Here is a 110,910-nt window from a genome sequence, read left to right on the forward strand (position 1 = left end):
CATCACGCAGGGAATGGAAGTTTTCCGCCGCATGATCACGGACAAAGCGTATCGCGACACTCGGGCACAAGCTATCCGCGATCGTTTCGTTCCCAGAACGTGGAAGGACGTGGGTGCGGACTTCCTTGAAAAGGTCAAGGCATATCAAGATACCGATATCGCGCCTTTCGAAGGCAACCTTAAGGAAGGACGGGCACTTTCGTTCAAGATAACCCCTGGACATCGAATCAACACCAAGGTTTATTTCAAGAATCCCAAGCGTATCTTGATTGATTCAGTGTTTTTATATGGGGCAGAAAATCATGGTGTGTGGATGAAAGGCCCGCGGCCTACATTCTCGATACCGACCGAAATGGCACCGGGCACGTCCGTTCTCGCCTATATTCAGTTTTCGGTGGCACCAGGTGCCTCAGACTGCATGATGACCCTGTTCGATCAGGTTGCGAACGAGGAAACAGATGCCATAAGATTGTTTGACATCAGTCATGGCCAGCCGGTTCGCTTCATGGCGAAGGTAGGCGAAGACAGCGCAATACGTATAAGGATCGATGTTACAGGCTCCTATCCGCGGTCTGCTAACGATGCACGTAATTTTGTTATCGGACTACGCACATTTGGATATGCTGATCCAGAAAACATGCGGGGACGGCAAGAATTACTTGAGGCCATGAGTCTAGTGGATCGAGCAAGCTGATATTTCCTTGACAAATGCAATGGTGCCAGAATCAGCCCAGCTTAATATGCCGATCTGCATCGACGGGCGAATGCTCAACGATGGAGGTGCTGGCACGGGAGTGGGGCAATATGCCCGCACTTTGATCGCTGCATTGCAAACGGCAGGCATTTGCCCTTCCGTTTTGAAGGATGGCGGTCCGGCAAGGCATCGCCCACGCATCCGCAAGCTTTTGGCGGCGGCGCGGCCATGGTCTCGCGTGGCATTTTTCAGTGATCAGGGCTTCTACGTGCGCGACGTTTTTCGCGAAGCGCAAGTGTTTTTCAATATGCACAAACGCCCTATGCCTATTGCCCTGCCGGGGCGGCCTGGCATCATGCATTGGTCCTATCCGCTGCCCCTACAGATCAGAGGATGGCGCAATCTATATACGGTGCACGATGTGATGCCACTTGACCCCGGGATCCCAAGCCCCGTCGACGGGGCCAGACTTCGCACCATGCTGAATGCGCTGCGTGATACGGGGGGAGAATTTGTGACTGTGTCAGATACTGCGCGCAGCCAGATCATTTCGCAAATGGGCTGGCCTATGCATATGGTAGCGACCTGTCACCAGGCAGCGGATATCTCGGGAGCGCGACAGGGAGCGCTGCCAGAAAGCCTCTGCGAGGGTGACTATCTTTTGTATGTGGGTGCCGTTGAAGCGCGTAAGAACCTACTGAGGCTGCTCGAAGCCTATCATGCCAGTGGCAGTCCGACGCCACTGGTCATCTCGGGCCCAGACGGTCTCGATGCTGCAGCCGTTGACGCGCGTATCAGGATGACCCCAGGGGCGATCAGACTGGGGCTCCAACCCCGCGACAGGGTGCTTCAACTGATTGCCGGCGCGCGCGCGCTGATCCTTGTATCGCTAGCTGAAGGATTCGGGCTGCCTGTCGCGGAGGCGATGGCGCTGGGGACGCCCGTTATTTCCGCCGACGTGCCGGCATTGGCCGAGGTGGGAGGCGGCGCCACACTGCTTGTCGATCCGCTCAACATAGCAGCATTGCGTGACGGCCTGATCGCTATCGACAGCGATCCTTTGTTGCGCGATCGCCTTTCCAGGCTTGGAGCCAAAAGAGCGCAACATTTTGCCCTCGAGCCCTATGCACAGCGGCTCCTCAAACTGTATGGGATAGCATGACCGACAACGCTTTATCGGCAATCCGCATTGGGCTGGATGGCTATAATCTGGCCATGCCGCAAGGGACCGGCGTTGCAACCTACGGGCGCAATCTGGCTGCGGCCGTGGCGGAACTAGGCCACTCGGTTGACCTCGTCTTCGGCGTCAACATACCGCGGAAGGCCAACAATGAACTTCTGGAATCTCTCTTTTTCGGACAGTTAGGCGCGGATTCTCCCGGTCACTTGACTATGCGCCGACGGATGCGTCGCTGGCGTGTACATCCCTTTGAGCATGAACTGATCCAGATTCCCGTAACTGGTCGCACGGTATCATTGGAAGGCACCGCCCAACTGCCTGCCTTTGAGCGGCTCTTCAATCGCGCCGAACTTTACGACCTCTGCGCCCGGCACTTCCGCCGATATGGTAAGTTTATGACACTAAATATGCTCGATCCGCCCGCGATCATGCACTGGACTTATCCCCTGCCAGTACGTCTGGCGGGCGCGCACAATATATACACTCTGCACGACTTAGTGCCATTACGGCTGCCGCGCGCCAGTCTTGAAGATAAGCGCTATTATGACGCGCTAGTGCGAACCTGCGTCCATGAGGCCGATCAAATTGTTACGGTCTCGGAAAAGTCGCGTACCGATATTATAGATCTGTTAAATGCAAATCCCGAAAAGGTCACGAACTGCTACCAGACCAGCGACATGCCAGCACTGCGAGATCCCGCAGCGCTGCCCAACCGCCTGCATCAACTTTTCGATCTGGAGATGAATGGCTATTTTCTGTTTTTTGGCGCAATCGAACCAAAGAAGAATCTGGGCCGCATAATCCAGGCTTATCTGGAGGCGGACATTGCAACTCCTCTCGTCATCGTGGGCTCAGAGGCTTGGCATGCTGACCGCGAACTAAAATTGCTCGGCACCGCCCACGGCCGAAAGTTACCTGGCGTTGATAGGATTCGCCGGATCGACTATGTGCCGCGGACATTACTGACCGACTTGGTCCATGGCGCGAAAGCCAGTCTCTTCCCTGCCCTGTATGAAGGCTTTGGCTTGCCCGCGCTGGAAGCGCTTGCCGCGGGGGTTCCCCTATTGTCGAGTACCACTGGCGCACTGCCTGAAGTGACAGGCGACGCGGCCTTGTCGGTGGATCCCTATGATATCGACGCTCTGGTTAATGCCATCCGAAGGCTGGACCGCGACGCTGCGCTCCGGGCTCGTCTCGCCGAGCGAGGGCCTTTCCAGGCTGCCAAATTCTCCCGCACGGCGTTCGCCGATCGCATTGGCCAGCTTTACCAGAAGATTATCAGGCGCTAGGCGCTTGCGAAAGAAGGCGAGCTGCCACCAACAGCGGTCAGCTAGTTATTATGCGGACGCTGCCCAGGCAGCATTGGAGTGATATCATGTACGTCAAGCGCTGGGTGCGAACTGTACGACCCGAACTCATCCTGTTAGCCGCAACGGCATTGGGCGGCTGCACGACATTGCCTCGAAATGGCCCGACCGGAAGCCAAATCTCGAGGAGCGCGACGAAACAGAACACGATCGGCTTCAAGATCATAGATATCGCGCCAGAGAATATCGCCGCATTGTCGACGACAAACAGTCCAACGGGTGCGCTTGCCACTCTCGCTACCGATGGTCTAGTCGATAGGATAGGTCCGGGCGATGTCCTGTCTGTTGAGATCTTCGAAGTAGGTGTCACCTTGTTTGGTGGCCGTGCAAATATCGGAAGCGCTAATGCTTCTACGGGGACCGAAGCTGATCTCTCCGCAAGCAACGAAACGATCGGTAATGGCGGAGTTGTCGTGGACGGCGATGGCAACATTAGTCTGCCATATATCGGAACCATAAAGGTCGCGGGCCTCACGGCAGCTCAGGTCCAGGATGAGATCGTGGTGAGATTACAGGGCCAGTCCCAAAGTCCGCAGGTGATTGTATCCCTTCGCCGAAATATCGCTAATGCCGTCGTCGTAATGGGGGATGTAGCAAATCCAGGGCGCTTGCCTCTTTCATTGGCGCGCGAGCGACTGCTTGATGCAATCGCAGAAAAAGGCGGCATTAGCCGGACGGCGCAAACTGGTTCGTCCACTGCTACCGGTACCGGCGCGCAGGACGTCATGGTTCGGTTCACGCGCCGCGGCCACATGGCGGAGCAATCGCTCGATAGTATCAGCGCAGGATCTCCAGATGATCTAGTGCTGTTGGGCGGCGATCGTATCGAATTGATCCGCCAGCCTCGTACTTTTACCGTTTTCGGAGCGCTGGACCGGATATCGCAAATCCCGTTCGAAAGCCGCACATTGACCCTAGCCGAGGCCTTGGCGCGTGCTGGCGGCCCGAACGACGGTCGTGCCGATCCGCGATCGGTGTTCGTGTTCCGTCTGACAGCTGATGCAGGCTCAGCCGAGCAACTGGGCAAATCGCCGGCATCCACTGAGAGTGTGATGATGCCGGTTGCTTACCGCATCAACATGATGCAGGCGCAAAACTACTTCCTAGCGCAACGTTTCGTTATGCGAGACAAGGACCTTATTTATATCGGCAACGCTTCAGCCAACCAGCCTCTTAAGCTGGTGCAGGCTTTGGGGCAGCTGTTCTCGCCGGTCATCGCTGTCCAGAATGCCACGCGGTAAAGCTCATGGCGTGCCCGGCGCCAGGTGCGCCGGGCACGCCATGCCGGTTTAGGCGGCATGTTCCTTAACGCCGGCGGTAATTAGCCAACCTATACCATAAACAAGCATCAAAGTTAAAAAGGCTGTCAGCACGGTTTTAGTGCGCTCTGGGTACAGGGCTTTTACGGGCATATTCGGATCGACAACCGGCACGACGAACAACTGCTGGCGACGGGCGTCATCCTGCGCCCGCTGAAGCCCCGCCGATGCGATCTCCAACTGCTTTCCAGCCATTTCCTGCCGAACCTTAATGCCTTCGTAGGCACCCATACCCGCTGCGACATTGCCAGGCCCTCGAGACAATTTTGCGCCCTCCGCCACGACCTGACGGGACAAGGCTGCAACACGCCGCCGCAGCGCCACTAGCTGTGGACTATTGGCGGAAACAACGCCAGCCATGGAGGCTTCCTGAGCCTTCGCGATAGCAAGCTGGCCCTGGAGGTCGGATACCATACTTGTTCTGGACGCTCCGGTAACCTGCGGATTGAAGTCCTGCTCACTCAGACGAAATTGCGTGATCTGCCGCTGAATTTGCGACAGATTGGCCTCGGCTTCGTGCACGCGACGCTGTGACATGGTGATCGCGTTGGCATAGTTGCGCTGGTTGAGCATGTTGACCCGGCCTTCGCCCAGCTTGAGTAGTTCCCGGATGATACGGTAGGAATCCTCGGGCCGAAAACTGCGGACCTTCAATGTGGTGATGCCGGTTTCGGTACTAACATCCACATCGACCTTACCCTTGAAATATTTTTCAAGCTGTTCAGGCGTCGGGCTAGTGAACCAAAGGCGTGACACAGCATCAGCCTCCGGCCTCTGAAATCTCTGGCTCAGGCCAATCCTCGATTGCAGGGCGGCAACTGCATCATGCGATTCCAGATAATCCGCGACGACCATGGCGTCGCGTTCGGAAGAAGTCCCGCCAACCATCGTCAACGCTTGACTGAGGCCACTGGGTGCAGCCGGAGTATCCGACGTCCTTACGACGAAATGCGCTTCTGACTGGTACTGATCGGCCGCTATCAGGTAATAATATATCGCGACCAGGGCAGTGGGGAGCAGCACGATCAAACACCAGTTACGGTGCTTGTGGAACCAGCCTAGCAGCCAAGTTCGAGCTGTTGAAGATGAATGATCCAAGATATATACACCTTAGTGAAGATGAATGCGACGTCTTGTTATTCTGATAGAGACGAGCCCGGCATATGTCAGAAACAGACACCAGCTGACAACATAGGGTATATCGACATAGGTGTCCTTGGCGGCATGGAACTGGCCATATCGCAAAAGCTCAAAGATTGTAGGCAATGGGAACCAAGTCAGCCAGTTTTTATATGGCTGCGGGACCCAAGAAAGTTGGTAAAATGCCCCCGATAGCGGCATCAAAATATATGTGATCGGGTGTACGAACCGCGCAACAAGCTTATTATCGTGCGTCCAGGCGCATATCAAAAGCGAAACAGAGAAAGAAAACCAGAACATCAGACCAATGCCGGTCAATAATTCCAGCATGCGGGCGGGCGGTTCAGACATTCCCAATGCAGTGACAAGGCCCATCAGCACGATGTAGGACATCGTCGTCCCGACGCCCTCCAGCAAGCCGCGTGCCAGCATCATGTCGAAGATCGTAACACGGCGATGATAGAGTAGTGGCATGTTGGATTCCAACGCGCCATCGGCACGAGTCACCATGCCCCGAAACATGATGAACAAAGTATACCCAAGGATGGCGAACGGAACTGGATGAATGCCCCCGTGAGGCAAACCATGCCCGGCATGAAGCAGGGCGACTGCGCTAGCCAGGCTGAGCGGTTCCAGGAAAACCCAGAGATAGCCTATATTTTCGCGACCATAACGGGTATGCAGTTCGCGCATCAGAAGGGCGCCGATCACGTCTCCCTGGACCTTCAGACCGTGCCAAAAGCCGCGATCCCCGGTGGAACCGGAAGTGTTTGAAATCATAGTCATGCGGGAGCTTCTATCTCGATACGAGCATCATACGATATAAATTCGCCACTGGCACAGGCGGGCCAGTTAGACGCGATCCGAAAGTCGCCGGTTCCCTATTTTTATGCATCATGGTGGCTGCCATATCCTGCTGCGCGATGCTACTCAATGCGTCCATCGCTGTTTACGGTAATTGTCGCCTTACCATTCGGTTTGGCATATGGGCGGATATATGAAGCATATTTTTCCCCGTACGGATATCCTGTCTCGCTTTCGCCCCGGTTCCAGCAAAGACGACGGCATGCGGCTATTTCATCTCGATCATCTCCGAACCTATCCGCGACAACGCAACGAAGCGGTGATCCGCCAACTTTGCGCGAACGCTTATCTGGGTGAAGGGCGCTCATTGTGCCGAGTGCTGGGCCGATATAAGATGATTGTAGATACTTCTGACGTTGGGCTCTCAAGTCATCTGCTGCTCGACGGCTATTGGGAAATGTGGCTTACCGAATTATTGGCAGATTTGGTCAAACCCGGCATGAAGGTGGTGGATGTCGGTGCCAACCTTGGCTATTTCTCCTTGCTGATGGCGGATCTCGTCGGTCCAGCGGGACAGGTTCACGCCTTTGAACCCAACACCGATTTGGCGCGGCGGATGATTCAAAGCCTTGCGATTAATGGTTTTGACGGCATTGCTACCGTGCATGAGCAGGCATTGGCAGACGTCGAGGCAGACGTTTTGCTGGTTGTGCCCTCCGCCGAACCGAAAAATGCCCATCTTTTGCCCGCAGGCCATCCCGTTTCCGCAGATGACACAACCGTAAGCCGCCTGCTCCGCACGCGTAGGCTCGACAGCTACAATGAATTGCTCGACGCGGATATCATCAAGATCGATGCTGACACATCCGAACAGGCGATCTGGCACGGTATGGCGGGCATCCTTCAAAGCGGTCGTCCTCTGACAATCGTACTTGAATTCGCGCGCGTGCGTTATGCCGATCCGGGCGCGTTCATCGACAGGATAGCGTCTGACGGCTTTCGTCTTGCCGAAATCACATTCGAGAGTGGCGTACAGCCAACACATAAGGAGGCGATCCTTGCAGCCTCCCCGACCAATGACGTCATGTTGCTGCTCACCCGCTGAAAATCGGTACTGATCTCTATATTTCGTACGAAATAATGATTTTCTCCACGATTATCTCCCCTGCCGACGGTGTTATAGCTAGTCGCAGCGGACCCGGGATATGGGGGAGTGGATAGGACAAGATCGTGGGTCCGTGTACATTGTACTGAACCTTGTGGGTGAGACCGTCTAAACCAATCGCGATCGTGACGGGATCGCCTGTCGCCATCACATGAATATGTAAATGCGCATTGGGCGATCCCGACCAACAAAACCACAGCGCGGCATCCTCGCCTCTGATGCCGCAACCTTCCATGGTTGGCGCCAGCCAACCATAGCCATGGCGAAGGGGATCACCCGACATTATGTCATCGCTCCCTTGCCGTGAAAGGGACAGCGACCAGACCCCTGTGCCAGTGATTCGAGGTAATGTGTCGCGCGTGCGCGATGGAATCGCTTTCGCCTTCACCATCAGCTCGGCTGCAATTTGCTGCCAGCTTCGAGGCGCGTAGCTCTTCCGAATTGCTCCCTCAGCACCAAGTCGCGTTTTCTCGTCCAGCAGTGTGCGCACGGTGGCCGCGATTTGGGCGGCATCATGAGGATCGAAATAGCGAGCGAAAGACCCCCCAGCCTCCGGTAGAGAGGAAACACCTGAAATCGCCGGAATTTTGCCGTAGGATAAGGCCTCGGAGACCGGCAGCCCCCACCCTTCGTAGAAGCTTGGATAAAGTGCGAAAAGACAATTTTCATACAGCGCGGCCAATCCGTCATCGGGAACGCCGTGGAGGATACGCACCAAGCGCTGTAACCCCGGATTGTCACGCAACATCCGGTGTAAATCATCGTTTAGCCAACCACGCCCGCCCACACATACCAAATGCGGCATAGCAGATTCACCCAAACTGTCAGCCAGCGACATCCAGGCCCTAAACGCTCCCATGTGATTTTTTCGGGGTTCAAGCGTCGAGACCAACAGGACATAGCCGAGCGGCTCCAAGCCAAAGGTCTGCAGGACGTCGACACTGGCCGAGAGCTGCCGGAAATCGCCATCAAGGCGAACGACGGGAACGGCACTTGCTGCCATGGGGGCACCGCATTGTGCCGATTTTTCGACAAGATCGCGCCGCGTGGCCTCGGAAATGGCGATACAACCATCAGCCGAGTGGAGAAGGGACCTGAACCAAGCGCGATAGTCGCGCACAAGCGACTGGATGAACCAAGTCGGCTCAATCATCGGGATCAGGTCGAAGACGAGAGGAACATAAATGACGGCATCGCGGGTCCGGACCGTCCGGATATCAAGCAAGTAATTGCGATCTGCCCAAGACGTGCCCAGATTGATTAAGATGGCCCCGCGCGGGAAATGAACCGTCCGTGATACAGCGATCAGTCGGTACATGTCGTTCAGGTGCGCTTTCCACGCCGGATCTTCTGCATCGTCGCTCTGTTTAGCCAAACGGCAAAGCGCCTCGAAACGGTCATTGTCGAGTTTGATCCATCCTCGTTGTACGCTGGAATAGATACAGTATATCGGCCGAACAATTCCTTCCATGGCAGCCAGCGATATCTCGATCTGGACGCGTTGAATGCCCGTGGGCAAGCGGCGCTTACCGAAGAATGCGATCAGGTCAGTCACGTCCAGCAGGACCGCACCGATGGGCAGAGGTTGATGACCTTCAGTTTTTTGAATTGCTGGATCGATGCCTAGCAAGGTCAGCGCATCGATCCATGTTTCCGCTTCTGCATCGGGGTCGGGCATCGCTCGCGCTAGTTCCGACAGTGCTTCCAGATTTGCCCGGTCTCGGTTCAACGCCCGGATGAAATATCGGGCTGCGTCCACCGGCTGATACCATGCCTTCGCCATATGCCCCAAATGGAGCAGGGGTTCAGCATCATTAGGATGTAATTGCGCAGCCATTTCATAAGCCGCTCTGGCAGCATCGATGGCGCCTCCTTCCTTTTCCATGTGCCCAAGCTGAATCCACAGATGGTGCAAATGCGGTTCATGGGTCACTGCCTGACGATAACCGGATGCAGCAGTGGCCCAGTCTTGGCGTGCACGGGCCATGTTAGCGAATCTGATATGCACGGCCGTGCCCCGCCGGACAGTCAGGCCGTTCGACTTGGGACCAAGTCCCCATCTCCTGGACATACGGTCCAGCCAGCTTGTGATCCACCGCATATTTACGCCCTAGAAGGCCAATTTACAGGAGGCAATGGAGGCGCATCGCACATGCCTATCTGGGGGAGGTGGGCATGTCGGCTTTTTCGGAAGGAGCAAAGCTATTTACTATCGCCCAAGCCGCACCGGCGAGCGTTCAGATAGACATCCAAAGGATGATGAGTCACCCGATCACAAGATCGCGCACCACCTCCAACGCCTTCGCATTGTTGGCGACCGACCGCTCCGATGTGTCGCTTTCCGTATAACAGCGCAGTTCGGGCGCGTTGCCACTTGGGCGCAGGTGAATGATGTCGCCGCCTGCAAAATGGATACGCAGCCCGTCAGTAAGATCGATACCGTCCACTTCACCAGCGATACCACCGAATGTGGCGGTCAGTCGCGCCAATATTTCCGCCTCGCTTCCTGCCTCCAAATGCGCGATCAGCGCCCTGCTTTGGGCAGTGGGATAATTTTGCAACCGTTCGCTGAATGTATAGCGCGCAGGCAATTGACGCGGAAGCATCGACAAGGAGACGTCTTGCCGCCGCGCATCGACCAGCGCAGCAAGAATCGGCAGGACCGCGTCGCGCGTAGGCAATGCGGACAGGCGCGTATTTTCTAAACGAACCTCTGCCCCGAGAAGGAACCCGCCATTCGCTTCATAGCCGCATACGGTGACCTGCCCCGCATTTATCAGGTTGTTCATTGCCTCAATCACGAAGGGAGATCCGATGCGGGTACGGCTTACCGCGTCGAACAAACCAGACAATTCGACCGCGCTGTTGCAACTTACCGGCGTCGCTACGGCTTTGATGCCCAGAGCTCGCGCGCATAGGATGCCCAGTATATCGCCCCGAATCCACGTTCCGGACTCGTCTGCCAGCAGCGGTCGATCCGAATCTCCGTCGGTGGAGAGAATCGCGTCGAGGTTCAGTTCGGACGTCCATTGACGGGCGAGAGCCTGGTCTTCGGGCCGAACAGCCTCAGTATCAACTGGGATGAAGGTTTCCGACCGGCCGAGGCGGTAGGCTTCTCCCCCCAATTGTTCGACCAGCCTTACCAGAATGTCGCGGCCAACCGCCGAATGTTCATATATGCCAAGCCTCAGCCCCTGTAGCGCCTCGGTGCCAAAGGCATCGACATAGCGGGCGACATAAGCTGTTGCGACATCAATGAGTGGGCCCAGTGGGGTCGGCTCCCCCAGCATATCCTCATCATCGAACAGGTCGGGCAGCGTGATATTTTGGGCGCGAATTCCCAACTCATCGGATTTGAGCACTTCGCCATCGTTGCGATTGAACTTGATGCCGTTGCGGTCGTCAGGGATGTGACTTCCAGTTACCATCAGAGACGCGATTCCCCGGGCAAAGCCATAGGCAGCTACAGCGGGGGATGGCACAAAGCCGCAGAAGTCGACATGACCGCCCTTGTGGTGGATAGCTGCAGCGCAGGCAGCCATGATGCGCGAGGAAGAAGGGCGCAGATCGCCGGCAATCGCCACATGGCTTCCCGGTGCGAACTGCCCGATATTCTCCAAATGTTGCAAGAACCCGCAGGTGTAGGCGAAACATATGCGGTCGGTCATCGCACTGACGAGCCCGCGCGCACCACTGGTGCCGAAAGTGACGCCGGATAGCGACATCAGATCGGCAATCGAAACAGTTTGCGTCATATATCTCCGGGAATCAGCAGAAAGAGGGATCGTCCAGCGTTCAAGCTATTCGGCAGCCATCGCCGCGGCTTTGATGGCTTCCGTCACCTTCCTCACTTTCTGAGATTCCCCCCGGCGCAGGATCATGACCTCGCCCTGCGATATCACCACGATCAAGTTATCGACATCGACCAGGGTGACCCGAGGGCCATCACTATTGATGAGGCAATTCCGTGCGCCTAAAAGTATCGCTTCACCCCGGACGGCATTATTGTCCATGTCCCTGATGCTGACGCTGTGCAGCGAATCCCAGCTCCCGACGTCCGACCAACCCATATTTACCGGCACGCATGCCACACGGGCCTCACGTTCCATTACGGCATAATCGACGGAATCCGATGGACAGACAGCGAAGGCTTGCGGGTCAGGGACAATTTGCAGGCCATTCCGTTCCGCCGCTGCCAACGAAGCTTTGACCGCAGCAAGTATAGCGGGCTGGTGCCGCCCCAATGCTGCCAGATAGGCGTCAGCACGGAACATGAAAATGCCAGCGTTCCATGCATGATTGCCCTCGGCAAGCATCTCAGCAGCACGGTCCGCATTGGGTTTTTCGACAAAACGGACGACCTCATGGATCATGTCTCCGCAGATCTCGCCCATTTTGATATAGCCATAGCCCGTTTCGGGAGCATCCGGTGTGATGCCGAACGTGACGAGCCAGCCTTCAGCCACCAGAGGTAGAGCGCGGGCAATCGCTTCGTGGAAGGCAGGCAAGTCAGCGATCGTGTGATCGCTTGGCATGACGAGCATTGCATCGCTCGCCTGCGCTTCGAACGCAGCCAACGCGATAGCAGGAGCCGTATTGCGGCCGAAGGGTTCGAGCAGAACGAGATAATCCTCCAAACCACTGACGGTGATCTGCTCGTGGATGATGCTGGCATGCGCAGCACTAGCTACCACGATCGGGCGGCCGATCGACGCTGCCCTGAAGCCTTTAATCCGCTTCATTGTGAGCTGCAGCATAGTTTCATCCGCTGTCAGCGGTAGAAGTTGCTTTGGACGTTCAGGTCTTGAGACGGGCCAAAGCCGTGTGCCGGAACCACCCGACAGGATTACTGGCACAATTTTGGGAAGGTCGTTGATCATAACCCACATTATCTGAGCAAAGACAAATAGTTTGAGTCTGAGCCGGCTGCAATATGAACCGACCCCCACTTGCTGGCTTCATGCGCGGAAAGAATCTGATTGCCAAGTGATTTTCAGACGCACGATACCCAGCCATCGTGTCATTTTGTCATTCGTTTCACATCTGTTTTAAATATAATCGGGCGAGCGTCAAAGGCGGAGCATTGAAATCAGCTTGTGATATTTTTGGCATGCGACTTTCAACCCCGCGCCAGATTGGTGATGGCCATGTATTCTTCAACCGCTTTGGCGAGCCTTACAAGGACACGCAGCTTGGCCGCATCCCGGGAAGCAATTCGCTGAAGACGCAGCACGAGACAGCCTGCAAGCAGGCCGGATCGACCTCTTCACCAACATGCACATGGGCGGCTGAATATCGCTCAGAATGGTCCAGCGCTATGCCAGCGTGGGCACCGACCACATGCGCGAGTCGATCAGCAAGTTGAACTGAACGCACATTTTTTCCATTACCGCCCTTTGCCATATGGCACCGCTCCTCTATCGACCTAGGCGGGTGATTTTTGGGGACCTGGAAAATGGGGGAGACATCCACCTCGGCCGGCCATATCGGGCCATCCACTGACGCCGCTGCCATGGTCTCGGGGAATCAGCGCTCCATTTTCATCGCACAACGCTGGATCTGGACATCTCTTGCCGCTCTTCTGGGCAGCAGCCAGCTACTGCTTTGGCGGTTTCTCGATACCGCGCCCGGCTGGGCCTACGTGCTTGGCGCATTGATCGTCGGCGGACTTTGCTTCTTCACCGTTAAAATCACCAAGGATAGCCGCGATATTGCCCTCACCACCTTGCTGACCTGTTTCCTGGTCGCACTGGGCCTGTTGGTACTGAGCGGCGAAGGACGGTTCTTCTACGCCAATGTGGATTGGCAGGTGCGCTTTGCCGTGTTGCGGGACATGGGCATCAATCCCTGGCCTTTCATCTATACGGCACGCCCTGAGCCCGACCTGCTGCGCGCGCCGATCGGCATGTTCCTGGTACCCGCGCTGGTCTTCAAGGCTCTTGGCCCAAGAGCGGCGGATATCGCCCTGCTGTTGCAAAATACCACGCTGGTTGCGTTACTGCTCGCCTTGGGTAGCCAGCTGTTCATAAATCAGCGCTCGCGCCTGATCGGCCTGGCGATATTCATCCTGTTTTCCGGCATGGATGCGATTGGCGACCTGCTCATGCAGGGAATGCTCACCGGTCACATGGAAGACTGGGCCGAGATCCAATATTCCTCGACCATCACCCTGCTTTTCTGGGTGCCGCAGCACGCAATTGCCGGTTGGGTGGGCGCGGTCAGCTATATGTTGTGGCGGGAGGGCCGCGTGCCCCTCGCGCCGTGGCTTGCGCTACTGCCGATGACGGCGCTCTGGTCGCCGCTGGGGCTGATGGGAGCCATGCCCTTTGTCGCGCTGGCAGGGTTGCGAACACTGATCGCGCGTTCGCTGCGCTCGTGCGATGTCCTGGCTCCGGCGGGATCGCTTCTCCTTTGCCTGCCCTCGCTCATCTATCTGGGCACGGCATCGGATGACGTCGGCTTCCATTTTCAGCCGATCCCCTTCGTCCAATGGCTGCTTTTCCAATCCTTCGAAACGCTTCCTTATCTCATCCCTCTGGCGATCGCCGGGCAATCGACGCGATTCGGATCGGACAGCTTGTGGCTGGCCTTTGCCTGGCTGATGCTCATCCCCTTTGTGCAGATAGGCTGGTCGACCGATTTCATGATGCGCGGCTCAATCACTGCCCTGGCTCTGGTCACGGTCATGGTCAGCGATCATATCGTGCAACGGGGCGAGAGGTGGCGCTGGTTTATGGTGGTGCTTGCCATCGGTAGCCTGACCGGCCTCGCCGAGATACGGCGCGCTATGCTCTATCCTGCCGCACCCGAAGTGCGCTGCACCTTCTTCAAGGCATGGGACCAGACCTTCGCTGCCTTCCCCAAGGGCTCCTATCTGGCGCCTGTCGATAAGGTTCCCTCGCTCATCCGCCCTACCCATCCGGCCCGCGCCTCGGCGAGCGAACCGGCCCGCTGCTGGGACGGCACCTGGAGGCTGCCCTATGATCCGCGCAACGCTCCGTCAGACCGAGAGAATGGCGTAAAGTGACAAGCCCAAGGGGAAGGAAAGGCGGCCAAGCAGATGTCGCTCTGCCGCGAACATCCGCTGAAGCGCGGCATTGACGAGCGGCGACGGACGCGCGTCCAGGGGCGTGTCACGGCGCAACAACTGATGAGCGAAGCGCTGCGCTACCGCGAGCGGGAAAAGCAGGCTATTGAAATGGCCGGAGGCTTCGACCTTCAACCCTGCTGCGCGGATCACTTCCAGCAGGCCATCATGGGTGTAACGACGCTTGTGGTGGTGCAGCACGTCATGGTCCGACCAGAGCCAGGGCGCAGCCGGGACGGTAAGCAACAACCGCCCGTTAGGCGCGAGCCGTCTACCCAGAGCGTATAGCGATGCTTCATCCTCATCGATATGCTCCAGGACATCGAGCAGCGCGATCAGACCGTAGCGCGTTTCGCCGAAACCGATCGCATTGGGCAAGGCGCCTGCGTCCACCCGGCACAGACCTCGCGCAGCGGCCAGGGCGCGGGCGTCCGCATCATATTCCATGGCATCGAGCACACCATATTGTGCCAGCAGCGCAAGGTTGCCGCCGGTGCCGCATCCCGCTTCGAGGATGCGGGCGTCGGCAGGCAACGGAACATGGGTGCGGACCAGGCTGTCGATGATCGCGCGACGCGCGACAAACCACCAATGATCCTGCTCCTGCGCGCTCATGCTCGCATAGGCTGATCGGTCCATTCGTCCTCTTCCTTGGCTTGGGGCTGGATAGCACGCGGCGCTATAGGCTCGCTTTCCTCCGCCACGACATAAAGCGGCCGATTGCGCACTTCCTGCGCGACGCGGCCCAGATATTCCCCGATGATGCCAAGGCTCATCAGGTTGAGGCCCCCCAGCATCAGCACGGCGACCATGATCGAGGCGTAGCCCGGCGTATCCACTCCGGTCAGCAGCGTGTGCAGCACCAGGAAGGCGGCATAGGCAAAGGCCATCAGGGCGATGCTGCCGCCGATATAGGACCAAATCCGCAAAGGCATGGTGGTCGAGGCGGTGATGCCATCCACGGCGAGGGACCAGAGCTTGCTGACGCGCCATTTGCTGCTTCCAGCCTCGCGTGGAGCACGTTCATAATCGACCGTGGCGACGCGAAAGCCCACCCACGAGAAAAGCCCCTTGGTAAAGCGTGCCTGTTCTCCCAGCTGCTTGATGACGTCCACCGCCCGCCGGTCGAGCAGCCGGAAATCGCCGACATTCTCCGGGATTGGGTGATCCGAAAGGCGGTTGATGAGGCGATAGAAGCCTTGCGCGCTCCAACGCTTGAACCAGTCGTCGCTGGACCGATCGGCGCGGCGCGCATTGACCACCTTCGCCCCCGCCAGCCATTGGCGGACCATGGCGATAATGACTTCCGGCGGATCCTGCAGATCGACATCGATCGGGATAACCGCGTCTCCCCTCGCCCGGTCGATCCCGGCAGCCAATGCCGCTTCCTTGCCGAAATTGCGCGATAGGGTGATGTGGCGGACATCGGGGTCCAGACGGGCGAGGATCGTCAATATGTCGCAGGTGCGGTCAGTGCTGCCATCATTGATGAACAGAAATTCGGCTCGAGCGTCCGGTCCGATGAGCTGAAGCGCTCGGGCGACCGCGGGACGCGCTGCATCCAGGAACAGCGAAATGCTCTCCTGTTCATTGAAGACCGGAATGACGATCGACAGCGAGATGCGCATGGGTCTTGGCCTGGTCCACCCGAAATGAGACCCTACGCTATCGACCACAATGGTTAACGGAAGGTGAGGGTCAGGAAGGATAAAGGCAAAATTTACCATAGGCTGGCATGACGGGGCATGCCCAGCTTCCAAGCCCTGACCACAAAACCTGCCATCATCCTGACCATGGTCGGAATTGGAGCATTGTTGCCCAGCTTGGTGCTGGGTCCCGGGGCGACCCATTCACACCTCTATAACAACATGTGGACGGCCCATTTCGGGGAGCAGATGGCAGCGGGCCACCTTTATGAGCGTTGGCTGCCGAAAAGTTTTGAGGGACTAGGCGCCCCAACCTTCTATTTCTACCCACCCCTTGCCTATTGGGTGTCGGGCGGACTCCACGCACTGGGCCTTACGGTTTCCCAGGCCATAAATGGTGCTGGACTGCTGCTGTTGATCGCCTCGGGCCTTACCATGCATGCCTGGCTTTCGGTGCGGGGCACCTACCCGCTCCTAGGCGCCATTGTCTACATGCTCGCACCCTATCATCTCTATAACTTCCATGTGCGAGGAGCGCTGGCGGAATTTGCCGCCCTCGTCTGGCTACCGCTGATCGCGCTCGGGATAGAACGGCTACCGCATCGACGCGGACTTCTCCTGCTAGCGCTGTCCTATGGCGGCCTTATCATCACCCATTTGCCGCTGGCGGTGCTGACCGGGGTGTTCCTGATCGGGCCGCTGATGCTCCGACGCATCTGGCAGGAACCGAAGGCATTTCTACCCGGCGCTCTGGCAGGCGTGATCGCGTTGGGGCTGTCCGCCTTCTTTCTGCTCCCGGCGGCGACGCTTCAGGACCATATCTCCACCGTCTTACTTTGGGCCCCGGGTTATCAGGCGACGGATTGGTCGATCAACAACACGAACTTCACCATGTTTACAGGGCCAGCATTGGCGCTCGTTATCCTCGCATGGCCGGCACGGTCCTTCTGGACAGTGCTGACGATTATCGGTGCGCTAGCAGCTGTGCGTCTCATGCCTTTTGTGTGGGACATTCCCCTGCTCAACAAAACGCAATTTCCCTGGCGCATGATGGGTATCGTCGAATTTACCGCCATTGCGGCACTGTTGTCCTGTCAGTTGCACCGCATCCGCATGGTACTTGCAGCAGGCGCGGCTCTTCTCGTTTTTGCCTATGCTCTCATGTTCTCGAGAACGCTGGACGCACTCAACCATCCGGTGGATTATGCTCTCATCGACCGGATCAAGCCGGACGCACCGGAATATCTTCCGAAAGGTTTCGATATTTCGCTGGTAGAGAAAGAATATCGCTGGACGGATGTGCGGAAATTTCGGGCGTTACCGCGTGGGAACGAAATTCGGGTCAAGGCAGCCGGGCACATCACAATTCATAAGGCCGATTTTCCGATCTGGCGCGTGACGCGAGACGGGTCGCCCGTCCCACACAAAGGCCCCCTGATCAGCTTTGACGCCCAGCCTGGCATCTACCGCATCGAGCGGTTGACGATCTGGCAGGAGAAGGCCGGACTGGCGATCAGCATAATGACGGCGCTTCTGCTTTTGTTTACGCAAGCGTCCAAACGCGGAGCAATGCCATTTGCTGAACTCCGAAATGCGTTACCTCGTGAGAGGACGAATCTACGGCGAATTGCAGACAGCTAGGGTTTTTTCACCGGAGCGATTTAGCTCTGAAACTTACGAAATTCTCGGATGGGCTGGAGAAAGGGCAGTAGCAGAGGGCACTTCAATAAATTTTTGAAACTTCCCTATCCGGAAGTACATGGAATTTTATGGGCGCGCTCGCAGGTCAGGTTGGACAATGATCCTCGCTGGACGAATCTTTAGCGGGAGCTAACTGGCTAAACTGCTGGGTGTCGGCGATTCTCGCCGCTGTTCTTTCAACAGGGCGCTGAAGGACGGTTTGCTGGTCCGCCTACGCTCTCGTCGAGGTCCCTGCCGGCATGCTTTTGATAGCCCTTCGTCGGCACTGCCTGGCGGCCTGAGGCGTAGACCCTCGCCGCTTATGATGCGACCAAGATGACCGCCAGCATCCTGGAATAGTATGAGAAAGAAAATGGCTTAAGCCGCGCAAGCATTTTCCAGCTATGGACCAGGGTAGAAACAGATACGAACATCGACTATCTGAGGAGTCTAAGGCAGTCATCCAAGATGATGCAAATCTGAAGGAAATTCAACTGTGGGCGAGTTGTGCAAATTCTGGGCAGACACGCCAGACTCAATTCCTACTGATTTGATTTCAAACGAAAAACTAGATGTGAACCTTTGCCTTGACATCGCAGGCATCATAAGTTCAATCCTTGCCACGCCCATCACCGCTCAGCCGGCGCGGTAGAAAGCGAATAGGGCCAGGTTCCCGCTCCTCTTCCCCATTCCCGGTTCGGCTTTGCCTGCATGGTGAAGCGCAACGTCCCGCCCTCGCGGATCTCCCCGTCCGCGATCCAGCTTCGCCGCAGCGGCCGTCCGTTTAGTTCGACCGCACCCACATAAACATTGGCGGCGGACAGATTTTCCGCCTCCACCGTGAAGCGCCTGCCGTTGGGAAGCGTCAGTACCGCGCGGCGGACGAAGGGGCGACCGACGACATATTGGTTCGATCCCGGCGTCACGGGATAGAAGCCCAGCGCCGTGAACAGCAGCCAGGCCGACATCTGCCCCAGATCGTCATTGCCCGACAGTCCGTCGGGTGTCGGCTTGTATTGGCTCTCGACGATCTGCTTCAGCCGCGCCTGAGTCCGCCAGGGCGCGCCCGCATAAGCATAGAGATAGGCGACATGATGGCTGGGTTCGTTGCCATGGATATATTGCCCGATCAGCCCGGCAATATCCTCCGCATGGCTGTAGTCGAGCTTCGACACATCATAGTCGAACATGGCGTCGAGCTTCGCGATCGCCCGGGCGTCGCCGCCCAGCAAGCGGAACAGCCCCGCCTGATCTTGCGGCACGAACCAGCTATATTGCCAGGCATTGCCCTCCGTATAATCCGAACCATAGTTGATCGCGGCCGGATCGAACGGCGTGCGGAAGCTGCCATCGGCCTTGCGCGCCCGCAGCCAGCCGCTCCTGACGTCGAAGCCGTTGCGCCAACTGGACGACCGGGCGAGGAAGCGCTTCGCCACATCGCCGCGCCCCATGGCCTGCGCCATGCGGCCGATCGCCCAGTCGTCATAGGCATATTCGACCGTCTTCGACGCCGCCTCCGGTTCCCGGTCGATGGGCACATAGCCCAGCTTCATATAGTCGCCCAGCCCGCCATAGGGCGCGTAGTCCGCGCTGGCGACCATGGCGGCCAGCGCCTTGTCCGGGTCAAATCCCCTGAAGCCCTTCAGATAGGCGTCCGCGATCACCGGCACCGCATGATAGCCGATCATCGTCCATGTCTCCCGCCCGGCGAACTGCCAGACCGGCAATATGCCGTGCGGGCTGTGTTCCCGGCTGGCGATCAGCGAGTTGACGACGTCGGAGGTCGTCCTTTCCGGCTGGACCAGCGTCAGCAGGGGATGTTCAGCGCGGAAGGTATCCCAGAGCGAGAAGGTCGAGCGAAAGGTGAAATCCTTCGCCGCATGAACCTGATCGTCCGGCCCCCGATAGCGGCCGTCGACGTCGCTCCAGATGCTGGGCGCCAGCAGCGTATGGTAGAGCGCGGTGTAGAGATTCGTGAGCATCGGCTCCGGCGCATCCATCTCCAGCCGCCCGAGCGCCTGCCGCCATGCGTCCTCGGTCCTCCTCCGGACGGTGTCGAAACCGGCGCCTTCCGCATCGAGATTGGCGATGGCCCCGCCCTCATCCACCCCTGAAAGCGCGACCTGGACCTCCAACGGGCCATCGAGCCTGCCGAAGTCGAGCCTTGCCTCCAGCGCCTTGCCCAGCTTCTCGGCCAGCGCGTCGCTGCCCCGCCCCGGCGCCTGGAAGCCTTTATAGGGAACCGCCTGGTCCCGGTCGATGAAGGCATGGTCCTTCAGGGGTGCGGAAAAACGCATGGCAAAGAACAGCTTGCGGCCCGCCGCCCATCCCCGCGTCTCGCGAAAGCCCGTCAGCGTGCCGTCCGGGTGGAGGTGCAGACCGGACCAGAGGATCTTGCCCGGATAATCGTAAAGAGAGGAGCGCAGGTCGATCAGCAGATGCGCCTCCCGCCCCGCCGGAAAGGCATAGCGGTGGATGCCCACCCGCTCGCCCGCTGTCAGCTCCGCCCGGATGCCGCTATCGGCCAGCGTCACCGCATAATAGCCGGGCCTGGCCGTCTCGCTGTCGTGTGAGAAGCGCTGGCGATAGCCGGAGCCCGCCTGTTTCGGATCGCCCGGATCGAGCCGGACGGCGCCCGTCTGCGGCATCACCAATATGTCGCCCAGATCGGAATGGCCCGCGCCGGAGAAATGGGTGTGGCTGAATCCCTGGATCGTCGGATCATGATAGCTGTAGCCCGCCGCATGGGCATAGCAGTCGCGCACCTGGCAGGTCGTATCGGTATCGGGCGAAAGCTGGACCATGCCGAAAGGCGCGGAGGCTCCAGGGAAAGTGTGGCCTTCCGGGCCGGTGCCGATCAGCGGATCGACGAAGCCCAGCGGATCGGCAGGCGTCTGCGCAGCGATGGGCCAGGCCGAAGCCGTCAGCAGCAGCGCGCAGATGAGCAGCGGCGCCCTCATCGGGCGGCAACCGGCACGGGGTTGAAGCACGGGTTTTGCCGGATCATGATCCATTGCCTCCAAATCATCGGGTTGCGTTCGTCGCGCCCTGCCCTGTTCTTCCCGCCCTAATAGCGGTCGGCAATGGAAAAGCCGCCATCCCATTGTACAAATGTTGAATTGGGCCACGCATGACGGTGCGCTCCGAACTTGCAGGGCCTGGGGCAATATGATTGGACGGCGATGATGGATGCTGAACCGATGCTGGCCGGAATCGAACTGGGCGGGACCAAGGTCCTGGTGCTCCGCGCGCGCGGCGGGACGATTGTCGACCGGGAGACGATAGCGACCACGACGCCGCGGGAGACGCTCTCCAGCGCCGTCGCGGTGCTGAAACGCTGGCATGCGGAGGCGCCCATCGCCGCCATCGGAATCGGCAGCTTCGGCCCGCTTCGGCTCGACCGCCGCGCCCCGGACTTCGGCGTCATGCTGCCCACGCCCAAGCCCGGCTGGGCGGGTGCGGACATATTCGGCACCCTGACCGCGCCCTTCGATTGCCCCGCGATGATCGACACCGACGTCAACGGAGCCGCTCTGGCGGAGCTGCGCTGGGGCGCGGGCGCGCTGGGGGACGCGCCCTCCGACAGCCTGTGCTACATCACGATCGGGACCGGCGTGGGCGCAGGGTTCGCGTTCAACGGCCGCACCGTCCATGGCGCCATGCATCCGGAAATCGGCCATATCCGTGTTCCGCGCGCTCCCGGCGACGGCTTTGCGGGCCGTTGCCCCTTTCACGGCGATTGCATCGAGGGTCTGGTGTCCGGGCCCGCGCTCGCCCACCGCTTCGGCATGCCGGGCCATGAGATCGATCCCGCCGACCCCCGATGGGACGATGTCGCCAGCGACATCGCCCATCTCGTCTCCACCATCCTGCTGGGCACCGCGGCGCGACAGGTGCTGATCGGCGGGGGCGTGGGCATGGGGCGGACCGGTCTGCTGGCGAAGGTCCGTCGAAACGTCGTCGTCCAGCTTGGGGGCTATTTGCCGCATGTCGACGATTCCAGCATCGGCCGGATCGTCATGACGCCGCTGCTTGGCGATCAGGCCGGTCCTTTGGGTGCCGTGGCCTTGGCCATGGATGCGCTGAGCGCGGAGGGCGTCAGTTGACGCCCTTCTGCCGGAGGAGCAGCGGCAGGACCATCATCGGCGCGACCATGGCGATCACGCTGGCGACCAGCAGATCGTCGACCCACCGATAGACCGTCGTGAAGAACATCAGGAAGGCCATCGTCGCCAGAACGGGAAGGATCAGGGGAACCACCCCGCCCCCCATCCGCCGGCCAAGGACGCCGATCGCATCATCCATATGGCCCCTGCGGCGCTGGCCTTCAGGGCGTGCGCCGCCGGCGCCGCTTCTCATCGGCCGGTTCATGTCCTGATCCTCACTGATCTGATCGGTTTCATATAGAAACCAATAAACGAACTTCCAGACGGGAAGATCGATACGGACCGTTTCCGATCTCGACAGCAAGGCGGACGCGGGTGGGATGTCCCGCACTTCCGTTGACCGCTAGAGCCAATCGACATTCAGAAGATGACGAGCCGAAAATGATGGTTTTCCGTGACCCGGAGCGCAGCCTACTCAAAATAGGTGAGCACCGGAAGCACGGAAAAGCGTCATTTGCAGGCCGTCAGGGCTGAATGTCGATTGGCTCTAGCCCGATAGTGCGTCCTTTCCGGATGGAGGCCCTTGCCTGACGGGAGCGACCGTTCATAAGGAACCGCATGACCACGATCCGCCTGCTCGCCCATAGCGTCGAAAAGCCCTGGGGCCGCATCGATATTCCTGCCGCCATCGCGCCTTCGGATGGCCGTCGCGTCGGCGAAGTCTGGTTCTCGCCGCCGGAGCAGGAAGAAGGGCGGCCTTTGCCGCTGCTGGTCAAATATATCTTCACCAGCGAAAAGCTGTCGGTTCAGGTCCACCCCAATGATGCGCAGGCGCGGGAACGCGGGCTGGCGGGCGGCAAGTCGGAATGCTGGTACATATTGGATGCGGAACCCGATGCGCGGCTGGGAATCGGCCTGACCCGCGACCTGACGGCAGAGGCGTTGCGCACAGCAGCCCTCGACGGCAGCATCGAGGCGCTGATGGACTGGAAGCCGGTGCGGGCGGGCAGCTTCTACTATATTCCCGCCGGCACGGTGCACGCCATAGGCGGCGGCGTGACGCTGGTGGAAGTGCAGCAGAATAACGACGTGACCTACCGCCTTTACGATTATGGCCGGCCACGCGAACTGCATTTGGAAGAGGCGATGGCCGTCAGCGTGGCGACGCCCTATGCCCTGCCCGACCGGGTCGTCCCGATGACAGCGCAAGAAAGACTGGTGGCGGGCTGCGATGCGCCCTTCATCCTGGACATGGTGCAGGGTGAAGCCGGCACCGGGCAGCGGATCGAAGGAGAAATGGCCTGGTTCATTCCGCTGGCCGGCGCCGGCACGATCGACGGCGAGCCGTGGCGGCAGGGCGAATGCTGGCTGATCGAAGGGACCGCCGGCCTGACCATCCATGACGGGATGAGCGCGCTGCTCGCCCGCCTGCCTTGAAACATCGGCGAATCGGGGGGACTGCATGCCACGGGGAGAAATGATCGCGGACAAGCGCGTCCTGTTCGTGATGGCGGTGGAGGATGAATATGGTCCTCACCTCAGGGCCCGGTTCGACCCGCTGATGACCGGCGTGGGCCCGGTGGAAGCCGCTCTCAACACCGGCCTTGCGCTCCAGCGGCTGGATCTGGAAGGCGCGCTGCCCGACCTCGTCATCTCGCTGGGATCGGCGGGATCGCGCATCTGCACCCTGGGCGAGGTCTATCAGGTCGCCAGCGTTTCCTGGCGGGACATGGACGCCTCCCGCCTCGGTTTTCCGAAGGGCGTGACCCCCTTTTCCGACCACCCGGCCGAAATAGCGCTGCACATGCCGCTGGAACTTCGCACCGCCCGGCTGTCCACGGGGGCGAACATCGTCGGCGGGGACGAATATGCCACGATCGACGCGGACATGGTCGACATGGAGAGCTTCGCGGTCGTCCGCGCCTGCCAGCGCTTTGGCGTGCCGGTAATGGGCCTGCGGGGCATTTCCGACGGCCCGGGCGAATTAGCGGACATGCTGGGATGGACCCAGTTGCTGGCGCTGCTGGACGAGCGTCTGGCACAGGCGGTCGATATGCTGGAGGGAGCGCTTGGGCGCTGAGGAGATGCGGTCTTCTTAAGGCGCAATGGGCCGACTGCTGCCATTTCCCCTCCCGCTGGCGGAAGGGGGAATGTCCTGGATTGGCCCCTGGGGCCTTTCTCCCCCTTTATCTGAGGCGCCTGACCAGAACCGCCTCAATGCCCCTCAAAGGCGATGATCGCCGCCGACGCGACGCCGTCCGCTTCCAGCGCAGCCATGCCGCCCAGATCGGGAAGATCGATCGCGAACAGCGCCATCAGCACGGTTGCGCCCTGCTCCCGGACAAGTTGCGCCGCCGCAAGCGCGGTTCCGCCGGTCGCGATCAGATCATCGACCAGCACCACCCGCGCCCCGTCCGGGATTTGCCCTTCATGCAATTCCAGCCGGTCGGTGCCATATTCCAGCACATAATCGATGCCGACGGTCTTGCCGGGCAGCTTGCCCTTCTTGCGCACGGGCACGAAACCCACCCCCAGCGCATGGGCCAGCGCCGCCCCAAGGATGAAACCGCGCGCCTCGATGCCGACGATGAAGGCCGGGTCGAGCGGCCGCGCCACCGCCGCCATCCGCTCGACCAGTTCAGTGAGACCGGCTGCGTCCGCCAGCAATGTGGTGATGTCCCGGAACTGGATGCCGGGCTTGGGGAAATCGGGAATCGTGCGGACCAGGGCCGCCAGGCTGTCTGCGCTCATCTTCGCCCTCATAAGAAAAGGGGGCCCGGTTTCCCGCGCCCCCTCCGATGTTCTGTTCCAGACCCCGTTCAGGCGGCCTTTTTCTTGTCCGCCCAGATATTCTGGTAGGCCATATAAGCCAGGCCCGTCGCGATCAGCAGGAAGAAGATCGTCGCCAGACCCGCGCGACGGCGGTTTTCCAGCTTGGGTTCGGCCGTCCAGGTCAGGAAGGCCGCGACGTCCTGCGCCATCTGGTCGACGGTTGCCTTGGTGCCGTCTCCATAGGTGACCTGTCCGTCCGCCGTCAGCGGCGGCGCCATGGCGAGGTTCAGGTTCGCGAAATAGGGGTTGTAGTGCAGCCCCTCCGGCGTCTTCGCGTCCGGAAATTCCTTCAGCAGTTCGGCCGGCTGCGCCTGGAAGCCCGTCAGCAGCGAATAGACATAGGCGCTGCCGTGATGGCGGGCCTTGGTCATCAGCGAGAGATCGGGCGGGATCGCATTGTTGTTCGCCGCCGCCGCCGCAACGTTGTTCGCGAAGGGCTTGGGGAAATAATCCGCCGGGATGGGATCGCGGGTCGACATCTCGCCCGTCTTGGGATCGACGTCGGGGGTCTTGATCGCCCACTGCTTGGCGATCGCCTTGATCTCCGCCTCGTTATAGCCAATGCCCTTGAGGTCGCGGAAGGCGACGAACTTCAGGCTGTGGCAGGCCGAGCAGACTTCCTTGAACACCTGGAAACCGCGCTGGAGCTGCGCCTGGTCGTACTTGCCGAAGGGGCCGTCGAACGAGAAGGCGACATGCTTGGGATCGCGGTGGAATTCATGCTCCACCGTGACCGCCGGCGGCTCGGTGACATAGGCCACCGCGCCCACCAGGAAGGAAACCAGCAGCCAGCCCGCGAAAAAGAGGCCGACGAGAAATGCGCCGATGCGTATCATTAGTCTTGTCCCCCTTAACCGGCGTGCGACGGCTGCGGATCGCTGCCCATGCCGGGAAGCGCCTCGCGCTCACCCTCGAGCGCATGGCGGCCAAGCACCGCCTCGGTGATCGAGTTCGGCAACGGCAGCGGCTTTTCGAAGCGCGAGATCAGCGGCAGGATGATCAGGAAGTGGGCGAAATAATAAGCCGCCGCGACCTGGGAGATCATCACATAGGGTTCCGCCGCCGGCGCGCCGCCGCAATAGCCCAGGATCAGCACGTCGACGATCAGGATCCAGAAGAACTTCCTGAAGGTCGGGCGATAATTGCCCGACCGCACCGGGGAGGTGTCCAGCCAGGGCAGGAAGAAGAGCAGCAGGATCGACGCGAACATCGCCAGCACGCCCAGCAGCTTCGCCGGGACGAAGAAGAAGTCCACGGTGAAGGCGCGCAGGATCGCGTAGAAAGGCCAGAAATACCATTCAGGCACGATATGCGCCGGCGTCGAAAGCGGGTTCGCCTCGATATAATTGTCCGGATGGCCCAGATAGTTGGGCGCATAGAACAGCAGGACCGCGAACAGGATCAGGAACACGCCCGCCCCGAAACCGTCCTTCGCGGTGTAATAGGGGTGGAAGGGCACGGTGTCCTGCGGCCCCTTCACTTCCACGCCGGTCGGGTTGGAGGAACCCGGAATATGCAGCGCCCAGATGTGCAGGATCACCACGGCGGCGATCACGAAGGGCAGCAGGAAGTGCAGCGAGAAGAAGCGGTTGAGCGACGCGTTGCCGGGGGCGAAACCGCCCAGCAGCCAGGTCTGGATCGGCTCGCCCACCACGGGGATCGCGCCGAACAGACCGGTGATCACCTTCGCGCCCCAGTAGGACATCTGCCCCCAGGGAAGCACATAGCCCATGAAGGCGGTCGCCATCATGAGGAGGAAGATGACGAGGCCCAGCAGCCACACCATTTCGCGCGGCGCCTTGTAGGAACCGAAGAAAAGACCGCGGAAGATGTGCAGATAGACCACGATGAAAAAGAAGCTGGCGCCGTTGGCATGGGCATAGCGCATCAGCCAGCCGGCGTTCACGTCGCGCATCGTCTGTTCGACGGTGCCGAAGGCGACCAGCGTGTTGGCGCCGTAATGCATCGCCATGATCACGCCGGTGACGATCTGGATCACCAGCGCGAGACCGGCCAATACGCCGAAGTTCCAGAAATAGTTGAGGTTGCGCGGCACCGGATAACCGGCGCCCACGGCATTGTAGACGAGGCGCGGCAAGGGCAGCTTCTCGTCGATCCACTGCATCGCGGGATGCTTGGGAGTATAATGTTCAGCCCATGGAAAGCTCATGACAGTCCCCCTCAACCCACGAGAATGGCGGTGTCGGAAGTGAAGCTGAACTTCGGCACTTCCAGGTTCTTGGGCGCGGGGCCCTTACGAATGCGGGCGGCGGTGTCGTAGGACGAACCGTGGCAGGGGCAGAAATAGCCGCCATATTCGCCCCTGTTCTCACCCTCGCCCGCGCCCAGCGGCACGCAGCCCAGATGGGTGCAGACGCCCATGGTGACCAGCCACTGCTTCTTGCCGTCGACGGTGCGTTCCTCCAGCGTCTGCGGATCGCGCAGGCTGGACGGATCGACCTTGTCGGCTTCCGCGATTTCCTTGTCGGTCAGGTGCCGGACGAACAGCGGCTGCGACCGGAACGTCGTCTTGATCGCCTGGCCCGGCTGGATGGAGGACAGGTCGACCTCCGTCGAGGCGAGCGCCAGCACGTCGGCGCTGGGGTTCATCTGATCGACCAGCGGTATGACCACCGCGACCGCACCGACCCCGGCGAAGCTCACCGCGGCGATGTTGATGAAATCGCGACGGCGAACACCGTCGCTGCCGCCTCCATCGGAGACGGACGCCCCCTCACTCTCCAAATGTTCAACGATCGCCATGCACCTCAACCCTTGCAAGAACGTCCCTGACCCCGCCGCATTGCCCATTATGGCTATGTTATCGGGAGAGCCGCGGCGCCCAAGCAGAAGGGCGCGCCTTTCCCCCTGGCGCGGTTTGCAGGCCTGATAACCGTAGGATGCGCCATTTGCCAAGCCTTTTAGACAGGCTAGGAGAATTAACCGCGCTGTTCTATGGCGCGGCGCATGCGTATCGCCCTCTATCAACCCGAAATCGCCGGCAATGTCGGCGCGATCCTGCGCCTTGCCGCCTGCTTTTCCGTGCCCGTGGACATCATCATGCCGATGGGTTTCGCCTTTTCCGACGCGAAGCTGAAACGCGCCGCGATGGACTATGGGGCGGCCGCCGACATCACCCAGCATGCAAATTTCGAGGCGTTCGACGCCCGGCGCCGGGCCGAAGGGAGGCGGCTGATGCTGATGAGCAGCCATGCTTCGCAACGCCTGCCGGAGGTGGAATTCCGCGCCGACGACGTTCTGCTGATGGGATCGGAAAGCGCCGGCGTCCCCGACAGCGTGCGCGATCTGGCCGATGTGCGCGTGCGCATTCCGATGGCGCCGGGCTTTCGGTCCTTGAACATCGCCGTTTCCACGGGCATCGCGATAGCAGAGGCCCTTCGCCAGACCGGAAGTTTCCCGCAATGACAGAGTTACCGAAAATGACGTTGGCGCTCGACCCGCAACAGCAAGCCGCCCGCGACTGGTTCGAATCGCTGAGGGACCGCATCTGCGCCGAATTCGAAGCGATCGAGCGGGAGGCCGGGTCCGACGCCCGCTTCGACTATATCGCCTGGAATCGGGAGGCGCCTGGTATAGCGCCCGGCGAAGGCGGCGGCGGCGTGCGCGGCGTCATGAAGGGCAAGGTGTTCGAGAAGGTCGGCGTCAACGTCTCGACCGTGGGCGGCGCCTTCTCTCCGGAGTTCGCCAGGACCATCCACGGCGCGAGCGAAGACCCGAGCTTCTTCGCCACCGGCATCAGCCTGGTCGCGCACATGGCCAATCCCCATGTGCCCGCCGTGCATATGAACACGCGCTATCTGAGGACGTCCAAAAGCTGGTTCGGCGGCGGCGCGGATCTCAACCCTCCCCTGCCGCGCGAGGAGGACACGGCGCATTTCCATGATGTGCTGAAGGCCGCCTGCGACGCCCATGACCCGGACTATTATCCCCGTTTCAAGTCATGGGCAGACGATTATTTCTTCATTCCGCATCGCGGCGTCCATCGCGGCGTCGGCGGAATATTCTACGACCATCTGGAGGGCGATTTCGACGCGAATTTCGCCTTCACGCGGGACGTGGGCGAGGCGTTCCTCAAGGCCTTCCCGCCCATTGTCCGGCGGCGCATGGGGGAAAGCTGGTCGCGGGAGGATCATGCCCGCATGCTCGAATGGCGCGGCCGCTACGCCGAATTCAACCTGGTGCATGACCGCGGCACGCTGTTCGGGCTGAAGACCGGGGGCAATGTCGACGCGATCCTGATGAGCCTGCCGCCGATGGCGAGCTGGAGCTGAGCATGGGCCTGACGCCCGTTCCCGACGACCGGATCGCGACGATCGTCACCCATCTGGAAATGCGGGAGCGGCCGAAACCCGCCCCCATCCCGCCCGCCCCGTTGCGGCTGGTGCCATGGAAGGCGCCGACGCCAGAGGCCTATCGCGCGCTGTTCCGGCGCGTGGGTGAGCCGTGGCTCTGGTTCTCCCGCCTGGTGATGGACGACGCCACGCTGAGCGCGATCATTCACGATCCCGCGGTCGAGGTCTATGCCGTCACCGATCCCCGGGGCGTGGAGGTGGGGCTGCTGGAACTCGACTTCCGTTCATTGCCCGACTGCGAGCTGGCCTTTTTCGGACTGATCCCGGAATTGACCGGCAAGGGTCTGGGCCGATGGCTGATGGCGCAGGCCAAGGCGCTGGCCTGGCGCAAGGAGGTCACGCGCTTCTGGGTGCACAGCTGCACGCTCGACAGCCCCGCGGCGCTGGGATTTTACCGCAAGGCGGGCTTCGTGCCCTACAGGCGTGAAGTGGAAATCTTCGCCGATCCGCGACTTGCGGGGCTTTTGTCGCCCGACGCCGCGCCGCATGTGCCGGTGCTGGGTCAGCTGCCCTCCGCCTGACGATAGAGCCGCGCCAGCATCACCAGCATATAGACCTGCACCACCGTCGACACGACAGCGGCAGCCACGCCGCCGATCAGCCGGCCGCCCGTCGGACCGCCGATCAACGTCCCGATCAGGCCGAACACCGCCTGCGCCGCGCCGCCGACAATGGCGGACAACAGGGTCAGCGCCACGATGAAGCCGAACAACCGCCAGAAATGCCCCCTGGTCAGCGCCCAGCCATGGCGCAGCGACGCCATGACGCCGGCCGTCCCGTCGATCACCACGGGATTGAGCAACAGCAGCCGCACGCTCGCGAAGATGGTGACGGCCACCACTCCCACGCCGAGCAGCAGCGCCAGCGTCGCGCCCAGAGGCTTGGCGATGAGCGACAGGACCGTCACCGCCAGGGTGGCGGCGATCACCGCGCCGGCCAGGAAACCGGCGACCACCAGCGCCACGCCCAGCAGCACCGGAAGCCGCGCAAAGCTCAGCCGCAGCGCCTCTCCCACGCTGATGCCCGGGCGCAGGGCGAGCGCCAACAGGGTCAGCGATCCGAACCCGATGATGATCATCGCCAGCATCATCGCCAGCCAGAAGCTGCCCGGCACCTGCGGCATGGTGGTTTCCGACAGGTTCCATTTGGCGAGTTCCGGCGGCGTCATCTCCTGAAGGATGAGGCCCGGCAGGGCGACGAACAGCAGGGCGACGGGAAACAGCAGGCTGCTTTCGCGCGCGACGAAGGCGACCGCCTCCTCCCACGCCTTGCCGATGGACATTGTCGCCATATCTCTACGCCCTGTTCTCTACCCGATGCTCTGAAAATCGCGGAGGAGACTTGATCGCTCGCTCTGCCCAAGTCAAGGAAGCGCCATGTCCTCGCCATCCCCAGCCCAAGCCCCTGACGCCCCCAGCGTGGAATGGCGCGTGGAAAGCGCGCCCGTCGACTACCCCCGGGCGCTGGCCGAGATGGAGGGCCGGGCCGCCGCGATCTTCGAGGGGCAGGCCGCAGAGCGGGTCTGGCTGCTCGAACATCCGCCGCTTTACACGGCCGGAACCAGCGCCGATCCGGCCGAACTGCTCGACCCGCGCTTTCCGGTGCACGATGCGGGGCGGGGCGGACGCTATACCTATCATGGGCCGGGCCAGCGCATCGGCTATCTCAACATCGACCTGCGGAATCGGGGCAAGGACGTGCGCAATTTCGTCCATCACCTGGAGGGATGGATGATCGATGCGCTGGCCGATTTCGGCATAGCGGCCCGGCGCGCGAAGGGACGGATCGGCATCTGGACCGACGATGCCCAGGGGCGGGAGGCGAAGATCGGCGCCCTCGGCATCCGGGTGCGGCGCTGGATCACGCTTCATGGCTTTTCGATCAATGTCGATCCCGACCTGTCCCATTTCGGAGGCATCGTGCCGTGCGGCCTGGCCGAATATCCTGTGACGAGCATGGCCGCGCTGGGCGTGAAGGCATCGATGACCGAGCTGGACTCGGCGCTTGCCCGGCATTTCCCGGCCTTTCTCGGCCGCCTGCGCCGGTGTCCGGCGGCAGATGGAGCGGGGGTTGAGCAATGCGGGACGGGCCGCTAGGGTCGCGGCTTTCGCCAGGTGGGGGGCTGCCGGGCATGCTGCAACGCTTTAGGAGACCCGGATGCGTCCTGACGTCAAGACGACAATGGCAATATTGGTTTCGGCCGGCTGCATGGCGCTGGCCGGATGCGGCAGCAAGAAGGAAAGCGGCACCGCCGTCCCGATGAACAATCTGGAAGTGGTCGACGGCACCGCCACCGACGCCATGACCGATCTGGACGGGGTGCAGAGCGAGGGCGTGGCCGTCGCGCTTCCCGCCAACCGCAGCGACAATGCGGCCGCTCCGGCGGCGGCGGCGAAGAATGAGAGCGAGGGCAAGCCCGCGGCCGATACCGAAGTGCTGTCGGATCAATAGGCTGGCGTCCGCGTTCAGGCATGATACAGACGGGCGGGAGATAGTTCGCAGCGCTCGTTACAAAGAGGGATTTCAATGACATTGCGTTATGTGGGCCGTTCCATTGGACACCGATCCCTTGGACGCCGGGTCGTGCTGGGGCTGGCCATGACGGCGGCGACGCTGATGGCGCAGCCGGCCGCCGCGCAATTCTTCTGGTCGCCGCCCGATTTCTCGACCCCGCCCCTGACCGACGCCGAAGCCACGACCGCGCTGGGCCTGCCGGGCGCGACCGCGGCGGAGGTCAAGGCCGGGCTGGTGTGGAACCTGCGCGCGGCGTTGAACGTCGCGGCCCTGCAATGCCAGTTTGAGCCGACCCTGCTGTCGATCAGCAATTACAACGCCATGATCGCCCATCACGACGCCGAACTGGACGCCGCGCAGACGACGCTGCTCGGCTATTTCCAGCGGACGGTCGGCAAGGGCAAGCCCGGCCAGATGGCATCGGACCAATATGGCACGCGCATCTATTCCGGCTATTCGACGGTGCAGGCGCAACGCGGCTTCTGCCAGGCGGCGGCGCTGGTCGGACGGCAGGCGATCTTTGCCCAGCGGGGCACGCTGAACGAGGTGGCGCGCAACGGACTGGGGTCGATCAAGAAGTCGCTGGTCCTGGCGGGCGAGCAATTTTACGGCGATCCGGGACGCAGCTATTCGCTGACCCTGCCGTCCTTCGACCCCAAATGCTGGAAGAAGGGCAAGATGCTGCCTGCGTGCCAGCTCGCATGGAACCAGAAGATCGGCGTCCAGCCTTAAGGCAACGGCGCCAATCACGACATTCCTCCTCCCGCAAACGGGAGGGGGCAAGGGGGGCGGGCTGGCGCGACGTCAGCGACAGGTTTCAGCGGCCAGAGTGGTTTTCATCGCTCCAGGATGGAAGCTTCCCCTGAGGCAGGCCACGGCCCTCAGCGCAATCCCAGATATTTGTGCGACTGAAGGCTGAGCCGCCAGCGGGGCCGCCCCATCACCAGATCCACCGCCGCCCGCGCGTTTTCCGCTGCCTTCGGATCGTCCAGCGGCTGCACCAGCCAATGATCGAAGGCCCAGCGCTCCATATCCTCGACATCCGCCAGGCTGTGCCCCCGCCCCGGCTGCGGCCAGACCAGCTTCAGCTCATTGCCGCTGCGCTGGACCACCTCGCTGCCCGCCTTGGGGCTGATGCAGACCCAGTCCAGCCCCGGATGCGCGGGCAAGGTGCCGTTGCTCTCGATCGCAATGGCAAAGCCGCGCGCATGGAGCGCATCGACCAGAGCATCGTCCACCTGGAGCATCGGTTCCCCGCCGGTCAGCACGATATAGCGCCCCTCCCGCCCCTCGCCCCAAAAGGCGAGCGCGGCCTCGGCCAGACCGTCCGCATCCGCGAACCTGCCCCCGCCATCGCCGTCGGTGCCGACGAAATCGGTGTCGCAAAAGCGGCAGACGGCGCTTGCCCTGTCCTGCTCCCGCCCGGTCCAGAGGTTGCAACCGGCAAAGCGCAGGAAGACCGCCCGGCGGCCGGCATGGACGCCCTCTCCCTGAAGGGTCAGGAACATTTCCTTGACGGCGTAGCTCATGGCGTCAGGGCTTCACCGCATAGTCGGTGGGATCGGGCAGGCCGGCCTCCACGAAACCCTTGGACCGCAGGCGGCAACTGTCGCAGAGGCCGCAATGCCTGCCGTCCGGCGTCGGATCGTAGCAGGACCAGCTCAGCCCCGTATCCAGCCCCAGCCGATAGGCTTCGCGCACGATGTCCGCCTTGCTCATATGCTGGAGCGGGGCATTGATCCGGACCGGATTCCCCTCCACCCCTGCCTTGGTGGCGAGCGCGGCCATCTTCTGAAAGGCGTCGATGAACTCCGGCCGGCAATCGGGATAGCCCGAATAATCGAGCGCATTGACGCCGATGAACACGTCGTTCGCGCCCGCCACCTCGGCCAGGCCCAGGGTCAGCGACAGGAATATGGTGTTGCGCGCGGGTACATAGGTGACGGGAATGCCGGTCCCGACGCCGCCCTTGGGCACGGCAATGTCCGCGGTGAGCGCAGACCCGCCAAAGGCCGTCAGGTCCAGCGGCAGCACGATATGCGAGATGGCGTTCAGCGCCGACGCGACTCGACCCGCCGCCTGCAATTCCAGCCGGTGGCGCTGATTATAGTCGATCGACAGGGCGAACAGGCGATAACCGGCCTCGCGCGCCAGCCCGCCCGCCACCATGGAGTCGAGCCCGCCCGACAGCAGGACGACGGCGAATTTTCCGTTATGGGCAACCATGAGCGCCGCGCTACGCCTCCCGACGCGTCAGCGCAAGCCGGTCGCGCCTAATGGCAGGCGCCGAGCCAGCGGCCCTCCAGCGCGAAGGCGAAGGGCGCGCCGTCGGCAATGCCCTGCGACTGGATCTGCACCAGCCGGGACGTTTCGACGCGCAGGTCCGTCCGCCCATTGCCCGCCGCGCCGCATTCATAGGTGACGACCAGCCGGTTGGCGACATCGCTGACGGTGAAGCTCTTGCAGGCATGGCCCGCATGGCGGCTTTGCAGAAGCTGGCTGAGGCTGGAGACGCAGAGCTTGCGCGCGGCGCCATCCTCGCCCCGCCCGCGCAATTCCCATTCACCCGTCTCCAGTCCCTTGGGCAGGCGTGACGCGGGCGCCGCCGCCTGCACGGCAGAAACCGCCATCATCATCGCCGCCGCACCAAGGGCGCGCCGCTTTGCCACCATTCCGATCCCCCTGTCGATCGTTGCTGATCCAGATCAGCCTTGCGCGTCAATTGCGGCAATTTGATAGCAATAAGGAGGGCGCCCGCTCATTCCTCCGCAAAGCTGGCGAGCGCGACCGGGAAAAGACGCGAGCAGAAGGCGCAATCCACGCCGATAATGCCCTGATCATCCGCCATGTCCGCCCGCTCCGCCGCCGGAAAGCGGCCGATGACGCTGCGGATATGATCGAGGTCGCAACGGCACCCCTTGCTGAGCGCCGTGGGATCGGTGACGCGCACCTCCTCCTCTTCGTGGAACAGCCGCCAGACGATGTCGGACAGCGGCAGCGCGTTGTCGGTCAGTTCCGCGTCCTTGAGCGTGTGGGCCAGCGCCTGGACATGCTCCCATTCCGGATGGTCGTGGCGGACATGCAGCCGTTCCCGCCCGACTTCCCCCTCGGGCAGGTGCTGGAGCAGCAGGCCAGCGGCAAGGCACCCCTCCCCCGCGTCGTGGCGCGTGGCGATCTGGATGATGCTGGGGATCTGCTCGGACTGGAAGAAATAATGTTCCGCCGCATCGGCAAGCGATTCGCCGTCCAATGGGACGATGCCCTGATAACGCTCGCCAGTCACCGCCTGGTCGAAGGTGATGGCGAGATAGCCCTTGCCGAACAGGCCGAACAGCGTCGGATCGGGGCCCAGTTCGGCCAGCCGGTCGGCATCGAACTTGGCATAGCCGCGCACCTCGCCGCCCTTATAGTCCGCCACCAGCAGGCTGACGACGCCATTTTCGGTCTGCGCCTGAAGCGTGAGCTGCCCACCCGCATCCTTGAGCGTCGAGCCGAGCAGCGCCGCCAGCACCAATGCGGAGGCGAGCAGCCGCTCGATCTGCGGCGGATAGGCATGGGCGGCAAGGACATCGTCGAGCACCGGCCCCAGCCGCACGATCCGCCCGCGCGCGTGGCGGGAGGGGATGGTGAAGCCAAGGGCCTGGTCAAGGGTAGCGGAAGAGGTCAAGTCAGGCTCCGTGCGGCGCGCCGGGGCGCGCCGATCATGCAAAGGCGCTTAGATAGGTTGCGATGCCCGGGCATGCAAATGCACTTGGGTTTGGACTTGATCGGTGGGATGCGGACGGTCTGATCGCGGCCCGCTCCTTGGGACAGGTCGTGCTCCCGCGCCGGCGGGAACCCGGTTCAGGCGATGCGATAATCTGCGAAGGGCGGGACCGGGCTCCTGGCCGCGCAGGAGCCCCAAACTCAACCAAGCCGGCCCAACGCCCAGAGCAGCACCGACTTCTGCGCATGGATGCGGTTTTCCGCTTCGTCCCAGATCACCGATTGCGGCCCGTCTATCACCGCTTCCACCACTTCCTCGCCGCGATGGGCGGGCAGGCAATGGAGGAACTTCGCCGCGGGCTTCGCCAGCGCCATCAGTTCCGGCGTCACCTGATAGGGCATCATCGCCTTGAGCTTCTCCTCGGCATGGGCCTGGCCCATGGAGATCCAGGTGTCGGTGACGACGATGTCCGCGCCGGCCACCGCCGCCAGCGGGTCGCGGGTGCGAGTGATGGTCGCGCCACGCGCCTGCGCTTCGGCCTCGAAGGACGGGTCGGGGTCATAACCCTCCGGCACGGCGATGCGCACGCCGAACTTCATCAGGCCCGCCGCCTCGACGATGGAATGGAGGACATTGTTGCCGTCGCCCAGCCATGCCCATTGGCTGCCGGGCAATGCCACGCCATGCTCCACCACGGTCAGCAGGTCGGCGACGATCTGGCAGGGGTGCGACAGGTCGGTCAGGCCATTGATCACCGGAACACTGGCGTAATGCGCCATTTCCTGGATCTTCGCATGATCGTCGGTGCGAATCATGATGGCGTCGGCCATGCGGCTCAGCACGCGGGCGGTGTCCGCAATCGTCTCGCCCCGGCCAAGCTGGCTGGTCGCGCCGTCCAGGATCAGCGATGTGCCGCCCAACTGGCGGATCGCCATGTCGAACGACACGCGGGTGCGGGTCGAATTCTTCTCGAAGATCATCGCCAGCGTGTGACCGGCGAGCGGCGCATCCGCATCCGCTTTGCCCTTGGGCCAAGCTTTGCGCGCGGCCTTCCGGTCGATGGCGTCGGCAATCATGGCGGCGATCGCATCGCCGCCGGCGTCACTCAGATTCAGGAAATGATTGGTCATGAGGAACCCCCTCAACCCGTTCGGGCGAACGGAGATTAATTCAGGCCGCAGCCTCCGCAAAGCTCCGCGCCCCGGCGGAAAGCCGTTCGACGCATTCCGCGACATGGCTTTCCTCGATCACGAGCGCCGGCAGGATGCGCACGACATTCTGCCCCGCCGACACGGTCAGCAGGCCGTGATTGTCGCGCAGATGCGCCACGAACTCGCGGGCGTCATAGTCGCTCTTCAGCTTCACGCCGAGCATCAGGCCCAGCCCACGCACATCCTCGAACATGTCGTGATTGGGGATAAGCTGCTCCAACGCCGAACGCAGGCGCGCGCCGATGGCCTTCACATGGTCGAGGAAACCCTCGCCCAGCACTTCGTCCAGCACCGTCATGCCGACGGCCATGGCCAGCGGATTGCCGCCATAGGTCGACCCATGGGTGCCGAACACCATGCCCTTGGCCGCTTCCTCGGTCGCGAGGCAGGCGCCCAGCGGGAAGCCAGCGCCAATGCCCTTGGCCACCGCCATGATGTCGGGGGTCAGGCCATATTGCTCATGCGCGAAGAAGGTGCCGGTGCGGGCATAGCCGCACTGCACCTCGTCCAGGATCAGCAGCAGGCCCTGATCGTCGCACAGCTTGCGCAGGCCGCTCAGAAACTCCTGCGTCGCCGGCGTCACGCCGCCTTCGCCCTGCACCGTTTCCACCAGGAAACCGGCGGTGTTCTCATCGACGGCGGCCGTCGCGGCCTCCAGATCGTTGAACGGCACCACGGTGAAGCCGGGCAGCAGCGGTTCGAAACCGTCGCGCATCTTGGGCTGGCTGGTGGCGGAGATCGTCCCCAGCGTCCGCCCATGGAAGGCGTTGTCGAAGCTGATGATCTTGTGCCGGTGCGCCTCGCCATTGGCATAGTGGTAACGGCGCGCGGTCTTGATCGCGCATTCCACCGCTTCCGCGCCCGAATTGGTGAAGAACACCGTATCGGCAAAGGTCGTGTCGACCAGACGCTGCGCGAATTTCTCGCCCAGCGGCATGCCGTAGAGGTTCGACGTGTGCATCAGCGTCGCGGCCTGATCCGCGATCGCCTTGACCAGCTTCGGATGGCCATGGCCCAGCAGGTTGACCGCGATGCCGCTGGCGAAATCCAGATAGCGTTCGCCGCGTTCCCCGATCAGATAGCAGCCCTCGCCTCGGACCGGGCGTACATCGCACCGGGGGTAAACGGGCATGAGCGGCGTAATCGACATGGTCCTTCCCTTTCTGGGCTGATGCAAACAAAGTCCGAAACGCAAAAAGGCGGCCCCCGCCGGGCCGCCCTTTGCGAGCGCTGCCTATACAAGCGCGCCTTTGAAGGCGCAACCCCGTGCAACATGCCGTCATCCGGCGAAAGCCGGGATGACGGACGCCTTCAGCCGATCTGGTTCCACGCCTCCGCGATCTCGCCGATCATCAGGCGGGCCTGCTCCACCGGCGCGGCATCATGCTCCTTGGCGCTGACGAGCAGCAGGCGCCGCGCTTCGCGGTAGATCTGGGCGAGGCCAGTGGCGATGTCTCCGCCCTTGTCGAAATCGAGGCTCGATTCCAGCGCGAAGAGGATCGACATGGCGCGGGCCTGCTTGTCGGAAACCTTGAGCCGGTCGCCATTGCGTTCCGCCAGCGCGGCGGCATCCAGCGCCAGCAGCAGCTCGTCGAACAGCACCTTGACCAGCGCGTGGGGCGTCGCACCCTCGATCCGGCTGCCCGAATGGACCGCCGCATAGCGCCGCGCCGCTGCCGTGCCGCCGAACCCGCCATGATTGTAGAACATGATATTCCGACCCTTTCGGTATTAATTGTCGTTTTTGGTCCAGAGGGCGACCTGCTGCTGGAGATAGCTTTGCGTCGCCTTCAACGCCGACAGGCGCGTTTCCATGGCCGAATAGACCTTGGTGAGCTGCTCCTGATAGTTGGTCATCTGGGTATCGAGCTTGTCGAGCTGATCCGTCAGATCCTTCGCCAGCTTCTCATATTTGTCCTGCGTGGTGGCGAGCGGTCCGCCATCCTTCTTGATATTGTCGCGCACGCTGTCCATCAGGCCGGCAAGGCCGATATTCGTGGCGGTCTTGACCGACGGGTTCAGCAATTGCGTGATCGCCTTTGGATCGGCCGCAATCGCCTTGTCCAGCGCCTTGGTATCGAGCGACAGCGTACCGTCGCGATTGGTGCTGACGCCCAGGTCGTTCAGCGTCTTGTAGGCGCCGGTGCTGCTGAGCTGGGCCGACACCATCTGCGAAAGCTGCCGCTTCATGTCGCGGATCGAGGATTCTCCGTTCAGCACGCCCGCATTGGACGAGTCCGTGCCGGTGGAGGTGGCGGTGTTCAGCGCCTTCATCAGCGTGTTGTAGGCGTCGACGAATTCGACCATCAGGTCGCGCATCGACGTGGTCGGCTCGGTCGTGGCGAGCGTGACGCTGGTCCCAGGCGCCGCCTTGTTGAGGTCGATGCGCAGATAGGGGATCGCGCCGTCGATGGTGTTGCCGGCATAATGCTGCTCCACGCCGTCGAGCAGGATCACCGCGTCCGCCGGGTCGGCGGCGCTGGCCATGGTGCTGCCGGCCGGGACGCTGGCCTTGGTCCAGGCGAACTGGTCCAGGGACGCGCCGCTGGCATCGGGGGTGGAGGAAGAAACCGTCAGCGAGATGTCGTTGGCCGCACCGGTCGGCCCCTTCATCATCAGGCGGGTGCCCTGCGAATCGGTGATGACGGAGGCGGTGACGCCGGTACCGGACGCGTTGATGGCGGCGGCAAGGCCGGCATAGCTGTTGTTGGCCGAGGTGATGGTGACGGGAACCGCGGCGCCGGAACCGACCTTCAGCATCAGCGTGCCCGTGCCCACGGTCGCCGCCGCGCCGCTTGCCGCATCGGTGTTCGCGTTGACCGCCGACACCAGCGTCCGGCTGGTCGCCAGGTTGCGCACTTCGATCTGCGCCGGAAGGCCGGTGGGCGTGCCGCCGGGCAGCGCGCTGACCGAAGCGATGCTGGGGTCGTTGGAAGCCGGCGCGCCCGAATAGCCGGTGCCCGCGAGCAGGCTGTTCAGCGCATCGGCAAAGGTGTCGAGCGAACTGGAGGCCGACGCCAGGGCGGAAATCCGCGCGGTGTTCAGCGTCTGGCGACTGGTGATGGCCGTCTGGCGCGGTTCCTTGGTGGCGCTGACCAGGCTGGAGACGAGCGACGCGGTGTCGATGCCCGATCCCGCGCCTAGCGCCGTCAAGATGCTGCTGCTCACCGAAGTCATTGGCCGTCCTTTCAAGAGAGAGAACGGCCCTAGCGCGAAGACCTTTAGGAATGATTTTCAGGGGGGAAGGCAGGAGCCCACCTCACCGACGCAACATCCAGGCCGCGTGGACGAATTTCGAAATGTCCGGGATTGGCCAATCCAAGACATTCCCCTCCCGCAAGCGGGAGGGGAATGTCGGCAATCCACCCCAACCGCTCAGACCACAGTCCTGAATTTCTCAACGCCGCCTGCAACGGCGCGCTCGCGAGCAGGCGCAGGAGCGCCGCGACGAACCCGGCTCAAACGCCCGGAGACAGAATCTGGTCGACCGCGCCGCGACGGATGTTGGCCTGCGCCGCATGGGCATAGGCGGCCTGCTCCGCGATGCGCTTGGCGACGCGGATCGTGCTTTCCACCGCCTCCTTGGAGGCCGGGGGCAAGGGGACCAGTATCTGCGGCTCGGGCAGCATCGACTGGATTTCGTCGGCTGCCCCGTCGACCGTCACCGTGCCGCCCTGACTGCGCAATTCAGCCAGAATGTCGGCAATGCGGGCATGCACCTTGGCATATTCGGCGCTGGTCGCGATGCTTTCCTCCACGCCCGACTGATCCTCCGGCGTCGGCGCCTGCCGGGACGATCCACCGCCCTGATGCACGGTGGCGGCCGATGAAATGGGCGCAATCGCGGACACGGCGGACGGCGCGCGGGTCGCGCCGCGCTCCACCGACAGTTCAGTCCGCGAAATATAGTCGTTCATGACGCACATCCTAATGCGTCCCCGTGAAGATTATACGGATATTAAGCCCTAAACTTAAGTTAAGGACGATCGATTTTCAGGAAACCGCTGATTATCAAGATGATTTTTTGCCGTCCGCGTCGAAGCGCAGATCGTCCGGCACGGTGATGAATGGCCGGTCCATCTCGCTCGCCATCCGATTCTCCACCCGGAAGACGAAGGCAAGGACGGTCGCGACCGCCATGTACAGCCCTTCATTGACGATCTGCCCGGCGCGCGAGGTGAAGTATATGGCGCGGGCCAGTTCGGGATATTGCAGCACCGTGACCCCGTTCTGGTCGGCAAGGTCGCGGATCGCCGCCGCCACCGCGTCGCAGCCGCGCGCCACCACCACCGGCGCGGCGTCCTGCCCCGGCTTGTAGCGCAAGGCGACGGCGAAATGGGTGGGGTTGGTGATGATGACGCTGGCCTCCGCCACCGCCTTGCGGGTCGAACCGCTCAGCACCTCATATTGCTTGCGGCGGATATGGCCTTTCAGCTCGGGGGAACCTTCGCTCTCCTTATGCTCGTCCTTGATCTCCTGCTTGGTCATCGACAGCCGCCTGGACCGCTGCATGAGCTGGGCGGGAACGTCGATGCCCGCGATCAGGAACAGGCCCCCCGCCATGATCAGGCAGGTCATGATGAACATATTGCCAAGGTCCGCCATGGCGGGCGCCAGCCCCGCCTTGCCCAGCCCGACGATCTCCGTCAGCCGGTCCCAGATCATCCAGACGCCGATCGCGCCCAGCAGCGCGACCTTGGCGACGGACTTGACCAGTTCGATCAGCCCCTGGAGCCCGAACATGCGCTTGAGGCCGGCGGCGGGATTGAGCTTCGACGCCTTGGGCGCGAAGGCGCCGGGACGGAAGCCGAGCGAGCCGAGCAGCGCCGGCCCCGCAATGGCAGCCAGCAAGGTCGCCAGCAATATCCCCGCGACCGGCAGGGCGATGCCGGACAGCAGCGCGATGCCCCGGTCGGCCGGCGCGAAATTCACGATGTCCTCCCGCCGGAAACGCAACGCCTCTATCAGCATGTCGGACAGGGATTCGACCATGGAGGGCCCCGTGACCGCGATCCAGCCAATGCCGGCCATCACCACCAATGCAGTGGCGAGATCGCGGGACTGGAGAATGTCGCCATTCTTAGCCGCATCCTTCAGCTTCTTGGCTGTCGGCTTCTCGGTCTTTTCGCCGCCGCCATTGCTCCCGGCCATGGTCAGTGCCCCTCCGCAATGGTCTGGGCCTGGTCCAGCCCGGCCTTCAGGGCGGCGGCGATCCCCTCCCCCATGATCGGCGCGGTGACGGCCAGCAGGATGAGCCCCGCCATCAGCGCCACCGGCATGCCGACCGCGAACAGGTTGAGCGCGGGCGCTGTGCGCGCCAGCATGCCCATGACGATCTGCACCAGCACCAGCGCGAAACCGACCGGCAGCGCGATGGTGACGCCCGCGCCGAGCAGCGCGCCGCCGAATTCGATCAGGTGCCAGACCGCATCGTTGCTCAGCATCGCGCCACCCGGCGGCAGCGCCCGATAGCTTTGCACGACAAAGCTCACCAGCATCAGATGCCCGTCCATCGCCAGCAGCAGGAAGGTCGACAGGATGGAGAGGAACTGGCCCACCGCCTGCGTCGCCTGGCCCGACGAAGGATCGACCATCGCCGCGAAATTGAGGCCCATGGTGTTGCCGATAGCCTCCCCGGCCACCAGCGCGGCGGCATAGCCGATCTGCACGGCAAAACCGATGGCGAGGCCGGCAAGCACCTCACCCGCGACCAGCATCACGCCCTGGAAACTGGCGACGCCGTCGGCGGGAAGCTGGATAGGCACGCTGTTGAGCGCTGCCATGCCCAGCGCCAGCGACAGGATCAGCCGCAATTGCAACGGCACGGCGGGCGCGCCGAAGACGGGCGCGGCGATGAAGGCGGCGCCGGGGCGGATCATGGCGATCAGCCAGATCCAGAGCTGGACTTCCACATTGACAAAGCCTGGGGCGAAGCCCGGCGCGATCATTGCAGCAGGTCCGGAATGCGCTCGAAAATCTCGCGCGTGAAATCGGCGATCAGCACCATGATGGAACCGCCGAACAGCACCAGCATCGCGCCGACGACGATGATCTTGGGGATGAAGGCCAGCGTCTGTTCATTGATGGAGGTCGCGGCCTGCACCATGCCGATGACGACGCCTGCGATCAGCGCGGGAATCAGGATCGGCGCTGCCGCCAGCGCCGTGATCCACAGCGCCTGCTGCGCCAGCCCCATGAAGAAATCGGCGTTTTCCATGGATCAGGCCGCCCCGGAGCCGTTTGGAGGAGAGAAGCGCCCGCCCTTCATGTCGCGAACGATCCGGCCAGCGAACCCATGGTCAACGCCCAGCCGTCCACCAGCACGAACAGCAGCAGCTTGAACGGCATGGAGATGATCGTGGGCGACAGCATCATCATGCCGAGCGCCATCAGCGTCGATGCCACCACAAGGTCGATGATCAGGAACGGCAGGAAGATCATGAAGCCGATCTGGAAAGCGGTCTTCAGTTCCGACGTCACAAAGGCCGGCAGCAGGATGGAGAAGGGAATGTCGGCGGGCGAGCGGAAGGCCGGCGCCTCCGCCAGATTGGAGAAGAGCTTGAGGTCCGTCTCGCGGGTCTGCTTGGTCATGAAGCCGTGCAGCACCTTGCCCGAACGGCCCACCGCCTCCTCGATGGAAATCTGCCCCTTGCCATAGGGATCGAAGGCCTGGGCGTTGATCTGGTCGATGGCCGGCCGCATCACGAACAGGGAGAGGAACAGCGACAGGCCGACCAGCACCTGATTGGGCGGCGTCTGTTGCAGGCCAAGCGCCTGACGCAGCAGCGACAGGACGATGATGATGCGGGTGAAGCTGGTCATCATGAGGATCAGCGACGGCAACACCGTCAGCAGGCTCATGAGGATCAGGATCTGCAGCGATAGGGACAGCGAACGGCCGTCGCCGCTGATCTGCCCCATGGCGCGGCTCAGCGCGCCGCCATTGTCGACGGGCGCCGGGGCGGCGGGCGCGGCCTGCGCAAAGGCGGGCATGGCAAGGACCAGGGTCAGCAGCAGCAGCGCCACCACGCCCCATTTCATCATCCCCGCGCAGGCGGGGACCCATCTCCCGGCAGCAGCCTGCGGACCCGAAGTCCGGAGATGGGTTCCCGCCTGCGCCGGAATGACGGTGGCAAGCAGGTCAGCGCCCGGCACGATAAGGGTCGCCTTCCGCGATCTTCTCGATCCGCCCCCGCGTCACGGAAAGCAGGATCTTCTTCCCCTCGAACTCCACGACGGCGAGCTTGCCGAACGTCCCCATCGGCAGCGCTTCCAGCACCTTGAGCGACCGGTCGTTCTGCCCCGCCATCATCCCCGGCTGATATTTGCGCCACAGCCATAGCGCGCCGAAGGCCATGCCGCCGACCAGAGGCAATAAAATCAGCAGCTTGACGAAATACCAGATCATGAGGGCTTTCCGCGAAGATGGTTAATTCGTCATCCGTTCCGAAAGATTGGCGCGCAAGGCAAGCGGTAAATCTGCCGCCTGCGCTTCAGCCGCGCCGCTCGACGCCCGCCAGCCGGCTTTCGGCAGCCGCGATTTCGACGATGCGGATGCCGTAGCGGCCGTTCACCGTCACCACCTCTCCCTTGGCGATCAGCGCGCCGTTGACCATGATGTCGAGCAGGTCGTCGGCCTGGCGGTCCAGTTCCACGACGCTTCCTTCGCTCAGATCCATGACCTCCGCCAGCCGGAGCGAGGTCGACCCGACCTCCACCGACATGCGGACGGGAATGTCGGCCAGCAACCGGAACTGGCGGTTGTTCACCATGCGGGAAATGCTGTCCTCGCCCACGCTGTCAAGGCGGGGGGCTTCGCTCATGTCGCTCATTGTCCGGTTTCCTGTGCAAGCTTTTCGATCTGGAATGCGGCGCGGCCATCCTGTTCGCCGATGGAGCCGTGCGCGACGATACGGTCGCCCACGATCAGCGGCAGGCTGCGGTTGATGGTGACGGGAATGATGTCGCCGGCCTTGAGCTGCATCAGTTCGGCCAGGGACAGGTCGGGGCGCGCCAGCACCGTGCGGGCGGGCAGGCGGATGTCGCGCATGCGGTGGGCGATACGCGCCTGCCACACCGGGTCGGCGCGTTCGTCGTCGATCGGGATGCGGCTGCCCGTCAACGACTCGACGGCGCGCAGCGCGGACAGCGGGAACAGCAGGTCGACGGGCCATTCGGCATCGCGGCTGATGCTGATCAGGAAGCGTTGCAGCACCATCTGCTCGCCCGGCTGGGCCGCGGCGGCGAAGCCGATGCCGGTTTCCCGGACGATCAGACCGGCTTCTATGGCCAACATGTCGCTCCAGCATTCCACCAGCCGGGCCATGAAGGCATCGGAAATCCGCGCGATCAGGCGATCTTCGGTCGGCGTGAACTCGCCGCGCGGCGGCAGGGCACGGTTGCCGATGCCGCCATAGAAACAGTCGACCAGCGTCGAGATCATCGCCGCATCGAGCCGCAGCAGCACCTGCCCCTTGAGCGGCGCCAGGCGATAGACGCCGATGCTGGAGGAGCCGGGCACCTCATGCGCCCAGGCGCCGAATTCCAGCGCGCGCGCGTCCTGCGCGGCGACATGCGGGCGAACCCCGGCGATCGGCTCGATCAGGGCGCGCAAACGCCGGCCGAGCTTTTCGCCCAGCCGGTCCAGCCCCGACAGCATCAGCGGCGCCTGCGATTCCCCCCGCCCGAAGGCGTAGGCTTGAACGTCGGTCATTTCAGTCCCCAGCCGTCCCGGGCGGGGGACTTCCCGCCGATCAGGCAGCCCTATTGAATAACGAAATTGGTAAAATAAACGTTATCGACGCCGCCATAGCCCGTCTTCTGCTTCAGAATGTCGTTAATAATGCCCTTGATCTTCCCCTGAAGCGCCCTTTTCCCCTCCGGCGTCGACAGCGCCTCCACCGGTTGTTCGGCCAGCATCATCAGGACCTGGCTGCGAATCGCCATCTCATGGACCTTGATCGCCTCGACAACGCGAATGTCGTAATAGGTCGAAACGGCGATGGAAATCTGCGCAAAGGCGTCCGTATCCGACATGTTGGAGGTGAACGGCGTCTGAAGCTGGAAATAGGTCGCCTGATAGGCCGCAGGATTGGCCGGGCTGGGCAGGTCGATGCCCTTGGCCGGGACATGGACGCCCGAAGGGGCATGACCCCCGCCGCCGCCCTCATGCCCGCCGCCTTCGCCGCCGCCGCCGCCGGCATAGCCATGGGCCTTCGCCACTTCCTCGGCATTTTCCCCCGCCAGCACGAGCACGGGCTTGTTCGGATCTTCCTTCGGCCCTTCTTCCTTCGGGCTGAAGAAACCCGCGGCGTAAAGACCGCCGGCCGCGCCCGCCCCGCCAACGACCATGGCGATGACGATGAGCAGGATCATCTTCATCCCACCGCCCTTTTTCTTCTTCGGCTTGGCGTCGTCACTCATCGGTCAAAGTCCCCCGCAATCCATGTCGTCAGGCATAGCGCGCGCGCGCGGCGGGATTGCCGGCATGGCGCAGCTCGTCATGGTTAAGAACGGCCGGATCGCCGGAATTTTTAGGGGCGAATGCGCTATTTTCCTGGGGACGCCAACGACCCTGTCCCTGCGATTGCGCCATGTTCTGGCCGTTGTTCGCCCATGCGTTCGCGCCCTGGGAACCCTGTTGCTGCGCGCCCTGCTGCTGGGAGGATTGCTGTTGATTGGCGCTGTCCGCCCGGGCCGCTTCCGCGACAGGAGGCGCGCGTTCGATCTTCACCTCGGCAATGCGCACCGCCGAAAGTCCGGCATCAAGGCGCAGACGGTCGCTGTCCTGGCGCAGCGCCATTTCGGCGGCTTCGCTGGCGACGGTCAGGCTGACCGCCGCGCCGTCGCTGCCCTGGCGGATGTCCACCTGCACGGCCCCAAGCTGGTCGGCGTTGATCTGGAACCGCCCCTGCGCACCGTTCGCGGACAGCCCGGCAATCTCGCGGGCGAGGCCGTCGATCCACTGGCCGGAAACGCCCATGTCGACGATCTGCGCGCCAAGGCTGGCGGACAGGTCGGCCGGCGGCGGCGCGACGGCCGACGGCACCGGCTGCGCGGAAACGGGCTGGGCGAGCGGCATCGGGGGCACGGCATCGACCGGGTCATGCTGGACGGCATGGGCCGGCACGGCATCGACCGGCGTGGCGGCCCTGCCCGTTTCGACGCGGGCCGCGAGCGGTTCCCCGGCGCGGACCGGCGTGCCCGGCTGGCGGGCAGCGACCTGATCGCGCACGAGCTGGAGCAGGGCGAGCGCCTCGGACTTCACCGGGGCGCTGCCGGGATGCGCAGCGGGAACCGGGCCTTCCGGCTGGTCGGCCGATGCCGCAGGCGCTTCAATGGCTGGCTGCACAGGGGCGTCCGCCACGGGAGTCGGTTCAACCGTCGACTGGGCGGGAACCGGCTGTCCGGCAGACTGAGGCGGCAAGGGCGCCGCTACCGGCAGATTCTTGCCGCGATCCGGCTTGGCGGGCGCCGTTTGCGCGACCGGGGCCGTCGATGGCGGCAGCGCCTGCGCCGGAACGCTTGGCGAGGCCGGCATCTGGACAGCAGCGACGACCGTTGCCGGAGCCTGTGCCGCCTCGGCCTGCTCCTTCGGCCTGTCGCTGTCGCCCGGCTCCGCTTCCACCGGCTCGTCGGCATGCTCCACCGCCGCGGCTTCGGGCAAGGCCTCCACCTTCTCCGGCTTGGTCTCCTTGCCGGGGCGCGGGGCCTTGGTCTGGGGATCGGGCGTCGCGACCGGCAGTTCCGGCCCGCCGACCTCGCCCTCTTCCATCGCGACCGGCGCCGCAGCAGGCATTTCCGCCGCGACCTCCTCAACGGAACCGCTATCCACCGCAGGGCCGGCATCCACCATAGGGCCAGCATCCACCGCAGGCGCCGTCTCCCGAACGGCGGCCTCGGCTGGCGCGTCGATCTTCCTCGCAAGTCCGGGCGGCAGCGGCAGCGAATCCTTGCGGTGGCTCTGCACCGCCCTCAATGCGTTGGCCAGACCGAAGGGCAAGGGGGAAGCCGTCTCGACCTCCGGATCGCCGCCATCGGCTTTGCCCGCCTTGGGCGGTGCGGGCTCCATGCCCTCGGCTTCATCCGCGGCCGCCGGGGCGATCCCTTGCGGCGGGCCAGCGATCCCCGCGCTTTCCTGCGCTTCGGGCAAAGCGGCCATCGTGCCGTTCAGCAGCTTGGCGAAATCCGCCGCCCCCTCCGCAGGCACGGCCGACGCAGCCGCGCCATCGGCGGGCATCGACGTCGCCGCCGAGGAAAAGAGCAGCGCCTTGAGGCTGGTCAGCATGTTCACGTCAGACATCTCCTGTCCTCTGCATCCGGCGATAGCGCGGCAGCGCCGCAAGCTTGTTCTCCCGCCATTCCTCCAGGTCCGCGCGGGCGCGATCCTTGAGCTTCACGGCGATTTCGCGATCCCGATTGGCCGCGAGGGAAAGGCCTTCCTTGACCTCCACCTTGCGGCGCGCATCGTAGAGCGCACCATCCAACTGGCGCCCCGCCTGTTCCAGACGGCCCGCCAGTTCCTGCATCGCTGCAAAATTCGCGCCAGTTGCGACGCCCTGCCCGGTAAAAAGATCGTTCCGCACATTGCGCAGCCGCTCGACATTGCGGGCAAGGCCCTCCGCCTCGTCGCGGGCGCGGGCGGTTTCGGCCGCGGCCATGGCATGCTGGACATGGCGGACGCGCAGCACGCGCTGGCGGCGGGCGACTTCGCCCTTCACGCGCCGAACTCGGCGATCAGGGCATGGGCGCTGGTGTCGAGGTCGATGAAGCTCTTCTGATCCTGACGAATGAAGTCGAGGACTTCCTGTCGCCGCTGCACGGCTTCATCGATCACCGGATCGTTGCCGGGGCGGTAGGCGCCCATCAGGATGAGGTCGCGATTTTCCTCATAGGCGGCCCAGAGGCGGCGATAGGCGGCGGCGGCAAGGCGATGCTCGTCCGGCACGACATCCGCCATGACGCGGGACAGCGACTTGCCGACATCGATCGCCGGGAAGATCGCCTGTTCCGACAGATGGCGCGACAGCACGAAATGCCCGTCGACAATGGCGCGGGCGGCATCGACGATCGGATCGTCCGTATCGTCGCCATCGGCCAGCACAGTGTAGAGCGCGGTGATCGACCCGCCAGTCCGGGCGTCGACGCCGGCGCGCTCCACCAGACGCGGGATCAGCGCCAGCGCGGAGGGCGGATAGCCCTTCATCGCGGGCGGTTCGCCCAATGCCAGCCCGATCTCGCGCTGGGCATGGGCGCAGCGGGTCAGGCTGTCGATCAGCAGCAGCACCTTCTTGCCCCGCGCCCGGAAATATTCGGCAATGGCGGTGGCGCGGGCCGCGGCGCGCAGGCGCAGCACCGGCGGATGGTCTGCGGGGACGGCGACGACGATGCTCTTGTGCATCGCGCCCTTCAATTTGGTCTCCAGGAAATCGCTGACCTCGCGTCCGCGCTCCCCGATCAGGCCCGCGACGACGATGTCGGCTTCGGCGCCCTGGATCATCTGGCCCATCAGCACCGACTTGCCGACGCCGGACCCCGCGATGATCGCGATGCGCTGGCCGCGTCCGGCGGTCAGCAGCGCATTCACCGCACGCACGCCCAGGTCGAACGGCTCGGTGACGCGGCCCCGGTCGAGCACATTGCCCTTGACGCCGTTCAATGGCCACGACCCGCCCGCGATGATCGGCCCCTTGCGGTCCAGCGGCTGGCCCATGGCGTCGATGACGCGGCCGATAAGGCCTTCGCCCACCTGCACCATGGTCGCCTGGGAATCCGGTTCGACCCGCGCCCCATTTTCCAGCGGCGCGTCGCTGTCGAGCGGCACCAGCAGCGTCCTGTCGCCGCGAAAGCCCACAACCTCGGCGCGGCAGACCGTCCCGTCCGAAGCGATCACCCGCGCGCCCGCGCCGATGGGACGGCGAAAGCCGGTGACTTCCAGCATGCCCGCATCATGGCTGACCAGCCGGCCGACATGGCGCGGCTGCCGGTTCTGCACCTGCATATGGTCGAACAGCGTTTCCGCCTGGGCCAGCGAGGCGCGGATCATCAGGCCTTGCCCTCCATATCGTCCAGCAGGGCGCGCAGGCGCGACAGGCGCACATCCGGGCCGTCCTCGACCCAGCCGTCGGCGGTTTCAAGGCGCACGCAGCCGCGCTGCATCGCGCCGTCGGGCACCAGCTTCACGCCGATGCTCTCGCCTTCCAACAGTTCGATGTCGTCGGGATGCAGGTGCAGCGCGCCCTTTTCGTCATTATCCTCGATGAAGGCGGCCACGCTGTCGCAGCGCTGGAGCAGCCGCTCGATGTCGATCTCGACCTCGCCCACGATCTGCTCCACCAGCCGGACCACGGTCGCGGAAAGCATGGTGGACAGCATGCCGCTGGGCGCCGGCGCCAGCAGTTCCAGCGCTTGGGCAAGCTGCTGGCGGGCCTGCGTCTCGGCCGCATGGGCTTCCGCCGTCACGCGGCTGCCTTCGTCGAAGCCCATGGCGAAGGCTTCGATCCGCGCCTGTTCCAGCACATCCTCTTCGCTTTCCGGAATGCTGTCATGCACCGGCTGGCCGGGCGCGGCATGCGCAGGCGCGAACAGGCTGCGGAAGCCGCCGCTCGTCACCTGTCCCATGCCGCCCAGCGGTATGCTGGCGACCTCCGCATTGCTCCAGAGCTTAGACAAAATCATTCCCCTTGCCGCCCAGCATGATGGTGCCCGCATCGGCCATGCGGCGCGCGGTGGCGATGATCAGCTTCTGCGCGTCGATGACCTCGGCCAGGCGGATCGGCCCGCGTTCCTCGATCTCGTCGGCAATGGCCTGCGCGGCGCGGGCGGACATGGAACCGAATATCTTCGCCTTCAGCATGTCGTTCGCGCCCTTCAGCGCGACCACCAGGATCGAACTGTCGACGGTGCGCATCAGCGTGCCCATATTCTTGTCGTCCATGTCGATCAGGTTGTCGAAGACGAACATCTCCTCCTCGATCGTCTGGGCGACCATCTTGTCCCGCTTGGCCAGCGCCTTGATGATGCGCTGCTCATTCTCCTTGCGGACATTGTTCATGATCGCCGCCGCCTCGATGGTGCCGCCACGCTGCGAGGCGCCGCCCTGCTTCTTGGCCATATTGCCGCGCAGCAGGAGCTGCTCCAGATCGTCCAGCGCCTCGTTCGACACGGGCCCCAGCGTGGCGATGCGGTAGACCACCTCTTCCTGATATTCGGTCGGCAGCAATTGCAGCACGTCGGCGGCGATCGGCGCCTCCAGATGGGCGAGGACGATGGCCATGATCTGCGGATGCTCCGCCTCGATCAGCACGGCGATCTCCTTGGCGTCCATCCATTTCAGCATCTCAAGCTGGGTGGAGCGGGTCGGCGGGGTGATGCGGGCGAGCATGTTCTCGGCCCGCTCCTCGCCCAGCGCCTTGGTCATCGCGCCGCGAATATGGCGGGTCGCGCCATAGCCGATGGTGGTGCGCTTCTTCGCCTTGGTGACGAAATGATCGAGCGCCTCATTGACTTCCTCGACCTGCACGTCGGCCACATCGTACATCGCATAGCCAAGCTGGCGCACTTCGTCCGGCTCCAGGCGCGAGAGGATCTGCGCGGCCTCATCCTCGTCAAACAGCATCAGCAGGACGGCGGCGGCGGCGCTGCCCTTCAGCGCCGTGGCGGTGGCGGCGTCAGGCATTTTCCTTCTTCCCTTCCTTCAGAAGGTCGCGGACGACCAGCGCCGCGCGATCGGGGTCCTGCTTCACGAAATTGCGGATCAGGTCGGCGCGCTGGGCATAGTCGTAAGTGGAGGAGATCATATCGAGCGTGACCGGCGTCGACCCATCCGGGTTGACCGTCGCCTGACGGGTGATCTCGGTCGAGATTTCGCGGCCGATCTTCTGGCCCTCGGCGGCGACCTGTTCGGCGGCGGCGGCCTGAGCGGCGGCGCGGCGCTTCAGCAGCGGCCGGCCGATGCCGAAGATCACCAGCAGGGCGACCAGCAGCGCGGAGACATTGCGCACCAGCGGCGACACCCATCCCGCTTCATACCAGGGCGCCTGAACCACTTCTTCCTTGGCGAAGCTGCGGGCGGAAAGGGCCACCACGTCGCCCCGCGCCTGGTCGAAGCCGACCGCCCCCTTCACCAAAGCCTCCAAGGCCGCGATCTCCTGCGCCGAACGCGGCTTGCCGTCGGGCCCGTTGTCGAGCGCGACCGCGACCGACAGGCGCTTGACCGTGCCGATGGCGTCCCTGGTCACGGAAACCTCGCGGCCCAGTTCGAAGCTGCGGTTGAAGGTTTCCTCGGTCTTCATCAGCGGATTGGGCGGCGTGCCGGGCTGGGCTGCGGTCTGGGCGCTGGTGGCGCCCTGCGCGACGGCCTGGCCATTGGGATTGGTCTGCGTCACGGTCGGATTGACCGGCGCCTGATTGCTGAGCGCGCCGGGAATGCCGCTCGCTTCGCCGCCCGCGCCCTGACCGCGCGGGTCGGATGCCCAGGTGCCCTGTTCGCTGCGAAGACGCGCTTCATCCTGCGGATAGGTTTCGCGGGTCGCCTGCCGCTCCGCGAAGTTCAGTTCGGCATGCACTTCGGTCGAGAATTTGCCCGCGCCCAGAATCGGCGTCAGCAGCGCGATCACCGACTGGCGATAGCGATCCTCCATCCTGGTCTGGACGGCCAACTGGCGGTCGTCGGCGGCGTTGCTGTCGTTATTGCTGAGCAGACGGCCATTCTGATCGACGACCGATATGTCCTCCGGATTGAGTTCCGGGATCGACGAAGCCACCAGATGCACGATGGCGCTGACCTGCTGGTCGGTCAGCGACCGGCCGGAGGCAAGACGCAGCATCACCGATGCGGAGGGCTTGGACCGTTCGCGCAGGAAGACGCTGGGCGGCTCGACCGCAAGGTGGACCTTGGCGCTCTCCACGCTGTCGATCGCCTCGATGGTGCGGGCCAGGTCCATTTCGCGGGCGGAGCGCAGCTTTTCGCCTTCCACCGCGCGCGATGCGCCCATGGGCAGGCTGTCGATCATGCTGTTCCCGTCGGGCGCGCTCTTGGGCAGGCCCTGGGCGGCGAGCATCATCTTCGCCTTGAAATAATCGTCCTCGCCAACGGTCATGCTGCCCGAATTGTCGAAGTCGTAGCGGATGCCGTTCTGGTCCAGCACGCTCGCAACCGCCGATTTGTCGGCATCGGGCAGGGCACGGAACAGGTCGCGCTGCGGCGGTTCGCGCAGGGCGAGCCAGGCCGCGCCAGCGGTCGCGACGACGCCCAGCAGGCCCAGCAGCGGCAGGCTCTTCGCCACGGCGGGCTGCTTCATGAAGCCGGTGAAGCGCGCCTTCAGCGCATCGACGCCCTTCGCGCCGCCCGGAAAGGCAGGGCTGGTGGCCGGGAGAGCGGCGGCGCCGCCGACGGAGGGGGTGAGTGCGTTCTCGCTCATATTACACCGGCATGCTCATGATGTCCTTGTATGCGGACAGCAATTTGTTGCGGACCTGAAGGGTGGCTTCGAAGCTGACGGACGCCTGCTGCTTGGCCAGCATGACCCCGGCAATATCGGTGGTTTCCCCCCGTTCGAACGAGGCGGCTGCTTCGCCCGCCTGGTTCTGCAGGCCGTTCACCTGCTCCAGCGCCGATTTCAGCGCGTCGGTAAAGCCGCCCGGCGCGGTTGCGCCATTGGTGCCGACCGCGGAGCCAGGGCCGACATTGCCGGTCTGGGCCACGTCGCGCAGCGCCGCGTTCTTCTGGAGGATGGCGTTGCGGATCGCCATCACGCTATCGGTCGGAGAAATTCCGGACATGCCCTATTCCTCCTCAGGCCGCCGCCCGCTCGCGCATCTCGGCAAGCCGATAGCGCAGCGTACGTTCGGAAATGCCCAGCTTGCGGGCGGCGGCGGCGCGATGGCCATCCGTTTCGCGCAGGGCGGCGCGGACCGCCTCCAGCTTGCTGTTATGCGCCACGTCGCGCAGCCGGATCGGATCGGCCGGCGCCAGGACCTGCTCCACGATGCGCAGTTGCGGCGCGCCGGTGATGTGCAGGTCGTCGGCATCGATACGGTCGCCGTCGCGAAGGACCACGGCGCGCTGAAGGACATTGCCCAGCTCGCGGGCGTTGCCGGGCCAGACATGGCCGGTCAGCTTTTCCAGCGCCGCGGCGGTCGGCCAGACGAAGGCATCCTGCTGGCGCAGCAGCATGGCGGCGGCGATGGCGGCGATGTCGCCCGGACGCTCTGCCAGCGGACGCAGCTCCAGCGGCATGACATTGAGGCGCCAGTATAGATCCTCGCGGAAGCGGCCGGCAGCGACTTCGGCGGCAAGGTTGCGGTTGCAGGCCGCGATGATGCGGACATTGACCGGAACCGGATGAGTCGCGCCGACGGGCAGCACCTCGCCTTCCTGGAGGGCGCGCAGCAGCTTGGCCTGAAGGCTGAGCGGCAGTTCGGCGATTTCGTCGAGGAACAGCGTGCCGCCGTCCGCCGCCAGGAACAGGCCCTCGGACGCATTGGCCGCGCCGGTGAAGCTCCCCTTCTTGTGGCCGAAGAGCATGGCTTCCATCATGGTTTCGGGCAGCGCCGCGCAATTGACGGCGATGAAGTCGCGGGTCACGCGGCCCGACTGGGCATGAAGGAAGCGCGCCATGCCTTCCTTGCCGGTGCCCGTATCGCCCTGGATCAGCACGGTGGCGTCGCTGCGCGCCACGCGGCCGGCCAGCGTCATCAGCCGCGTGCTGCCGGCGTCGCCCACCGCAGGAACGGCAGCGGGACGGGCCAGCTCCGCGATCAGCGCGAAGGCGAAACCCATATCCTCAAGGCCGAAGGCGACGCGGGCAGGCAGGCCGTTGGCGGCAGGCACCAGCGAGGGCAGGCCGTCGATCAGGTTGATCAATATGTCGCGATGGGTCGCATGGCCGATTTCGGTGGCCAGCAACACGCGCCGGTCTTCCCGCTCGCGCGGGCTCTGGGCGTCCACGATCCGGACGGTAAAGAACGCATTTTCCAGCCAGTGCTGCAGGCCCGGAACGAGCGCGCAGACTCCTCGGCTCACGTCCAACGATGACATGAACTTGTCCCCATGTTTTGGCCGGCTTGTGCCCCCGCACGCCCCTGACCCCTTCGATGGGGTGAAACTGCCCGACTGTGGTTAGCATATGGTTAATGCGGCAAACCCCTTGCCGCATAACGGCAATTTTTTTCCGCCGGCGCGGAACTTTTCGCCGCTTCATGGATATATCGGCCCCCGCAAAGGGGCTCGAATGCCCTGTTTACGGGCCTTTTCAAGAAAATAGCAGAAAAAATCATCCCCGCCCTAAAAGCTTTTTTTCCGGTGCCGTTATCCCCTTTCGAGGCCGCAAGCAGCCTGATGGCAGCGACCTGAACGAACGAAAGGGTATCAAAATGACTGTTATCGGAACCAACTCCTCGGCGCTGCGTGCATCCAATGCTTCGGCCCAGGCCAGCAAGGCGCTCAGCACCGCGATGGAACGCCTGTCGACCGGCAAGCGCATCAACAGCGCGAAGGACGACGCGGCCGGCCTTGCCATCGCATCGACCATGACCTCGCAGATCCGCGGCATGACCCAGGGCATCCGCAACGCCAATGACGGCATCTCGCTCGCCCAGACGGCGGAAGGTGCGCTGGGCGAAGTCAGCAACATGCTGCAGCGTATGCGTGAATTGACCGTCCAGGCGCTGAACGGCACCAACGACACCAATTCGAAGGCGAACATCACCTCGGAACTCGACCAGCTGTCGACCCAGATCAACAGCGTGATGACCAACACCAAGTTCAACGGCATCTCGCTGTTCCCGACCACGGCGGCGACGATCACGATCCAGGCCGGTTCGACCGCGGCCGACTCGGTCTCGCTCTCCGTCGGCGGCATCGACCTCTCGGCCGTCGTCGGCGCCAGCGCCGCCACCGTGAGCGGCTCGGCTGCGACCACCGCCACCCTGGCGCTCTATGACACGGCGCTTCAGTCGGTCTCGACCGCCCGCGCCACGCTGGGTTCGACGCAGAGCCGCCTCGAATCGACGGTCAACACGCTGACGGCCAACGTCACCAACCTGACCGACGCCCGCAGCCGCATCGAGGACGCCGACTTCTCGGCCGAAACGACCGCGCTCGCCAAGCAGCAGATCCTGAGCCAGGCCTCGACCGCGATGCTGGCCCAGGCGAACCAGAGCCAGCAGGGCGTGCTGAAGCTGATCAGCTAAGCTGCGACACTCAGATTGACCGGCTGGGGTTTTGGTCACCCCGGCCGGTCATGCCGCCCCCGGCGCATTTACAGTCCCCACCGCGCCGGGGGTAAAAACTTCGATGAAACGACCAGCATAACGAAGCCTCCGTCCCCCCGGGCGGAGGCTTCATCGCATTTGTCGATCGGCCGGTTTCCAATCAATGCGGGATCGAAACACTTGCATTGGCGGTTGTCACACCCATGATGACGGCCATGACCAACAATTCTTCGACAGGAATCGGACGCCGCGCAATGATCGCGGCATCCGGCGCTGCGCTGCTGCTGCCGCATTCCGTGCTGGCCCAGAACCGGGCCGAGGCCTTTTCCTGGACCATGCTGATCGCCCGGGCACAGCGCCTCGCCCGCGGCGCGTTCATGGTGACGCCCTTCTTCCCCGGCGCCGACAGGATCGGCTATGATGCGTTCAACGAGGCGCGCTTCCGTGACGAGCGGACCATCTGGAACGAAAGCGGCGACGATACCGGCATCCGCCTGTTCCCCCTGAGCGGCACGGTGCAGCAGCCGGTGGAGATCGCGCTGGTCGAAAAAGGCCGGGCGACGCCGCTGCGCTACGATCCCGCCATGTTCGACGCGCCGCCGGGCAATGCGGTGCGCGCATTGGGGCCCGATGCGGGCTTTGCCGGCTTCCGCATCATGAATCAGGCGCGGGACGGCGACTGGCTGTCCTTTCTGGGCGCGACCTATTTCCGCGCCCCCGCCGAAAGGCAGTTCGGGCTATCGGCCCGCGCCGTCGCCATCAACACCAGCATCGCGGGGAAGGAGGAATTTCCCCGCTTCACCCATTTCTGGCTGGAGCGGACCGGGCGCAGCAGCGTCACCGTCTATGCGCTGATGGACAGCGCATCGCTCACCGGCGCCTTCCGCTTTGCCAATGAACTGACGCCGCAGGGCGTGCGGCAGGATGTCGACGCCGTGCTGTTCACGCGCAAGGCGATCGCGGAACTGGGGCTGATGCCGATGACCAGCATGTTCTGGTACGATCAGGCCGACCGGCGCACCCGCACCGACTGGCGGCCGGAAATCCACGATTCCGACCTGCTCTCCATCGCCGGCGCGGATGGGACCGTCCATTGCCGTCCGCTGGTCAATCCCTCCGCCCCCCGCGTCGATGTGTTTGAGGAGCGCAATCCCAAGGGCTTCGGACTGCTCCAGCGCGACCGCAATTTCGACCATTATCAGGATGACGGCGTCTTCTACGAACGGCGGCCTTCCCTGTGGGCGACCAGCCGCAAGCCGCTGGGCGCCGGACAGGTGCGGCTCTATGCCTTTCCGACCGACAGCGAATATACCGACAATGTCGCGGCCTATTGGACCCCCGCCGCGCCCACCCGCGCGGGCAGCCGGATAGAGGCGAGCTATCGGCTGGACTGGTCCGCCGCCCGCGCCCCCGCTTCCGCCGGCCTTGCCACGGTGGAGAATATCTGGACCGGGCAGTCGGGCGAAGCCGGGGTCGACCGTTTCCTGGTCGACTTCGCCGGCGTGCCGACCGGAAGCAGGCCGGACATATGGGTCGATCTTGCCGGCGGAACGCTGGTCAAGAAGGCCGGCTATCCGGTCCTGCACCAGAAGGACATGTTCCGGATGGTCCTGGATATTCGTCGGGACCGGGGCAGGCCGACCGATATCCGCGCCCAGCTCAGGGCTGGCAATCGCCCGTTCAGCGAATATGTGCATTACCCGCTGGGCGCGTGAATTAAGGGCGACAAGGGAACCAGCCGGGTTCAAGGCGGTTCTGGTGACGGGTTTCGAGCCCGTGAAATCTGGCGAAACGAGTCGGGCATGAAAGCAACGGGTGGCGTGCACAGCAACAGGACCGGCGGAATGGCGACCGCCAGGGCGTTCGAGCATCTTCCCCCGGAGAGGCCCCTGGCCATGCCCGCGCAGGATTTTTCCGCGACCCCGCGCGACCTGCCCCACCGTCCGTTCAACATCGACCTCTGGGCCCGGCGCACCCTGGTGGTGCTGCTGGCGCTGCTGCCCGCCTCCATGGCGGCGCATGAGATGCGGCGTTCCATCGGCCTGGACGGCATTTCGGCATGGGAGGGCGTCTATCTCGCCCTCTTCATCCCGCTCTTCGCCTGGATCGCCTTCGGCTTCGCCACCAGCCTGATCGGTTTCCTGCTGCTGACCATGGGGCGCGGCCCGGGCGTCCGTCCCTATCGCGCGCGGTCGACGGCGCCGCTGCGCGGGCGCACCGCCGTGCTGCTGCCTGTCTGCAATGAGGATTTTCAGGGCGTGCTCGGCCGCCTGTCGATCATGGAGCGCTCGCTGGCACAGGTCATGGGGGGCGAGCGGTTCGAATTCTTCATCCTCTCCGATTCCAACCCGGAAAATGGGGAGAAGGAGCGCGCCGCCTATCTGAAGATGCGCAAGGGCTTTTCCCGCCCCGTCCATTACCGCCGCCGCGCACTCAATGTCGGGCGCAAGCCGGGCAATATCGCGGAATGGGTCGAACGCTTCGGCGGCGCCTATGACTATATGATCGTGCTGGACGCGGACAGCGTGATGAGCGGCCAGACCATGGCGCGGCTGGCCTCGGATATGGAGCGGCATCCGCATGTCGGCCTGATCCAGACCGTGCCGTCGATCGTCGGCGCGTCGACGCTGTTCGCCCGCTGGCAGCAATTCGCCAGCCGCCTGTTCGGCCCCATTTCCGCCGCCGGCATGATCTGGTGGTCAGGGTCGGAAGGCATGTTCTGGGGCCATAATGCGATCCTGCGGACCAGGGCCTTCGCGCAGAGCTGCGGCCTGCCCGAACTGCCGGGGCGCGCGCCCTTCGGCGGGCATATCATGAGCCATGACATGATAGAGGCGGCCCTGCTGCGCCGTCGCGGCTGGGACGTGCATATCGTCATGGCCGACGACAGTTTCGAGGAATTTCCCCCTTCCCTGCCCGATCTCGCCACCCGCGACCGCCGCTGGTGCCAGGGCAATATCCAGCATATCCCCCTGCTCTCGAAGATCAGGGGCATGCACCCGGTCAGCAAGTTCCAGCTCTTCGTCGGGGCGTCGGCCTATTGCACCTCGCCGCTGTGGCTGGCGCTGATGCTGGTGGTGCTGGGCGGCGCGGTGGCGGGCGTCTGGCCGCCGAGCGCCATATTGCCGTCGGGCGGGCTGCTGGCGCTGACGGCAGTGCTGCTGTTCGGGCCGAAGCTGCTGGCGCTGCTCTGGGCGCTGGCCGATCCTGCACGGCGCATCGGTTTCGGCGGCGGAGTGCGCATGATGCGCGGCGTGATCGCGGACATCGCGCTGTCGATCCTGATGGCGCCGATCAGCATGCTCACGCAGACGATCAACCTGTTCGGCATATTGATGGGCCGCAAGAGCAGCTGGAACGGCCAGACCCGCGACCGCGACGGCATGCGGATGCTGCCGGCGATCTGGCTGTTCAAATGGCATATCCTGCTGGGCATGGGGCTGACGCTGCTGGCGGTCGAGTCCGATACATCGCTGGGCTGGATCGTGCCGGTGGCGGCAGGTCTGGTGCTGGCGCCCTTCTTCGCGGCCTTCACGGCGCGCAAGGATTGGGGCAGCCATGTCGCGAAAAGCGGGCTGTTCCAGGTGGCGGAACCCTGGTGGCGGATGCAGAATTACCAGAAGACGCGCTATCGGCAGTTGCAGTTGGACAATGCGCCGATCAAGGACTTCTCCAACGCCGCGAACGACAGTTAGTCGATCCTGAAACACCGTGTTCCTGCGCAGGAGCACGGCACGTCTGAAGGAAAGCGAAGGGACTCAGTCCCAATCCCGCAATTTCTCGCGCAGCCTGTCCAGCGCGGCCTTCTTGATCTGGCACACCCGCGCCGCGCCGATGTCCAGCGTCGCGCCGATCTCCTCCAGATTGAGTTCCTCGACGAAATAAAGCTGAAGCACCAGCGCCTCCCGCTGCGGCAGGTCGCCTATGCATTTGGCGAGCGCGGCTTTGAGCGATTCCCGCTCCATCACATCGTCGGCGCGATCCTCGACATCGGCAAACCACATGGACTGGTCGGAATAGACCTCGTCCATGCTGCTATGCTGCACCATCTCGCAGCCATCCGCCACTTCGCGATAGGCGGCGGGGTCCAGCCCCATTTCGGCGGACATCTCCGCCTCCAGCGGCGCACGGCCCAGCTTCTGCTCCAACCGGTTGCGGATGGCCCCTAACTGCTTGCGCTGCGACATGGCGGAACGCGTCATCGTCGCATGGCGGCGCAGATGGTCTATCATCGCCCCGCGCACGCGCATCTGCGCATAGGAGGCGAAGCCAAGGCCCCGATCCTCGAAGCCATTGGCTGCCTCGACCAGCGCAACCATGCCGATCTGGAGCAGGTCCTCGATCTCGATGGCGCTCGATACCCGGCCATGGACATGCCAGGCGATCTTGCGCACCAGCGGCATATATTGGCGCGCCAGCCGTTCGGGCGAATTGGCATGGGCGGACCGGCCATAGGTGTTGGCATCGGAACCGGCGACGACCCTATTCATGAACATCGGTCAGGCTCCTCAGGCAACGCGTTCGCGTGTCGGCAGGGGGTCGTGGCGCGGCGCGGGCCGCTGCTCGCCGCCGACCACGGCGACGACTTCCACGCCCTTGCCATCGGGAATTTCGAGGAAGGACAGCACCGGCGTCTCCGGCAGATGCGGCTTGAACAGCCGGGCCAGCGCGCGGCGGGCCAGCGGCGAGGTGACGATGGCGAAGTTGCGCGCCTGCCCCAGCAGCGGACGGGCCGCCGTGACCACCGCCTCTATGATGCGGTTGGCAAGGGCGGGTTCGATCGGGTGCCGGGCATCGCCCGCGACCCTCATCGCCTGCGCCAGCAACGCTTCCAGATCGCCGTCCAGCGTGATCACCGGCAGCGGCATCTTCACCGGCACCAGCCCCTGGATGATCAGCGAACCGATGCGCTGGCGCACCGCTTCGACCAGTTGGTCCAGCGTCATGTCGGGCCGCGCCGCGTCGACCATCGCCTCGCAGATGCGGCGGAAATCCTTGAGTGGAATGCCCTCCGCCAGCAGGGCGCGGCAAAGCGCGCTGATCTGCGTCAGGTTCAGCAGCCCCGGCGTCAGGCCGTCGACCAGTTGCGGCGCGGCGTCCTTGAGGTTGTCGAGCAGCTTGCGCGCTTCGTCCAAGCCGAACATCTCGCTGGCGTTCATGGCGATAAGCTGGTTGAGATGGGTGGCGACCACCGTCGGCGGATCGACCACCGTATAGCCCGCGACCACCGCTTCGCTGCGCTTGGCGGGCGAAATCCAGACGGCGTCGAGGCCGAAGGTCGGGTCCTTCGCCTCGCGGCCGGACACCGTTCCCTCCAGCGCGCCGCTGTCCAGCGCCAGCAGGTCGTCGGGGAAAATCTCGTCCTCGCCCACGACGACGCCGGCGATGGTGATGCGATATTGGTTCGGCTCCAGCGCCAGATTGTCCTTCACGCGGACCATCGGCACGACGAAGCCCAGTTCCTTCGAAAGCTGGCGGCGGATGCCGGTGATGCGGGCCATCAGCGGCGCGCCCTTGCGCTCGTCCACCAGGCTGATCAGGCCATAGCCGATCTCCAGACCCAGCACCGCGCCGTCCGACACGTCGTTCCACTCGATCAGCGCGGGATTGGGCGGCGGGGCGGCGGCTTCGGGTTCGGCGGCCTTGCGCTGGCTGGACTTGCGGAGGTGCCAGGCGATGCCGCCCGCCACCGCGGCGGCGGGCAGGATGATCATGTGCGGCATGCCGGGCAGGATACCCAGGAAGGTCAGGATCGCCGCGACCGGCATCCAGGCCTTGCCCGAACCGAACTGGCTGGTGATCTGGTTCGACAGATCGTCCTCGCTGCCGACCCGCGTCACGATGGCGGCGGCGGCGATGGAGAGCAGCAGCGCCGGAATCTGCGCGACCAGCGCGTCGCCGATGGCCAGGATGATATAGGTCTGGGCAGCTTCCCCGATGCTGAGCTTGTGGCTGACCACGCCCAATATGATGCCGCCAACGATGTTGATGGCCAGGATCAGGATGCCTGCGACCGCATCGCCCTTCACGAATTTGGAGGCGCCGTCCATCGATCCGTAGAAGTCCGCCTCGGTCGCCACTTCACGGCGGCGGACCTTGGCCTCTTCCGGGGTCAGCAGGCCGGCGTTCAGGTCGGCGTCGATCGCCATCTGCTTGCCCGGCAGGGCGTCCAGGGTGAAGCGGGCGCTGACTTCCGACACGCGGCCCGCGCCCTTGGTGATCACGACCAGGTTGATGATCATCAGGATCGCGAAGACGAAGATGCCGACGACATAATCGCCGCCGATCAGGAAATGGCCGAAGGCCTCGATCACATGGCCCGCCGAATCGGTGCCTTCATGCCCGTTCACCAGCACGACGCGGGTCGACGCGACGTTCAGCGCCAGCCGCAGCAGCGTCGCGAACAGCAGCACCGTCGGAAAGCTGGAGAAGTCGAGCGGTTTGGCGGCGTTCAGCGCCACCATCAGCACGGCCAGGCTGATCATGATGTTGGTGATGAAGCCGACGTCCAGCATGATCGCCGGCACCGGCACCATCATGAACAGCACGACCATCAGCGTCGCAATGGGCAGCACCGCCCCCTTGGCGGCGCTCATCCAGATCTTCGCTTTGACTTGGGCGGGAGTCATATCGGGCCGTTACCTTCCGAGGGTGGCGAGCATGAGATAGGCGAGGCGCGCCGTCTGCGGTTCGGGCCGGACGGTGACGTCGGCGGCGGTCGCAAGGCGCTGGGTTTCGATCCGCACATAGTCGGCGGGCTGCACGGTCTTCGCGCCGGAGGGCAAAGACGCATCGGCATATTGAATGTCGCCGCCGCCGACCGAATCGAAGCCCTTCTGGAGCTTGGCGGCGAAGCGGTCGCGGATTTCGGCGAAGCTGCGGGCGTTGCCCTGCCTGTCGTAGAAGATGGACCGGTTGGCGCGGGCGGCGGCCGGGAACATCCCGGCGGCGGCGGCATTGGGCACGCGGTCGTTCATCGACAGGAACCTGCTGGCCCCGCCGACGCCCAGGAAATGGGCCATGTAAAGGTCGACCGGTTCCGCCTCGCGGCCCAGCCGCTGCTCCAATGTGGCCTTGTTGTCAGCGGCATGTTGGGCGGCCATGACGGATGCGGTTTCGGGATGCTTGCGCAGGTCCAGTATCTGCTGGCGAAGGTCGGGATCGGCCACATAATAGCGGCCATTGCTGCCCCGGCTGATCGCGTCGGCGGCCCAGCCCAGCCCATATTCGCCGCCATGCTGGTCGATGACCGCCAGCCAGCTCTGGTCGACGAACTGGTAAAGCCCGGTCGCGGAGGAGGTGGTCGCGCGAGCGGTGGGATTGAGGCTGCTCTCGATCTTCGCCTGCCCCAGCAGATAGGCGAAGTCCACGCCCGTCCGCCGGCTGGCCATGGCGATCGCGTTGGTCACGCGATTGCCCGTCGAAGCGCCCGTTGCCGCCCCCGTTCCTGCGATGTCTGCGAAAGCCGACACTGGTTCGATCAATCCCCGTTGGTACCGGGGGTCATTAGAGCAAGTGACGTGCCAAGATTTGGTTAACGCGCGCTCATAATTTGATTTTCGGGAATGGAGCCTGCTCCGGTCAAATCAAGCCGCGCCCACCTGCTCCTGCGCAGGCAGGAGCCCAGTCCGCCGTCAGTGGAAAGCAAAAAGGGCGCCGTAGCGGGCGCCCTTGCAACGTCTCGGAGGGTCGGATTTTCAGCGCCCGTAAACCAGAGGCGCCGTTTCCGCGCCGCGCGCCGCGAGTATCGCAAGCCGCTGATTCGCATGGTCCACGAGCAGGTTGGTACGGATCCGCGCCGATTCCATCAGCGGCTGGAGCGCCCTCAATCGATCCTTCACCGCTTCGTCGGACCGCCATACGCCGATGGCGCGAACAGCGGACGCGGCTTTGGCGATCCGCTGCGTCGCCGCTTCGATCACCGCCGCATCCACGCCGTCCAGTGCCCCGCGCAGCTCTTCGAAAGCCGCGCCCAACTCGTCCAGCGCTGCAAGACCGAGCGGCATGGGGTCAACCGGCCGCCGGCAGGTCGAGCGCCAGCATGCGATCCGCGATCGCCGCCGGATCGACGGGGTAATTGCCGGAAGCGATGGCCGCCTTGATCGCGGCGACGCGGTCCATGTCGACCGGCGCGCCTTCGGCCGCCATGCGGGCGACGGGGCTTGCCGAACTGGCCGAAGAAGCGGAAGTCGCGGCCGAACCGGTCGAAGAAGCGCGCGTCGTCCTGCCGCCTTCCTTCAGGCGGGCTGCCTCTATGGCGGCGCTGATATTCTGGCCGACAGACTTGATCATCGTTTCAATCCTTCATTCGTCCCGCACAGTCTATATACGGCCGGGTTCAAAAATTGTTAAATCCCGGAACACGAACAATTCCCATTTCCACGACCTGCGCCAATATCGGCGCGGATTTCCTGTCTTCCCGCACGCGGATCGTCTCGCCCACGGCGCCGTCCTCGTCCGCGACCATCATGCGCGAGACGCTGAAGGCCGCATTGCCCGCCATCAATTGCACCGGGTCGCCCTTCTTGACGGCGGCCTCCCTGGGCGCCGCCCGCGGCGCAGGGGCGTAGCGCGCCACCGGCCCGGAAGCGGCAGCGGCGCCGCCGGCCACCAACGGCACGCGGATTCGCCAGCCTAACGCATCGCACTTGACGATGGCGGCGCCAAAGACAGGCCCGTCCACGCTGGGCGTCGCCGGACAGGCGGCCAGCCGCAAACGCCGGTCGACCGGCGCGATCGGCCCGCCCGGTTCGCCCAGATTGGCGCCGACGGTCATCGCGACCAGACTGTCGATCCGATCCAGATTCTCGAACTTCTGCTGCGCCAGCGCAGGATCGGACGCTGAAACGGACAGCGCCAGAAGCAGGATCTTGGGCAAATTCGTCACGGTATCTCTCCGAAAGCGGACAGGATTAACCATGAATCACGCAAAATTCGTGCCATATAATGGACGCTGCTGCGGGGGGAGGCGAGCCGTGCCCAAAAAAAAACAGCAGCAGCTTTGGGGCGGTCGACGCCTAACGCCCCGCGACAATCAGGATCACCTGCCCCTTGCCGCCCTCGCCATCCAACTGGTCCAGCCCGCGCAGCACCAGCCGGTCGCCGCCAATGCCTTCGGCCTTCAGCGCCCGCGCCACGGCGCCGAGGCGCGCCGCCGACAGGTCCCAGCCGTCGAAGCGCTGATGCCCCACATCCGTGCCGCGGCTGCTGACCTCCAGCCGCTCGCGCCCCAGCGCAAAGCGATCCGCCACGATCTTCAGCCGCTTCCGGCCCTGCTGCGTCAGCAACGCTTCACCGGGCAGGAACAGTTCGGCGGCGTGGATTTCCATGGGACTGCTGGCATGGCCGCCAAATTGCTGCCGCACCTGCGCCAGCATGGCGTCACGCCGCTGGCCGCTGGCCTGAAGCATGACGAAAAAGCCGAGCAGCAACAGCAGCAGGTCGGCGAAGCTGATCGCCCAGCGGCCGCGCCGCGCCCCGGCAAGGGCGGAGATATTCATGCCACCTCGCGGATCGAGGCGCGGCGCATCGGCACATTTTCCCGCCGCGCGATGGCGGCCATGCGATCAGTGACCTCCTTCTGCCAGGCGAGTTCCCGTTCCGACAGGTCGGCAAGCCGCGTCGCTACGGGCGCGGCGATGACATTGGCAATGACCACGCCATAGAAGGTGGTGAGGAGCGCCAGGGCCATGGAGGGGCCCAGCGCCGCCGGATCGTCCATCGCGGCGAACATGCCGACCAGGCCGATGATCGTGCCCGCCATGCCCAGGGCCGGGGCGGCATCCGCGATGGACAGCCAGACCTTGCAGGCAGAGCCATGGCGCTGCGCCCGGTCCGCCAGCGATTGCGCGGCCCACAGTTCGAACTGCTCCGTCTTCTCGCAATTGGCGAGCTTGCGCGCGGCTTCGGTCAGATAGGGATTGGCCGTCTTCACCCGGTCCGTGCAGGCAAGGCCGCGCAGTTGCGCGACCTGATCGATCTTCAGCATGGCCGCCCGCGCAGCATCCCGGTCCTTCGCTGGATCGGCGCGCAACAGGGGAACAAGGGCGGCAAAGGCCCGCCCCAGCGCCCGCGCGCCATTCTGGAACAGCGCCACCAGCCCGATCCCCGCGACCATGGCCAGCAAGGTCAGGGGGTCGAACAAATGCGCCATGATCCCGATCATCTTCACGTCCCCGCTTACGCCCGGCCGGCCGGCGGCAAAGCGCTGCCACCCGCCGGCAAAATTTTGCCGCCCTTGCCGCCATCCTCACGCAATCCCCCAGATTTCCGCCATTTTCCGCCATGCCGATGCGTCACCCACGCAAATTGGCACGGCTCTTGCGAATATCAGGCTGGATCACCCGCAGTTCACGCCATCAGGCCTCAGAACGGCGGGGGAGACGGAAGTTTTAGGCCCATCGGGGCGGAAAAAAGCGGAAAGACGACAATGTCGCTGGAAGACGGATTGTTCGGGATACATGGAAAGGCGCTGGCGCTTCGCTCGCAGCGCCTGTCCCTGCTCGCGTCCAATATCGCGAACGCTTCGACGCCCGGATACAAGGCGCGCGACATCGATTTCGAGTCCGCCCTCAAGGAAGCCACGACGCGGCAGGGCAAATCCGCCGCCGACGTGTCGCAGGCCGTCGACGATTCGATGGGCTATCGCGTGCCGCTGCAACCCAGCCTCGACGGCAACACGGTCGAACTCAGCACCGAACAGACTTTGTTTGCGGAAAACGCCGTCAAATATCGCACGACCCTCTCCTTCCTGGAGGGCCGCATCAACACCATCACCCGCGCGCTTAAGGGAGAATGAGCATGAGCGGCCATGGCCCCCTGAACGTCTTCGACATCGCCGGCCGCGCCATGAGCGCGCAGCTTGTGCGGCTCAACGCCACCGCCTCCAACATGGCGAACGCCGGCAACGTCACCGGCAGCGCGGCGGAGGCCTATCGCGCGATCAAGCCGGTGTTCCAGTCCGTCACCGACAGCCCCGGCGTCTCGACCGTCAAGGTCCAGAATGTCGTCACCACCAATGCGCAGCCCACCAAGCGCCACGATCCCAACCATCCGCTGGCCGACAAGAATGGCGATGTCTGGGAAGCCGCCGTGGATAGCAGCGCGGAGCTGGTCGACATGATCGAGACCGCCCGCATGTACCAGAACAACGTGCAGGTGCTGAACACCGCCAAGTCCCTGATGATGGAAACCATAAGGATCGGCAAATGACGACCACGACCGCCACCGACAGCGCGGGCCTGTCCGTCTATAACCCCTATGCCAATGTCGGCACGGGCAAGTCGGAAATGGGCCAGGCGGACTTCCTGCGCCTGCTGACCGCGCAGATGCAGACGCAGGACCCGTTCGAACCCGTCGATAACGCCCAGATGGTCGCGCAGATGGCGACCATCACCAACAGCAGCGGCATCGCGGAAATGAACCAGACGCTGAAGAATCTGGCGTCGCAACTGACCGGATCGCGCCTTGGCGACGCGGCAAGCTGGATCGGCAAGTCGATGCTGGTGCAGAGCAACATCGCCGCGCCCGATGCGGCCGGCCAATATATGGGCCAGGTCAGCTTTGCCGCCGCGACCAGCGACGCCAGCGTCGACCTGATCGACGGCAACGGCAATGTCGTCAAGACGATCGAACTGGGCGACCAGCCCAAGGGCGACATCAATTTCTATTGGGACGGCAAGGATGAAGCCGGCAACACCATCGCCACCGACGCGCTGAAGATCAAGGTCAACGGCGCCAGCCCCAGCCGCGTCGCGAGCTGGGCCACCATCGCCGCCGTCCAGTCACCCGCCGACGGCAGTTCGTCGAAACTGATCACCGCGCTCGGCACCTATTCGCCGTCCGACGCCATCTCGCTCGCCTAACCGACCAATCCTTTTCACACCGATTTTCCTTTTCACCCAAGGAGCAACGCCATGTCCTTCTACATCTCGCTTTCCGGCCTGAAGGCCGCCCAGACCGACCTGTCGACCACGGCGAACAATGTCGCCAACGTCAACTCGACCGCCTTCAAGAAGAGCAAGGCCGTGTTCGGCGACATCTTCGCCGCCGCGCCGATGCAGACCACGACGCAGGTCGCCGGCCAGGGCGTGCGCGCCCAGGGCATCAGCCAGCAGTTCACCCAGGGCACGATCGAGACCACCGACAAGACGCTGGACCTCGCCATCACCGGCGAAGGCTTCTTCACGGTGAAGCGCAGCGCCGACAATCAGGTGGGCTATACCCGCAACGGCGCCTTCTCGGTGGAGGAGGACCGCTATGTCGTCGACACCACCGGCGCCCGGCTTCAGGTGATCCCGCTCAATCCCACTACCGGCGCGCCGACGGTGACGGGCACCCTGACCCCGACATCGCTGACCGACCTCAAGATTCCGACCAACTGGCCCGACGGCGGCACCGGCAACCAGCTCACCAGCGTGGGCGTGTCGGAAGAAGGCAAGATCACCGGCGTTTATGCCGACGGTTCCACCGTCTATCTGGGCGCAACCGCCATCGCCGCGTTCAACAGCCAGGAAGGGCTGCGCCAGAGCGGCGACGCCCATTGGACCGCGACCAACGCGAGCGGCACGCCGATGCTGGGCACCGGCAATAGCGGCCTGTTCGGCTCGGTCCGCTCCGGCGCGCTGGAACGCTCCAACGTCGACATCACCGAGGAACTGGTGAACCTCATCTCCGCCCAGCGCAACTTCCAGGCGAACTCGAAGGCGATCGAGGCGGCGAACACGCTGTCCACCACCATCGTCAACATGCGGACCTAAGCTTCCGCATGAATTGAACCGTCATTCCCGCGAAAGCGGGAACCCATCTCCCGACCTCGCACAAAGCGGCAACGCTGGAAGATGGATCCCCGCCTCCGCGGGGGTGACGGAAATAAATCAGCGCCCGCAGTCAACAACAGGACACCCCCATGGACCGGCTCGTCAACACGGCACTCACCGCGATGCGCGGCGCGATGGCGCGGCAGGCGGCGATCTCCAACAATCTGGCGAACGTCAACACCACCGGCTTCCGCGCGGAAATCGCCAATGCCGAGACGCGCTGGATCAAGGGCAGCACCTTCGACACGCGGGCGCAGGCGTCCGAACAGGTGATCGCCGCCGACATGGCGCAAGGCGCGGTCACCGAAACCGGCAATCCGCTGGACGTGGCCATGAACGGCGATGCGATGCTCGCCGTTCAGGCCGCGGACGGCAGCGAAGCCTATACGCGCCGCGGCGACCTCAAGGTCAGCGACAGCGGCCTGCTGACCACCGGCGACGGCCTGCCCGTGCTCGGCGAAGGCGGCCCTATCACCCTGCCGCAGATGGACAGCATCTCCATCGCGAAAGACGGCAGCATCTGGGGCGTGCCGCAGGGCGGCGACCCCGCCAATCCGCAACAGGTGGACAAGCTGAAGCTGGTCAGCCCGGTCGGCTCCAGCATCGCCAAGGGCACGGACGGGCTGTTCCGCGAAGCCAATGGCGGCGCGCTGCCCGACGATCCGCTCGCCAGCGTGACCGGCGGATCGCTGGAAGGGTCGAACGTCAACGCCACCTCAGCGCTGGTGCAGATGATCGAGGCGAGCCGCGCCTGGGAAACCCAGGTCAAGATGATCGACACCGCCAAGCAGCTCGACGATGGCGGCGCATCGCTGATGCGCCTGGACTGATGGTTAATTTGGCACGGCTCTTGCTTTTCGACAGGCAAGCCTGACGGCCCTACGGAGATTTTGAGCCATGACCAACGCAGCCCTTCATGTCGCCCGCACCGGCCTTGACGCGCAGAACACGAAGATGCGCGTGATCGCCAACAACCTGGCGAACGTCAACACCACCGGCTTCAAGCGCGATCGCGCCGATTTCGAAACGCTGGCCTACCAGCAGATCGTGGCCGCGGGCGCGAACAGCGACAGCGAGAACAAGTTCGCCACCGGCCTTAACCTCGGCTCGGGCGTCGCGATGCAGGGCACGGCCAAGATCAACAGCCAGGGCACGCTCAACCAGACCGGCAACACGCTGGACATGGCGATAGAGGGTTCGGGCTATTTCCAGGTGCAGCAGCCGGACGGCTCCATCGCCTATACCCGCGCCGGCAATTTCACGACCACGGCGGAAGGCGTCGTCGTCACCAGCGAAGGGCTGCCGCTGATCCCGCAGATCACGGTTCCGGAAGGCGCCACCAGCGTCACCATCGGCAATGACGGCACCGTCTCCGCCACGCTTCAGGGGCAGGCCGAACCGACCCAGCTCGGCCAGATCGAACTGGCGAGCTTCATGAACCCGGGCGGCCTTCAGGCGGTCGGCGGCAATCTGCTGAAGGAAAGCGCCGCCAGCGGCACGCCGCAGGTCGGCGTCGCGGGGCTGGACGGGCGCGGCGTCGTCCGCTCCGGCTATCTCGAAACCTCGAACGTCAACGTGGTCGAGGAACTGGTCGACATGATCGAGACCCAACGCGCCTATGAGGTCAATTCCAAGATGATCAAGGCGACCGACGAAATGCTCCAGTACGTCAACCAGCAGCTGTGAGCCGGATGATGCGCAGAACGGCCATTTTCTTCCTCTTCGGAACCGCCCTCGCCGCATCCCCGGCCATGGCCGGCAAGAAGCGCGATGCCGAACGGCAATTTTATGCCCCCACGGTCGTTGCCGCCCCTGCCGCCCCGGCCGCCAACGGTTCGATCTTCCAGGCGTCGATAGGCTATACCCCGCTCACCAGCGGGGCGCGGGCGACCAGCGTGGGCGACATCATCACCATCGTGCTGGTCGAACGGACCCAGGCGACCAAGAGCAACAGCGCCGACACCAGCCGCGACGGCAGCATCGCCCTGACCCCGCCCAGCACCGGCCCGCTCTCCAAGATCTTCTCCGCCAGCGACATCGGCTCCAGCGGCAGCAACAGCTTCACCGGCAAGGGCGCCGCCACCCAGTCCAATGCCCTGAATGGGGAGATCACCGTGACCATCGCGGCGACCTATCCCAACGGCACGATGCTGGTGAAGGGCGAAAAGGCGCTGACGCTCAATCGCGGCGACGAATATATCCAGATCAGCGGCCTCGTCCGCCAGGCCGACATCGGCCCGGACAACCGCATCGCCTCGACCCGCGTGGCCGACGCGAAGATCATCTACACCGGCAAGGGGGAAATCGCCCGCGCCAGCCGCCAGGGCTGGCTGCAGCGCTTCTTCTCCATGATCAGCCCCTTCTGATGGACATGCACGCCATGACGTCCTTCGCCCGCCTCCCCAACTTCGTCATTCCCGCGCAGGCGGGAATCCATCTCCGGACCTCGCGTCTGGTGCAACGTCGGGAGATGGATTCCCGCCTTCGCGGGAATGACGGCGTGTGGTTGGGCAAGCGTTTAGCGCGTCGCGTAATACTCGCCCTTCTCACCGCCCTCACCTTCCTCGCCGCCCCCGCCCATGCGGAGCGGATCAAGGACCTCGGCAATTTCCAGGGCGTGCGCCCCAACCAGCTCACCGGCTACGGCATCGTCGTCGGCCTGGCGGGCACGGGCGACGACAGCCTGGACTATGCGACGCAGGGCATGAAGGGCGTCGTCTCGCGCTTCGGCCTGACGCTGCCGCAGGGCATCAACCCGGCTCTCAAAAATGCGGCGGCGGTGCTGGTGACGGCGGACCTGCCTGCCTTCGCCAAGCCCGGCCAGCGGCTCGACGTCACCGTCTCCGCCCTCGGCAAGGCCAAGTCGCTGCGCGGCGGCACCCTCATCATGACCCCCCTGCGCGGCGCGGACAATGAAATCTACGGCATGGCGCAGGGCAATCTGGCCGTCGGCGGCCTGGGCGTGTCGGGCGCGGACGGCAGCCAGGTGTCGGTCAACATTCCTTCCGCCGGCCGCATCCCGGGCGGCGCGACGGTGGAGCGCGCCGTCGCCACCGGCTTCGACACCGCCCCCACCCTCACCTTCAACCTGTCCGAAGCGGACCTCACGACCGCCCTTCGCGTGGCGGACGGCATCAACCGCACCTATGGCGACCATCGCGCCAAGGCCGTGGACGCCGTGTCGATCACCATCGACGCCGCGCCGGGCGCCACCGACCGCATCATGATGATGGGCATGATCGAGAATATCGAGATTTCGCCCGCCGACGCCCCGGCCAAGGTGATCGTCAACGCCCGCACCGGCACCGTCGTCATCAACGGCGCGGTGAAGATCCATCCCGCCGCCATCGCGCACGGGAAAATCACCGTCAGCGTCAACGAATCCCCCCGCATCGTCCAGCCCGCCCCCTTCTCGCAAGGGCAGACGGCGGTGGAGCAATCCAGTTCGATTTCGATCGATCAGGAAAAGAAACCGATGATTAATTTTAAAGGTGGAGCCTCTCTGGCCGATATAGTCAAAGCGGTGAACGCCATCGGCGCCTCCCCCGCGGACATGGTCGCGATCCTCGAAGCGCTCAAGCAGGCAGGGGCGCTCAAGGCTGAACTGGTGGTGTTGTGATGCGGATTGGTGCGACTTCGGAAACGACGGCTCCGGCGGGCGGAACGCAGGACAGGGCCGCGCTGCAAAAGGCGGCGCAGCAGTTCGAGGCGATCTTCCTGCGCCAGATGATGGGCGCGATGCGCTCGGCCAGCCTGGCGGAGGGCATCAGCGATTCCAGCGCCACCGACCAGTTCCGCGACATGGCCGACGCCCGCACCGCCGACAGCATGGCGAGCCACGGCACGCTGGGCATAGCGGAGATGCTGATGCGCCAGTTCGGCGCCAAAGCCGTCGCGCCTGCCGGCTCAAATGCCGCGGATAAGGCCGAATGAGCGATCTCTTCATCATCGGCGCATCGGGCACCAAGGCCTATCGGACCGCCATGGCCGCGATTTCCGAGAATATCGCCAATGCCAGCACGGAGGGCTATTCCCGCCGTTCGGTGACGACCATCGAATCCGGTTCGTCCACCGCCACCATGGCCGTCTACATCTCCCGCGCCAATTTCGGCGGGACGGAGGTCAAGAGCGTCAACCGCGCGACCGATCCCTATCTCGACGCGACGGTGCGCTACACCAACATGCAGCTTGGCAGCGCGGTCGCGCGGATGCGCTGGCTGACCGATTCGGAAACGGCGCTCAACGACACGGAAACCGGCATCGGCCAGCTCATGACGGGCATGTTCCAGAACATGGACAAGCTGGCCGCCAGCCCCACCGACAACTCCCTGCGGGTGACGACGCTGGACAGCATCGGCCGCGTCGCCCAGGCCTTCAACCAGACCTCGGCCGACCTGGTGCAGGTGTCCAGCGGCATCGCGACCGAGGCGCAGGCTTCGGTGACGACGATCAACCAGGCCCTCTCCGCCCTCGCGGACATCAACAACAGCCTGCTGCGCGCGCAGCCGGGCACATCGGCCTATGCGCAACTGCTCGACAGCCGCGACGCGGCATTGGGCACGCTGTCCACCAATCTCAACATCGACATCGGTTTCGGCACGCATGACCAGGCGCAGGTGACGCTGAACGGCCAGACGCTGGTGCAGGGGAGCAGCGCCACGCCGCTGGCCCTCACCGTCAACACCAACGGCACGCTGGCGCTTGCGACCGGCAGCGGCGCCGCCCTGGCCGCGCCGACGAGCGGCACGCTGGGCGGGCTGTTCTCCGCCGCCGGCACGGTGTCGCAGCGCCGCACCAGCCTCGATACGCTGGCGCAGCAGTTCGTCGCCAATATGAACAACTGGCATGCGCAGGGGCTGACCAACGGCAGTCCGGGCGCGGCGGGCGCGCCGCTGCTGTCCGGAACGACGGCTGCGACCGTCGCCGCCCTCATCACCGACCCGGCGCAGCTTGCGACCAAGGCCGCCGACGGCACGCCCAACGGCAATCTGCTGACCGTATCGACCGTGCTGCGCGGCAATGGCAGCGTCGAACAGGGCTGGACCAACCTGATCGCCACCCACGCCAACCTGCTTTCCTCCACCAAGGCGGAGCAGACCACGGCGCAGAACCGCAGCGACCAGGCCGTGGCCGCCCGCGAAGCGGTAAGCGGCGTCGACCTCGACATGGAGGCGGCCGAACTGCTGCGCATCCAGCAGGCCTATTCGGGCAGCGCCAAGATCCTTCAGGTCGCGAAGGAAACCGTCGACGCCATTCTGCAGATCATCTGAACGGGAGCAACGGGACCATGGTCGGCATCACCAACAAGATCCTTCTGGCCGAGATTCGCCGTCAGCAGAAATTGTCGCAGGACATCGTCGATGGCCAGACCGCCATCTCGACCGGCCAGACGCTGAACAGGCCGTCGGACGACGCGCTCGCCTGGGTGCAGGTGTCGGACATCGGCCGGGCGCAGGCGCAACAGGCCGCCTGGCAGTCGAATATCAGCACCGGCACGGCCCGCGCCAACACGGCGGAGGCCAATCTGGGCGAGATGAACTCCCTGCTGACGCGCGCGCAGGAATTGATGACGCGCGCCCGCAACGGATCGCTCAGCACGACCGACAAGACGGCCATCGTCCAGGAAATGACGACGATCCGGTCGACCATCGATTCGCTGTTGAACCAGAAGGATTACAGCGGCGTACCTGCCTTCGACGATGGGCAGAGCGTGCTGGTCCCGGTCAGCCGCGGCCTCAACCTCGCGGTGGTCGGCACGCGGCAGGAAGTGTCCGAAGGGATCGACGTCAACGGCACGCCGATGACGCTCGACGCCATATTGGGCCAGAGCATCGCCGCGCTGCAAAGCGGGACCGACAGCGACGTCGCGGCCGGGCTCGACGCGATCAAGGCGGCCCAGAACCACATCGTCCTGGAACAGACCAAGCAGGGCGTGCGCAGCGACCGGCTGGACGTGATCGGCACGCGCCTCACCAATGTCGACCTCGACCTCAAGGAACGGCGCGCAGGCCTGGAATCGACCGACCTGCAGGATGTGATCTCCTCGGTATCGGCCAAGCTGCTCCAGCTTGAGGCGGCGCAGTCCGCCTTCGCCCGGATCAACCAGCAGACCCTGTTCGACCTGATCAAATAGGCGCCTGAAGCGATCCCATGGCATCATGTTCCTGCCCGGGCAGGAACACGCCATGGCTTGGACGAACCTTCCGAAACAGAAGGATCTTTCGCCCGGAAACATCGCCATCGATTTTTCGGTCGCGCCCTAAACCACGGCATCGCCAAGCCGTATTAACCAATCGAGAGCGTCTTTCATGCGATGCTTCGATCAAGACGGCGCCTTCGGGCAGAATTTCGGGGATAATCATGTTCGCAATCATCGGCCTGGTCGTGCTGCTCGCCATGGTGTTCGGCGGCTTCATCTTTACAGGCGGCGACATCGGCCCGGTTCTGCACGCGCTTCCACATGAAATGATCATCATCGGCGGCGCGGCCGTCGGCGCGCTGATCATCGGCAATTCGGGGTCCGACCTGAAGGCGCTGGGCGGCGGCCTGGGCAAGGTGTTCAAGGGGCCGAAATACAAGAAGCAGGACTTTCTCGACTGCATCTTCCTCGTTTCCAAGCTGATGAAGACGCTGCGCGTCGAAGGGCCCGTGGCGCTGGAACCGCATATCGAGGACCCGGCCAGCTCGACCATCTTCTCCGAATATCCGCGCCTGATGGGCGACAAGACCCTGATCCACCTGATCAGCGACACGCTGCGTCTGGTGGTCGTCTCCTCCGGCACGCTCGATCCCCATGCGGTCGAGGAAGTCATGGATAATGCGCTCAAGACCCATCATCATGAAGCGCTGCGTCCCGCGGACAACCTCCAGGGGCTGGCGGACGCATTGCCTGCCCTCGGCATCGTCGCGGCGGTGCTGGGCGTGGTGAAGACCATGGGCTCGATCGACCAGCCCCCGGCGATCCTGGGCGGCATGATCGGTTCGGCGCTGGTCGGCACCTTCCTCGGCGTTCTGCTCGCCTATGGCATGGTCAATCCCTTCGCCAACCGCTGCCGCGCCGTGATCGAGGCGGACGGGTCCATGTACCATGTCGTCAAGCAGATCATCGTCGCCTCCCTGCACGGCCATCCGCAGCCGCTGGTGATCGAGGCCGCGCGTTCCAGCCTGACCCATGCGAACCAGCCGGCCTTCGCCGAAGTGTTCGACGGCATGCGGGGCAAATAAGCCATGGCCGAGAAGAAGCGCGGCGCGAACGAGCCCGAACCCAGACCGATCATCGTCAAGAAGATCGTCGTCGACGGTCATGGCGGCCATCATGGCGGCGCGTGGAAGGTCGCCTATGCCGACTTCGTGACGGCGATGATGGCGTTCTTCCTGCTGATGTGGCTGCTGGGCGCGACCACGGAAAAGCAGCGCAAGGGGCTGGCCGACTATTTCACGCCGACCCTGGTGCAGCTCAAGGAAGGTTCGGCCGGGTCGAACGGCATGTTCGGCGGCGACAGCATGACGGCGAAGGAAAATTATCCGACCACGGGCGGTCAGGGCAATCTCGCCATCACCATCCCGCGCGACGCATCGGGCACGAAGGACCAGGGCGGCAAGGCCACCAAGGCCGCCGACCGGGTGAAGTTCGAATCGATCAGGAAGGAACTGGAGGCGCGCATGGCCCGCCGCCAGGGCATCCGCAAGCTGCTGAAGAACATCCGCTTCACCGAAACGCGCGAAGGACTGCGCATCGACCTGATAGACGAGGCGGACTTCGCGATGTTCGCCATGGGCACCGACCGCCTGCTGCCGCAGGCGCGGGAACTGGTGAACGAGGTCGCGGCGACGATCGGGACCATGCCCAATCCGCTGATCGTGCGCGGGCACACCGACGGCCTGCCATACAGCGCGGGCCAGACGATGAACAACTGGATGCTCTCCTCCGCCCGCGCCGAAGCGACGCGCAAGGCGCTCGCCGCCAGCGGCATCGGCAACGACCGCTTCGCCCGGATCGAGGGCGTGGCCGATCGCGAACCCTTCGCGAAGGGCGACGTCTACGACCCGCGCAACCGGCGCATGTCGATCATCCTGGGGTGGAGCCGCGGCGCGAACGACGGCGATGCGGACGAACAGCCCGACGCCGAAACCAGGGCCGCGATCAAGGAACGCGACAACCCGATGACCATGGCGCGGACCGAAGCGCGCAAGCTCGACATGGGCGGCACCAGCCTCCCCGCAGGCGCGCAGTTGATCAACCCGACAGCACCGGGGACGTCGAACAAGCCCGGCAAGCATTGAACCGACCCGGCTGCCTTGGGTGGATTGCGGACATTCCCCCTCCCGCAGGCGGGACGGGGTTAGGGGGTGGGCTGGCGCGGCATCTGCGCTGTTTTGCAACGGCTAAGTCAGAAGCTCGCTACGCTCGCGCCCACCCCTAACCCTCCCGTTTACGGGAGGGAAGGTCTCGAATTGGCCAATTTCCAGCCTTTCTGCTCCCGACCTCGCCCCAAGCCCCCCGCAGGAGCATGTGACCCAAGCGCAACAGGCTCCTGACAAAATATCCTATTTCCCCGACATGACCCAATTCGGCCTGTCCTATTGTCCGCCGGCCGGCCTATCGCCCACCCCTCTTTGAAACGTCCGACGCATTGCGCGATGCGCCTACGCGCGCCCGGGCACGCGCGCGCATACACTGTGAACTTCGGCTGAAAATCGCCGTTTTCAGGCCGGCAGGACCAGACTCGCTTCCAATCCGCCCTGCGCCCGGTTGGCGAGCTTCAGCGCGCCGCCATGTTCGGTCATGATCGCCCGAACCAGCGCCAGCCCCAGGCCGGCCCCGCCAGTGTCCCGATTGCGCGAGCCCTCCAGCCGGGTGAAGGGCTCCATCATCTCTTCCATCCGGTCTTCCGATATGCCGGGTCCATCGTCCGCCACGATCAGCCGGATGGTGCCATCCTCTCTTTCGACCGAGACATGAGCCCGCTCGCCATAGACGATGGCATTCTCGATCAGGTTGCGCAGCGCGCGGCGAATCTGTTGCGGACGCACATTGGCGACCGCGCGATCGCTGATGGCCAGATCGACCGGGGACCCGAGTTCCAGAAAATCCTCGACCACGGCGTCCGCCAGCGCCGACATATCGACCTTCTGCCGGGCTTCGCTGCTGCGACCCGCGCGGGCGAGCGAGAGAATATCCTCCAGCATCCGGTTCATCTCGTCGATCGTCTCGGACATGCGGGCCCGCTCGCCCTCGTCCTCCACCGATTCGGCGCGTACGCGCAGCGAGGCCAGGGGCGTGCGCAGATCATGGCCGATGGCGCCCAGCATCCGGTCCTTCTCGTTCAACATCGCAAAGATGCGGCTGCGCATCGCGTTGAAGGCTATGGTGAGCTGCCGCACGTCGCCGGGGCCGCGTTCCTCCACCGGGTCGGCCGATCCGGTGCGGGCGAACTGCTCCGCCGAAAGGGTCAACTGCTTCAACGGCCGCGCCAGCCTGCGCCCGACCCAGAGCAGCGGCAGCAGCACGATCGCGTAGAGGATCAGCGTCTGCCCCACCAGCCATCCGCCGAAGCGGGGCGGCCGGTCCCCGATGCGCGTCTGCGTCAGCGCCCATTTGCCCGGCTGATATTCGACCGCCATCGCCAGACGCGTCATATGCACATGATCATGCCTGCCGCCGGCCGCGCGCATGCGGAAATTGTCCCAGCGCCGCAGCGGCAGCAGCTGCGGCTGCTCAGCCGCACGGATGGAGCGGACCGAAAGGCCGACATCGTCGAACATCGCCCTCGCGCGGCGCTCGACGTCCGGCCGGGCTTGCCCCGGCAAGGGCGGGGCAGCATTCAGGAAGCGCACCCTTCCCCGCCGATCCGCCTCGCCGCCGCCGCGCCGGTCCGGCCGGTTGTCGAGCGCGTCGACGATGCGATAGACGCCCGGCGCGGTCTGCGCGGTCAGCTCGATCCGTTGGCGCTCGCGCAGCAACAGGGTGAAATTGATCGCCTGCGCCACGAACAGCGCCAGCGCGACGAGGATGATGATCTGGCCGACGACGCTCTGCGGCCAAAGGCGCAGCCGCCTCACAGCTTCCGCACATCCGCGGACAGGGTATAGCCGCCGCCCCAGACCGTCTTGATGAGGGTCGGGTTCTTCGGGTCCGGTTCTATCTTCTTGCGCAGGCGGCTGATCTGGTTGTCGATCGCCCGGTCGAAGGCATTGGCCTCCCGCCCCTGGGTGATGTCCAGCAACTGGTCGCGGCTCAACACCTGATTGGGCCGGGTGGCGAAGGCCAGCATCAGATTATATTCCGCCGTGGATAGGGGCAACGCCACCCCCTCGCCGTCGACCAGCGTGCGTTCCTGCGTCTTGAGCAGCCAGTTGGCGAAGGCATAGGTTGCGCCATCGGGGGCCGTGACCCGCTGCCCGCCGGTCGCGACGCGGCGGAAGATCACCTTGATGCGGGCGACCAGCTCGCGCGGGGAAAAGGGCTTCAGCACATAATCGTCCGCGCCCATTTCCAGCCCGACGATACGGTCCGTCTCCTCCGATTTCGCAGTCAGCAGGATCACCGGAATCTCGCTGGTCTCACGGATGTGGCGGCAGAGCGACAACCCGTCCTCGCCCGGCATCATGATGTCCAGGATCACCAGGTCGATGGCGTTGGCGTTAAGGCGCATCCGCGCTTCCGACGCATTTTCGACGGCCGTCACGCGAAAGCCGTTGCGGCCGAGATATTGCGCCAGCGGCTCGCGGATCGAGCGCTCGTCGTCGACGAGCAGCAGATGGGGTCGTTCGCTCATGGTCCGGTTCTTGTCATGGCTGGATGCGGGTGGGAAGGGCGAAGGCGCGCAATCGACGCCTTCACCCCTGCCTCAATTGGCGGGCGGCGGCCCCTTGCGGTCGCGCCAGCCGTCGCGGAAGGCCTGCCGCGCCGCCTTCATCTCATCGGCGGTCACCTTGCCATCATGATTGGCGTCGGCCTTGTCGAACATGGCGAGCGGGCGGGCCATGAATTCGGCCTTGGTGATGGTGCCGTCCTTCTTCATTTCATCGCCCGAACCGCCGCGCATGCCCTGTGCCCCACCATACTGTCCGCCACCATGCTTTCCCCAACCGCGATGACCCCAGCCATGGCCGTCCGGCCCGCCGGGCTTGCCCATGCGATCGTGCATGCCGTCCCGGCCCTGATGCCCGGCGGCGAATTCCGCCTTGCTGATCTGGCCATTCTTGTCGGTGTCCAGCGCGGCGAAGCGTTCATCGAGCCTCCGCTGACGGAGGATGTCGCGATCCGCCTGGTCGAGCTTGCCGTCCTTGTTGGCGTCCAGCCTGGCGAAGCGGGCTTCGAGGGCGGCGGTCAGTTCCACCTTTGTGACGGCGCCGTCCTTGTTGGCGTCGGCCATCATCAGCATGCCACCGCCGCGCGGTCCGGCGCTGTCGTCCTGAGCGAAAGCAAGGTGCGAGGCAGCAAGCCCGCCGACGAACAGCGAGCCCAGCGCCACCGTGGTCATGAATTTGCGGATCATGGAAATCTTCCTTCAAAGCGTCTGTCACGAACGGCGCGCTGCCGTCCTTGCGGATGCTTATCGGGGAATTTTGTCCCGCAATTTTGTCACGTCACCCGATAAAATGTCGCAATTTGTATCGAGCGGAGGCTTGGCTTCGGTTCCAAACCTCCTTCGCGGGAACGACAATCAAATTCAACGATCCCGGCGTCCCAGCAGACGCAGGCGAAGCGCGTTCAGCTTGATGAAGCCCGCCGCGTCGCGCTGGTCATAGGCGCCCGCATCGTCCTCGAAGGTCACGACCTTCTCGCTGTAGAGCGAATAGGGCGACTTGCGGCCGACGACATAGACGCCGCCCTTGTAGAGCTTCAGGCGAACCGTGCCGGTCACCTTCTCCTGGCTGAAGTCGATCGCCGCCTGCAGCATCTCGCGCTCGGGCGAGAACCAGAAGCCGTTATAGATGAGTTCGGCATAGCGCGGCGCCAGTTCATCCTTCAGGTGCGCGGCCCCCCGGTCGAGCGTCAGTTGCTCGATCCCGCGATGGGCGAGGTGGTAGATGGTGCCGCCCGGCGTCTCATACATGCCGCGCGACTTCATGCCGACGAACCGGTTCTCGACCAGATCGAGGCGGCCGATGCCATGCTTGCGGCCATAGTCGTTGAGCGTTTCCAGCAAGGTCGCGGGCGACATGCCGACGCCATTGATCGCCACGCCGTCGCCGCGCTCGAAATCGATGGTGATATATTCGGGCGCGTCGGGCGCATCCTCCGGATTCACCGTGCGCGAATAGACATAGTCCGGGGTTTCTTCCCACGGATCTTCCAGCACCTTGCCCTCCGAAGAGGTGTGCAGCATGTTCGCGTCCGTCGAGAATGGGCTTTCGCCGCGCTTGTCGCGGGGGATCGGAATCTGGTGCTTCTCAGCGAATTCGATCAGCCTGGTGCGGCTGGTGAGGTCCCATTCGCGCCAGGGTGCGATCACCTTGATGTCGGGCGCGAGGCCGTAATAGCCAAGTTCGAAGCGCACCTGGTCATTGCCCTTGCCGGTCGCGCCGTGGCTGACGGCATCCGCCCCGACCTGCTTCGCGATCTCGATCTGCCGCTTGGCGATCAGCGGCCGGGCGATGGACGTGCCGAGCAGGTAAAGCCCTTCATAAAGCGCGTTGGAGCGCATCATCGGGAAGACATAGTCCTTCACGAATTCCTCGCGCAGGTCATCGATGAAGATATGCTCTTCCTTGACGCCCATCAGACGCGCCTTGGCGCGGGCGGGCTCCAGTTCCTCGCCCTGTCCCAGATCGGCGGTGAAGGTCACCACCTCGCACTGGTAGGTCTGTTGCAGCCATTTCAGGATCACGCTGGTATCCAGCCCACCTGAGAAGGCAAGAACGATGCGGTTGATCTGGTCGGACATGGGCAACTTTCCTTGAAGCGGGCCTGGGCGGCCATGCAATTACCGGCGGGCCGGTATCAGGCCGGGCGATCCAACGCAACCGCAACGGCGGAACTATCGCATGACGAAGGGATGCCGATCGGAACCGGCATCCCCTTCCCTCAAGGAATCGAATCGGGCTCAGCTCGTCCGCGGCTTGAAGACGCTGTCGCGGCGCCGGTCGGAACCGAAACGATAGACCGTCTGCGTGGCCGCAGGCGCGGGCCTGGCCGATACTGGCGGCGCTGCCATGGTTTCCTCCGCCGCCGGGGTCGCCGCCTGCTTCTGCCGCTGCGCGAGGAGGAATTTTGCGCGAGTCATGCGCTTGGCGTGGGTTCGGAACGGGTTTTCCGGGCTGGGCGGCGCAGCAACCATCGCTTCCAAGCTGCTTTCCTCCTCGCTCCGCGCAGGAGCAATCACGGGCGGTGGCGTCATCAGCGGCATGGCGGGAGCTGGTGCCGCAGGCATGGGCTGGATCACCTCGCCCTCCCAATGCTCCTGGCCTTCCCACTGCTCCTCACGACGCTTGCGCCTGCGCAACAGGGCAGCGCCCGCGAGGCCCGCCATCAGCAGCGAGCCGCCGCCCAGCGCCCAAAGCAGCGCGGGATCGATCCCGGCTTGCGACGGAGGAACTGGCGCCGGCCTGACAGGAGCGGCGGCTGCCGGCGGAGCGGCCGCCTGTACAGGCGCCGGGACAGGCGCTTCGCTTTGTACCGGGGCCGTAGCGCGTTGCGGGGACGCGACAGGCTCGGTCCGCGCTGCCGTTCGGGTCGCTGGCCTTGGTGCGCGCCGCTCCACCGGAGCCGCTACCGCAGTCTGCGCCTTCTCCTCCGCCTGCGACGCCGCAATGGCGGCATCCAGCCGCTGTTCGACCGAAGGCGTCGATTGAACCACAGGCTGAGCGGGCGCAAATGCTGGAGCGGACGAAGCCGGCGATTGCTCCGGTTCCGCGGCTGGATTGACAATCACCGGCTGGCTCGGCGGCACGATGGTCTGCGCGAGCAGCGGAGGCGAACTGAAAGCCAGAACAGCGGCAATCGCGGCCCTGGCGGGGCGAAGTGAGCGAATGATTCCAGTCATAGCCATGATCAAACCCGCGAGCCTCACGATTCAGCGCAAAGCCTGAAGGCTATTCCCGATCAAGCGAGCCAAAGGGCCGACGAAACGATCCGAACATGGCCAATATGAACATTCGTTCATTTTGATGGATGATGTTTTAGTCTTTATATTCTTGCCTGTGGTTCAGAATCAGCGATCTATTATTTGGGACTATCATCCCTATTGTCACGGCGCGCGCCTTCGATCAGCCGCCTGTTCCGTTCTTCTTCCGCTGACTGCGCCAGACGTTCCGCCTTCGTGCGACCGAATTTGATGCGATTGCCCTGCGCCTGGCGTTCCTTGTCCGCCCGAGCCTTCGCCTTGCGCGCCTGTCGTAGATTGACGATGTCGCCCATGGGCGTGGACGGGCCTCCCTGAGGGGATGGAGCGGGTAGCGGGGATCGAACCCGCATCACAAGCTTGGAAGGCTAGTGCTCTACCATTGAGCTATACCCGCCCGTCAGGCTGAGCGCCCTGCCATCTTTGGGCGGCCTTCGTCAATATGCCAAAGCGATATTCACCCAATATCGGCCTTAACCCCGCGCGATATTTGCACTATCAGGGGCCATGGCCACGCCTTCCCTGCGCCAGTTGGATATATTCGCGCAGATGGTGGCATCGGGCAGCCTCTCACGCTGCGCCAGCGATCTGGGGATCACACCCGATGATGTCGCGCGCGATCTGGCCTCGCTGGAGCTGCGTCTGGGCTACCGCCTCTTCGACGATCTTGCCGGCGCCCCCCGCCTGACCGCCGCCGGTCGGAAAACGGCGGAGGCCATGACCCTGTTGTCGCAGGATCAGCCGGAAAACTGGGGGGTCGATCAGGCGGATGGCATGATCCCCGCCGCCCCTCCGTCGGAATCGGCGCCATCGCGGCAAAGCATCGTCCTGGCCGCGCCCGCCCCGGTCTTCGGCCATTTCCAGGAAGCGCTGGCCGCGTTCGAGGCCGCGAATGACGACATCGCCATCACGCTCGACCTGACGATCCACCTGGCCGACGAAGCTGCCTGGACGCTCCGCCGGGGAAAGGCCGACATCGCCTATTTCTATGCGTTGGGCGAGACGGATGAGCCATCCTCCCGCTATGGCTGGTCGGAGCAGATCAACCTCTATGCCGGCGCGGACCATCCGCTCGCCCGCCGCGACAGCGTTGCGACCGGAGAGCTTGCCGCCATGCCGACATTGGCGATGGAGCCGCGCAACGGCCTGCGGCGGATCATCGACGAGGCGCTGCTGCGCGGCGGCGTCCGGCTGGGCGATCCGGTGCTGGAGACCGACAATCTGTTCGACATCATGACCATATTGCGCGAAGGGGCGGGCTGCTTCGCCGCCTTCGGCCCCCTTGCCCGCGATCTGGGCCGGATGACCGGGATCAGGCGGATCGCGCTCGAACGTCCGCTCCCGGCCATCGAAGTGCGGCAGGCTCTCCGCCCCGAAAGCCCGGCCGCGGCTGCCGCGCTGGCGGAATTCCTCTTTCTCTGATCATCCGCTGCGACTGGCTGAGCCGATTTCGCGGGCAAGCGATCGATCCCGCGCCAAGCAGTATTGATATGCTATATCATTTCAGATAGGAGAGCGCATCTCCTCCCATTGAAGGATGACGAACCGAATGTATCGTTCCGCACTGTTGCGTGCCGGTTGCGCCTTTTCCGCATTGTCTGCCGCCCTTCCCGTCTTTGCTCAGGACGCACCTGCCGACGCGGCGCCCCAAGCCTATCATGATCAACGAGCGGACATCGTCGTCACCGCCATCATTCCACGCCGGCAGGGCGATATTCTTTCAGGAACGTCGGTCGTATCCGGCGAAGAACTGACCCGGGCGCTGCGCCCCACCATCGGCGACACTCTGGCGCACCAGCCAGGCGTCTCGGCAACCTCCTTCGGTCCCAATGCTTCCCGCCCCGTGCTGCGCGGCTTCCAGGGCGAGCGCGTGCGCATCCTGACCGACGGCATCGGCAGCTTCGACGTGTCGAACACCTCCGTCGACCATGCCGTGGCGATCAACCCCCTCACCGCCGACCGGATCGAGGTGCTGCGCGGCCCTGCGGCGCTGCTCTACGGCTCCTCCGCCATTGGCGGCGTGGTCAATGTGATCGACAGCCGCATCCCCCGCCGCGTGCCGGACGAACCGATCCACGTCGACGGCATCGCCACCCATGGCAGCGCAGCCAATGAACGCACTGGATCGGGCGAGATCGAGGCCCCCATCGGTGACAAGTTCGTAGTCCATTTCGACGGCAGCTATTCCAAGAGCGGCGATCTGGACACCGGCAGCTATATCCTGACCCCCGCCCTGCGGGCCCAGGCGAACGCCAGCAGCGATCCGGAAATCCGCGACCTTGCCACCCTGCGCGACAAGTTGCCCAACAGCGCGGCGCGGACATGGGAGGTGGCGGGCGGCGCGGCGCTCATCACCGATGGCGGCAATCTGGGCTTTTCGGTGGCGCATACCGACAATTTCTACGGCGTGCCGGTCCGCTATTCGCTCGATCCCGATGGCGAAGCGGAAAAGGTGCGGCTGCACATGAAGCAGGATCGGGCCGACCTGCGCGCCGAACTGCCCGTCAATGGCGGCTTCCTGGAATCGATCCGCCTGCGCGCGGGCTTCGCCGATTATCAGCATCAGGAGATAGAGGAGACGGGCGAGGTCGGCACGACATTCTACAACCAGTCGATCGAATCCCGGCTGGAACTGGTTCAGGCCAGGCGCGGCGGCTGGGACGGCGCGATCGGCGCGCAGTTCTTTGCACGCAACTTCCACGTGGTGGGGGAAGAAAAATTCCTGCCGCGCAACGAGACGGAGCAACTGGGCTTCTTCACGCTGCAATCCTTCGACCTCGGCACCACCCGGATCGAGCTGGGCGGGCGTTATGAACATACGCGGGTCGGGGCCGATGCGGACGAGACGCTGCTCAATCCCGCCTATCATCGCAGCTTCAATGCACTTTCCGGTTCGCTGGGGATCAGCCAGGAACTCGCTCCTGGCTGGCGGGTCGGGTTGAACCTGTCCCGCACGGAGCGCGCTCCTTCGGCCGAGGAGCTGTTCGCCCGCGGCAACCATGCCGGAACGCAGGCCTTTGAACTCGGCAATCCCGATTTCGGGCTGGAAAAGAGCTGGGGCATCGAAGGCACGCTGCGCGGCCAGGGCAATGGCTATACCCTCTCGCTTTCCGCCTATCACAACTGGTTCGACGGCTATATCTACGATACGCTGGCCGACGACAGCGTCTGCATGGCCGCCAATGGCGGAGAACCGCTGGATTTCCCCTGCTACCAGAATCTGCAGGCGAATGCCCGCTATCTCGGCTTTGAGGCGGAAGGCACGGTGAAGCTGGGGCAGATCGGCGGCTATGCCCTCAACCTGGATGGCGTGGCCGACTATGTGCGCGCCACCATCATCGGATCGGGTCCGGCGCCGCGCATACCCCCGCTCCGCCTGCTGGGCGGCGTGGAATTGCAGGGCGACCGGCTGAGCCTGCGGGGCGAGGTCGAGCGTAGCTTCGCCCAGAACCGCATCGCGGACACCGAAACGCCGACCGACGGTTTCACGCTGGTCAACGCCTCGCTCTCCTTCAAGCCGCTCAAGGGCAACGACCGGACCACCATCACCCTTTCCGCCAACAACATCTTCGATGTGGAGGCGCGGCGGGCGGCCAGTTTCCTGAAGGATTACGCCCCCCTGGCGGGACGGGACATCCGCCTGACGGCCCGCCTGTCGATCTGATAACCTGGTTGATTGCGCAATGTGACGATTTCGTTACAAGGCGCGGATGGACCAGGGGTGGGCGAAACTCGATCGGATGCGCCGGCGGGCGTATAAGGGCGGCTGAATGCGTCAGATCGCCGCCCTTCCCTATTCGACCGGCCCCGACGGGTCGATGCGTATCCTGCTGATCACCTCTCGCGATACGCGGCGCTGGGTGATTCCCAAGGGCAATCGCATCAAGGGCATGGCCGGCCACCGCGCCGCAGAGCTGGAGGCCTATGAAGAGGCGGGCATTCACGGCATTGCCTGCCCCGCGCCGCTCGGCCGCTATCGCTATGACAAGAAACGGCGGCGGGGCGACACGAAAGAGGCGACGGTCGAGGTTTTCCCGCTTGCGGTGACGGGCCAGTTGTCGCAATGGCCCGAACAAGGGCAGCGGGAACTGCGTTGGTTCCCCGTTGCCGAAGCTGCAAAGGCTGTCGACGAACCCGATCTGCAATCCATCATCGCCGCTTTCCGCGAACCGCCCCGGGACCCGGGCCTGTTCGTGCGGACGTTGCTGCGGGTCAAGGAATGGCAAAGCGAAAGGACTGGAATGCTGCGCTGGTTTCACGCGCTGATGCCCAAGCAAGGGCGCTTTTTCGAGCAGTTCGAGGATCATGCCGCGACTTTGGTCGCCGGCGCCGATGCGCTCGCCAAGCTGCTGAAGGGCGGGCCGGACATCGACGCCCACATCAAGGAGATTTCGGACCGGGAGCATGAGGCGGACGACATCATCCGCGAAGTGCTGCAGGATGTGCGCCGCATCTTCGTGACGCCGTTCGACCGCAGCGCCATTACGGGGCTGATCGGGGTGATGGACGACGCCATCGACCAGATGAACCAGACGGCGAAAGCCATCGCGCTGTTCGAGGTGAAGGAATTTCCGTCGCAGATGCAGGACATGAGCGCCCTGATCGTCGAATGCGCGCGGATCACGGCGGAGGCGATGCCGCTGCTGCGGTCGCTGAACCTGAATTCGGCGCGGCTGCATGACCTGACCGAACGGCTGGTGAAGCTGGAGGGGCATGCCGACATCCTGCATGAGGCGGGGCTGAAAGCGCTCTACAACCAGGCGCGGCAGGGCAATCCGATGGATTTCGTCGTCGGCAACGAAATCTACAGCCATCTGGAGAAGGTGACAGACCGGTTCGAGGATGTCGCCAACGAGATTTCCGGCCTGGTCATCGACCACGCCTGATCCGGCCAGAGCAGATAGATGGAAGCCCATATCGCCTTTCCGCTGCTGATCGCGCTGATCGGGGTCGCGCTGCTGTTCGATTTCCTGAACGGGCTGCACGACGCCGCCAATTCGATCGCGACCATCGTGTCGACGCGGGTGTTGAAGCCGCAATATGCGGTCGCCTGGGCGGCGTTCTTCAACTTCATCGCCTTCCTCTTCTTCGGGCTGCATGTGGCGGAGACCGTGGGCAAGGGCATTGTCGATGCCAGCATCATCGATCCGGCGGTGATTTTCGGCGCGCTGATGGGGGCCATCGCCTGGAACCTCATCACCTGGGGACTGGGCATCCCCTCCTCCAGCAGCCATGCGCTGATCGGCGGGTTGCTGGGTGCGGGAACCGCCAAGGCGGGACTTTCCGCCGTGGTGTGGAGCGGGGTGTTCAAGACCAGCGCCGCCATCGTGCTGTCGCCCGCCATCGGGCTGGTGCTGGCATTGCTGCTGGTGCTGGTCGTGAGCTGGATTTTCCGGCGCTTCACGCCGCAGGGGGCGGACCGGGTGTTCCGCAAGATGCAGCTTGTGTCGGCGTCGCTCTATTCGCTGGGGCATGGCGGCAATGATGCGCAGAAGACGATGGGGATCATCGCGGTGCTGCTCTATTCGCAGGGCATGCTGACGGGCGGGTTCCACGTGCCCTTCTGGGTGGTGCTGAGCTGTCAGGCGGCGATGGGCCTTGGGACGCTGCTGGGCGGGTGGAAGATCGTCCACACCATGGGGTCGAAGATTACGCGGCTGACGCCCGGACAGGGATTTTGCGCGGAGACCGGCGGGGCGCTGACGCTGTTCCTGGCGACGCATCTGGGCGTGCCGGTGTCGACGACCCACACCATCACCGGCGCGATCGTGGGCGTCGGGGCTTCGCGGCGGCTGTCGGCGGTGCGGTGGAACGTGGCGTCGAGCATCATCGTCGCCTGGGTGGTGACGCTGCCGGCGGCGGCGGTGATCGGCGCGGCCTTTTACGGGCTGACGCGGCTGTTCTGACGGGAAAAGGGCGCGGTCGGTTTTTCCGCCGCGCCCTTCCCTCTCCTGAACCCTGAAACGCTCAGCTCACCCGGCCGAGGCGGTGGTAGAGATTGGCGTATTTGACAGATTCCGGCTTGTCCTGAACCTCGCGCAGATAATGGGCGATGGCGGTTCGGATCAGGCCGAAATCCTCCTGGGAGAAAACCGCGCGGGAGCGGGCGGGCTGGGGTGCTTCGGTCGTTTCCATGGGTCTTCCTTTCCGTTGGGATGACGCATCAAACCATGAACGAGTCGGTCAATGAAGGCCGATTAGTGAAGCGGTGTCATGCGGTGACTTGTTCATATTGTCATTTTTTGACATAATGACAGTATGGCGGATGATCGGAAACTTTATCTGGGGCCGAAGCTGCGGGTTTTGCGGCGGGAGCTGGGGCTGAACCAGACGCGGATGGCGGAGGAACTGGGGGTGTCGCCCAGTTACCTCAACCATCTGGAGCGTAACCAGCGGCCGTTGACGGCGCAGATGCTGCTGCGGCTGGCCAATGTCTATGACATCGATATTCGCGATTTCGTCGCCAGCACGCAGGAAGGGGCCGCCAGCGCGCTGGGGGAGATATTGTCCGACGCGCTGGTGCGCGACATCGGCATCGCCCGCGACGAAGTGCTGGAGGTCGCGGAAAATTATCCGGGGGTGAGCGAGGCTATCGGACGATTTTACCGGGCGCTCAGCGATTTGCGGCGCCTGCCGGAGCAGGTGGCGTCCGGACTGGCGGGGGCGCCGGGGAGCGTGGCGCCGCTGCATGCGCCGCTCGACTGGCTGCGCGAGACGATCGCGCGGGCGGGCAATCATTTCGCGGAGCTGGATGCGGCGGCGGAGTCGCTGGCGGGGGAACTGGGCGACGATCCATCGGCCTTGCAGGCGGGCATCCGGGCGCGGCTGAAGGAGCGGCATGGCATGGCCGTGCAGATCGTGCGGGAGGATGTGCTGGCGGGAACGCTGCGCCATTATGACATGCACCGGCGGCGGCTGTTGCTGAGCGAGCGGCTGGCCTCTTCGGGGCGGCTGTTCGCGGTGGCCTATCAGCTTTGCGCGCAGGAACTGGCGGACGCGATAAGCGGGCAGGTGGCGCGGGCGGGGCCGCCGGACGAGGACAGCCGCCGCCTCGCCGGAATCGCGCTCACCAACTATGCGGCGGCGGCGCTGATCATGCCCTATGACCGTTTCGCCAAGGCGGCGGAGCAGAGCCGGCACGACCTGCCGCTGCTGCGGGCGCGCTTCGGCGTGTCGATGGAGCAATTGGCGCATCGGCTGACCAGCCTGGGGCGGACGGGGGCGCGGGGCGTGCCCTTCTTCATGGCGAAGGTGGACCGGGCGGGCATCGTGTCGAAGCGCTTCGACGGGGAGGCGTGGCCCTTTGCGCGGCTGGGGGGCACCTGTCCGCGCTGGGACGCGCATGAGGGGCAGGCGCCGGATGCGGTGCACACGCAACTGATCGAGACGGTGGACGGGCGGCGCTTCGTCAGCCTGACGGTGGGCTTGCCCAAGGAGGGCGGCGCGCGGGGGCGGTCGGTGATCGCGCTGGGCTGCGAGGCGAAGCATGGGGCGCGGATCGTGCATGCCGACGGGATCGATCTGGAGAAGGGCGCGGCGACCGGGGTGGGGCCGACCTGCCATCTGTGCGAGCGGCGGGGGTGTCCGGATCGCGCCCTGCCGCCGGTGACGCGGGCGCTGGATCTGCATGGCTATGAGCGGACGGTGGCGCCGTTTCCGTTTCGGCGGGTTTGAGGGGGGATTTGGCCGGTGGCGGAATGTCGGCTTAGGGCGCCGTTTAGCAGAAAGCCGCCCTCCTCTAATTCAATTAGGAAAATCTCTCATCTCCTCAGTTTGGCATGCCTTGACGCTCAGGATTGTCAACCCAGAGTCGAGCCGTCTCAATAAATGCCCACACATCATCAACCCCGGCTTTCAGATAAAGCGCATCTTCTGGGTCGGCCCCCATTGCTTCGAACATGGCCATCAACCAATTTTGCTTTGAAACCTGTCCGGAATTTTAGTCTTCAGCCAACACTCTAATTCGCCGACCGGTACAAACATGACGCCAAAGGATGCAAATCGACTGAGTAAATCTTCCGCAGCGCTTTTGTCGGAACCTAAGGCATCAAGACCAAGTTTTTTACAGTTGGCGCGACCAGCTTTCTCCATAGCTAATTTTATCGATGCCCGCTCTTCTTGTAGACCGTGAAGCGATGCGGCATCTAAATTCACCAATTGCCAAATCGATGCAAAATCCTTGCTCATAAGAACATCAAAGTCGAATACAGCGAGTGCAGGCACCCCCAAACGTCGCAGCGGTTCCACTAGACGAGGTATTGTTTGCCAGTTCTGTGCATTCATAAAGATGCAATCTTCGATGCCTCGATCATCAGCGCTCATGCGCGCATTGACTTCTTCGTAAAAAGCCCGATCCGCATCGGCTTCGCAAATAATTGCTCCGCGATGGAAAAGTGCCCTCAAGCTATGTGCCGAACGAAGAAGCGGGTCATTCATTAACTGCCGAATTTCCGTGGGATCGAGCGAGCGTGCACTTGCTAATCCACCGGTATAGGTCAGCCTCACAATTCGAAGATTAGGTTCAGATTGCATACAGCCCAGCAGCAACTCTGAACTGTGACTTGCCATAATCAGTGAAGCTTCGCGGTCCCGTGCCGCTTTTGCGAGCACTTTTCCGACGCGCCGAGCGAGCGTCGGATGCAAGAATGCCTCCGGCTCGTCAATTAAAATGATCTTATCTGGCAATCCCAAAACTGCGGCAACAAGACCAACCGATGTTTGAACGCCATCACCGAGCGATTGAATAATCGGGGCATCCCCATCAAACCGACGTGCACTATCATCAAGCGCCTGCTCTTCAGTGTCACTTTTTGGAGCCCGGTTGCTCAGACGAACACGGAAAGTAGTCATACCGGTTGGATCAACAACAAAAAATTTCCCAAAAGCTTGCTCAGTGAACTTACGAACTGCTTCGCGAATTTTTTTCGACTTAAAGAGATGCCACAGCAGATTTTCGGGCGGGCGATCAAGATCTCCCGTTGGCTTTGGGTCGATCAGCTCAAACCGCGTGCGACCATCAAGTCGAGTAGTGAAAAATCGAACAAAATACTGACGAAGTTGTAAAATTTGATTGTTTTTATGCCAATCAACAAAGCTCGTACTCTGTATTTGAGTTCTAAGCTCTTGCTCGTTATTTCTAGATCGTGGGCGAAAAAACCAGAGAATTCCTGGTTGCACTCCCTGCCCTTGGGGGGCTTCCGTCCGGTACACCATCATCATTCGATCAATCGCCTCACCGTTTTGGGGCATGGCAATTTCGATTTGGTCTAAAAGGACAGACGACACTTCTAGGCCCGAGCAATACGCCTCAATTTCGCGCAAGGTCTGGCTTTTGCCTGCACTGTTCGGTCCAACCAGTATGGTCACATTTGGGCATTCAATTTCAAGAGGAGGTTGGTCAGGTGCACTGCCAGCTACAAATCGCAGGCGTTCTATCCGTAATGTGTCTTTCATCTGGCTTCCACGAAAATTCCACCTGTGACGCCATCATCGACTGCAACAGCAACCAATTTTCTGTTCTAAGACGCGATAGCAATGCTTCCAAAAATGGTGGCAGCTTTCGGGAATAGCGGCAAGCGGTCCGAACGGCGAAGACGGGCGCAAAGCTGCCGAAGCCCAAGTTAGCAGGCAAACAAAAAGGGGCCGCCGGGCAGGCGACCCCTTTTATCCTCTCCCTAAAGCGGGCAGGCCGTTCTTTAGTCGGCCTTCGTCTGAAGGTTGACGGCCGCATATTTGCCGCGGCGGTCTACTTCCAGTTCGAAGTCGAGGCGGTCGCCTTCATTCAGGGCGCTCATGCCGGCGCGTTCTACGGCGCTGATGTGCACGAATGCGTCGGGCTGGCCGTCGTCGCGCTGGATGAAGCCGAAGCCCTTCATTGCGTTGAAGAACTTGACCGTGCCGCTGGCGCGTTCGCCGGTGAGCTGGCGCTGCGGGCCGCGGTCGCCGCCGCCCGGACGATCGCCGAAGCCGCCGGCGCGGGGTTCGCGGGGGGCGCGTTCGGTGACGGGGAGCGGTTCGCCCTCGATCTTGAGATCGGTGGCCGACACCTTGCCGCCGCGATCCACCAGGGTGAAGCCGAGCGGCTGGCCTTCGGCCAGGCCCGTCAGGCCCGCCTGCTCGACGGCGCTGATGTGGACGAACACGTCTTCGCCGCCATCGTCGCGGACGATGAAGCCGAAGCCCTTCTGCCCGTTGAAGAATTTGACCACGCCGGTGCCTTCACCGACGACCTGCGCGGGCATGCCGCGGCCACCGCCGCCGAAACCGCCGCCGCCGCCGCGACCACCGCCAAAGCCGCCGCCACCGCCGCCGCCGCCGAAACCGCCACGGTCGCCGCCGAAGCCACCACCGCCGCCGCCACCGAAGCGGTCGCCGCCGCCGAAGCCACCACGATCACCACCGAAACCGCCGCGGTCGAACCCACCGCCGAAGCCGCCACGGCCGCCTTCATAGAAACTGTCGTCGCCGAAACTGTCGCGCTTGTCCTTGCCGCGCCCGCCGCGGCGACCTCTATCAAAACTCATGCCCTGTTGGTCACTTTCGCTTCGCCCCAGACTAAACCAGACAAGCATGTCGGGCGAATGACATGCAGAATCCACCGCTCACGCGCGGTTTGGGAATCACTATATCAACTTTTCCGGGACAGGCGAATGATTTTTGAGGCGGGTAAAAGGCCTGAAAATGGCGGCTTTGCGACCGCCCCGGTCGCCTTTCGTTCCCGGTCGCCAAGGGGCGATTGCGAACCGGCGGCTTTGGCCATAGAGGGGAGTCATGACCGTCCATTTCCATGAAGAGGATTTGCCCGAGGGCGTCCTTGCCCCCGGCCCGATCGCCGTCGACACCGAAACCATGGGGCTGATCACGCCCCGCGACCGCCTGTGCGTCGTGCAGATCAGCGACGGCGGGGGGGACGAGCATCTGGTCCGCTTCAACCCCGGCAGCGATTATGCCGCGCCGAACCTGCGCGCGGCGCTGGCCGATCCGGAGCGGCTGAAGCTCTATCATTTCGGGCGTTTCGACATTGCGGCGATCCGCCATTATCTGGGCGTGGTGGCGGCGCCCGTCTATTGCACCAAGATCGCGTCGCGGCTGGTGCGGACCTATACCGACCGGCATGGCCTTAAAGAACTGGTGCGCGAGCTGCTGGGGCAGGAGATCAGCAAGCAGCAGCAGTCGAGCGACTGGGGCGCGCCCGTGCTGTCGGACGCGCAGAAGGATTATGCGGCGTCGGACGTCCGGTACTTGCATGCGTTGAAGGCGGAGCTGGACAAGCGGCTGGTGCGCGAGGGGCGGATGGAACTGGCGCAGGCCTGTTTCGATTTCCTGCCGCACCGGGCGGAGCTGGACCTGGCGGGTTGGCCGGAGATCGACATCTTCGCGCATATGTGAGGGCTGAACCCATGTCGATACAGGCCGATCAGCAACGCAATGTGCGCCGTCACTGGGCGCGGCCGGGGGGGAGCCACGACCGGCTGGTCGGGCTGCTCAAGAACTGGTTGCCGGTGTCGGTGGGCGTGCTGGCGGCGTTGCTGGCGACGGCGCCCTTCACCGGGGGGGACAAGGTGAGCTTCGTGCTCGACAAGAACAAGGTCGAGGTGGCGAAGGAGCGGATGCGCGTGACCGAGGCGCTCTATCGCGGGGAGGACAGCAAGGGACAGCCCTTTTCCCTGCGGGCGGGTTCTGCCGTGCAGAAGAGTTCGCGCGAGCCGATCGTCGACCTTAACGACATGTCGGCGCGGATCCTGCTGTCCGACGGGCAGGCGCTGCTGCGGGCGCAGAAGGGGCGGTACGACATGGATACGGAACGGGTCGCGATCGACGGGCCGGTGCAGTTCCAGTCGGAGGGCGGATACCGGATGACCACGCGGGACGTGGGCGTGGACCTGAAGACGCGGCGGATGCAGAGCGCGGGGCGGGTCGACGGGCGGATACCCATCGGGACGTTCAGCGGCGACCATCTGGAGGCTGACCTGAGCGCGCGGACGGTGACGCTGAACGGGCGGGCGAGCTTGCGTATCGAACAAAATGGTCTCAAAGGGCAAAGGTGATGAGAAAGCCCCTTCTTTTGCTGTCGCTGGGCGCGTTGGGCGCGGCGGGCCTCCTGTATGCGGGGGCGGACGCGCAGGTGCTGAAGAATCATGACAGCAATGCGCCGGTCAACTTCACCGCCGACCGGATCGAGGTGCAGGACCGCGCCGACCGCGTCGTGGTGTCGGGCAATGTCGAGGTGACGCAGGCGGGCATGACGCTGAATGCGGCGCGGATGACGGTGGCTTACCGGAACCAGCCGGGGGGCGGGACCGGGCCGGGCGGCGTGGAGATCGACCGGATCGATGCGTCCGGCAATGTCGTGGTGCGCAAGGCGGACCAGACGGCGAAGGGCAATGTCGCGATCTACGACCTCAACAGCAGGCTGATCACCATGCTGGGCAATGTGTCGCTGACGCAGGGGGCGAACCGGCTGACCGGGGGGCGGCTGGTGATCGACCTGACCAGCGGGCGCTCGACCGTGGACGGGCGGGCTGCCGGGGGCGGCGGTCCGGGGATTTCCGGGAGCGGCTCGGGCGGGCGCGTGTCGGGGACTTTCACGGTGCCGCAGCGGAAGGATTGAGCCGGGGCGACGTAAGGAGCCTGGGCGGAGTTGGATGAAGGGGGCGGGCCTGTGGCCCGCGCGATCCGTTGGATCGCATCCCCCTCACCCAGCTACGACTAGGCAGCAAGCTGCCAAGTCTGCGCAGCCCTCTCCCTTGAGGGAGAGGGATAATGGGGGTTTGCTGACTGCCGTTGGTTGCCGTTTTGGGCTTTCGGCGGCGGTTATGGGCGGACGTCCCACCGGATGAGATCGACCTCGCCCCCTCCCCCCACCGTCAGTTCGCCGAAGGCGCCGGTGCGGAGTTTGAGGTCGGCGAGCGGCAGGCCTAGCGCAAGGAGCGCGAAGCGGGCGGCGCCGTTGCTGGTGATGAGGAGGTCGGCGCCCTCCCCTGCTTGCGCGAACCATTGCCTCCAGGCGGCGATGCGCGGTTCGGCGTCGACTTTCCAGTCCTTGGGCGGGATGCCCTGTTCGTCCCAGGCGGCTAGGGCCTGGGGGCCGAGGCGGGTCAGGACCTGCGCTTCGGGTTGGCCTTCGTCGGGGCCGTGGTCGATCTCGTTGAGCCAGGGAAGGGAGCCGTCGCTGGCGTGGCCGGTGGCGGCGGCGATGCTGGCGGCGGTCTGCCGGGCGCGGAGGAGCGGGCTGCTGTGGAGGCGGCGGATCGGCAAGTTCTGCGCCGCGAACCAGACGCCGAGGCGGTCGGCCTGGGCATGGCCGCTTTCCACCAGCGGAATATCGGTGCGCGCGCCGATGCGGCGGGCCTGCGCGCTGCTTTCGAAGGTGTTGCCGTGGCGGATGATGAAGATGCGGCGCATGGACTGATGATGTTTCCCGACTTCGCTCGAAACGAACGGAAGATGTTGAGGATCAGGGGGTGGGGTCGCCATGGGCGGCGATCAGCGCCTCGACACGGGCGATGTCGGCTTCGGTGTCGATGCCGGAGCTGTCGAAGACCGGCGGGGATACCGGGACGGTGGTGACGGGGATGCCGAGTTCGAGCAGGCGGAGCTGTTCGAGGCCTTCGAGATTTTCGAGCGCCGTGGGGGGCGTGGCTTCGAAGCGGGTAAGGGCTTCGAGCGTGTAGCCGTAGAGGCCGACATGGCGCCAGACTGGGGAAAGCGGCTGGCTTTGGCGCAGGGCGTCCTCGTTGCGGATGGCGGGGATGATGGTTTTCGAGAACCAGAGGGCGCGGCCGTCGGGCGCGCGGGCGCAGGTGGTGCCGCTGAAGGGCGAGCGGGTCTTGTGGTCGCGCAGCGCGTCGAGCGCGGGCCAGTCGAGGGCGATGACGGGGGTGGCGACCTGTGCGCCGGATTCCAGCGCGGCGATGACGGCGCGGAGGGCGTCCTGAGGCTGGAAGGGGCTGTCGCCCTGGAGGTTGACGATGAAGCGGGGTTGGCTGTCGCACTGGCGGGCGGCGGCGAGGGCGCGGCCGGAACCGGTGGCGATGGCGCTGTCGGTCAGGGCGGCGTCGCAGCCCGCGGCGCGGGCGTGGGCGGCGATTTCCTCGTCGTCGGTGGCGACGAGCAGCTGGATGTCGGAGAGGCCGGTCGTGGCCGCGCGGGCCATGGCGATGGTCCGGTGCAGCAGCGTGCGGCCCGCGATCAGGCGCAGCGGCTTGCGCGGGAGGCGGGAGGAGCCGGCGCGGGCGGGGATGACGATGAGGGTGGGCGGGGTCATTTCAGGAGCAATGCCGTTGAGGAGCTGCGTGAAGGGGCATGTGCGGAAAGGCGGTCAGGGGGCGGGACCGGGCTGGGTGGACGGATCGGGATGGGGGACATGGCCAGGAGCGGACGCGCGGTGTTGCCCTCCCCTTCAAGGGTGGGGGCGTGCCCCACGCGCAAACTCAGCCTGTAGAGGCACGCCCCCACCCCAACCCCTCCCCTGAAGGGGAGGGGCTTAATGGCGGCTTTCCACCCAAATCGATCAGGCTGAAGAACCCCGAATTTGCCCGCCCCGGCTTCCGCCTTTGCGGGAGTGCGGTCGTCCCTGGGGCGAATGGCGCTCAGGCGACGCCCGCGTGGAGGAGGTCGTGCATGTGGAGCGCGCCGACCAGGCGGTCCTTTTCGCAGACGAAGAGGAGCGTGATATTATGGTCGTGCATCAGGCGGAGCGCTTCGGAAGCCAGTTCTTCCGGGCCGACCGACACGGGCCTGACCGTCATGTAGCGGCCGACCGGCTCGTTCATGTGGCGGGTGCCGGTGACGGTGCGGCGCAGGTCGCCGTCGGTGAAGGCGCCGATCAGTTCGCCCTTGCCGTTGACCACCGCCGTGCCGCCAAGCCGGGCGCGGGTCATTTCGATGGTGGCGTCGAGCAGCGAGGCGTCCTCCTCCACGCGGGGGACGTCGCCGCCCGAGGCCATGAGTTCGCGCACCTTGACGAGCTGCGCGCCGAGCCGGCCATTGGGATGGAATTTATGGAAGTCGTCCGCCGAGAAGCCGCGCATTTCCATGAGCGCGATGGCGAGCGCGTCCCCGAAGGCCATCTGGATCGTGGTGGAGGTGGTTGGCGCCAGCGAATTGGGGCACGCTTCCTTCACGTCGGGCATCAGGATGCAGATGTCGGACGCCGCCGCGACCGTGCTGCGCTTGCGCGCGGTCATGCCCAGCAGGGGGATGGCGAAGCGCTTGCAATATTGGATGATCGGGCCGAGTTCGTTGGATTCGCCCGAATGGGACAGCATCAGCACGACGTCGTCCGGCGTGACCATGCCCAGATCGCCATGGCCCGCGTCGGCGGGGTGCAGGAAGATGGCGGGCGTGCCGGTCGAGGTAAGCGTCGCCGTCATCTTGCGCGCGACGATGCCGCTCTTGCCCATGCCGGTGACGATCAGGCGGCCGCGCACATTCATGATGATGCCGACCAGCCGCAGGAAGGTCGCCGAAAATTCCCGGTCGTTGAACTGGTTTTCGAGAGCGCTCAGCCCTTCGGCCGCGATGGACAATGTCCGGCGCGCGGTTTCCGCAATGCGCCCGCCTGAGCCGAATGGCACGATCTTCGTTACTGTCGACACGCGTAAGCCCTTTTTTCCACCGCCGCCGCCGGCTTTTTCCGACTGACGACAGCGGCGACGATCCACCGTCCCAGGGTGTTCCGTCCTTACCTCGTTCCGCGACCCGACCGGTCGAAACGACCGGCACCCGGCTGCCGGGGATAAGCGTCTTCCCCTAGTATTGGCAATCGATTTCGCAAGCGCGAATGATGATTTCCGCGCCATTAACGCCACAATGGATGAAAAAGCGATGAGCCGCCGAATAATATCGGCGGATGGCGGAACCTTTTACGAGGGAAGCGGTTGTGGGGCGCCGTGCTGCATTGCGCCACGGTCAGGGGAATAAACCTGTAAAGCGCGCCGTTTATGCGCCTGCCGCCCCACCATGATAGGCGCGGTACCAGTCGACGAAGCGGGGCACCCCCAGTTCGATCCCCGTGGTCGGCGCGAAGCCGATGTCCTGCGCGATGGCGCTGATGTCCGCGAAGGTCGCCGGCACGTCGCCCGGCTGCATCGGCTGGAAGTCGATCTCCGCCTTGCGGCCGCAGGCTTCCTCCAGGACGGAGATGAGGTGCATCAACTCCTCGGGCCGGTTGTTGCCGATATTGTAGAGCCGGTGGGGCGAGCGGCTGCCCCCCGCCTTGGGCGCGCCGTCATCTTCCGGCGCATGGTCGAGGCAGCCGATCACGCCGCTGACGATGTCGTCTATATAGGTGAAGTCGCGCTGCATCCGGCCGTGGTTGAAGACGGGGATCGGCTGGCCCGAGAGGATTTTCGAGGTGAAGATCCACATCGCCATGTCGGGGCGGCCCCACGGGCCGTAGACGGTGAAGAATCGCAGGCCCGTCATGGGAATGCGGAAGAGATGGGCGTAGGTCTCGCTCATCAGCTCGTCGGCGCGCTTGGTCGCGGCATAGAGCGAGACGGGGTGGTCGGCGCGGTCCTCCACCCGGAAGGGCAGCGTGTCGTTGCCGCCATAGACCGAGGAGGAGGAGGCGTAGACGAGGTGCCTCACCCGCCTTTCCCGCGCCACTTCCAGCATGTTGACATGGCCCGCGAGGTTGGAGCGGACATAGGCGTGCGGGTTGATCAGCGAATAGCGCACGCCCGCCTGCGCCCCCAGATGGACGATCGCGTCGACGGGATGGTCGTGCAGCGCCGCCTGAAGCGCGTCCATGTCGGCGAAGTCCAGCTCCGCGAAGGTGAACAGGCCGCCATGGCGATCGTGCAGGGCGGCGATCCGGTCCCGCTTCAGCGAGACGGGGTAATAGTCGTTCATATTGTCGATGCCGAAGACGGCCCGGCCTTCGGACAGAAGACGGTCCGCGACGGCCATGCCGATGAAGCCGGCGGCGCCGGTCACGAGGATTGTCATGGGTTGCGGGTTCCTGTCCTTGCCTTGGCGCTGGAGTCTTTCACAGACAATCCGGGAGGCGATGTAAAGGGCTTTCCCCAGAAGCTCCGTGTTAGTCCCTAAAAATTGCCGGGTTGGGATGCGGATGGGCTGGCGGAAATGGGTGGTTTCCTGCCATCAAGCCCCTCCCGTTCAGGGTCAAACGAGGCACGTGACTCGTTTGAAGGGTTGGGGTGGGGGAGTGCCTCTACAGGCTGAGTTTGCGCGTGGGGCACGCCCCCACCCCTCGGTCCCCTCCCCTGAAGGGGAGGGGAAGCATTGACGTCCGGTAGCCCCGGCCAGATGGAATATTGCATGAGGGTGGGACTGCATAAGGGTGGGACTGCATAAGGGTGGGACTGGGACCGGCCCTTGCAGACGCACGACTTGCCTGGATCGAGCCCAGATGATCCAAAGCCACTATTCAGGTCCGCCTTCGGCAAGCTAGACCATCCCTTTTCCCGGGGGATGGATTGCCGATCCTTGTCGAAATCGCCGGATGGCTGGGCGCGTTGCTGGTGTTGGGCGCCTATCTGCTCGTGTCGAGCGGGCATGTGTCCGGCAAGTCGGCCCTGTTCCAAGGGATGAACGCTCTGGGTTCGACGCTGTTCATCCTCAACACATGGTGGCACGGCGCCATCCCCTCGATGGTGCTCAACATCATCTGGCTCGGCATAGGCGCGGTCGCGTTGATGCGCATCGCCCGCCAATAGCCCTCATTTCAAAAACCCAAGAAAGGCTGGGGTGGCAGGCCATGTTCTCTTTGGCTACCAGCATGATGGAGATGAAGAAAGCGCTGATCGTCCGACATGTGCCGCGGGAGGGAGCGGCAGGCTATCTCCAGCCGATCGAGGCCGCGGGCTATGCGATCGAACGGATCGATGTCGCCAGCCCCGACTTTGCCGATGTCGACCTCTGCACCCCGGACCTGTTGATCATGATGGGCGGCCCGATGGGCGTCTATGAGCAGGACCTGCACCCCTGGATTCCGCTCCAGATCGAAAAGCTGTCCGCCCGGCTGGAGCAGGACCTGCCGACCCTGGGCGTCTGCCTGGGCAGCCAGATGATCGCCGCCGCGCTCGGCGCGCCCGTCTATCCCGGCGGGCGGATGGAGTTGGGATTCGCGCCGGTCATGCTGAACGAGGCGGGCGCGGAATCCCCGCTGCGCCATCTGGACGGCGTGCCCGTCCTCCACTGGCACAGCGACACTTTCGACATGCCGACCGGGGTCGAGCTGCTGGCGTCGACCGAAAACTATGCTCATCAGGCCTTTCGCCGCGGCCCCAACCTGCTGGCGTTGCAGTTCCACGCGGAAATGGGCGAAGACCCGCGCTTCGAGGATTGGCTCACGCATTTCTGGGCCGATCTCGACATAGCGAAGCAATGCGGCACTGCCCTTCGGCAGGACCATGCCGACCATGGCCCCGCAGCCGTCGCTGCCGGACGCGCGATGATCGGCGAGTGGTTGAGCGGAATCGGGAACCAGGACCGATCGGCATTCAGGCCATGACGGCCTGCAAATGAGCGCGCGCGACCTGCGTCCGATTGAACGCGGCGCGCCCCAGAGCATCGTGCGCAAAAGTGGGAACCGGTTTTGCGCTTAAAACGATGCGGCAACAAAAGCTTGCGCGACCTGCGTCCGATTGAACGCGGCGCGCCCTAAAATTCGACTTCCAGTTCCTCGACCTCATCCTTCTCCCCGCGGGCGGCGTCGATCCACTCGCGAATCAGGTCCCAGTCGTTGCTCCAGTTGCAATAGGCGGCCGACCGCTCCGACAGCGCCACGGCATAGGTCAGGAAACGCTGCGCCACGGGGGCGAACATAGCATCGGCCACGGTCGGCCTTTCCCCGAACAGCCAGGGTCCGCCATAGGCGCCGAGGCATTCGGTCCAGATTTCCTCGATCCGCTCGATGTCCTGCTTGGCCCCGGAAAAGACCGGGAACTTTTCGTGCCGCACCTTCAGGTTCATGGGCAGGGCCGAGCGCAGGTTGATGAAGCCGGAGTGGATTTCGCCCGAAACCGAACGGCAGTGCGCCCGCGCGATCCGCTCCGCGGGATAAAGGCCGGCGTGCGGATAGAGTTCATGCAGATATTCCGCAATGGCGAGCGTATCCCACACGCCCGCCCCCTCATGGGTCAGGCGGGGCACCAGCACGGACGGCGACAGAAGCAGCAATTCCGCCCGGTTTTCGGGATCGTCGAGCGCAATCGTCTTTTCCACGACCTTCAGCCCGGCCATGCGGCACAACAGCCATCCGCGCAGGGACCAGGACGAATAAGTCTTGCTGGAAATGGTGAGTTCGGCGTCGGCCATGGCGTTCCTCCCGCTTCATCCCTATGTTTCATCAATCATGATGCGGTGCAATATGCAAAACCTGTATAACGGTCCGGCATGGGACCGAATCGGCACCGAAAGAGCTTAGGACGCGTTTGAGCAAGATGATGATGCTATATAGCGGCTATCAGGCCTGGAACGACATGATGGCCCCTGCGCGCTTCGGTGCTCAGATCGCTCTCTCCTTCAAGGACAAGATGGGACCGGTGGCGGATTGGGCCATGCCCCGCCGCATGTTCGCCCTGATGGACGTGTTCCAGGGCGCGAAGCTGACGCATCGCCGGCCGGCCTATGGCATAACGGAGGTGCATAGCGGCAATGCGGTGGTCGCCGTGCGGGAAGAGGTGGCGCTGGACCTGCCCTTCGGCAACCTGCTGCACTTCGCGAAGGACGATGTCGAAACGCCGCAGCCCAGGGTGCTGGTGGTTGCCCCCATGTCGGGCCATTTCTCGACCCTGCTGCGCAACACCGTCCAGACGCTGCTGCGCGACCATGACGTGTACATCACCGACTGGAAGAACGCCCGGGACGTGCCGCTGAGCGCCGGGCGCTTCGGATTCGACGATTATGTCGACTACGTCATGACCTTCATGCAGGAAATCGGGCCGGGATCGCATCTGGTTTCGGTGTGCCAGCCCTGCGTGCCCGCCATGGCGGCGGTGTCGATCATGTCGGAGGACAAGGACCCGGCGACGCCGCGCTCCATGACGCTGATGGGCGGACCGATCGACACGCGCGCCGCGCCCACGGTCGTCAACGAACTGGCCAATGAACAGTCGATCAAATGGTTCGAGGAGAATCTGATCAGCCTGGTGCCGATGCGCTATGCCGGGCGCGGCCGGCGGGTCTATCCCGGCTTCCTCCAGCTTTCCGCCTTCATGTCGATGAACATGGACCGGCATGGCGCCGCGCACCGCGAGCTTTACCAGCTGCTGGCCGACGGCAGGCAGGTCGAGGCGGACAAGATCAAGACCTTTTACGAGGAATATTTCGCCGTGCTCGACATGACGGCGGAATTTTATCTGGAAACGGTGGACAAGGTGTTCCAGCGGACGCTGCTGGCCAAGGGCGAACTCACCTATCGCGGGCGGAAGGTCAATCCGGGCGCCATCCACAAGACCGCTCTGCTGACGGTCGAAGGGGAGAAGGACGACGTCTGCGCCGTGGGCCAGACCGCGGCCGCCCATGCGCTCTGCACGGGCCTGCGCCCGCATCTGAAACGCCATCACCTGCAGCCGGGCGTTGGCCATTATGGCGTCTTTTCCGGCAGCAAATGGGAAAAGCAGGTCTATCCGCAGGTGCGAAACATGATCCTGGCGATGAACGCGGGTTAGCCTTTCCCTAATCATTGGCGGATATGGCCGGGGCATGGACATGGCTTCCCATCCCGCAATGGCGCATGCGCGCGCCTATGCGCCGGTGCAGCGGGCGCGCTGGGCCGCGCTGGCGGACGCGGCGGCGGAGGCCAATGCCTTCTACATGCCCGACATGCTGTGCGCGGCGCTGGACCATCTGGCGGGCGGCACCGCCGTGCGCATGCTGGAGGCGCAGCGGGACGGGGAACTGATCGGGCTGATGCCTGTGACGGTTTCGGCGCGGCATGGGCGGTTGCCGCTGCGCTGCGTCACCAACTGGATGCACGATCATTGCTTCTTCGGCGCGCCGCTGATCCGGCGGGGCGAGGAAGTGGCGGCGTGGCGGGGACTGCTGGAGCAGTTGGACGAGGCGGACTGGGCGCCGGGCTTCCTGCATCTGCGGGGGCTGGACGCGGCGGGGGCGAATGCGGCGGCGCTGGAGGCGCTATGCGTCGAGCAGCGGCGCGGGCGGCGGGAGGTGCATCGGTACGACCGGGCGATGCTGCGGTCGGAACTGGACGCGGACGCCTATTGGGAAACCAATGTGCGGGCCAAGAAGCGCAAGGAATTGCGGCGCCTGCAGAAGCGGCTGGCCGAACTGGGCACGGTCGGGAGCCGGCTGCTGGTCGACGGGGCGGAGCTGGCCGCGTGGTGCGGGGAATTTCTGGCGCTGGAGGCCGCGGGCTGGAAGGGGGCGGAAGGATCGGCGCTGGCCTGCAGGGATGAGGATGCGGCTTTCTTCCGGGCGGCCTGCGCGGCGGCTTTCGAGAACGGGCGGCTGCATTTCCTGCGCATGGACCTGGATGGGCGGGCGATCGCGATGCTGGTCAATTTCCGGCATGGCGAAGGGGCCTTTTCCTTCAAGATCGCCTTTGACGAGGCGCTGGGGCGCTTTTCGCCGGGGGTGCTGATCGAGATCGCCAATTTGCAGGCGGTGCTGGGCGATCCCGCCATCGGCTGGATGGATAGCTGCGCGGCGGCGGACCATCCGATGATCGACAGCCTGTGGGGCGAGCGGCGGACGATCACGCAATATCGCATCGCGCTGCGGGGTGCGGGACGAAGCGTCGCCTTTGCGCTGGCCAATGGCGTGGAGGCGCTGGGGCAGAGGTTGAAGGGGCAGATATGAACGCGGTGAGCGCCATCGAGGCGGGGGTGTTTCCGGAAGAGGCGCGGGCGGCCTTCGCGGCGGCTTATCCGGACAGGGCGGCGAAGTTGAGCCATGGGCTGGCGGGGCATGCGCTGCTGACTCTGGAGGCTCTGGCCGGGCTGGCGGAGCGGATGCCGGCCGCTTCGGTCGAGTATAATCTGGGCAAGCTGCCCCTGGGGGTGCGGGCGGAGGATACGCCGTCCAACGGGCTGACGCTGGGCGAGACGATCCGGACCATAGAGAGCAACGGCAGTTGGGCGGTGCTGAAGAATGTCGAGCGGGACGCGGATTATGGCGCGCTGCTGGACCGGGCGCTGGCGGAACTGGCGCCGCTGGTGGAGCGGGAGACCGGGCCGATGCTGCATCGGGAGGCGTTCATCTTCCTGTCCTCGCCCGGCAGCGTGACGCCGTTCCACATGGACCCGGAGCATAATATCCTGCTCCAGATCCGGGGCGAGAAGACGATGACGGTCTTTCCGGCGGGCGACGAGGAACTGGTGCCGGCGGTGCAGAGCGAGGCCTTCCATGCGGGCGGGCATCGCAATCTGGACTGGCGGGACGGGTTTCGCGAGCGGGGCATGGCGGTGACGCTGTTGCCGGGCGATGCGATCCATGTGCCGGTCAAGGCGCCGCATTTCGTGGAGAATGGCCCTGTCGTGTCGGTCAGCCTGTCGGTGACGTGGCGGTCGGAGCGGAGCGTGGCGGAGGGCGAGTTGCACAGCCTGAACGCGCTGCTGCGGCGGCGCGGGCTGCCGGTCGGGCGGATCGGGGCGCGGCCGGAGGCGCAGGGCGCGCGGCGGATCGCCTATCGGATCATGCGGAAGCTGGGCGTCTGAGGATTTTGCGCAAGGCGGCCTCGGCTTCGAGGCGGGGGCTGAAGCGGTCGACCTGCCACCATTCAAGGGCTTCCTCGCGGGTGGCGAGGCTCTGCTTGTAGCGGTCCTTGCCCGCGAGCAGCGAGTAGAGCGCGAGGCCGCGTTCCGCATAATGGGCGACGGCGGCGGCGTGGCACAGCAGGCCGGGCTTGTCCTTCGGCGCGCGGGGGGCGGCGAAGGCGGACTGGTAGTTCATCGCTGTGCCGTCGTGGAGGAAGTTGAGGAGCAGGCCGACGGTTCCGCCGCCATCGGTGAAGCGCAGCAGTTCGACCTTTTCGTCGCGGCTTGCGAGGGTGGCGGCGAAGCGGCGGAAGGCGGGGTCGTCCCAGGCATTGTCGGCGTGGCGGCCGGTGTTGAGGGACCGCATTTCCTCCAGCCATGGGACGATGTCCGCTGGGGCGGCTTTGGCGATGGCCGGGAGCGCGCCGCCATGATCCTTGAGGGCGCGGCGGATCTGGGCGCGGCTGTTGGAACTGAGCAGCGACAGATAGTCGGCGGCGCGGACGGCGGCGAGGTCGACCTGATAGACCGGGGAGCGGTCGAGGCGGGTCTTGCGGCGGGCGGGGATTGTCAGGAGCGGCGAGTCGGGGGCGATGCCGCTGAGGCGGAGGGTGCGCCAGTCGTTGCGGTTTTGCAGGGCCTGGAGGGCGGCCCGTGTCGCCTCCCCTTCCCTGCCCTTCGCGGCGAGCAGGCCGTTATATTCGATGAAGGGGCGGTCGGCGCCGGGGTCGCCGGACTGGTTGAGCGACAGGGTGGCGCTGCGGCCCAGCAGGCGGGGTTGCAGGGCATGGCCGAAGAGGGCGAGCGCGATGTCCCGGCCCTGCGCATCGGTGACGGCGAGCAGTTCGGGGCGGACGGCGTAGCTTTCCAGCCAGGCGCCGGTCCAGGTCCAGCCGAGGAAGAAGCTGGCGGCGGCGCGGGACTCCAGCGCCTGCCAGCGGGGGGCTAGGCTCGCGAGGTCGGGCAGGCGGGTGAAGTGGGCGGTGAGGGCCATTGCGGGCCCCCTTTTGGCAGAGCGGCGGTGGGGGTCAAGCTTGCAGCACCTCAAGCTGTATGGGCAGGTGGGGAAGGTGGGGAATGTCCTGATTCCACCCAAACCGGTCGGGACCATCACAATTCGCGGCGCAATGCGGGGTCGACCGAGCCATCGGGGCGGACGCCCGCGCGTTTGAGGTCGCGGCCCATTTTCCCCGTCAGGAAGCGGAACCACATCACGAAATCGGCCCGCAGCGACCAGAAGGGATAGCGGAAGGTCGCCGGACGGTTATGTTCGATCAGGCTGTGGCCGATCCAGGCGAAGCCATAGCCAGCGAGGGGCACGGCGGGGATCATCCACCAGCTTCCCGCGACCGGCAGCGCGGCGATCAGCAGCACGACCAGGCTGGTGCCGGCATAGTGCATCGCCCGCGTGCCCGCATGGGCATGTTCCTGGAGATAATAGGGCCAAAAGTCGCGGAACGCCGCCGTCTTGTCGTCCATCGCATCCCCTCCTGCCTGTGTCCGCAAGCCTATCGGGAAACGGGATGGAAGTTAAGATGGATGCGTCAGGCCGTGTGCCGATCGGGGGCGAACAGGAAATAATCATAGGCCGCCCGCGCCGCTTCGGCCATGATGCGGTCGCGCAGTTCATGGCCCATATGGTCCTTCATCACGAAGACCGAGATGACGAACATGCGGCCATCGGGCAGCGTGACGATGCCCGCGTCGTTGCCGAGGCCGTTCAGCGTCCCGGTCTTGTGCGCGATGCGGGTGCCCGGCGGCAGCATGGCGCGCAGCCGGGCCTTGCCGGTCTTGCAGCGTTCCATGACCGACAGCATCAGCGCAGTCGTCTGGGGCCGCAGCACCCTGCCCAGGCGGATCGCGGCGAGCAGGTCGTCCATCGCCCGCGGCGTGGCGGTGTCGCGCGGATCGGCGGCGAAGCCCAGATTGGGCATGTCGCGGGCGTCGCGCTGGCTGGCGGAGAGGCCGGATTCCATCGCGGCTTCATCGCCGAAGCCAATGCCCGTCACCTTGGCGCGGGCGAGCAGGTCGCGGGTGTTGCTGTCGACGCGCAGCCCCCTGATCCCGGCGGCGCGGACCCAGTCGTTGACCGCCTGCGGCCCGCCGGCGCGGGCGACGAGGGCGTCGGTCGCCTCATTGTCGCTGAGCGTCAGGCTCATGTCGATCAGGGTGCGCACCGGCAGCGGGCGGCCAAGGCGCATGAGCGGTTCGTCGAGGCTGAGGCTGCCCGCGTCCAGCAGCGAGAGGATCTTGGCCGTGACCGCCACCTTGTAGGTGCTGGCCATGGGGAACAGCGTGTCGCCATTATAGGCGAGCGTCTCCCCAGTGCCGAGGTCGCGCACGGCGATGCCGACCGTGCCGTCGGTCAGTGTGGCGAAACGGGCGAATTCGGCCATCAGGCGGGATTCGGCGCTGTGCTGGACCGGATTGGGCGTCGGGCCGAAGGCGTCGGCGGTGGGCAGCGGAGCCAGGAACAGGCCCAGAAAGGCGATCAGCTTGGTACGAAGGCGCGGCATGCCGCCTGTTTCCCCGATTTGCCGGAGAAGGGCAAGCACTGTTGACAGCGGATCGGCGCGGGGTTCATCACGCCGGGCCATGAGCGATACGATCAAGCTGGACGAGAGCTGGCGCGCGCCGCTGCTGCGGGAATTCGAGAGCCCCTATATGCAGGGGCTGAAGCGCTTCCTTCAGGAGGAGAAGGCGCAGGGCAAGCGCATCTTCCCCAAGGGCGGCGAATATTTCCGGGCGCTGGACCTGACGCCGCTGGACAGGGTGAAGGTGGTGGTGCTGGGGCAGGACCCCTATCATGGCGAGGGGCAGGCGCATGGCCTGTGCTTTTCGGTGAAGCCGGGGGTGCGGACGCCGCCGTCGCTGGTCAATATCTACAAGGAATTGCAGAGCGACCTGGGGCTGCCGCCGCCGCGCCACGGTTTCCTGGAGCATTGGGCGCGGCAGGGCGTGCTGCTGCTGAACAGCGTGCTGACGGTGGAGATGGGCAAGGCGGCGTCGCACCAGAAGCGCGGCTGGGAACAGTTTACCGACGCGATCATCCGGCTGGTCAACCAGCAGGGCGAGCCGGTGGTGTTCCTGCTGTGGGGCAGCTATGCGCAGCGCAAGGCGGAATTTGTCGACCGGAGCCGGCATCTGGTGCTGAAGGCGGCGCACCCCTCCCCCCTTTCGGCGCATAACGGGTTCCTGGGGTGCCGGCATTTTTCGCAGGCCAACGCCTTTCTGGAGGAGAAGGGGCGCGGGGCGATCGACTGGGGGTTGCCGGAGACGGTAGCGGCATGAATTTCGACGACCAGTTGCACCGCTATTTCGGGGTGCGGGATGTGGACGCGCTGACCCCTGATGCCCTGGAAGCGGGGCTGGAGCGCATGCGGGTGGATTTCGGGCTGGAGACGGACGGGCGGCGGCGCTTTGCGCTGTGGTCGCTGATGTTCCTGCTGGGGGCGGCGCCCGATCTGGACGAGGCGTTCGAGGACCCGGCGGACCGGGACGCGGCGCGCGACTTCATGGAGATGATGGAGCGGGCCGAGGGGAACGAGTAGGGTTTTGCCGCCGCGCAGGAACAGGCTAGTCTGTCGGGCATGCGAATCTTCACCATCGGCTATGAGGGCGCCACGCAGGACGAGGTGATCGCCGCCCTGCGCGCGGCGGGGGTTACGATGCTGGCCGATGTGCGGGCGGTGCCGCTGTCGCGGCGGCCGGGCTTTTCCAAGAATATCCTCGCCGCCGGGCTGCGCGAGGCGGGGATCGATTATGTCGGGTTGAAGGCGCTGGGGACGCCCGCCGCCGGGCGGGAGGCGGCGCGCAAGGGGCAGCACCAGCGGCTGGCGGAGATTTATGCGGGGCAGCTGGAGCTGCCCGAGGCGATGGTGCAGGCGGCGCAACTGGTGGAGATGGCGGAGGAGCAGGCGGTGGCGCTGCTGTGCTTCGAGCGGGATGCGGCGGCCTGTCACCGGTCGTTGCTGATCGATGCGGTCATGCCGGATGCGGAGCGGGTGGATCTGGTGCCTTGAGGAGCGCGCTTCCCCTCCCCTTCAGGGGAGGGGATTGAGGGGTGGGGGCGTGCCCTAAGGGAAAGCTGGGAGTAACGGCCTGCCCCCACCCCAACCCCTCCCCTGAAGGGGAGGGGCTTCTATATATAAATTCAGTTTCTTTGCCGCCGAAGCGATTCCATATTGCATTGCAGCAGGGGGTGGCGTTTCATCGCTTTCATGCTGAAGGCCGCGCTCCACCACCTGACGTCCTATCGCTACAGTCGCCCGATCACGCTTGGGCCGCAGGTGATCCGGTTGCGGCCCGCGCCGCACAGCCGGACGAAAATCCCCAATTATGCGTTGAAGATCGATCCGCCGGGGCATTTCCTGAACTGGCAGCAGGACCCGCATGGCAACTGGCTGGCGCGGATCGTCTTTCCCGAGCCGGTCGACCGTTTCTCCGTCGAGGTCGACCTGCTGGCCGATCTCGACATCATCAATCCATTCGATTTCTTCGTGGAGCCTTATGCGGAGGAGTATCCCTTCGCCTATGACGAGCAGTTGAAGACCGACCTCGCCGCCTATTTCGACCTGGAGGATCAGGGGCCGCTGTTCGAGGCTCTGGTGGAGAGCCACAAGGGGTTCGAGGGGCGGACGATCGACTTTCTGGTCGAGGTGAACCGGCAGCTTCAGCAACGGGTCGGCTATGTGATCCGGATGGAGGCCGGGGTGCAGTCGCCGGAGGAGACGCTGGAGATCGGCACCGGGTCGTGCCGGGATTCGGCCTGGCTGCTGGTGCAGTTGCTGCGGCGGCTGGGCTTTGCGGCGCGCTTCGTATCGGGATACTCGATCCAGCTTGTGGCCGATGTCGAGCCGCTGGAGGGGCCGAAGGGTGTTTCGCAGGACGTGGTCGATCTCCACGCCTGGGCGGAGGCCTATGTGCCGGGCGCGGGTTGGGTGGCGCTCGATGCGACTTCGGGGATGTTCGCGGGCGAAGGGCATATCCCGCTCTGCGCGACGCCGCATTATCGTTCCGCCGCGCCGATCAGCGGGATGGCGGAACCGGCGGAGGTCGATTTCCACTTTTCCATGGGCGTCAGCCGCATTGCCGAGGCGGTGCGGATCACCAAGCCCTTCACCGATGCGCGCTGGGATGCGGTGATGGCGCTGGGCGCGCAGGTGGACGCCGACTTGCAGGCGCAGGACGTGCGGCTGACGACCGGGGGCGAGCCGACCTTCGTGGCGGAGAATGGCGGCGATGCGGGCGAGTGGAACGGCGATGCCGTGGGGCCGACCAAGGCGGGTTATGCCGA

The 110,910-nt window shown here is 64.2% G+C and carries 115 protein-coding genes and 1 tRNA gene (2 of these 116 cut by a window edge); 49 read left to right on the forward strand and 67 right to left on the reverse strand.

The annotated features are described in order from the left end of the window. The 4 genes from H5V43_RS11395 to H5V43_RS11410 form a co-directional block, all read left to right on the forward strand. A protein-coding gene (locus H5V43_RS11395; RefSeq protein WP_193666665.1) for a glycosyltransferase crosses the window boundary here: on the forward strand, positions 1-694 show its end. It extends 1,469 nt beyond the left edge of the window; only the last 694 of its 2,163 coding nucleotides appear in the window; the start codon falls outside the window, past its left edge; its stop codon occupies positions 692-694. 19 nt (positions 695-713) lie between these two features. Further along, positions 714-1,856 (forward strand): glycosyltransferase family 4 protein, encoded by a 1,143-nt coding sequence (locus tag H5V43_RS11400; protein ID WP_025550144.1) that lies wholly within the window; start codon positions 714-716, stop codon positions 1,854-1,856. After that, complete coding sequence (locus H5V43_RS11405; protein ID WP_052816739.1) at positions 1,853-3,163, forward strand: glycosyltransferase family 4 protein; 1,311 nt, start codon at positions 1,853-1,855, stop codon at positions 3,161-3,163. Before H5V43_RS11400 ends, H5V43_RS11405 begins: the two co-directional genes overlap by 4 nt. 86 nt (positions 3,164-3,249) lie before the next feature. Next, positions 3,250-4,482 (forward strand): polysaccharide biosynthesis/export family protein, encoded by a 1,233-nt coding sequence (locus H5V43_RS11410; protein ID WP_128830796.1) that lies wholly within the window; start codon positions 3,250-3,252, stop codon positions 4,480-4,482. 48 nt (positions 4,483-4,530) lie between these two features. On the opposite strand, the gene H5V43_RS11415 is transcribed toward H5V43_RS11410, so the two are convergent. Both H5V43_RS11415 and H5V43_RS11420 read right to left on the reverse strand, forming a co-directional pair. Beyond that, entirely contained in the window at positions 4,531-5,583 is a 1,053-nt protein-coding gene (locus H5V43_RS11415) for a KpsE/RkpR family capsule polysaccharide export protein (protein WP_373278254.1), read from the reverse strand. An 87-nt stretch (positions 5,584-5,670) separates the two neighbouring features. Then, positions 5,671-6,486 (reverse strand): ABC transporter permease, encoded by an 816-nt coding sequence (locus H5V43_RS11420; protein ID WP_025550140.1) that lies wholly within the window; start codon positions 6,484-6,486, stop codon positions 5,671-5,673. A 211-nt stretch (positions 6,487-6,697) separates the two neighbouring features. Here H5V43_RS11420 and H5V43_RS11425 point away from each other — a divergent pair, with 211 nt between their 5' ends. After that, complete coding sequence (locus H5V43_RS11425; RefSeq protein WP_025550139.1) at positions 6,698-7,609, forward strand: FkbM family methyltransferase; 912 nt, start codon at positions 6,698-6,700, stop codon at positions 7,607-7,609. Between the two features lie 16 nt (positions 7,610-7,625). Here the strand turns inward: H5V43_RS11425 and H5V43_RS11430 are convergent, their stop codons facing one another. From H5V43_RS11430 to H5V43_RS11440, 3 genes are all read right to left on the reverse strand, one after another. Next, positions 7,626-9,656, reverse strand: a complete 2,031-nt coding sequence (locus tag H5V43_RS11430) for a glycosyltransferase family 4 protein (protein ID WP_193666666.1) — start codon at positions 9,654-9,656, stop codon at positions 7,626-7,628. 277 nt (positions 9,657-9,933) lie between these two features. Further along, positions 9,934-11,424, reverse strand: coding sequence for a phosphomannomutase (locus tag H5V43_RS11435; RefSeq protein WP_025550137.1), 1,491 nt, complete (start codon positions 11,422-11,424; stop codon positions 9,934-9,936). Positions 11,425-11,469: 45 nt separating this feature from the next. Further along, positions 11,470-12,549 carry a mannose-1-phosphate guanylyltransferase/mannose-6-phosphate isomerase gene (locus H5V43_RS11440; RefSeq protein WP_025550136.1) on the reverse strand — a complete coding sequence of 360 codons (1,080 nt, stop codon included), beginning with the start codon at positions 12,547-12,549 and terminating at the stop codon, positions 11,470-11,472. Between the two features lie 575 nt (positions 12,550-13,124). On the opposite strand from H5V43_RS11440, the gene H5V43_RS11445 reads away from it, so the two are divergent. Next, on the forward strand, positions 13,125-14,696 hold the full coding sequence (locus H5V43_RS11445) for a hypothetical protein (protein WP_244968621.1): 1,572 nt from the start codon (positions 13,125-13,127) through the stop codon (positions 14,694-14,696). Here the strand turns inward: H5V43_RS11445 and H5V43_RS11450 are convergent. After that, positions 14,670-15,395 carry a class I SAM-dependent methyltransferase gene (locus H5V43_RS11450; RefSeq protein WP_025550135.1) on the reverse strand — a complete coding sequence of 242 codons (726 nt, stop codon included), beginning with the start codon at positions 15,393-15,395 and terminating at the stop codon, positions 14,670-14,672. The genes H5V43_RS11445 and H5V43_RS11450 overlap by 27 nt on opposite strands. Beyond that, a complete protein-coding gene (locus H5V43_RS11455) occupies positions 15,368-16,384 on the reverse strand; it encodes a glycosyltransferase family 2 protein (protein WP_025550134.1) in 1,017 nt (338 codons plus the stop codon). The genes H5V43_RS11450 and H5V43_RS11455 overlap by 28 nt, the downstream gene beginning before the upstream one ends. Before the next feature lie 117 nt (positions 16,385-16,501). On the opposite strand from H5V43_RS11455, the gene H5V43_RS11460 reads away from it, so the two are divergent. Further along, the gene (locus H5V43_RS11460) at positions 16,502-18,043 is read left to right on the forward strand and encodes a YfhO family protein (RefSeq protein ID WP_025550133.1); all 1,542 of its coding nucleotides are present in this window, start codon (positions 16,502-16,504) and stop codon (positions 18,041-18,043) included. 668 nt (positions 18,044-18,711) lie between these two features. Here H5V43_RS11460 and H5V43_RS11465 read toward each other — a convergent pair. Beyond that, entirely contained in the window at positions 18,712-21,042 is a 2,331-nt protein-coding gene (locus tag H5V43_RS11465) for a GH92 family glycosyl hydrolase (RefSeq protein WP_099186356.1), read from the reverse strand. Positions 21,043-21,282: 240 nt separating this feature from the next. Between H5V43_RS11465 and H5V43_RS11470 the strand changes: the two genes are divergently transcribed. Next, positions 21,283-22,188, forward strand: coding sequence for an ROK family protein (locus H5V43_RS11470; RefSeq protein ID WP_025550132.1), 906 nt, complete (start codon positions 21,283-21,285; stop codon positions 22,186-22,188). On the opposite strand, the gene H5V43_RS11475 is transcribed toward H5V43_RS11470, so the two are convergent. After that, a complete protein-coding gene (locus H5V43_RS11475) occupies positions 22,181-22,453 on the reverse strand; it encodes a hypothetical protein (RefSeq protein WP_226870480.1) in 273 nt (90 codons plus the stop codon). The genes H5V43_RS11470 and H5V43_RS11475 overlap by 8 nt on opposite strands. A gap of 353 nt (positions 22,454-22,806) precedes the next feature. Between H5V43_RS11475 and H5V43_RS11480 the strand changes: the two genes are divergently transcribed. Beyond that, positions 22,807-23,625: a class I mannose-6-phosphate isomerase gene (locus H5V43_RS11480; RefSeq protein ID WP_025548519.1), complete on the forward strand. Its 819-nt coding sequence runs from the start codon at positions 22,807-22,809 to the stop codon at positions 23,623-23,625. Between the two features lie 40 nt (positions 23,626-23,665). Then, positions 23,666-24,268 carry a 5'-methylthioadenosine/S-adenosylhomocysteine nucleosidase gene (locus H5V43_RS11485; protein WP_025548521.1) on the forward strand — a complete coding sequence of 201 codons (603 nt, stop codon included), beginning with the start codon at positions 23,666-23,668 and terminating at the stop codon, positions 24,266-24,268. Positions 24,269-24,402: 134 nt separating this feature from the next. On the opposite strand, the gene H5V43_RS11490 is transcribed toward H5V43_RS11485, so the two are convergent. The 4 genes from H5V43_RS11490 to petA all read right to left on the reverse strand — a co-directional run bounded on the left by H5V43_RS11490 (position 24,403) and on the right by petA (position 27,783). Beyond that, entirely contained in the window at positions 24,403-24,939 is a 537-nt protein-coding gene (locus H5V43_RS11490; protein ID WP_025548522.1) for an adenine phosphoribosyltransferase, read from the reverse strand. 68 nt (positions 24,940-25,007) lie between these two features. Further along, the gene (locus tag H5V43_RS11495; protein WP_044660303.1) at positions 25,008-25,856 is read right to left on the reverse strand and encodes a cytochrome c1; all 849 of its coding nucleotides are present in this window, start codon (positions 25,854-25,856) and stop codon (positions 25,008-25,010) included. Between the two features lie 14 nt (positions 25,857-25,870). Continuing rightward, positions 25,871-27,190 carry a cytochrome b gene (locus tag H5V43_RS11500; protein WP_025548524.1) on the reverse strand — a complete coding sequence of 440 codons (1,320 nt, stop codon included), beginning with the start codon at positions 27,188-27,190 and terminating at the stop codon, positions 25,871-25,873. Between the two features lie 11 nt (positions 27,191-27,201). Further along, complete coding sequence (gene petA / locus H5V43_RS11505) at positions 27,202-27,783, reverse strand: ubiquinol-cytochrome c reductase iron-sulfur subunit (protein WP_025548526.1); 582 nt, start codon at positions 27,781-27,783, stop codon at positions 27,202-27,204. A gap of 192 nt (positions 27,784-27,975) precedes the next feature. Here petA and H5V43_RS11510 point away from each other — a divergent pair, with 192 nt between their 5' ends. The 3 genes from H5V43_RS11510 to H5V43_RS11520 are packed head-to-tail and all read left to right on the forward strand — an operon-like array spanning position 27,976 to position 29,914. Beyond that, positions 27,976-28,446 carry a tRNA (cytidine(34)-2'-O)-methyltransferase gene (locus H5V43_RS11510; protein WP_037482177.1) on the forward strand — a complete coding sequence of 157 codons (471 nt, stop codon included), beginning with the start codon at positions 27,976-27,978 and terminating at the stop codon, positions 28,444-28,446. A gap of 14 nt (positions 28,447-28,460) precedes the next feature. Then, on the forward strand, positions 28,461-29,312 hold the full coding sequence (gene hemF / locus H5V43_RS11515; RefSeq protein WP_025548529.1) for an oxygen-dependent coproporphyrinogen oxidase: 852 nt from the start codon (positions 28,461-28,463) through the stop codon (positions 29,310-29,312). 2 nt (positions 29,313-29,314) lie between these two features. Next, complete coding sequence (locus tag H5V43_RS11520; RefSeq protein ID WP_025548531.1) at positions 29,315-29,914, forward strand: GNAT family N-acetyltransferase; 600 nt, start codon at positions 29,315-29,317, stop codon at positions 29,912-29,914. Here H5V43_RS11520 and H5V43_RS11525 read toward each other — a convergent pair. After that, positions 29,896-30,684 (reverse strand): DUF7847 domain-containing protein, encoded by a 789-nt coding sequence (locus H5V43_RS11525; protein ID WP_025548532.1) that lies wholly within the window; start codon positions 30,682-30,684, stop codon positions 29,896-29,898. The genes H5V43_RS11520 and H5V43_RS11525 overlap by 19 nt on opposite strands. Before the next feature lie 85 nt (positions 30,685-30,769). On the opposite strand from H5V43_RS11525, the gene lipB reads away from it, so the two are divergent. The 3 genes from lipB (at position 30,770) to H5V43_RS11540 (ending at position 32,639) form a co-directional block, all read left to right on the forward strand. Beyond that, a complete protein-coding gene (gene lipB, locus H5V43_RS11530) occupies positions 30,770-31,489 on the forward strand; it encodes a lipoyl(octanoyl) transferase LipB (protein WP_025548534.1) in 720 nt (239 codons plus the stop codon). Positions 31,490-31,550: 61 nt separating this feature from the next. Further along, positions 31,551-31,844, forward strand: coding sequence for a hypothetical protein (locus H5V43_RS11535; protein WP_025548536.1), 294 nt, complete (start codon positions 31,551-31,553; stop codon positions 31,842-31,844). A 75-nt stretch (positions 31,845-31,919) separates the two neighbouring features. Then, positions 31,920-32,639 carry a hypothetical protein gene (locus H5V43_RS11540; protein WP_025548538.1) on the forward strand — a complete coding sequence of 240 codons (720 nt, stop codon included), beginning with the start codon at positions 31,920-31,922 and terminating at the stop codon, positions 32,637-32,639. 149 nt (positions 32,640-32,788) lie between these two features. Here H5V43_RS11540 and queE read toward each other — a convergent pair whose 3' ends face one another. From queE to H5V43_RS11665, 25 genes are all read right to left on the reverse strand, one after another. Further along, positions 32,789-33,436, reverse strand: a complete 648-nt coding sequence (queE, locus tag H5V43_RS11545) for a 7-carboxy-7-deazaguanine synthase (RefSeq protein WP_025548539.1) — start codon at positions 33,434-33,436, stop codon at positions 32,789-32,791. A gap of 4 nt (positions 33,437-33,440) precedes the next feature. Beyond that, a complete protein-coding gene (gene queC, locus H5V43_RS11550; RefSeq protein WP_025548540.1) occupies positions 33,441-34,133 on the reverse strand; it encodes a 7-cyano-7-deazaguanine synthase QueC in 693 nt (230 codons plus the stop codon). Positions 34,134-34,180: 47 nt separating this feature from the next. Further along, a complete protein-coding gene (locus tag H5V43_RS11555) occupies positions 34,181-34,579 on the reverse strand; it encodes a DUF3617 domain-containing protein (RefSeq protein ID WP_082166205.1) in 399 nt (132 codons plus the stop codon). An 86-nt stretch (positions 34,580-34,665) separates the two neighbouring features. Further along, positions 34,666-35,574 carry an Hsp33 family molecular chaperone HslO gene (gene hslO / locus H5V43_RS11560; RefSeq protein WP_025548542.1) on the reverse strand — a complete coding sequence of 303 codons (909 nt, stop codon included), beginning with the start codon at positions 35,572-35,574 and terminating at the stop codon, positions 34,666-34,668. A 239-nt stretch (positions 35,575-35,813) separates the two neighbouring features. After that, complete coding sequence (argF, locus tag H5V43_RS11565) at positions 35,814-36,743, reverse strand: ornithine carbamoyltransferase (protein ID WP_025548543.1); 930 nt, start codon at positions 36,741-36,743, stop codon at positions 35,814-35,816. A 40-nt stretch (positions 36,744-36,783) separates the two neighbouring features. After that, positions 36,784-37,974 carry an aspartate aminotransferase family protein gene (locus H5V43_RS11570; protein ID WP_025548544.1) on the reverse strand — a complete coding sequence of 397 codons (1,191 nt, stop codon included), beginning with the start codon at positions 37,972-37,974 and terminating at the stop codon, positions 36,784-36,786. 161 nt (positions 37,975-38,135) lie between these two features. Beyond that, positions 38,136-38,534: a flagellar export chaperone FliS gene (locus H5V43_RS11575; RefSeq protein WP_025548545.1), complete on the reverse strand. Its 399-nt coding sequence runs from the start codon at positions 38,532-38,534 to the stop codon at positions 38,136-38,138. 21 nt (positions 38,535-38,555) lie between these two features. Further along, positions 38,556-40,001: a flagellar filament capping protein FliD gene (fliD, locus tag H5V43_RS11580; protein WP_025548546.1), complete on the reverse strand. Its 1,446-nt coding sequence runs from the start codon at positions 39,999-40,001 to the stop codon at positions 38,556-38,558. A gap of 281 nt (positions 40,002-40,282) precedes the next feature. Then, positions 40,283-40,741, reverse strand: coding sequence for a hypothetical protein (locus H5V43_RS11585; protein WP_025548548.1), 459 nt, complete (start codon positions 40,739-40,741; stop codon positions 40,283-40,285). A gap of 94 nt (positions 40,742-40,835) precedes the next feature. Beyond that, positions 40,836-41,975, reverse strand: coding sequence for a flagellar type III secretion system protein FlhB (gene flhB / locus H5V43_RS11590; RefSeq protein WP_025548550.1), 1,140 nt, complete (start codon positions 41,973-41,975; stop codon positions 40,836-40,838). A gap of 2 nt (positions 41,976-41,977) precedes the next feature. Continuing rightward, a complete protein-coding gene (gene fliR / locus H5V43_RS11595) occupies positions 41,978-42,772 on the reverse strand; it encodes a flagellar biosynthetic protein FliR (RefSeq protein ID WP_137710252.1) in 795 nt (264 codons plus the stop codon). Next, positions 42,769-43,041, reverse strand: coding sequence for a flagellar biosynthesis protein FliQ (fliQ, locus tag H5V43_RS11600; RefSeq protein ID WP_025548552.1), 273 nt, complete (start codon positions 43,039-43,041; stop codon positions 42,769-42,771). Before fliQ ends, fliR begins: the two co-directional genes overlap by 4 nt. Positions 43,042-43,088: 47 nt before the next feature. Continuing rightward, the gene (gene fliP, locus H5V43_RS11605; protein ID WP_025548553.1) at positions 43,089-43,868 is read right to left on the reverse strand and encodes a flagellar type III secretion system pore protein FliP; all 780 of its coding nucleotides are present in this window, start codon (positions 43,866-43,868) and stop codon (positions 43,089-43,091) included. Positions 43,869-43,965: 97 nt separating this feature from the next. Beyond that, positions 43,966-44,232, reverse strand: coding sequence for a FliO/MopB family protein (locus H5V43_RS11610; protein ID WP_025548555.1), 267 nt, complete (start codon positions 44,230-44,232; stop codon positions 43,966-43,968). Between the two features lie 85 nt (positions 44,233-44,317). Then, positions 44,318-44,656 carry a flagellar motor switch protein FliN gene (gene fliN, locus H5V43_RS11615; protein ID WP_025548556.1) on the reverse strand — a complete coding sequence of 113 codons (339 nt, stop codon included), beginning with the start codon at positions 44,654-44,656 and terminating at the stop codon, positions 44,318-44,320. Beyond that, positions 44,653-45,537, reverse strand: coding sequence for a flagellar motor switch protein FliM (locus H5V43_RS11620; RefSeq protein ID WP_025548558.1), 885 nt, complete (start codon positions 45,535-45,537; stop codon positions 44,653-44,655). The genes fliN and H5V43_RS11620 overlap by 4 nt, the downstream gene beginning before the upstream one ends. A 50-nt stretch (positions 45,538-45,587) precedes the next feature. Further along, complete coding sequence (locus H5V43_RS11625; RefSeq protein ID WP_025548560.1) at positions 45,588-46,247, reverse strand: flagellar basal body-associated FliL family protein; 660 nt, start codon at positions 46,245-46,247, stop codon at positions 45,588-45,590. A 28-nt stretch (positions 46,248-46,275) separates the two neighbouring features. Continuing rightward, positions 46,276-48,126, reverse strand: coding sequence for a flagellar hook-length control protein FliK (locus H5V43_RS11630; protein WP_193666667.1), 1,851 nt, complete (start codon positions 48,124-48,126; stop codon positions 46,276-46,278). Next, on the reverse strand, positions 48,119-48,544 hold the full coding sequence (locus H5V43_RS11635) for a hypothetical protein (RefSeq protein ID WP_025548561.1): 426 nt from the start codon (positions 48,542-48,544) through the stop codon (positions 48,119-48,121). Before H5V43_RS11635 ends, H5V43_RS11630 begins: the two co-directional genes overlap by 8 nt. Then, entirely contained in the window at positions 48,541-49,869 is a 1,329-nt protein-coding gene (locus tag H5V43_RS11640; protein ID WP_025548563.1) for a FliI/YscN family ATPase, read from the reverse strand. Before H5V43_RS11640 ends, H5V43_RS11635 begins: the two co-directional genes overlap by 4 nt. Next, entirely contained in the window at positions 49,869-50,501 is a 633-nt protein-coding gene (locus H5V43_RS11645; RefSeq protein WP_037482187.1) for a FliH/SctL family protein, read from the reverse strand. The genes H5V43_RS11640 and H5V43_RS11645 overlap by 1 nt, the downstream gene beginning before the upstream one ends. Continuing rightward, positions 50,488-51,501, reverse strand: a complete 1,014-nt coding sequence (fliG, locus tag H5V43_RS11650; protein ID WP_025548566.1) for a flagellar motor switch protein FliG — start codon at positions 51,499-51,501, stop codon at positions 50,488-50,490. Before fliG ends, H5V43_RS11645 begins: the two co-directional genes overlap by 14 nt. Next, complete coding sequence (fliF, locus tag H5V43_RS11655; RefSeq protein WP_025548567.1) at positions 51,494-53,245, reverse strand: flagellar basal-body MS-ring/collar protein FliF; 1,752 nt, start codon at positions 53,243-53,245, stop codon at positions 51,494-51,496. Before fliF ends, fliG begins: the two co-directional genes overlap by 8 nt. A gap of 1 nt (position 53,246) precedes the next feature. After that, positions 53,247-53,606 (reverse strand): flagellar hook-basal body complex protein FliE, encoded by a 360-nt coding sequence (gene fliE / locus H5V43_RS11660; RefSeq protein WP_025548568.1) that lies wholly within the window; start codon positions 53,604-53,606, stop codon positions 53,247-53,249. A 13-nt stretch (positions 53,607-53,619) separates the two neighbouring features. Beyond that, the gene (locus H5V43_RS11665; protein WP_025548571.1) at positions 53,620-54,864 is read right to left on the reverse strand and encodes a sigma-54-dependent Fis family transcriptional regulator; all 1,245 of its coding nucleotides are present in this window, start codon (positions 54,862-54,864) and stop codon (positions 53,620-53,622) included. A 335-nt stretch (positions 54,865-55,199) separates the two neighbouring features. On the opposite strand from H5V43_RS11665, the gene H5V43_RS11670 reads away from it, so the two are divergent. The 3 genes from H5V43_RS11670 (at position 55,200) to mdoH (ending at position 59,734) form a co-directional block, all read left to right on the forward strand. After that, positions 55,200-56,018 (forward strand): flagellin N-terminal helical domain-containing protein, encoded by an 819-nt coding sequence (locus H5V43_RS11670; RefSeq protein WP_025548572.1) that lies wholly within the window; start codon positions 55,200-55,202, stop codon positions 56,016-56,018. A gap of 224 nt (positions 56,019-56,242) precedes the next feature. After that, the gene (locus H5V43_RS11675; protein WP_025548574.1) at positions 56,243-57,754 is read left to right on the forward strand and encodes an OpgD/OpgG family glucan biosynthesis protein; all 1,512 of its coding nucleotides are present in this window, start codon (positions 56,243-56,245) and stop codon (positions 57,752-57,754) included. Positions 57,755-57,841: 87 nt separating this feature from the next. After that, a complete protein-coding gene (gene mdoH / locus H5V43_RS11680) occupies positions 57,842-59,734 on the forward strand; it encodes a glucans biosynthesis glucosyltransferase MdoH (RefSeq protein ID WP_061936564.1) in 1,893 nt (630 codons plus the stop codon). A gap of 63 nt (positions 59,735-59,797) precedes the next feature. On the opposite strand, the gene H5V43_RS11685 is transcribed toward mdoH, so the two are convergent. The 8 genes from H5V43_RS11685 to H5V43_RS11720 form a co-directional block, all read right to left on the reverse strand. After that, positions 59,798-60,535 (reverse strand): sigma-70 family RNA polymerase sigma factor, encoded by a 738-nt coding sequence (locus tag H5V43_RS11685; protein WP_025548576.1) that lies wholly within the window; start codon positions 60,533-60,535, stop codon positions 59,798-59,800. 12 nt (positions 60,536-60,547) lie between these two features. Beyond that, complete coding sequence (gene flhA, locus H5V43_RS11690; protein ID WP_025548577.1) at positions 60,548-62,668, reverse strand: flagellar biosynthesis protein FlhA; 2,121 nt, start codon at positions 62,666-62,668, stop codon at positions 60,548-60,550. Between the two features lie 9 nt (positions 62,669-62,677). After that, on the reverse strand, positions 62,678-63,511 hold the full coding sequence (locus tag H5V43_RS11695; protein WP_025548579.1) for a lysozyme family protein: 834 nt from the start codon (positions 63,509-63,511) through the stop codon (positions 62,678-62,680). Positions 63,512-63,736: 225 nt separating this feature from the next. Beyond that, positions 63,737-64,045 carry a hypothetical protein gene (locus H5V43_RS11700; protein ID WP_025548580.1) on the reverse strand — a complete coding sequence of 103 codons (309 nt, stop codon included), beginning with the start codon at positions 64,043-64,045 and terminating at the stop codon, positions 63,737-63,739. A gap of 4 nt (positions 64,046-64,049) precedes the next feature. Next, entirely contained in the window at positions 64,050-64,331 is a 282-nt protein-coding gene (flgM, locus tag H5V43_RS11705) for a flagellar biosynthesis anti-sigma factor FlgM (protein WP_025548582.1), read from the reverse strand. A gap of 46 nt (positions 64,332-64,377) precedes the next feature. Beyond that, on the reverse strand, positions 64,378-64,926 hold the full coding sequence (locus H5V43_RS11710) for a flagella basal body P-ring formation protein FlgA (RefSeq protein ID WP_025548583.1): 549 nt from the start codon (positions 64,924-64,926) through the stop codon (positions 64,378-64,380). Positions 64,927-65,056: 130 nt separating this feature from the next. Then, entirely contained in the window at positions 65,057-65,539 is a 483-nt protein-coding gene (locus H5V43_RS11715; protein ID WP_025548585.1) for a flagellar motor protein MotB, read from the reverse strand. Beyond that, positions 65,536-66,204, reverse strand: a complete 669-nt coding sequence (locus H5V43_RS11720) for a MotA/TolQ/ExbB proton channel family protein (RefSeq protein WP_025548587.1) — start codon at positions 66,202-66,204, stop codon at positions 65,536-65,538. The genes H5V43_RS11715 and H5V43_RS11720 overlap by 4 nt, the downstream gene beginning before the upstream one ends. 264 nt (positions 66,205-66,468) lie before the next feature. Between H5V43_RS11720 and flgB the strand changes: the two genes are divergently transcribed. From flgB to H5V43_RS11775, 11 genes are all read left to right on the forward strand, one after another. Further along, the gene (flgB, locus tag H5V43_RS11725) at positions 66,469-66,837 is read left to right on the forward strand and encodes a flagellar basal body rod protein FlgB (protein WP_025548588.1); all 369 of its coding nucleotides are present in this window, start codon (positions 66,469-66,471) and stop codon (positions 66,835-66,837) included. 2 nt (positions 66,838-66,839) lie between these two features. Continuing rightward, positions 66,840-67,250, forward strand: coding sequence for a flagellar basal body rod protein FlgC (flgC, locus tag H5V43_RS11730; RefSeq protein ID WP_025548590.1), 411 nt, complete (start codon positions 66,840-66,842; stop codon positions 67,248-67,250). Further along, complete coding sequence (locus H5V43_RS11735) at positions 67,247-67,903, forward strand: flagellar hook assembly protein FlgD (protein WP_025548592.1); 657 nt, start codon at positions 67,247-67,249, stop codon at positions 67,901-67,903. The genes flgC and H5V43_RS11735 overlap by 4 nt, the downstream gene beginning before the upstream one ends. Positions 67,904-67,954: 51 nt before the next feature. After that, on the forward strand, positions 67,955-68,797 hold the full coding sequence (locus H5V43_RS11740) for a flagellar hook-basal body complex protein (RefSeq protein WP_025548594.1): 843 nt from the start codon (positions 67,955-67,957) through the stop codon (positions 68,795-68,797). A gap of 149 nt (positions 68,798-68,946) precedes the next feature. After that, on the forward strand, positions 68,947-69,687 hold the full coding sequence (locus H5V43_RS11745; protein WP_025548595.1) for a flagellar basal body rod protein FlgF: 741 nt from the start codon (positions 68,947-68,949) through the stop codon (positions 69,685-69,687). Positions 69,688-69,754: 67 nt separating this feature from the next. Further along, positions 69,755-70,543, forward strand: coding sequence for a flagellar basal-body rod protein FlgG (gene flgG / locus H5V43_RS11750; RefSeq protein WP_025548597.1), 789 nt, complete (start codon positions 69,755-69,757; stop codon positions 70,541-70,543). A 5-nt stretch (positions 70,544-70,548) separates the two neighbouring features. Next, a complete protein-coding gene (locus H5V43_RS11755) occupies positions 70,549-71,223 on the forward strand; it encodes a flagellar basal body L-ring protein FlgH (RefSeq protein ID WP_373278224.1) in 675 nt (224 codons plus the stop codon). A gap of 14 nt (positions 71,224-71,237) precedes the next feature. Next, positions 71,238-72,476, forward strand: a complete 1,239-nt coding sequence (locus H5V43_RS11760) for a flagellar basal body P-ring protein FlgI (RefSeq protein ID WP_244968622.1) — start codon at positions 71,238-71,240, stop codon at positions 72,474-72,476. Then, complete coding sequence (locus tag H5V43_RS11765) at positions 72,476-72,790, forward strand: rod-binding protein (RefSeq protein WP_025548602.1); 315 nt, start codon at positions 72,476-72,478, stop codon at positions 72,788-72,790. The genes H5V43_RS11760 and H5V43_RS11765 overlap by 1 nt, the downstream gene beginning before the upstream one ends. After that, positions 72,787-74,127 (forward strand): flagellar hook-associated protein FlgK, encoded by a 1,341-nt coding sequence (flgK, locus tag H5V43_RS11770; protein ID WP_025548604.1) that lies wholly within the window; start codon positions 72,787-72,789, stop codon positions 74,125-74,127. The genes H5V43_RS11765 and flgK overlap by 4 nt, the downstream gene beginning before the upstream one ends. 17 nt (positions 74,128-74,144) lie before the next feature. Then, positions 74,145-74,990, forward strand: coding sequence for a flagellin (locus H5V43_RS11775; RefSeq protein WP_025548605.1), 846 nt, complete (start codon positions 74,145-74,147; stop codon positions 74,988-74,990). On the opposite strand, the gene H5V43_RS11780 is transcribed toward H5V43_RS11775, so the two are convergent. Beyond that, positions 74,983-75,219 carry a hypothetical protein gene (locus H5V43_RS11780; protein ID WP_128830725.1) on the reverse strand — a complete coding sequence of 79 codons (237 nt, stop codon included), beginning with the start codon at positions 75,217-75,219 and terminating at the stop codon, positions 74,983-74,985. The genes H5V43_RS11775 and H5V43_RS11780 overlap by 8 nt on opposite strands. Here H5V43_RS11780 and motA point away from each other — a divergent pair. Both motA and H5V43_RS11790 read left to right on the forward strand, forming a co-directional pair. Beyond that, positions 75,218-76,081 (forward strand): flagellar motor stator protein MotA, encoded by an 864-nt coding sequence (gene motA / locus H5V43_RS11785; protein WP_007682571.1) that lies wholly within the window; start codon positions 75,218-75,220, stop codon positions 76,079-76,081. The genes H5V43_RS11780 and motA overlap by 2 nt on opposite strands. Positions 76,082-76,084: 3 nt before the next feature. After that, entirely contained in the window at positions 76,085-77,140 is a 1,056-nt protein-coding gene (locus tag H5V43_RS11790) for a flagellar motor protein MotB (protein ID WP_099186366.1), read from the forward strand. Positions 77,141-77,563: 423 nt separating this feature from the next. Here H5V43_RS11790 and H5V43_RS11795 read toward each other — a convergent pair whose 3' ends face one another. From H5V43_RS11795 to H5V43_RS11825, 7 genes are all read right to left on the reverse strand, one after another. Further along, positions 77,564-78,919, reverse strand: coding sequence for a sensor histidine kinase (locus tag H5V43_RS11795; protein WP_025551097.1), 1,356 nt, complete (start codon positions 78,917-78,919; stop codon positions 77,564-77,566). Then, positions 78,916-79,635 carry a response regulator gene (locus H5V43_RS11800; protein WP_025551099.1) on the reverse strand — a complete coding sequence of 240 codons (720 nt, stop codon included), beginning with the start codon at positions 79,633-79,635 and terminating at the stop codon, positions 78,916-78,918. The genes H5V43_RS11795 and H5V43_RS11800 overlap by 4 nt, the downstream gene beginning before the upstream one ends. Before the next feature lie 72 nt (positions 79,636-79,707). Next, complete coding sequence (locus tag H5V43_RS11805; RefSeq protein ID WP_025551101.1) at positions 79,708-80,358, reverse strand: EF-hand domain-containing protein; 651 nt, start codon at positions 80,356-80,358, stop codon at positions 79,708-79,710. A 174-nt stretch (positions 80,359-80,532) separates the two neighbouring features. Then, positions 80,533-81,750 (reverse strand): argininosuccinate synthase, encoded by a 1,218-nt coding sequence (locus H5V43_RS11810; protein ID WP_025551103.1) that lies wholly within the window; start codon positions 81,748-81,750, stop codon positions 80,533-80,535. 159 nt (positions 81,751-81,909) lie between these two features. Then, entirely contained in the window at positions 81,910-82,848 is a 939-nt protein-coding gene (locus tag H5V43_RS11815) for a hypothetical protein (protein WP_244968623.1), read from the reverse strand. 179 nt (positions 82,849-83,027) lie between these two features. Beyond that, positions 83,028-83,222: a DUF4169 family protein gene (locus H5V43_RS11820; RefSeq protein WP_025551107.1), complete on the reverse strand. Its 195-nt coding sequence runs from the start codon at positions 83,220-83,222 to the stop codon at positions 83,028-83,030. 27 nt (positions 83,223-83,249) lie between these two features. Further along, positions 83,250-83,323: transfer RNA gene (locus tag H5V43_RS11825), tRNA-Gly, on the reverse strand. A 110-nt stretch (positions 83,324-83,433) separates the two neighbouring features. Here H5V43_RS11825 and H5V43_RS11830 point away from each other — a divergent pair. From H5V43_RS11830 to H5V43_RS11845, 4 genes are all read left to right on the forward strand, one after another. After that, positions 83,434-84,348, forward strand: a complete 915-nt coding sequence (locus tag H5V43_RS11830) for a LysR family transcriptional regulator (protein ID WP_025551109.1) — start codon at positions 83,434-83,436, stop codon at positions 84,346-84,348. Between the two features lie 127 nt (positions 84,349-84,475). Further along, on the forward strand, positions 84,476-86,590 hold the full coding sequence (locus H5V43_RS11835) for a TonB-dependent receptor domain-containing protein (RefSeq protein ID WP_025551111.1): 2,115 nt from the start codon (positions 84,476-84,478) through the stop codon (positions 86,588-86,590). A 106-nt stretch (positions 86,591-86,696) separates the two neighbouring features. Next, on the forward strand, positions 86,697-87,812 hold the full coding sequence (locus H5V43_RS11840) for a DUF47 family protein (protein ID WP_044661376.1): 1,116 nt from the start codon (positions 86,697-86,699) through the stop codon (positions 87,810-87,812). A gap of 18 nt (positions 87,813-87,830) precedes the next feature. Further along, positions 87,831-88,832 carry an inorganic phosphate transporter gene (locus tag H5V43_RS11845; protein WP_044661375.1) on the forward strand — a complete coding sequence of 334 codons (1,002 nt, stop codon included), beginning with the start codon at positions 87,831-87,833 and terminating at the stop codon, positions 88,830-88,832. 61 nt (positions 88,833-88,893) lie between these two features. Here the strand turns inward: H5V43_RS11845 and H5V43_RS11850 are convergent, their stop codons facing one another. After that, positions 88,894-89,061 (reverse strand): hypothetical protein, encoded by a 168-nt coding sequence (locus H5V43_RS11850; RefSeq protein ID WP_007682549.1) that lies wholly within the window; start codon positions 89,059-89,061, stop codon positions 88,894-88,896. A 123-nt stretch (positions 89,062-89,184) separates the two neighbouring features. Between H5V43_RS11850 and H5V43_RS11855 the strand changes: the two genes are divergently transcribed. Beyond that, positions 89,185-90,600, forward strand: a complete 1,416-nt coding sequence (locus H5V43_RS11855) for a helix-turn-helix domain-containing protein (protein WP_025551113.1) — start codon at positions 89,185-89,187, stop codon at positions 90,598-90,600. Positions 90,601-90,694: 94 nt separating this feature from the next. On the opposite strand, the gene H5V43_RS11860 is transcribed toward H5V43_RS11855, so the two are convergent. The 3 genes from H5V43_RS11860 to H5V43_RS23775 form a co-directional block, all read right to left on the reverse strand. Then, on the reverse strand, positions 90,695-90,832 hold the full coding sequence (locus tag H5V43_RS11860) for a hypothetical protein (RefSeq protein WP_157846881.1): 138 nt from the start codon (positions 90,830-90,832) through the stop codon (positions 90,695-90,697). Next, entirely contained in the window at positions 90,832-92,379 is a 1,548-nt protein-coding gene (locus H5V43_RS11865; protein WP_128830852.1) for an ATP-dependent nuclease, read from the reverse strand. The genes H5V43_RS11860 and H5V43_RS11865 overlap by 1 nt, the downstream gene beginning before the upstream one ends. A 242-nt stretch (positions 92,380-92,621) precedes the next feature. Then, on the reverse strand, positions 92,622-93,449 hold the full coding sequence (locus tag H5V43_RS23775) for a cold-shock protein (RefSeq protein ID WP_048576282.1): 828 nt from the start codon (positions 93,447-93,449) through the stop codon (positions 92,622-92,624). Between the two features lie 247 nt (positions 93,450-93,696). On the opposite strand from H5V43_RS23775, the gene H5V43_RS11875 reads away from it, so the two are divergent. From H5V43_RS11875 to H5V43_RS11885, 3 genes are read left to right on the forward strand one after another with little or no spacing between them, the layout of a single operon-like run. After that, the gene (locus H5V43_RS11875; protein ID WP_025552208.1) at positions 93,697-94,314 is read left to right on the forward strand and encodes a ribonuclease D; all 618 of its coding nucleotides are present in this window, start codon (positions 93,697-93,699) and stop codon (positions 94,312-94,314) included. An 11-nt stretch (positions 94,315-94,325) separates the two neighbouring features. After that, the gene (locus H5V43_RS11880; protein ID WP_044661371.1) at positions 94,326-94,973 is read left to right on the forward strand and encodes an LPS export ABC transporter periplasmic protein LptC; all 648 of its coding nucleotides are present in this window, start codon (positions 94,326-94,328) and stop codon (positions 94,971-94,973) included. Further along, on the forward strand, positions 94,973-95,536 hold the full coding sequence (locus tag H5V43_RS11885) for an LptA/OstA family protein (protein ID WP_025552210.1): 564 nt from the start codon (positions 94,973-94,975) through the stop codon (positions 95,534-95,536). The genes H5V43_RS11880 and H5V43_RS11885 overlap by 1 nt, the downstream gene beginning before the upstream one ends. Before the next feature lie 203 nt (positions 95,537-95,739). On the opposite strand, the gene H5V43_RS11890 is transcribed toward H5V43_RS11885, so the two are convergent. From H5V43_RS11890 to H5V43_RS11905, 4 genes are all read right to left on the reverse strand, one after another. After that, positions 95,740-96,330, reverse strand: coding sequence for a histidine phosphatase family protein (locus tag H5V43_RS11890; RefSeq protein WP_025552212.1), 591 nt, complete (start codon positions 96,328-96,330; stop codon positions 95,740-95,742). A gap of 52 nt (positions 96,331-96,382) precedes the next feature. Then, the gene (locus tag H5V43_RS11895; RefSeq protein ID WP_025552214.1) at positions 96,383-97,192 is read right to left on the reverse strand and encodes a 3-deoxy-manno-octulosonate cytidylyltransferase; all 810 of its coding nucleotides are present in this window, start codon (positions 97,190-97,192) and stop codon (positions 96,383-96,385) included. Between the two features lie 325 nt (positions 97,193-97,517). After that, positions 97,518-98,525, reverse strand: coding sequence for a KpsF/GutQ family sugar-phosphate isomerase (locus H5V43_RS11900; protein WP_044661368.1), 1,008 nt, complete (start codon positions 98,523-98,525; stop codon positions 97,518-97,520). A gap of 343 nt (positions 98,526-98,868) precedes the next feature. Continuing rightward, a complete protein-coding gene (locus H5V43_RS11905; RefSeq protein WP_099186370.1) occupies positions 98,869-99,879 on the reverse strand; it encodes an NAD-dependent epimerase/dehydratase family protein in 1,011 nt (336 codons plus the stop codon). Positions 99,880-100,370: 491 nt separating this feature from the next. Here H5V43_RS11905 and H5V43_RS11910 point away from each other — a divergent pair, with 491 nt between their 5' ends. Both H5V43_RS11910 and H5V43_RS11915 read left to right on the forward strand, forming a co-directional pair. Further along, positions 100,371-100,610 (forward strand): CBU_0592 family membrane protein, encoded by a 240-nt coding sequence (locus H5V43_RS11910; RefSeq protein ID WP_044661366.1) that lies wholly within the window; start codon positions 100,371-100,373, stop codon positions 100,608-100,610. Positions 100,611-100,681: 71 nt separating this feature from the next. Further along, positions 100,682-101,407 carry a glutamine amidotransferase gene (locus H5V43_RS11915; protein WP_048576291.1) on the forward strand — a complete coding sequence of 242 codons (726 nt, stop codon included), beginning with the start codon at positions 100,682-100,684 and terminating at the stop codon, positions 101,405-101,407. Between the two features lie 149 nt (positions 101,408-101,556). On the opposite strand, the gene H5V43_RS11920 is transcribed toward H5V43_RS11915, so the two are convergent. After that, entirely contained in the window at positions 101,557-102,213 is a 657-nt protein-coding gene (locus tag H5V43_RS11920) for a glutathione S-transferase (RefSeq protein ID WP_025552154.1), read from the reverse strand. 125 nt (positions 102,214-102,338) lie between these two features. On the opposite strand from H5V43_RS11920, the gene H5V43_RS11925 reads away from it, so the two are divergent. From H5V43_RS11925 to H5V43_RS11935, 3 genes are read left to right on the forward strand one after another with little or no spacing between them, the layout of a single operon-like run. Then, positions 102,339-103,568 carry a polyhydroxyalkanoate depolymerase gene (locus H5V43_RS11925; protein WP_025552155.1) on the forward strand — a complete coding sequence of 410 codons (1,230 nt, stop codon included), beginning with the start codon at positions 102,339-102,341 and terminating at the stop codon, positions 103,566-103,568. A 34-nt stretch (positions 103,569-103,602) separates the two neighbouring features. Further along, positions 103,603-104,718 carry a GNAT family N-acetyltransferase gene (locus H5V43_RS11930; RefSeq protein ID WP_099186371.1) on the forward strand — a complete coding sequence of 372 codons (1,116 nt, stop codon included), beginning with the start codon at positions 103,603-103,605 and terminating at the stop codon, positions 104,716-104,718. After that, complete coding sequence (locus tag H5V43_RS11935; protein WP_025552156.1) at positions 104,715-105,575, forward strand: cupin-like domain-containing protein; 861 nt, start codon at positions 104,715-104,717, stop codon at positions 105,573-105,575. Before H5V43_RS11930 ends, H5V43_RS11935 begins: the two co-directional genes overlap by 4 nt. Here the strand turns inward: H5V43_RS11935 and H5V43_RS11940 are convergent. The 3 genes from H5V43_RS11940 to H5V43_RS11950 all read right to left on the reverse strand — a co-directional run bounded on the left by H5V43_RS11940 (position 105,553) and on the right by H5V43_RS11950 (position 108,130). Further along, complete coding sequence (locus tag H5V43_RS11940) at positions 105,553-106,608, reverse strand: GNAT family N-acetyltransferase (protein ID WP_193666668.1); 1,056 nt, start codon at positions 106,606-106,608, stop codon at positions 105,553-105,555. The genes H5V43_RS11935 and H5V43_RS11940 overlap by 23 nt on opposite strands. Before the next feature lie 116 nt (positions 106,609-106,724). Beyond that, positions 106,725-107,093: an Mpo1-like protein gene (locus tag H5V43_RS11945; RefSeq protein ID WP_025552257.1), complete on the reverse strand. Its 369-nt coding sequence runs from the start codon at positions 107,091-107,093 to the stop codon at positions 106,725-106,727. Positions 107,094-107,158: 65 nt separating this feature from the next. Continuing rightward, complete coding sequence (locus H5V43_RS11950; protein WP_025552255.1) at positions 107,159-108,130, reverse strand: serine hydrolase; 972 nt, start codon at positions 108,128-108,130, stop codon at positions 107,159-107,161. Between the two features lie 79 nt (positions 108,131-108,209). On the opposite strand from H5V43_RS11950, the gene ung reads away from it, so the two are divergent. The 4 genes from ung to H5V43_RS11970 form a co-directional block, all read left to right on the forward strand. Next, entirely contained in the window at positions 108,210-108,905 is a 696-nt protein-coding gene (gene ung / locus H5V43_RS11955) for a uracil-DNA glycosylase (RefSeq protein WP_025552253.1), read from the forward strand. Next, positions 108,902-109,165 (forward strand): hypothetical protein, encoded by a 264-nt coding sequence (locus H5V43_RS11960; RefSeq protein ID WP_025552251.1) that lies wholly within the window; start codon positions 108,902-108,904, stop codon positions 109,163-109,165. The genes ung and H5V43_RS11960 overlap by 4 nt, the downstream gene beginning before the upstream one ends. Positions 109,166-109,204: 39 nt before the next feature. Further along, a complete protein-coding gene (locus H5V43_RS11965) occupies positions 109,205-109,636 on the forward strand; it encodes a DUF488 domain-containing protein (RefSeq protein ID WP_025552249.1) in 432 nt (143 codons plus the stop codon). A 198-nt stretch (positions 109,637-109,834) separates the two neighbouring features. Then, positions 109,835-110,910, forward strand: the 5' portion of a protein-coding gene (locus tag H5V43_RS11970; RefSeq protein WP_025547350.1) for a transglutaminase family protein. 2,254 nt of this gene lie beyond the right edge of the window; 1,076 of the gene's 3,330 nt are visible here — the first part of the coding sequence; the start codon lies at positions 109,835-109,837; its stop codon lies beyond the right edge, outside the window.

Origin of the sequence: Sphingobium fuliginis, from assembly GCF_015074805.1 — a bacterium.
In the GTDB taxonomy this organism is placed as follows: domain Bacteria; phylum Pseudomonadota; class Alphaproteobacteria; order Sphingomonadales; family Sphingomonadaceae; genus Sphingobium; species Sphingobium fuliginis.

What these genes read in the sequence shown, in the direction of transcription:
- H5V43_RS11700 (WP_025548580.1), bottom strand. Translation starts at nt 64,045, where the DNA reads ATGCCGCTCGGTCTTGCAGCGCTGGACGAGTTGGGCGCGGCTTTCGAA.
- H5V43_RS11640 (WP_025548563.1), bottom strand. Translation starts at nt 49,869, where the DNA reads ATGATCCGCGCCTCGCTGGCCCAGGCGGAAACGCTGTTCGACCATATG.
- H5V43_RS11645 (WP_037482187.1), bottom strand. Translation starts at nt 50,501, where the DNA reads ATGATTTTGTCTAAGCTCTGGAGCAATGCGGAGGTCGCCAGCATACCG.
- H5V43_RS11835 (WP_025551111.1), top strand. Translation starts at nt 84,476, where the DNA reads ATGTATCGTTCCGCACTGTTGCGTGCCGGTTGCGCCTTTTCCGCATTG.
- H5V43_RS11685 (WP_025548576.1), bottom strand. Translation starts at nt 60,535, where the DNA reads ATGTTCATGAATAGGGTCGTCGCCGGTTCCGATGCCAACACCTATGGC.
- H5V43_RS11430 (WP_193666666.1), bottom strand. Translation starts at nt 9,656, where the DNA reads ATGGCCCGTGCACGCCAAGACTGGGCCACTGCTGCATCCGGTTATCGT.
- H5V43_RS11410 (WP_128830796.1), top strand. Translation starts at nt 3,250, where the DNA reads ATGTACGTCAAGCGCTGGGTGCGAACTGTACGACCCGAACTCATCCTG.
- petA (WP_025548526.1), bottom strand. Translation starts at nt 27,783, where the DNA reads ATGGCGATCGTTGAACATTTGGAGAGTGAGGGGGCGTCCGTCTCCGAT.
- H5V43_RS11850 (WP_007682549.1), bottom strand. Translation starts at nt 89,061, where the DNA reads ATGGAAACGACCGAAGCACCCCAGCCCGCCCGCTCCCGCGCGGTTTTC.
- H5V43_RS11920 (WP_025552154.1), bottom strand. Translation starts at nt 102,213, where the DNA reads ATGGCCGACGCCGAACTCACCATTTCCAGCAAGACTTATTCGTCCTGG.
- H5V43_RS11525 (WP_025548532.1), bottom strand. Translation starts at nt 30,684, where the DNA reads ATGGCGACAATGTCCATCGGCAAGGCGTGGGAGGAGGCGGTCGCCTTC.
- H5V43_RS11610 (WP_025548555.1), bottom strand. Translation starts at nt 44,232, where the DNA reads ATGATCTGGTATTTCGTCAAGCTGCTGATTTTATTGCCTCTGGTCGGC.
- H5V43_RS11620 (WP_025548558.1), bottom strand. Translation starts at nt 45,537, where the DNA reads ATGACCGACGTTCAAGCCTACGCCTTCGGGCGGGGGGAATCGCAGGCG.
- H5V43_RS11630 (WP_193666667.1), bottom strand. Translation starts at nt 48,126, where the DNA reads ATGTCTGACGTGAACATGCTGACCAGCCTCAAGGCGCTGCTCTTTTCC.
- H5V43_RS11805 (WP_025551101.1), bottom strand. Translation starts at nt 80,358, where the DNA reads ATGATCCGCAAATTCATGACCACGGTGGCGCTGGGCTCGCTGTTCGTC.
- flgC (WP_025548590.1), top strand. Translation starts at nt 66,840, where the DNA reads ATGAGCGGCCATGGCCCCCTGAACGTCTTCGACATCGCCGGCCGCGCC.
- H5V43_RS11915 (WP_048576291.1), top strand. Translation starts at nt 100,682, where the DNA reads ATGAAGAAAGCGCTGATCGTCCGACATGTGCCGCGGGAGGGAGCGGCA.
- H5V43_RS11510 (WP_037482177.1), top strand. Translation starts at nt 27,976, where the DNA reads ATGGCGCGGCGCATGCGTATCGCCCTCTATCAACCCGAAATCGCCGGC.
- H5V43_RS11855 (WP_025551113.1), top strand. Translation starts at nt 89,185, where the DNA reads ATGGCGGATGATCGGAAACTTTATCTGGGGCCGAAGCTGCGGGTTTTG.
- H5V43_RS11830 (WP_025551109.1), top strand. Translation starts at nt 83,434, where the DNA reads ATGGCCACGCCTTCCCTGCGCCAGTTGGATATATTCGCGCAGATGGTG.
- H5V43_RS11585 (WP_025548548.1), bottom strand. Translation starts at nt 40,741, where the DNA reads ATGAACGACTATATTTCGCGGACTGAACTGTCGGTGGAGCGCGGCGCG.
- H5V43_RS11790 (WP_099186366.1), top strand. Translation starts at nt 76,085, where the DNA reads ATGGCCGAGAAGAAGCGCGGCGCGAACGAGCCCGAACCCAGACCGATC.
- H5V43_RS11420 (WP_025550140.1), bottom strand. Translation starts at nt 6,486, where the DNA reads ATGACTATGATTTCAAACACTTCCGGTTCCACCGGGGATCGCGGCTTT.
- H5V43_RS11940 (WP_193666668.1), bottom strand. Translation starts at nt 106,608, where the DNA reads ATGGCCCTCACCGCCCACTTCACCCGCCTGCCCGACCTCGCGAGCCTA.
- H5V43_RS23775 (WP_048576282.1), bottom strand. Translation starts at nt 93,449, where the DNA reads ATGAGTTTTGATAGAGGTCGCCGCGGCGGGCGCGGCAAGGACAAGCGC.
- queC (WP_025548540.1), bottom strand. Translation starts at nt 34,133, where the DNA reads ATGGTTGCCCATAACGGAAAATTCGCCGTCGTCCTGCTGTCGGGCGGG.
- argF (WP_025548543.1), bottom strand. Translation starts at nt 36,743, where the DNA reads ATGACCAATCATTTCCTGAATCTGAGTGACGCCGGCGGCGATGCGATC.
- fliF (WP_025548567.1), bottom strand. Translation starts at nt 53,245, where the DNA reads ATGAGCGAGAACGCACTCACCCCCTCCGTCGGCGGCGCCGCCGCTCTC.
- fliD (WP_025548546.1), bottom strand. Translation starts at nt 40,001, where the DNA reads ATGACTTCGGTGAGCAGCAGCATCTTGACGGCGCTAGGCGCGGGATCG.
- H5V43_RS11820 (WP_025551107.1), bottom strand. Translation starts at nt 83,222, where the DNA reads ATGGGCGACATCGTCAATCTACGACAGGCGCGCAAGGCGAAGGCTCGG.
- flhA (WP_025548577.1), bottom strand. Translation starts at nt 62,668, where the DNA reads ATGACTCCCGCCCAAGTCAAAGCGAAGATCTGGATGAGCGCCGCCAAG.
- H5V43_RS11800 (WP_025551099.1), bottom strand. Translation starts at nt 79,635, where the DNA reads ATGAGCGAACGACCCCATCTGCTGCTCGTCGACGACGAGCGCTCGATC.
- fliE (WP_025548568.1), bottom strand. Translation starts at nt 53,606, where the DNA reads ATGTCCGGAATTTCTCCGACCGATAGCGTGATGGCGATCCGCAACGCC.
- H5V43_RS11485 (WP_025548521.1), top strand. Translation starts at nt 23,666, where the DNA reads ATGATCGCGGACAAGCGCGTCCTGTTCGTGATGGCGGTGGAGGATGAA.
- H5V43_RS11555 (WP_082166205.1), bottom strand. Translation starts at nt 34,579, where the DNA reads ATGGTGGCAAAGCGGCGCGCCCTTGGTGCGGCGGCGATGATGATGGCG.
- H5V43_RS11735 (WP_025548592.1), top strand. Translation starts at nt 67,247, where the DNA reads ATGACGACCACGACCGCCACCGACAGCGCGGGCCTGTCCGTCTATAAC.
- H5V43_RS11755 (WP_373278224.1), top strand. Translation starts at nt 70,549, where the DNA reads ATGATGCGCAGAACGGCCATTTTCTTCCTCTTCGGAACCGCCCTCGCC.
- H5V43_RS11445 (WP_244968621.1), top strand. Translation starts at nt 13,125, where the DNA reads ATGGGGGAGACATCCACCTCGGCCGGCCATATCGGGCCATCCACTGAC.
- H5V43_RS11540 (WP_025548538.1), top strand. Translation starts at nt 31,920, where the DNA reads ATGACATTGCGTTATGTGGGCCGTTCCATTGGACACCGATCCCTTGGA.
- H5V43_RS11760 (WP_244968622.1), top strand. Translation starts at nt 71,238, where the DNA reads ATGACGTCCTTCGCCCGCCTCCCCAACTTCGTCATTCCCGCGCAGGCG.
- fliN (WP_025548556.1), bottom strand. Translation starts at nt 44,656, where the DNA reads ATGAGCGACATGAGCGAAGCCCCCCGCCTTGACAGCGTGGGCGAGGAC.
- lipB (WP_025548534.1), top strand. Translation starts at nt 30,770, where the DNA reads ATGTCCTCGCCATCCCCAGCCCAAGCCCCTGACGCCCCCAGCGTGGAA.
- H5V43_RS11495 (WP_044660303.1), bottom strand. Translation starts at nt 25,856, where the DNA reads ATGATACGCATCGGCGCATTTCTCGTCGGCCTCTTTTTCGCGGGCTGG.
- H5V43_RS11475 (WP_226870480.1), bottom strand. Translation starts at nt 22,453, where the DNA reads ATGAACCGGCCGATGAGAAGCGGCGCCGGCGGCGCACGCCCTGAAGGC.
- motA (WP_007682571.1), top strand. Translation starts at nt 75,218, where the DNA reads ATGTTCGCAATCATCGGCCTGGTCGTGCTGCTCGCCATGGTGTTCGGC.
- ung (WP_025552253.1), top strand. Translation starts at nt 108,210, where the DNA reads ATGAGCGATACGATCAAGCTGGACGAGAGCTGGCGCGCGCCGCTGCTG.
- H5V43_RS11715 (WP_025548585.1), bottom strand. Translation starts at nt 65,539, where the DNA reads ATGAATATCTCCGCCCTTGCCGGGGCGCGGCGCGGCCGCTGGGCGATC.
- hemF (WP_025548529.1), top strand. Translation starts at nt 28,461, where the DNA reads ATGACGTTGGCGCTCGACCCGCAACAGCAAGCCGCCCGCGACTGGTTC.
- H5V43_RS11960 (WP_025552251.1), top strand. Translation starts at nt 108,902, where the DNA reads ATGAATTTCGACGACCAGTTGCACCGCTATTTCGGGGTGCGGGATGTG.
- H5V43_RS11930 (WP_099186371.1), top strand. Translation starts at nt 103,603, where the DNA reads ATGGACATGGCTTCCCATCCCGCAATGGCGCATGCGCGCGCCTATGCG.
- H5V43_RS11965 (WP_025552249.1), top strand. Translation starts at nt 109,205, where the DNA reads ATGCGAATCTTCACCATCGGCTATGAGGGCGCCACGCAGGACGAGGTG.
- H5V43_RS11815 (WP_244968623.1), bottom strand. Translation starts at nt 82,848, where the DNA reads ATGACTGGAATCATTCGCTCACTTCGCCCCGCCAGGGCCGCGATTGCC.
- queE (WP_025548539.1), bottom strand. Translation starts at nt 33,436, where the DNA reads ATGAGCTACGCCGTCAAGGAAATGTTCCTGACCCTTCAGGGAGAGGGC.
- H5V43_RS11625 (WP_025548560.1), bottom strand. Translation starts at nt 46,247, where the DNA reads ATGAGTGACGACGCCAAGCCGAAGAAGAAAAAGGGCGGTGGGATGAAG.
- H5V43_RS11845 (WP_044661375.1), top strand. Translation starts at nt 87,831, where the DNA reads ATGGAAGCCCATATCGCCTTTCCGCTGCTGATCGCGCTGATCGGGGTC.
- H5V43_RS11450 (WP_025550135.1), bottom strand. Translation starts at nt 15,395, where the DNA reads ATGGACCGATCAGCCTATGCGAGCATGAGCGCGCAGGAGCAGGATCAT.
- H5V43_RS11670 (WP_025548572.1), top strand. Translation starts at nt 55,200, where the DNA reads ATGACTGTTATCGGAACCAACTCCTCGGCGCTGCGTGCATCCAATGCT.
- H5V43_RS11875 (WP_025552208.1), top strand. Translation starts at nt 93,697, where the DNA reads ATGACCGTCCATTTCCATGAAGAGGATTTGCCCGAGGGCGTCCTTGCC.
- H5V43_RS11425 (WP_025550139.1), top strand. Translation starts at nt 6,698, where the DNA reads ATGAAGCATATTTTTCCCCGTACGGATATCCTGTCTCGCTTTCGCCCC.
- H5V43_RS11535 (WP_025548536.1), top strand. Translation starts at nt 31,551, where the DNA reads ATGCGTCCTGACGTCAAGACGACAATGGCAATATTGGTTTCGGCCGGC.
- H5V43_RS11880 (WP_044661371.1), top strand. Translation starts at nt 94,326, where the DNA reads ATGTCGATACAGGCCGATCAGCAACGCAATGTGCGCCGTCACTGGGCG.
- H5V43_RS11885 (WP_025552210.1), top strand. Translation starts at nt 94,973, where the DNA reads ATGAGAAAGCCCCTTCTTTTGCTGTCGCTGGGCGCGTTGGGCGCGGCG.
- fliQ (WP_025548552.1), bottom strand. Translation starts at nt 43,041, where the DNA reads ATGGAAAACGCCGATTTCTTCATGGGGCTGGCGCAGCAGGCGCTGTGG.
- H5V43_RS11440 (WP_025550136.1), bottom strand. Translation starts at nt 12,549, where the DNA reads ATGATCAACGACCTTCCCAAAATTGTGCCAGTAATCCTGTCGGGTGGT.
- flhB (WP_025548550.1), bottom strand. Translation starts at nt 41,975, where the DNA reads ATGGCCGGGAGCAATGGCGGCGGCGAAAAGACCGAGAAGCCGACAGCC.
- H5V43_RS11470 (WP_025550132.1), top strand. Translation starts at nt 21,283, where the DNA reads ATGCTGGCCGGAATCGAACTGGGCGGGACCAAGGTCCTGGTGCTCCGC.
- H5V43_RS11575 (WP_025548545.1), bottom strand. Translation starts at nt 38,534, where the DNA reads ATGTTCTACAATCATGGCGGGTTCGGCGGCACGGCAGCGGCGCGGCGC.
- H5V43_RS11455 (WP_025550134.1), bottom strand. Translation starts at nt 16,384, where the DNA reads ATGCGCATCTCGCTGTCGATCGTCATTCCGGTCTTCAATGAACAGGAG.
- H5V43_RS11465 (WP_099186356.1), bottom strand. Translation starts at nt 21,042, where the DNA reads ATGAGGGCGCCGCTGCTCATCTGCGCGCTGCTGCTGACGGCTTCGGCC.
- H5V43_RS11675 (WP_025548574.1), top strand. Translation starts at nt 56,243, where the DNA reads ATGATGACGGCCATGACCAACAATTCTTCGACAGGAATCGGACGCCGC.
- H5V43_RS11775 (WP_025548605.1), top strand. Translation starts at nt 74,145, where the DNA reads ATGGTCGGCATCACCAACAAGATCCTTCTGGCCGAGATTCGCCGTCAG.
- flgB (WP_025548588.1), top strand. Translation starts at nt 66,469, where the DNA reads ATGTCGCTGGAAGACGGATTGTTCGGGATACATGGAAAGGCGCTGGCG.
- H5V43_RS11665 (WP_025548571.1), bottom strand. Translation starts at nt 54,864, where the DNA reads ATGTCATCGTTGGACGTGAGCCGAGGAGTCTGCGCGCTCGTTCCGGGC.
- H5V43_RS11765 (WP_025548602.1), top strand. Translation starts at nt 72,476, where the DNA reads ATGCGGATTGGTGCGACTTCGGAAACGACGGCTCCGGCGGGCGGAACG.
- flgG (WP_025548597.1), top strand. Translation starts at nt 69,755, where the DNA reads ATGACCAACGCAGCCCTTCATGTCGCCCGCACCGGCCTTGACGCGCAG.
- H5V43_RS11405 (WP_052816739.1), top strand. Translation starts at nt 1,853, where the DNA reads ATGACCGACAACGCTTTATCGGCAATCCGCATTGGGCTGGATGGCTAT.
- H5V43_RS11810 (WP_025551103.1), bottom strand. Translation starts at nt 81,750, where the DNA reads ATGTCCGACCAGATCAACCGCATCGTTCTTGCCTTCTCAGGTGGGCTG.
- fliP (WP_025548553.1), bottom strand. Translation starts at nt 43,868, where the DNA reads ATGATGAAATGGGGCGTGGTGGCGCTGCTGCTGCTGACCCTGGTCCTT.
- H5V43_RS11945 (WP_025552257.1), bottom strand. Translation starts at nt 107,093, where the DNA reads ATGGACGACAAGACGGCGGCGTTCCGCGACTTTTGGCCCTATTATCTC.
- H5V43_RS11895 (WP_025552214.1), bottom strand. Translation starts at nt 97,192, where the DNA reads ATGACCCCGCCCACCCTCATCGTCATCCCCGCCCGCGCCGGCTCCTCC.
- H5V43_RS11890 (WP_025552212.1), bottom strand. Translation starts at nt 96,330, where the DNA reads ATGCGCCGCATCTTCATCATCCGCCACGGCAACACCTTCGAAAGCAGC.
- fliR (WP_137710252.1), bottom strand. Translation starts at nt 42,772, where the DNA reads ATGATCGCGCCGGGCTTCGCCCCAGGCTTTGTCAATGTGGAAGTCCAG.
- H5V43_RS11570 (WP_025548544.1), bottom strand. Translation starts at nt 37,974, where the DNA reads ATGTCGATTACGCCGCTCATGCCCGTTTACCCCCGGTGCGATGTACGC.
- H5V43_RS11500 (WP_025548524.1), bottom strand. Translation starts at nt 27,190, where the DNA reads ATGAGCTTTCCATGGGCTGAACATTATACTCCCAAGCATCCCGCGATG.
- mdoH (WP_061936564.1), top strand. Translation starts at nt 57,842, where the DNA reads ATGAAAGCAACGGGTGGCGTGCACAGCAACAGGACCGGCGGAATGGCG.
- H5V43_RS11925 (WP_025552155.1), top strand. Translation starts at nt 102,339, where the DNA reads ATGATGATGCTATATAGCGGCTATCAGGCCTGGAACGACATGATGGCC.
- flgM (WP_025548582.1), bottom strand. Translation starts at nt 64,331, where the DNA reads ATGATCAAGTCTGTCGGCCAGAATATCAGCGCCGCCATAGAGGCAGCC.
- H5V43_RS11865 (WP_128830852.1), bottom strand. Translation starts at nt 92,379, where the DNA reads ATGAAAGACACATTACGGATAGAACGCCTGCGATTTGTAGCTGGCAGT.
- H5V43_RS11950 (WP_025552255.1), bottom strand. Translation starts at nt 108,130, where the DNA reads ATGCCGCGCCTTCGTACCAAGCTGATCGCCTTTCTGGGCCTGTTCCTG.
- H5V43_RS11935 (WP_025552156.1), top strand. Translation starts at nt 104,715, where the DNA reads ATGAACGCGGTGAGCGCCATCGAGGCGGGGGTGTTTCCGGAAGAGGCG.
- H5V43_RS11740 (WP_025548594.1), top strand. Translation starts at nt 67,955, where the DNA reads ATGTCCTTCTACATCTCGCTTTCCGGCCTGAAGGCCGCCCAGACCGAC.
- H5V43_RS11745 (WP_025548595.1), top strand. Translation starts at nt 68,947, where the DNA reads ATGGACCGGCTCGTCAACACGGCACTCACCGCGATGCGCGGCGCGATG.
- H5V43_RS11840 (WP_044661376.1), top strand. Translation starts at nt 86,697, where the DNA reads ATGCGTCAGATCGCCGCCCTTCCCTATTCGACCGGCCCCGACGGGTCG.
- H5V43_RS11720 (WP_025548587.1), bottom strand. Translation starts at nt 66,204, where the DNA reads ATGATCGGGATCATGGCGCATTTGTTCGACCCCCTGACCTTGCTGGCC.
- H5V43_RS11490 (WP_025548522.1), bottom strand. Translation starts at nt 24,939, where the DNA reads ATGAGCGCAGACAGCCTGGCGGCCCTGGTCCGCACGATTCCCGATTTC.
- H5V43_RS11400 (WP_025550144.1), top strand. Translation starts at nt 714, where the DNA reads ATGGTGCCAGAATCAGCCCAGCTTAATATGCCGATCTGCATCGACGGG.
- fliG (WP_025548566.1), bottom strand. Translation starts at nt 51,501, where the DNA reads ATGCCTGACGCCGCCACCGCCACGGCGCTGAAGGGCAGCGCCGCCGCC.
- H5V43_RS11460 (WP_025550133.1), top strand. Translation starts at nt 16,502, where the DNA reads ATGCCCAGCTTCCAAGCCCTGACCACAAAACCTGCCATCATCCTGACC.
- H5V43_RS11480 (WP_025548519.1), top strand. Translation starts at nt 22,807, where the DNA reads ATGACCACGATCCGCCTGCTCGCCCATAGCGTCGAAAAGCCCTGGGGC.
- H5V43_RS11860 (WP_157846881.1), bottom strand. Translation starts at nt 90,832, where the DNA reads ATGGCCATGTTCGAAGCAATGGGGGCCGACCCAGAAGATGCGCTTTAT.
- flgK (WP_025548604.1), top strand. Translation starts at nt 72,787, where the DNA reads ATGAGCGATCTCTTCATCATCGGCGCATCGGGCACCAAGGCCTATCGG.
- H5V43_RS11780 (WP_128830725.1), bottom strand. Translation starts at nt 75,219, where the DNA reads ATGATTATCCCCGAAATTCTGCCCGAAGGCGCCGTCTTGATCGAAGCA.
- H5V43_RS11905 (WP_099186370.1), bottom strand. Translation starts at nt 99,879, where the DNA reads ATGACAATCCTCGTGACCGGCGCCGCCGGCTTCATCGGCATGGCCGTC.
- H5V43_RS11520 (WP_025548531.1), top strand. Translation starts at nt 29,315, where the DNA reads ATGGGCCTGACGCCCGTTCCCGACGACCGGATCGCGACGATCGTCACC.
- H5V43_RS11435 (WP_025550137.1), bottom strand. Translation starts at nt 11,424, where the DNA reads ATGACGCAAACTGTTTCGATTGCCGATCTGATGTCGCTATCCGGCGTC.